The 82,552-nt window shown below is 56.2% G+C and carries 86 protein-coding genes and 5 tRNA genes (1 of these 91 running past the window's edge); 32 read left to right on the top strand and 59 right to left on the bottom strand.

Annotated features, from left to right (window positions below):
* Window positions 1-155 precede the first annotated feature (155 nt).
* The 8 genes from upp to E3E27_RS05230 all read right to left on the bottom strand — a co-directional run bounded on the left by upp (window position 156) and on the right by E3E27_RS05230 (window position 10,514).
* The gene (gene upp / locus E3E27_RS05265) at window positions 156-824 is read right to left on the bottom strand and encodes a uracil phosphoribosyltransferase (protein ID WP_167773628.1); all 669 of its coding nucleotides are present in this window, start codon (window positions 822-824) and stop codon (window positions 156-158) included.
* A gap of 54 nt (window positions 825-878) precedes the next feature.
* On the bottom strand, window positions 879-2,327 hold the full coding sequence (locus E3E27_RS05260) for an MATE family efflux transporter (protein ID WP_167773627.1): 1,449 nt from the start codon (window positions 2,325-2,327) through the stop codon (window positions 879-881).
* A 38-nt stretch (window positions 2,328-2,365) separates the two neighbouring features.
* Window positions 2,366-3,757 carry an MATE family efflux transporter gene (locus E3E27_RS05255; RefSeq protein WP_167773626.1) on the bottom strand — a complete coding sequence of 464 codons (1,392 nt, stop codon included), beginning with the start codon at window positions 3,755-3,757 and terminating at the stop codon, window positions 2,366-2,368.
* Window positions 3,758-3,863: 106 nt separating this feature from the next.
* On the bottom strand, window positions 3,864-6,218 hold the full coding sequence (ppsA, locus tag E3E27_RS05250) for a phosphoenolpyruvate synthase (protein WP_167773625.1): 2,355 nt from the start codon (window positions 6,216-6,218) through the stop codon (window positions 3,864-3,866).
* Between the two features lie 133 nt (window positions 6,219-6,351).
* Window positions 6,352-7,755, bottom strand: coding sequence for a glycosyltransferase family 39 protein (locus E3E27_RS05245; protein WP_167773624.1), 1,404 nt, complete (start codon window positions 7,753-7,755; stop codon window positions 6,352-6,354).
* Entirely contained in the window at window positions 7,737-8,852 is a 1,116-nt protein-coding gene (locus tag E3E27_RS05240) for a hypothetical protein (RefSeq protein WP_167773623.1), read from the bottom strand. The genes E3E27_RS05245 and E3E27_RS05240 overlap by 19 nt, the downstream gene beginning before the upstream one ends.
* A 13-nt stretch (window positions 8,853-8,865) precedes the next feature.
* Window positions 8,866-9,852 carry a hypothetical protein gene (locus E3E27_RS05235; RefSeq protein ID WP_167773622.1) on the bottom strand — a complete coding sequence of 329 codons (987 nt, stop codon included), beginning with the start codon at window positions 9,850-9,852 and terminating at the stop codon, window positions 8,866-8,868.
* Entirely contained in the window at window positions 9,852-10,514 is a 663-nt protein-coding gene (locus E3E27_RS05230) for a hypothetical protein (RefSeq protein WP_167773795.1), read from the bottom strand. Before E3E27_RS05230 ends, E3E27_RS05235 begins: the two co-directional genes overlap by 1 nt.
* 282 nt (window positions 10,515-10,796) lie before the next feature.
* Between E3E27_RS05230 and E3E27_RS05225 the strand changes: the two genes are divergently transcribed.
* The 4 genes from E3E27_RS05225 (at window position 10,797) to cdr (ending at window position 18,034) form a co-directional block, all read left to right on the top strand.
* The gene (locus E3E27_RS05225; protein WP_167773621.1) at window positions 10,797-15,065 is read left to right on the top strand and encodes a S8 family serine peptidase; all 4,269 of its coding nucleotides are present in this window, start codon (window positions 10,797-10,799) and stop codon (window positions 15,063-15,065) included.
* 71 nt (window positions 15,066-15,136) lie between these two features.
* Entirely contained in the window at window positions 15,137-15,436 is a 300-nt protein-coding gene (locus tag E3E27_RS05220; RefSeq protein ID WP_014788349.1) for a DUF424 domain-containing protein, read from the top strand.
* A 45-nt stretch (window positions 15,437-15,481) separates the two neighbouring features.
* A complete protein-coding gene (locus E3E27_RS05215; protein ID WP_167773794.1) occupies window positions 15,482-16,648 on the top strand; it encodes a 60S ribosomal export protein NMD3 in 1,167 nt (388 codons plus the stop codon).
* Window positions 16,649-16,708: 60 nt separating this feature from the next.
* Window positions 16,709-18,034, top strand: a complete 1,326-nt coding sequence (cdr, locus tag E3E27_RS05210; RefSeq protein ID WP_167773793.1) for a CoA-disulfide reductase — start codon at window positions 16,709-16,711, stop codon at window positions 18,032-18,034.
* Between the two features lie 9 nt (window positions 18,035-18,043).
* On the opposite strand, the gene E3E27_RS05205 is transcribed toward cdr, so the two are convergent.
* Entirely contained in the window at window positions 18,044-19,288 is a 1,245-nt protein-coding gene (locus E3E27_RS05205) for an MFS transporter (protein ID WP_167773620.1), read from the bottom strand.
* 130 nt (window positions 19,289-19,418) lie between these two features.
* On the opposite strand from E3E27_RS05205, the gene E3E27_RS05200 reads away from it, so the two are divergent.
* Window positions 19,419-20,210, top strand: coding sequence for a hypothetical protein (locus E3E27_RS05200; RefSeq protein ID WP_206204773.1), 792 nt, complete (start codon window positions 19,419-19,421; stop codon window positions 20,208-20,210).
* A 3-nt stretch (window positions 20,211-20,213) separates the two neighbouring features.
* The gene (locus E3E27_RS05195) at window positions 20,214-20,456 is read left to right on the top strand and encodes a DUF4405 domain-containing protein (RefSeq protein WP_167773619.1); all 243 of its coding nucleotides are present in this window, start codon (window positions 20,214-20,216) and stop codon (window positions 20,454-20,456) included.
* Window positions 20,457-20,470: 14 nt separating this feature from the next.
* On the opposite strand, the gene E3E27_RS05190 is transcribed toward E3E27_RS05195, so the two are convergent.
* Complete coding sequence (locus tag E3E27_RS05190) at window positions 20,471-22,114, bottom strand: bifunctional aspartate transaminase/aspartate 4-decarboxylase (RefSeq protein ID WP_371731552.1); 1,644 nt, start codon at window positions 22,112-22,114, stop codon at window positions 20,471-20,473.
* Window positions 22,115-22,194: 80 nt separating this feature from the next.
* Here E3E27_RS05190 and E3E27_RS05185 point away from each other — a divergent pair, with 80 nt between their 5' ends.
* The 3 genes from E3E27_RS05185 to E3E27_RS05175 are packed head-to-tail and all read left to right on the top strand — an operon-like array spanning window position 22,195 to window position 25,761.
* A complete protein-coding gene (locus tag E3E27_RS05185) occupies window positions 22,195-23,145 on the top strand; it encodes a radical SAM protein (protein WP_167773618.1) in 951 nt (316 codons plus the stop codon).
* Window positions 23,146-23,177: 32 nt separating this feature from the next.
* Complete coding sequence (locus E3E27_RS05180; RefSeq protein WP_014788341.1) at window positions 23,178-24,623, top strand: potassium channel family protein; 1,446 nt, start codon at window positions 23,178-23,180, stop codon at window positions 24,621-24,623.
* A gap of 4 nt (window positions 24,624-24,627) precedes the next feature.
* A complete protein-coding gene (locus tag E3E27_RS05175) occupies window positions 24,628-25,761 on the top strand; it encodes an ATP-NAD kinase family protein (RefSeq protein ID WP_167773617.1) in 1,134 nt (377 codons plus the stop codon).
* Between the two features lie 58 nt (window positions 25,762-25,819).
* Here E3E27_RS05175 and E3E27_RS05170 read toward each other — a convergent pair whose 3' ends face one another.
* The 6 genes from E3E27_RS05170 to E3E27_RS05145 all read right to left on the bottom strand — a co-directional run bounded on the left by E3E27_RS05170 (window position 25,820) and on the right by E3E27_RS05145 (window position 32,208).
* Window positions 25,820-27,019 (bottom strand): cysteine desulfurase, encoded by a 1,200-nt coding sequence (locus tag E3E27_RS05170; RefSeq protein WP_167773616.1) that lies wholly within the window; start codon window positions 27,017-27,019, stop codon window positions 25,820-25,822.
* Window positions 27,016-27,309, bottom strand: a complete 294-nt coding sequence (locus E3E27_RS05165; RefSeq protein ID WP_167773790.1) for a hypothetical protein — start codon at window positions 27,307-27,309, stop codon at window positions 27,016-27,018. Before E3E27_RS05165 ends, E3E27_RS05170 begins: the two co-directional genes overlap by 4 nt.
* Window positions 27,310-27,399: 90 nt before the next feature.
* On the bottom strand, window positions 27,400-28,410 hold the full coding sequence (gene hypE / locus E3E27_RS05160; RefSeq protein ID WP_167773615.1) for a hydrogenase expression/formation protein HypE: 1,011 nt from the start codon (window positions 28,408-28,410) through the stop codon (window positions 27,400-27,402).
* Between the two features lie 47 nt (window positions 28,411-28,457).
* Window positions 28,458-30,776, bottom strand: a complete 2,319-nt coding sequence (hypF, locus tag E3E27_RS05155) for a carbamoyltransferase HypF (protein ID WP_167773789.1) — start codon at window positions 30,774-30,776, stop codon at window positions 28,458-28,460.
* 92 nt (window positions 30,777-30,868) lie between these two features.
* Complete coding sequence (gene hypD, locus E3E27_RS05150; protein ID WP_167773614.1) at window positions 30,869-31,981, bottom strand: hydrogenase formation protein HypD; 1,113 nt, start codon at window positions 31,979-31,981, stop codon at window positions 30,869-30,871.
* 2 nt (window positions 31,982-31,983) lie between these two features.
* Window positions 31,984-32,208, bottom strand: a complete 225-nt coding sequence (locus tag E3E27_RS05145) for a HypC/HybG/HupF family hydrogenase formation chaperone (RefSeq protein WP_167773613.1) — start codon at window positions 32,206-32,208, stop codon at window positions 31,984-31,986.
* Window positions 32,209-32,309: 101 nt separating this feature from the next.
* Here E3E27_RS05145 and mobA point away from each other — a divergent pair, with 101 nt between their 5' ends.
* On the top strand, window positions 32,310-32,891 hold the full coding sequence (mobA, locus tag E3E27_RS05140) for a molybdenum cofactor guanylyltransferase MobA (protein WP_167773612.1): 582 nt from the start codon (window positions 32,310-32,312) through the stop codon (window positions 32,889-32,891).
* Between the two features lie 7 nt (window positions 32,892-32,898).
* On the opposite strand, the gene E3E27_RS05135 is transcribed toward mobA, so the two are convergent.
* The 6 genes from E3E27_RS05135 to E3E27_RS10720 form a co-directional block, all read right to left on the bottom strand.
* Complete coding sequence (locus tag E3E27_RS05135; protein ID WP_167773611.1) at window positions 32,899-33,132, bottom strand: hypothetical protein; 234 nt, start codon at window positions 33,130-33,132, stop codon at window positions 32,899-32,901.
* Window positions 33,133-33,606, bottom strand: coding sequence for a hydrogenase 3 maturation endopeptidase HyCI (locus E3E27_RS05130; protein WP_167773610.1), 474 nt, complete (start codon window positions 33,604-33,606; stop codon window positions 33,133-33,135).
* A gap of 45 nt (window positions 33,607-33,651) precedes the next feature.
* Entirely contained in the window at window positions 33,652-34,383 is a 732-nt protein-coding gene (locus E3E27_RS05125; protein WP_014788329.1) for an Mrp/NBP35 family ATP-binding protein, read from the bottom strand.
* Complete coding sequence (hypA, locus tag E3E27_RS05120; RefSeq protein ID WP_014788328.1) at window positions 34,380-34,799, bottom strand: hydrogenase nickel incorporation protein HypA; 420 nt, start codon at window positions 34,797-34,799, stop codon at window positions 34,380-34,382. The genes E3E27_RS05125 and hypA overlap by 4 nt, the downstream gene beginning before the upstream one ends.
* A 52-nt stretch (window positions 34,800-34,851) precedes the next feature.
* Window positions 34,852-35,145 carry a hypothetical protein gene (locus E3E27_RS10725; RefSeq protein ID WP_240910651.1) on the bottom strand — a complete coding sequence of 98 codons (294 nt, stop codon included), beginning with the start codon at window positions 35,143-35,145 and terminating at the stop codon, window positions 34,852-34,854.
* A 173-nt stretch (window positions 35,146-35,318) separates the two neighbouring features.
* Window positions 35,319-35,783, bottom strand: coding sequence for a hypothetical protein (locus tag E3E27_RS10720; RefSeq protein WP_240910650.1), 465 nt, complete (start codon window positions 35,781-35,783; stop codon window positions 35,319-35,321).
* An 83-nt stretch (window positions 35,784-35,866) separates the two neighbouring features.
* Here E3E27_RS10720 and E3E27_RS05110 point away from each other — a divergent pair, with 83 nt between their 5' ends.
* Window positions 35,867-36,604 carry a sulfite exporter TauE/SafE family protein gene (locus E3E27_RS05110; protein WP_167773609.1) on the top strand — a complete coding sequence of 246 codons (738 nt, stop codon included), beginning with the start codon at window positions 35,867-35,869 and terminating at the stop codon, window positions 36,602-36,604.
* Here the strand turns inward: E3E27_RS05110 and tdt are convergent.
* The 3 genes from tdt to E3E27_RS05095 form a co-directional block, all read right to left on the bottom strand.
* Window positions 36,573-37,601: a tellurite-resistance/dicarboxylate transporter gene (tdt, locus tag E3E27_RS05105; RefSeq protein ID WP_167773608.1), complete on the bottom strand. Its 1,029-nt coding sequence runs from the start codon at window positions 37,599-37,601 to the stop codon at window positions 36,573-36,575. The genes E3E27_RS05110 and tdt overlap by 32 nt on opposite strands.
* Window positions 37,602-37,660: 59 nt before the next feature.
* On the bottom strand, window positions 37,661-38,035 hold the full coding sequence (locus tag E3E27_RS05100; RefSeq protein WP_167773788.1) for a NifB/NifX family molybdenum-iron cluster-binding protein: 375 nt from the start codon (window positions 38,033-38,035) through the stop codon (window positions 37,661-37,663).
* A 125-nt stretch (window positions 38,036-38,160) separates the two neighbouring features.
* Complete coding sequence (locus E3E27_RS05095) at window positions 38,161-39,120, bottom strand: lipopolysaccharide assembly protein LapB (RefSeq protein ID WP_167773607.1); 960 nt, start codon at window positions 39,118-39,120, stop codon at window positions 38,161-38,163.
* Between the two features lie 87 nt (window positions 39,121-39,207).
* Here E3E27_RS05095 and E3E27_RS05090 point away from each other — a divergent pair, with 87 nt between their 5' ends.
* From E3E27_RS05090 to glmM, 9 genes are all read left to right on the top strand, one after another.
* A complete protein-coding gene (locus tag E3E27_RS05090; RefSeq protein ID WP_167773606.1) occupies window positions 39,208-40,152 on the top strand; it encodes a ribonuclease Z in 945 nt (314 codons plus the stop codon).
* Entirely contained in the window at window positions 40,149-40,850 is a 702-nt protein-coding gene (locus E3E27_RS05085; RefSeq protein WP_167773605.1) for a TraB domain-containing protein, read from the top strand. The genes E3E27_RS05090 and E3E27_RS05085 overlap by 4 nt, the downstream gene beginning before the upstream one ends.
* Before the next feature lie 91 nt (window positions 40,851-40,941).
* Complete coding sequence (locus E3E27_RS05080; RefSeq protein ID WP_014788320.1) at window positions 40,942-41,124, top strand: KH domain-containing protein; 183 nt, start codon at window positions 40,942-40,944, stop codon at window positions 41,122-41,124.
* An 11-nt stretch (window positions 41,125-41,135) separates the two neighbouring features.
* Complete coding sequence (locus E3E27_RS05075) at window positions 41,136-41,747, top strand: site-2 protease family protein (protein WP_167773604.1); 612 nt, start codon at window positions 41,136-41,138, stop codon at window positions 41,745-41,747.
* A gap of 65 nt (window positions 41,748-41,812) precedes the next feature.
* Window positions 41,813-42,379, top strand: a complete 567-nt coding sequence (locus E3E27_RS05070) for a glucose-6-phosphate isomerase (protein WP_014788318.1) — start codon at window positions 41,813-41,815, stop codon at window positions 42,377-42,379.
* Between the two features lie 66 nt (window positions 42,380-42,445).
* The gene (locus E3E27_RS05065; RefSeq protein ID WP_167773603.1) at window positions 42,446-43,807 is read left to right on the top strand and encodes an ADP-specific glucokinase; all 1,362 of its coding nucleotides are present in this window, start codon (window positions 42,446-42,448) and stop codon (window positions 43,805-43,807) included.
* A gap of 65 nt (window positions 43,808-43,872) precedes the next feature.
* On the top strand, window positions 43,873-45,270 hold the full coding sequence (locus E3E27_RS05060; RefSeq protein ID WP_014788316.1) for a mannose-1-phosphate guanylyltransferase/mannose-6-phosphate isomerase: 1,398 nt from the start codon (window positions 43,873-43,875) through the stop codon (window positions 45,268-45,270).
* A 4-nt stretch (window positions 45,271-45,274) separates the two neighbouring features.
* Window positions 45,275-45,688 carry a hypothetical protein gene (locus E3E27_RS05055; protein ID WP_371731551.1) on the top strand — a complete coding sequence of 138 codons (414 nt, stop codon included), beginning with the start codon at window positions 45,275-45,277 and terminating at the stop codon, window positions 45,686-45,688.
* 10 nt (window positions 45,689-45,698) lie between these two features.
* Window positions 45,699-47,069, top strand: a complete 1,371-nt coding sequence (gene glmM / locus E3E27_RS05050) for a phosphoglucosamine mutase (protein ID WP_167773602.1) — start codon at window positions 45,699-45,701, stop codon at window positions 47,067-47,069.
* 88 nt (window positions 47,070-47,157) lie between these two features.
* Here glmM and E3E27_RS05045 read toward each other — a convergent pair whose 3' ends face one another.
* The 10 genes from E3E27_RS05045 to E3E27_RS05000 form a co-directional block, all read right to left on the bottom strand.
* On the bottom strand, window positions 47,158-48,450 hold the full coding sequence (locus E3E27_RS05045; protein ID WP_240910671.1) for a hypothetical protein: 1,293 nt from the start codon (window positions 48,448-48,450) through the stop codon (window positions 47,158-47,160).
* Window positions 48,451-48,602: 152 nt separating this feature from the next.
* Entirely contained in the window at window positions 48,603-49,394 is a 792-nt protein-coding gene (locus E3E27_RS05040; protein ID WP_167773601.1) for an energy-coupling factor ABC transporter ATP-binding protein, read from the bottom strand.
* Window positions 49,391-50,050, bottom strand: a complete 660-nt coding sequence (locus E3E27_RS05035; RefSeq protein WP_167773600.1) for a CbiQ family ECF transporter T component — start codon at window positions 50,048-50,050, stop codon at window positions 49,391-49,393. The genes E3E27_RS05040 and E3E27_RS05035 overlap by 4 nt, the downstream gene beginning before the upstream one ends.
* A gap of 1 nt (window position 50,051) precedes the next feature.
* On the bottom strand, window positions 50,052-50,300 hold the full coding sequence (locus E3E27_RS05030; protein ID WP_014788311.1) for a PDGLE domain-containing protein: 249 nt from the start codon (window positions 50,298-50,300) through the stop codon (window positions 50,052-50,054).
* Window positions 50,297-50,911 (bottom strand): energy-coupling factor ABC transporter permease, encoded by a 615-nt coding sequence (locus tag E3E27_RS05025; protein WP_048151807.1) that lies wholly within the window; start codon window positions 50,909-50,911, stop codon window positions 50,297-50,299. Before E3E27_RS05025 ends, E3E27_RS05030 begins: the two co-directional genes overlap by 4 nt.
* Before the next feature lie 147 nt (window positions 50,912-51,058).
* Window positions 51,059-51,859: a proteasome assembly chaperone family protein gene (locus tag E3E27_RS05020; RefSeq protein WP_014788309.1), complete on the bottom strand. Its 801-nt coding sequence runs from the start codon at window positions 51,857-51,859 to the stop codon at window positions 51,059-51,061.
* Between the two features lie 3 nt (window positions 51,860-51,862).
* Entirely contained in the window at window positions 51,863-52,042 is a 180-nt protein-coding gene (locus E3E27_RS05015) for an RNA-protein complex protein Nop10 (RefSeq protein ID WP_014788308.1), read from the bottom strand.
* Window positions 52,042-52,869, bottom strand: a complete 828-nt coding sequence (locus E3E27_RS05010) for a translation initiation factor IF-2 subunit alpha (RefSeq protein WP_167773599.1) — start codon at window positions 52,867-52,869, stop codon at window positions 52,042-52,044. Before E3E27_RS05010 ends, E3E27_RS05015 begins: the two co-directional genes overlap by 1 nt.
* 101 nt (window positions 52,870-52,970) lie before the next feature.
* On the bottom strand, window positions 52,971-53,168 hold the full coding sequence (locus E3E27_RS05005) for a 30S ribosomal protein S27e (protein WP_012571194.1): 198 nt from the start codon (window positions 53,166-53,168) through the stop codon (window positions 52,971-52,973).
* A gap of 3 nt (window positions 53,169-53,171) precedes the next feature.
* Window positions 53,172-53,456, bottom strand: a complete 285-nt coding sequence (locus E3E27_RS05000) for a 50S ribosomal protein L44e (protein WP_014012391.1) — start codon at window positions 53,454-53,456, stop codon at window positions 53,172-53,174.
* 181 nt (window positions 53,457-53,637) lie between these two features.
* Between E3E27_RS05000 and E3E27_RS04995 the strand changes: the two genes are divergently transcribed.
* Complete coding sequence (locus E3E27_RS04995) at window positions 53,638-54,216, top strand: hypothetical protein (protein WP_167773598.1); 579 nt, start codon at window positions 53,638-53,640, stop codon at window positions 54,214-54,216.
* On the opposite strand, the gene E3E27_RS04990 is transcribed toward E3E27_RS04995, so the two are convergent.
* From E3E27_RS04990 to E3E27_RS04975, 4 genes are read right to left on the bottom strand one after another with little or no spacing between them, the layout of a single operon-like run.
* A complete protein-coding gene (locus E3E27_RS04990; RefSeq protein WP_237266263.1) occupies window positions 54,198-54,383 on the bottom strand; it encodes an HTH domain-containing protein in 186 nt (61 codons plus the stop codon). The two genes, E3E27_RS04995 and E3E27_RS04990, sit on opposite strands and share 19 nt — an antisense overlap.
* Window positions 54,384-54,438: 55 nt before the next feature.
* Complete coding sequence (locus tag E3E27_RS04985; RefSeq protein WP_167773597.1) at window positions 54,439-55,020, bottom strand: lysine exporter LysO family protein; 582 nt, start codon at window positions 55,018-55,020, stop codon at window positions 54,439-54,441.
* Window positions 55,017-55,262, bottom strand: coding sequence for a hypothetical protein (locus E3E27_RS04980; RefSeq protein WP_167773596.1), 246 nt, complete (start codon window positions 55,260-55,262; stop codon window positions 55,017-55,019). Before E3E27_RS04980 ends, E3E27_RS04985 begins: the two co-directional genes overlap by 4 nt.
* Before the next feature lie 20 nt (window positions 55,263-55,282).
* Window positions 55,283-56,593 carry an RNA-guided endonuclease InsQ/TnpB family protein gene (locus E3E27_RS04975; protein WP_371731557.1) on the bottom strand — a complete coding sequence of 437 codons (1,311 nt, stop codon included), beginning with the start codon at window positions 56,591-56,593 and terminating at the stop codon, window positions 55,283-55,285.
* Window positions 56,594-56,823: 230 nt separating this feature from the next.
* Between E3E27_RS04975 and E3E27_RS04970 the strand changes: the two genes are divergently transcribed.
* Window positions 56,824-58,020 (top strand): pyridoxal phosphate-dependent aminotransferase, encoded by a 1,197-nt coding sequence (locus E3E27_RS04970; RefSeq protein ID WP_014788301.1) that lies wholly within the window; start codon window positions 56,824-56,826, stop codon window positions 58,018-58,020.
* 380 nt (window positions 58,021-58,400) lie between these two features.
* Here E3E27_RS04970 and E3E27_RS04965 read toward each other — a convergent pair whose 3' ends face one another.
* The 3 genes from E3E27_RS04965 to E3E27_RS04955 form a co-directional block, all read right to left on the bottom strand.
* Window positions 58,401-58,604, bottom strand: coding sequence for a MoaD/ThiS family protein (locus E3E27_RS04965; RefSeq protein WP_014788299.1), 204 nt, complete (start codon window positions 58,602-58,604; stop codon window positions 58,401-58,403).
* A 350-nt stretch (window positions 58,605-58,954) separates the two neighbouring features.
* Window positions 58,955-59,029: transfer RNA gene (locus tag E3E27_RS04960), tRNA-Cys, on the bottom strand.
* A gap of 21 nt (window positions 59,030-59,050) precedes the next feature.
* Window positions 59,051-59,136, bottom strand: a tRNA-Ser gene (locus tag E3E27_RS04955).
* Between the two features lie 90 nt (window positions 59,137-59,226).
* On the opposite strand from E3E27_RS04955, the gene E3E27_RS04950 reads away from it, so the two are divergent.
* Window positions 59,227-60,477 (top strand): Nre family DNA repair protein, encoded by a 1,251-nt coding sequence (locus tag E3E27_RS04950; RefSeq protein WP_167773594.1) that lies wholly within the window; start codon window positions 59,227-59,229, stop codon window positions 60,475-60,477.
* Between the two features lie 73 nt (window positions 60,478-60,550).
* Window positions 60,551-61,678 (top strand): alkaline phosphatase family protein, encoded by a 1,128-nt coding sequence (locus E3E27_RS04945; RefSeq protein ID WP_167773785.1) that lies wholly within the window; start codon window positions 60,551-60,553, stop codon window positions 61,676-61,678.
* A gap of 522 nt (window positions 61,679-62,200) precedes the next feature.
* Here the strand turns inward: E3E27_RS04945 and E3E27_RS04940 are convergent.
* The 11 genes from E3E27_RS04940 to E3E27_RS04890 form a co-directional block, all read right to left on the bottom strand.
* Entirely contained in the window at window positions 62,201-62,386 is a 186-nt protein-coding gene (locus E3E27_RS04940; protein ID WP_167773593.1) for a hypothetical protein, read from the bottom strand.
* Window positions 62,387-62,484: 98 nt separating this feature from the next.
* Entirely contained in the window at window positions 62,485-63,132 is a 648-nt protein-coding gene (locus tag E3E27_RS04935) for a 30S ribosomal protein S7 (RefSeq protein ID WP_167773592.1), read from the bottom strand.
* Window positions 63,133-63,137: 5 nt separating this feature from the next.
* Window positions 63,138-63,581 (bottom strand): 30S ribosomal protein S12, encoded by a 444-nt coding sequence (locus tag E3E27_RS04930; protein WP_014788295.1) that lies wholly within the window; start codon window positions 63,579-63,581, stop codon window positions 63,138-63,140.
* A gap of 10 nt (window positions 63,582-63,591) precedes the next feature.
* On the bottom strand, window positions 63,592-64,029 hold the full coding sequence (locus E3E27_RS04925; protein WP_014788294.1) for a NusA-like transcription termination signal-binding factor: 438 nt from the start codon (window positions 64,027-64,029) through the stop codon (window positions 63,592-63,594).
* Complete coding sequence (locus E3E27_RS04920) at window positions 64,029-64,337, bottom strand: 50S ribosomal protein L30e (RefSeq protein WP_014788293.1); 309 nt, start codon at window positions 64,335-64,337, stop codon at window positions 64,029-64,031. The genes E3E27_RS04925 and E3E27_RS04920 overlap by 1 nt, the downstream gene beginning before the upstream one ends.
* A 13-nt stretch (window positions 64,338-64,350) precedes the next feature.
* Entirely contained in the window at window positions 64,351-65,526 is a 1,176-nt protein-coding gene (rpoA2, locus tag E3E27_RS04915) for a DNA-directed RNA polymerase subunit A'' (protein WP_014788292.1), read from the bottom strand.
* A 1-nt stretch (window position 65,527) separates the two neighbouring features.
* On the bottom strand, window positions 65,528-68,245 hold the full coding sequence (locus E3E27_RS04910; protein WP_167773591.1) for a DNA-directed RNA polymerase subunit A': 2,718 nt from the start codon (window positions 68,243-68,245) through the stop codon (window positions 65,528-65,530).
* 4 nt (window positions 68,246-68,249) lie between these two features.
* Entirely contained in the window at window positions 68,250-71,618 is a 3,369-nt protein-coding gene (locus E3E27_RS04905) for a DNA-directed RNA polymerase subunit B (protein WP_167773590.1), read from the bottom strand.
* Window positions 71,619-71,635: 17 nt separating this feature from the next.
* The gene (locus E3E27_RS04900; protein ID WP_014788289.1) at window positions 71,636-71,884 is read right to left on the bottom strand and encodes a DNA-directed RNA polymerase subunit H; all 249 of its coding nucleotides are present in this window, start codon (window positions 71,882-71,884) and stop codon (window positions 71,636-71,638) included.
* A 532-nt stretch (window positions 71,885-72,416) separates the two neighbouring features.
* Window positions 72,417-72,494 (bottom strand) — tRNA-Ile (locus E3E27_RS04895).
* A 5-nt stretch (window positions 72,495-72,499) separates the two neighbouring features.
* Window positions 72,500-72,575: transfer RNA gene (locus E3E27_RS04890), tRNA-Asn, on the bottom strand.
* A 99-nt stretch (window positions 72,576-72,674) separates the two neighbouring features.
* Between E3E27_RS04890 and E3E27_RS04885 the strand changes: the two genes are divergently transcribed.
* Window positions 72,675-72,751, top strand: a tRNA-Thr gene (locus E3E27_RS04885).
* Between the two features lie 250 nt (window positions 72,752-73,001).
* On the opposite strand, the gene E3E27_RS04880 is transcribed toward E3E27_RS04885, so the two are convergent.
* The 4 genes from E3E27_RS04880 to E3E27_RS04865 form a co-directional block, all read right to left on the bottom strand.
* The gene (locus E3E27_RS04880) at window positions 73,002-73,295 is read right to left on the bottom strand and encodes a hypothetical protein (protein ID WP_014788288.1); all 294 of its coding nucleotides are present in this window, start codon (window positions 73,293-73,295) and stop codon (window positions 73,002-73,004) included.
* A gap of 101 nt (window positions 73,296-73,396) precedes the next feature.
* Window positions 73,397-74,902 carry an aminomethyl-transferring glycine dehydrogenase subunit GcvPB gene (gene gcvPB, locus E3E27_RS04875; RefSeq protein WP_167773589.1) on the bottom strand — a complete coding sequence of 502 codons (1,506 nt, stop codon included), beginning with the start codon at window positions 74,900-74,902 and terminating at the stop codon, window positions 73,397-73,399.
* A complete protein-coding gene (gene gcvPA / locus E3E27_RS04870) occupies window positions 74,903-76,249 on the bottom strand; it encodes an aminomethyl-transferring glycine dehydrogenase subunit GcvPA (protein ID WP_167773588.1) in 1,347 nt (448 codons plus the stop codon).
* Window positions 76,250-76,371: 122 nt separating this feature from the next.
* Window positions 76,372-77,667 carry a zinc dependent phospholipase C family protein gene (locus E3E27_RS04865; RefSeq protein WP_167773587.1) on the bottom strand — a complete coding sequence of 432 codons (1,296 nt, stop codon included), beginning with the start codon at window positions 77,665-77,667 and terminating at the stop codon, window positions 76,372-76,374.
* A gap of 202 nt (window positions 77,668-77,869) precedes the next feature.
* On the opposite strand from E3E27_RS04865, the gene E3E27_RS04860 reads away from it, so the two are divergent.
* Window positions 77,870-78,541, top strand: a complete 672-nt coding sequence (locus E3E27_RS04860) for an HAD family hydrolase (RefSeq protein ID WP_014788284.1) — start codon at window positions 77,870-77,872, stop codon at window positions 78,539-78,541.
* Here E3E27_RS04860 and E3E27_RS04855 read toward each other — a convergent pair.
* Window positions 78,538-78,822, bottom strand: coding sequence for a hypothetical protein (locus tag E3E27_RS04855; RefSeq protein ID WP_014788283.1), 285 nt, complete (start codon window positions 78,820-78,822; stop codon window positions 78,538-78,540). The genes E3E27_RS04860 and E3E27_RS04855 overlap by 4 nt on opposite strands.
* 130 nt (window positions 78,823-78,952) lie before the next feature.
* Here E3E27_RS04855 and E3E27_RS04850 point away from each other — a divergent pair, with 130 nt between their 5' ends.
* From E3E27_RS04850 to E3E27_RS04825, 6 genes are all read left to right on the top strand, one after another.
* A complete protein-coding gene (locus E3E27_RS04850; protein ID WP_167773586.1) occupies window positions 78,953-79,714 on the top strand; it encodes a hypothetical protein in 762 nt (253 codons plus the stop codon).
* Window positions 79,715-79,759: 45 nt separating this feature from the next.
* Complete coding sequence (locus E3E27_RS04845; RefSeq protein ID WP_014788281.1) at window positions 79,760-80,467, top strand: PrsW family intramembrane metalloprotease; 708 nt, start codon at window positions 79,760-79,762, stop codon at window positions 80,465-80,467.
* Entirely contained in the window at window positions 80,464-80,667 is a 204-nt protein-coding gene (locus E3E27_RS04840; RefSeq protein ID WP_014788280.1) for a hypothetical protein, read from the top strand. Before E3E27_RS04845 ends, E3E27_RS04840 begins: the two co-directional genes overlap by 4 nt.
* A 124-nt stretch (window positions 80,668-80,791) precedes the next feature.
* Window positions 80,792-80,986, top strand: coding sequence for a hypothetical protein (locus E3E27_RS04835; RefSeq protein ID WP_048151790.1), 195 nt, complete (start codon window positions 80,792-80,794; stop codon window positions 80,984-80,986).
* 21 nt (window positions 80,987-81,007) lie between these two features.
* Complete coding sequence (locus E3E27_RS04830) at window positions 81,008-81,625, top strand: hypothetical protein (protein ID WP_167773584.1); 618 nt, start codon at window positions 81,008-81,010, stop codon at window positions 81,623-81,625.
* Between the two features lie 84 nt (window positions 81,626-81,709).
* On the top strand, window positions 81,710-82,540 hold the full coding sequence (locus E3E27_RS04825; RefSeq protein WP_240910649.1) for a hypothetical protein: 831 nt from the start codon (window positions 81,710-81,712) through the stop codon (window positions 82,538-82,540).
* 5 nt (window positions 82,541-82,545) lie between these two features.
* Here the strand turns inward: E3E27_RS04825 and E3E27_RS04820 are convergent, their stop codons facing one another.
* On the bottom strand, window positions 82,546-82,552 hold the 3' end of the coding sequence (locus tag E3E27_RS04820) for a DUF1667 domain-containing protein (protein WP_167773583.1). Its footprint extends 338 nt past the window's final position; the window shows 7 of its 345 coding nt (coding positions 339-345); its start codon lies beyond the right edge, outside the window — the gene reads right to left on this strand; the stop codon is at window positions 82,546-82,548.

Below are 82,552 nucleotides of genomic sequence, written 5' to 3'. Positions count from 1 at the left end.
AGGCCTTCATTCGGCGAAAAGCGACTATCTTGAGTCCACCGCCTTTGACCAGGCTCGGCAACCCCCGCGCACTGCGGGTCAAGGGAATAACCAGGTTCGAAGTTTATAAATTTATTTGTTCGCTCCGGTGGCACCTGGTAGGGGTAAAAATTGGGTCAGACCCTGATCGGCGCCCCAAAGGCCCTGTCGCCCGCATCGCCGAGGCCGGGCAAAATGTAACCCTTCTCGTTGAGCTCCCTGTCTATCGCTGCAACGAACATCTCAACGTCCGGGTGGGCTTCCTTTATCCGGCTTATCCCTTCAGGTGCAGCGAGAACTCCAACTATGACGTAGCGCTTGGCCTTCCCGTACTTCTTGACCTCGTCGAGAACCCTGATGAGCGTCGAGCCGGTCGCTATCATCGGGTCTGCTATGATGACCGTGTCCTCCGGCTTTACCTGCGGCACCTTGACGTACTTCATCTCTATCTCGAACTTCGGCGCCTTTCCGCGAGATGCAGAGACGATACCCACCCTCGCGTGATCGAGAACCTTGATGAGGCCCTCCATGAGCGGTATCGCCGCGCGGAGGACGGTTATTATCACAACGTTCCGCCGGTCCTTTATTAGCACCCCCTCCGTCTCCTCGAGGGGCGTCCTGACCGGAACCTTTTCGGTTTCCATCGTCTTGGTCAGTTCGTAGGCCATGTAGCGGCCCAGCTTGACGAGTCCCTTCCTGAACGGTATCGGCCCCGTTCTCTCGTCGCGAAGCTCCGTCAGGATCTCCATGATGAATGGGCTGTCCTCAAAGGAGTAAACACCTTCCCAGCGTTCGTCCCGCCTCATGTTCCCACCGGGAATCCCTTCGGCGCCGGGTTTATTAGCTTTCCGCATGACAATTCAATCCATTGATGTATCCTTTTTTGACTCCTCCCCGATTATCCTCCTCATCCAGCTGCCCGTGAGGAACCAGGCGAGAGCGACCAGGGCCGCTATGACGTTGCTGAGGCCCATACCGAAGAAGACGCCCTTGCTCGTGAAGTCGAAGAGCTCCGCGAGCGGTATTGTGAGGCCGAGAAGGGTGATCGACCCCACGTAGCCAAAGGCGTAGCTCAGCGGAATCCTCAGGCCCCAGAGGCGGAAGATGCCAAGGGTCATGCTCTTCCTCGTGTGGCCTGCCGAGCTGAAGGTTCTGTTCACCACGATGAAGATGCCGTTGAAGAAGGGCACCGAGGTGAGGAAGTACTTCAGCACAACCTCGCTCTCCTTTATGACCGCTGGGTCGTTCAGGAAGAAGCGGAATATCTCGACGCGAAAGGCGCCTATTATGGCCACCGCGAGGGTCGCTATGGCGAAGTTGATGACCATCGTCCTTTCGGCTATTCTCCTCGCCCTCCCGTAGTTCTCCGCCCCGACGTTCTGGGCTATCATCGTCCCCATCGCCATGCTTATGCCGCGCGAGATGCTCGTTAGGAAGTTCACCAGGCGGGTGGTTATGGTGTAGGCCGCGTAGGTGACGTCGCCGAAGCCGAAGATTATCCTTGTGAGGACGATAAAGCCGAAGCTGTTGGCTGATTGGCCGATGCTCGAGGGCAGGCCGACGCGGAAGAGCTTTCCGTAGAATCCGAGGTCCGGCCTGAGGCTCTCGAGGCTCAGGCTTATGCCGACCTTCCCTTTGAAGAGCAGGTAGAGACCGATGAAGGCTCCGACGGAGTTCGCCACGACCGTGGCCAGCGCCGCCCCGGCCACTCCAAGCTCCGGAAAGCCCAGCCAGCCAAAGATGAGGAGCGGGTCAAGGATAACGTTTATCGCAACCGTGAGGAGGGTTATTTTTACCGGCGTCTTCGTGTCTCCCGTCGCCCTCACGAGGGCTCCGAAGGCCATGAAGGCGAAGGAGAAGGGAAGGCCGAGGAAGACGACGGTGGCGTAGGTTAGCGAATAGGGATAGACGTTTTCGCTGACGCGCATGAAGCGGAGCGCGTAGGGGAGGACCAGGAGGGCCACCACCGCCGTCACCACGGAGAAGAACGTCATGAGTGAGTAGAGTGCCCCGGCGGAACGGTTCGCTTTCTCGTACTCCTCCGCACCGATGTACTGCCCGACGAAGGCGAAACCGGCCGTCGTGAATCCCATGCCGAGCGCCATCAGCGTCCCTATTATCGGCCACACGGTCCCGGGGGCGGAGAGGGCCTCCCTTCCGAGTTTTCCCAGCCAGAAGGTGTCGGTTATGTTGTAGACAACCTGGACTAGGTTGTTCACTATTAACGGGCCTGCCAGTAGGAGAAGGGTCTTCTCTATCGGCCCGCTCAGTATCTGCTCGCGCATCTCCCTGATCCTTCCGTCCCTCATCTGCGATCAGACCGCAATCGAAACGGTGATATATAAAGCTACCCCTTCTCATCTATGATGCGGCTCATCCAGCTCCCGGTCAGGAACCAGGCGAGGGCCACTATAGCGCCGAGAACGTTGCTCAGGCCCATTCCAAGCCACATTCCGGCGGTGTCCTTAACCAGAAGCCCGAGGCCGTAGCTGAGGGGCAGCCTTAACCCCCAGAGGCGGAGCATGCTGAGGAGCATGCTTTTCTTTGTATGCCCCGAGCTCTGGAAGACGTTGTTCACCGCCGAGAATATGCCGAAGAAGGGCAACGAGGCGGAGAAGTACTTGACGACCTTCGCGCTCTCCGCTATTATCGCCGGATCATTGATGAAGAAGCTGAATATCTGGACCCTGAAGAGGACGAACAGGAGCGTTCCTATGCCAAGAATGGCAAAGTTTATCGCCATTGTCTTCTCAGCTATGGCCTTTGCCCTGTCGTAGAGCTTCGCCCCAACGGTCTGACCTACCATCGTTCCCATGGCCATGCTTATTCCGTCGGAGAAGGCGAACATGAAGTTGGTAAGCCTGTTGGTTATGCTGTAGGTCGCGAAGGCAACGTCGGCCTCGCCGAACTGACCGCCGAGGGTGAAGATTATCCTCGTGAGTATGACGAAGCCAAGGGCGGTAGTTGATGAGCCAACGCTCGATGGGATTCCCACGCGAAAGATGCGCTTGTAGAACTCCCAGTCCGGCTTGAGGCTTTCGATGGTCAGGTGTACCCCCACCCTGCCCTTGAAGAGCAGGTAACCTCCAACGACCGAGCCGAGGCTGTTGGAGAGCATCGTGGCAACGGCCGCTCCAACGACCCCAAGCTCTGGAAACGGCCCCCAGCCGAAGATGAAGAAGGGGTCTAAGACGAGGTTGAGGAGCACGGTCGAGACGTTTATCTTGACGGGCGTTTTGGTGTCGCCTATAGCCCTCAGGAGGAAGTTGAATGCGAAGAGTGTGAAGGCGAAGGGAATCCCGGCGAAGATAACCCTCGTATAGGCCAAGGCGTAGGGATAAACCGTCTCGCTCACGTTCATGAACTTGAGGAGATATGGGGCGGAGATCACGCCGAATATCCCGACTACGACGGCAAAGAGCATCATGAGGGAGTAGAGGGCTCCGGCGGCACGGTTGGCCTTGTCGTACTCCTTCGCCCCGACGTACTGGCTGACGAAGGCGAAGCCGGCAGTGGCGAACCCCATGCCGATGGCCATGAAGAACCAGACGAGGGGCCATGCCGTTCCTGGAGCGGCCAGTTCTTCCCTCCCAAGCTTTCCGAGCCAGTAGGTGTCGGTGAGGTTGTAGAGAACCTGAACGAGCTGGTTTATGATTAGGGGATAGGCTAGCACGAGGAGGGTCTTCACTATCGGCCCATTGACAATCTGGTCTCTCATAGCCTCTACTTCGCGCTTCATTGAGATAGCTATCGAAACGTTGGTATAAAAGCCTTATCGTGGATAAAGAATCCACTGCCTGGCTGCAAACGGGTAGAAACGAATAGAAAAGGGAAGCGGGGAGGCTTCACTCAAGAAGCCTCTTCCTGGCGGCCTCGAGGAGGATCTTCTGCTCCTCCTGGGCGACGGTCTTCCTGATGAGCTCGACGGCATCGGGGTTGGCCGAGATGCTGTCGATGCCGAGCCTGACGAGTATCTTGGCCATCTTCGGGTCGCTGCCGGCCTGTCCGCAGATGCTGGTCTCGACGCCGTACTTCTTGGCGACCTTGATGACGTTCTCGATGAGCTTGAGCACCGCCGGGTGCTTCTCGTCGTAGAGGTAGGCTATCCTGTCGTTGTCCCTGTCGATGGCGAGGGTGTACTGGGTGAGGTCGTTGGTTCCGAAGCTGACGAAGTCAAGGCCCTCCTTGATGAGGTCCTCGATGATGAGGGCAGCAGCCGGAACCTCGATCATGATTCCCCACTCGACGTCCTTGTGCGGCTCAAGGCCAACTGAGCGGGCTATCTCCTTGGCCTTCCTTATCTGGTCAGGGTTGGCCACGAGCGGGAGCATGACGCCGATGTTGTCGTAGCCCTCCTCGACGACCTTCTTGATGGCCTTGAACTCGGCCTTGAGGAGCTCGGTCTGGTCGAGGCTCCTCCTGATACCGCGCCAGCCGAGCATCGGGTTCCTCTCGTCCGGCTCGTCCTCTCCACCCGGCATCTCCTTGAACTCGTTGGTCGGAGCGTCGAGGGTCCTGTACCAGACCGGCCTCGGGTAGAAGGCTGCCGCAACTGTCCTGATGCCCTCGGCGAGCTTCTCGACGAGCTCCTCCTCCTTGCCCTCCTTGATGAACTTGACCGGGTGCTGGCCGATGCTGAGTATCATGTGCTCGGCCCTGAGGAGACCGACACCGTCGGCACCGGTGGCTGCGGCCCTCTCGGCGACCTCGGGCATCGAGACGTTGACCTTGACCTTGGTGGCGGTGACGAGCGGAGCGCCGGCAACGACGACCTGTCCGCCCTCGGCCTTCTCCTCCTTCTTCTCGACGAGGCTCTTGACTATGCCCTTGTAGACGACGCCCCTGGTTCCGTCAACGGTGACGTAGTCGCCGGTCTTGAGCTTCTTGGTGGCCTCCTTGGTTCCGACAACGGCCGGGATGCCAAGCTCCCTGCTAACGATAGCGGCGTGGCTGGTCCTTCCACCCTCGTCGGTGACTATAGCTGAGGCCCTCTTCATGGCCGGGACCATGTCCGGGTTGGTCATGGTGGTGACGAGAACGTCGCCCTCCTTGACCTTGTCGATCTCGCTGGCGTCGAAGATAACGACGACCCTGCCGGCACCTATTCCTGGGGAGGCACCGAGACCCTTGAGGATGACCTCCATCTCCTCGGTTCCCTCGACCGCTTCGCTCTCGGCGGGAGCCTCCTTGAGGGTGGTGATCGGCCTGCTCTGGACGATGTAGAGCTTGCCGTCGTCCTTGTCGTAGGCCCACTCGATGTCCTGCGGCCAGCCGTAGTGCTCCTCGATCTTGGCGCCGATCTTGGCGACCTCAACGATCTGCTCGTCGGTGAGGACCTGCTTCTCGACCCACTCCGGCCCGAGGTAGTCGGCGACCTTGACGTAGACGGTGCCCTTGTTGGTCTCTGGGTTCCTGACGACCATGACCTCCTTCTTGGCGATGAACTTCTCCTTTATCTTCCAGGTGCCCTTCTCGACGATGTACTCGTCGGGGGTGACGCTTCCGCTGACGACGGCCTCACCGAGGCCCCAGCTGGCGTTTATCATGATCTCGTTCCTGTCGTTGGTGACCGGGTTGGCGGTGAACATGACGCCGCTCTTCTCGCTGTTGACCATCTTCTGGACGACGGCTGAGAGGTAGACCTTGCTGTGGTCGAAGCCCTGCTTGGCCCTGTAGAAGGTAGCCCTGGCGGTCCAGAGTGAGGCCCAGCACTTCTTGACCTTGTCTATGACGTCGTCAACGCCGTAGACGTCGAGGTAGGTCTCCTGCTGGCCGGCGAAGCTGGCCTCGGGGAGGTCCTCGGCGGTGGCAGAGGAGCGGACGGCGACGTAAACCGCTTCCTTGTTGAACCTCTGGGAGAGCTCCTTGTAGGCCCTCTCTATCTCCTCGGCTATCTCGGGGAGCATCGGGAGCTCGATTATCTTCTGCCTGATCTTGGCGGTGTTCTCCTGGAGCTGCTTGGAGTCATCAACGTTGGTCTGGGCGATGACGTCCATGATCCACTCCTGGAGGGTCTTACCGTCCTCGAGCTTGACGTTCTCGACGAAGTACTTGTAGGCCTCAGCCGTGACACAGAATCCGGGCGGGACCGGAATTCCGGCGTTGGTCATTTCTCCAAGGTTGGCACCCTTTCCGCCGACAAGAGCGACGTCGCCCTTTCCGAGTTCCTCAAACCACTTTATAAACCTGTATTCGCTCATGCGAATCCCTCCGCAACTTTTACTGCGGGTGATATATCGAGGGTTCGTATTTAAAATTAACTATCCAGAGGTGTTCTTCAGCGTACAGAAATGAAAGGAGGGGAAAATGTGTCCATCGGGCGATTAAGGCGCCCTAATTCTCCTTTCTGAGGTATATCTTGAACTTTCCGCCGTAGAACTCCCTGACAAGGACGTAGTTCCCGCTCTCCTCGATGTTCAGATGATTAGCTGGCTCCTGGAGGATTATGAGGTCGTAGTATCCCGACGCTATCCTCCCCCTCACGTCCTGCCTGTCTAGCGCCATGTCCACCTCTGCCCCAGGATAGTAGAAGCCCGCCATGGTGTATAGCCTGGGGGAGACCAGGAGCTTTTCCCTTGGATATTCCTCTGATGCATAGCTCAGAACCCGGGACTCATAGTTTCCGAACTTGTCCCATGTTTCCTTTAGAGCGAGGGCTTTTTCCGCCGTCGGGGCGAGGAAAAGGATTGCCAGAACAACCGCGAGAACCTTGTAAGCTGTTGCTCCAGTTGTCCTCTTCCCCAGGACGGAGGCGATACCGTCCCTGATTAGGAGCACCCCCTCCGCTGCAAGAATCGCGACCACCGGTGAGAGGAACGTCACGAACCGGGTCTCCTTGTGGACCACCGTGAGGATCCCCATCAGCCCCATGAAGAGCCAGCTGATTAGCAGCCAACCTTCTTCGTTTTTCTGTATCCGAAGGAATCCCAGAACGGCGAGGAGGGGGAGGAGGACGCCCAGATCCTCAAGCAGCAGTCTGAGATAGTCGGATAGGGAGACAGGCTTGTCCAGCGTGACCACCTTGGAGGCAACGCTGAAGGGCTTCAATGCGCCGCCGTAGTGGAGTTCGCCCAAGTACAGCCAGGGCGCGAGAACGAGGAGCAGGAGCAGTGCTCCGATCCAGTACTCCCTTTTTCTTACCCATTCCCAGTGGTCACTTAGCCAGAGATATGCGAGGAAAACCGCGAGTATCGAGAGGCCTGTGTAGCGGGTCAGGATCGCTGCCCCGGCGGAGATGAACGCCAGGTATATCCTGAGGGGATCTCCCTTCTTCCTTCCGGTGTATAGTAGGTAAACGGCCAGGGTGTAGAAGAAGGTAAACTCGCTGTGAACCAGCTCCCTTGTCCCCATGGTGAAGGCGAGGGGGTTGAAGGTGTAGAACAGGCTGGCGAGGACACCTTTGATCCCCTCCCCGCACATCTCGACGACCAGCAGGTAGGTTAGAACCGCCGTAAGGGCGAAGAAGATCACGGAGATGAGTCTCGCCACGGTCAGCTGACCCAGCGGGTCTTGAACAAAGTGGTAGGCTATTGAAAGCGTGTAAGGGTACAGGGGCGGGCGGTACATCATGTAAATCCCTTGGTACGTGAAGCTTGTCGGATCTTGAGCGAGGTTTCTGGCGATGTCTATGTAGAGGGCCCCATCGTAAGTTAGTGTGTCGTGGGAGGGCATTGTGAGAATGCCAGTCCCCAGGGCGAGCAGGAATAATGCAGCTGGAATCAGCGGTCCTTTTTCCATACGTCCACCTCCACCGACAGGTACGCGAGGAAAGCCATCGCAGATAAGAAGAAGGCGTCTATGCCTATGGGGATCATAAGCGTCATCAGCGTGACGGCCAAAACTGCGGTGGGTCTTCTTCTCTCTGCATCTTGAAGAGCCATTCCCAGGAACGCGGCCTCAATAAGTCCAAAGAGTCCAAAGTCGTAGGCCGGCTGACCGAATATCGTGTACGTGTACCCCACGTTCCGCCCGAACAGCGAACCCACGTATCCCTTTGGGTCGGTCGAAAAGAGTATCCCCCTCTCTCCCCAGGGCATTCCAAGGTGGAAAAGCTTTTCATAGACAGTGTACGTGACCCCTGGCCTGTAGAGCAGGGTTTCGAGGAAGCCCAGCTGCCATTCGGGATACGTTGCCGTCGTGACGTAGTACCTCGCCAGGAACACCCCGATCAGAACCATCGCCGCCGCGGGGAGCATGTATTTCCTTCCTTTAATGTTGTATCCAAGGCCTCTAAGCTGAACAAGCCGGAGGAAGTAGGCCAGGGCAACGGCCAGTCCAATAGTCCGGAACGTGGAAACCAGGGCTATTGCTTCTCCCAGGAGGAAAATCCTGAAGTCCGGCTTCAGGGAAAGAATGACCACCGTGAAATAGCCGGCTGCCAGGTAGAAAAACCTGAACGCGGAGTATCTCGTCTCGGGCCTTAGTATGGGTACGGCACCGCGGAAGATGGGAACCAGGAACAGGACGAGAACGACGGTGGTGAGAATAAGGCGGAGCTCCTTGCGGGCGTTATCGGGGTTCCTCTCGATGTTTCTAGCCTCGTAGTGCACTATAAGCCGGGTCGTCACTATCGTTGCCACTGCAGTAGCGAATCCCCACCAGCCGAGCGGGGAGAGTACAAGGATCATAACCGCTAAGTAAAGGTAACTCTTGTGAAGGCAGTTTATCTTCCAGTCTCGAAGGTAGAATACTGCCATAATCCAAAGAAACGCCAGTGCGTAGACCAGTGGAGCAGCCTCTGGCGGGGGGAGCAGGTCTGGGTAGACGACCTTTGAAATAACGGCGGTAATGATGTAGAGCACCGCCGCCGCCCAGAAAAGAACGCTCGGCCTCATATCCCAACCCCACTCAGCTCTGCCTCCTCAGCTTCCACCCTCGTATAACTATGTAAGCTCCGAGGGCAAAGAGCAGGTAAACCGGGAGGTCGAGTATTCCCGTTTCGACTCCCACAATTCCATAGGCGAGGGTGGAGTAGTAGAGCGCCCTCGTTATCGGGTTCTCGGCGCCTTCTATCATGCCGTAGTACAGGCCGAGGAGGAAACCCTCTATAACAGCGAAGACCCCGAAGTCGAGGTACATTCCCCCGAGGAGGGTGGGGGTTATCGTGACCCCCGTTCTGACGTAGAGGAACTTTGCGACCAGTCCCCTAGGGGAATAACCGCCTAGGAGGTACGACTTTATCCCCGCCCACTGGAGGTAGCCGTGGTAGAGGCCGTTCCAGCCGGCGCGCCAGACTATGATATCCAGGACGGACGTGGAGCTCTGGACCCTCGTCCACAGGCTTTCGATGGCCTCACCACGGAGGAGGGTCATTCCAAGCCCGAGGACGATAATTACTCCAATGGCCGCACCGAGATGCCAGAGCTTGAGCCTTCCTTCACGCCTCATTCCTTCGTAATAGGCGGCGCCCAGGGCAATGAGGCCAACGAGCACAGGGGTTCTGTAAGCGTAGAGGGCAACGGTGAAGGGGTAAATCAGGGCGTATCTCTTACCCCGAAGGAACAGGTAGACGCTCGAGGGCACGCCTAGGAAGTAGGTAAGGGCCGTGAGCCTGGGGTTGAGGCTCGTCCTGATGGCCGGGTGTATGAGGGGAACGTCCCGGAGGATAAGCATCTGGAGGATTATTATTCCAACTGCAACCCAGAAGGCCCAGGTTATGTACTTCTCATCGATGCCAAGCCCCCGGTCTTCCCATTCTATCCGGGAGCCGTGGTATACGCCGAGGACCATTGACACGGCGAAGGCAGTTCCCATCGCGATGGTCTTGGGCTCGGCCAGGCCCAGGGATATGAACGCCATGAAAAGTATGGGAATGAGAAGGGGCAGTTCCCTCATCAAGCCCTCACCTCAACGAGCTTCAACGGAAGGTTCCGCTCCTCGGAGTTCACGTAGAGTATGCCGTACATGTAGACCCGGTAATCTCCGAGGTACTCCTTAAGGAACTCTACCGGCACCATGTTCGTGCTTATCACGGCTCCGTTGCTGCTCACTTGGTTTATCGTGACGGAGCCATAGGAGAGGTAGTCAGCCCGGTACTTCAGCATTCCCAGCTTTATGGGGCTTATATCCCCTTCTATGTAGATTATACCGCTGAACCGTTCCGAATATGCATCAACGGTGATGTTGTCGATTATCTCCCCCATCGTGCCGAGGTGGGGGGGAAGTTCATATACGTAAACCTTTCCGTGGTAGTCTATCTTAATGAGCTTGGCCCTAAGATCCTCCTTGGTAGCGCTTGGGCCACCTATGCTTAGGACCTTTCCATTCGAAACTATCTTTATGCTCGATCCCTGAACGCTCAGCAGAGTGCCCCTGACGGTTTCCCCATCGACGGTTTCCACGGTTATCGTGACGTTGAATCCTCTGGTTAAGAGTCCGAACGCGTGATTGGCCGCCTCGTATATCTCACCGCCCTGATAGTGCTGGGTGTAGTAGTTGAATGCTAGACCAAAGATGGCCATGAGTGCGATAACGGCAAAAACCTTTCTTCTGTCCATGGTTCTCACCACTGCACCCTCTAAAGTCCCTCAGGATACGGTCGTTTTATAGGTTTTGGTAGATTTCATATCCCTAATGGGCGCGGTATTTCTCAAATTCTGGGGTATAGTGTTATCTCGACTGGAACTGCAGGAGGTGTGGGACAGTCGTTGGTGTTCAAAAATAGCCACCAGCGGTGTTACACAGGTGACTAGGGCCACTAGGTCACTCTGAAGAACGAAATCTTTATATTAATGCGGCATTTACAGTATAGATGACCATTACGATTAGGAGGTGTCAAGATGAATAAAAGGGCCTTGAGCCTTTTGATCGCGGTAGTAATGCTACTCTCTGCGATCCCAGCGGCAGTATCAGTGCCGGCAGTGACGGCGACTCCAGTGCAGCAGGTCGAGAGTCCCCAGCAGGTCGCGGTAGAGAAGTCCAGCAATTTCATACCGGGAGAGGTCCTCCAGAAGGAAATCCAGAAAGTTCTGAAAAGCAGCGGGAAGACGGTGCGCCTCATAGTGGCACCGGATAAGGATCATAAAATAGAGGTTTACAACGCTCTCAAAAGGCTCGGAAAGATCGATCCCATCAGCAAACCCGAGTTCCAATTCATAGTTGTTGAAATGCCGGTTTCGAACGTTGAGAAGCTCGCCGAGATACCTGGAATACTCCACGTCTGGAAGGACGAGATGGTTAAGCTCCAGGAACCCGCTGCCCCTGAGGCTGGAATGGACGATGTCAAGCCCGCAGTTCAGGATCCCAATCTTCCCGATATGTTCATGAGCGTCTTCACGATCCACGCCTACGACACCTGGATTAACTACGGCGTCCTCGGAGACAACGTCACCGTGGCCGTTCTTGACACCGGAATTGACGTTGGCCACCCGTTCCTCCAGGTCACCCTTGACGGAAGGCCGAAGATAATTGACATATACGACGCAAGCGACGAGGGACTTGTTGAGATCTACTACTCCACCAACACCACCTCTGGCGGTTACATAGCCGTCGATCAGAACGTCACCCTCTACTGGGGAGCCTACGCCCCTTACTACGGCCACGAGACCTACACTAATTACACAATGGGAACCTATTACGTCGGAAACATCACCGGTGACGACTACTACCTGGGCCTTCTTCCGGAGAGGTACTTCGATCTCAACAACTTCACTGGGACTCCTTACGATCCGTATAACCTTGGGCTCTTCGGTGACCTCAGCGACGTTTACCCAGTCCTCATAGTGAACCAGAGTGGAAACTTCATTGCGTACATCGACCTCAACCTTGACAACAACTTCACCAACGACCAGCCGATTGGGGTCTTTGACCTCACCCACGACTACGTCACAGTCAATTCCACCAAGGTGAACATTGCCTTCCAGGGCTTCTATGGCGACTTCGCGTACTTCATGTGGGACGCCCACGGACACGGAACCCACGTCAGCGGTACCGTCGCCGGCGTTGGTCTTCCGGACGACCCGGTCTTTGGAGGGGTCTACGGCGTTGCCCCCAACGCCCAGCTTATGGAAGTCAAGGTTCTGCCCGGAGAGCTGGGCTTCGGAAGGACGAGCTGGATTATAAGCGGTATGATATACGCCACCCTCAACGGTGCCGACGTCATAAGCATGTCCCTCGGCGGTGGAGGTGAGATAAACGACGGTATCGAGAGCCCGGAGAACTTCTACGTCAACCTGATCACCGACTGGTTTGGTGTTACATTTGCCATAGCCGCGGGGAACGAGGGTCCGACCACCAACACCGTTCACTCCCCGGGTGACAGCGACCTCGCCATAACCGTCGGCAACTACGTGGACAACGAGAGGGAGTCCTTCTGGTACGGCTTTGACATGGGCATCATCTCCGGCCCGTCGATGAGCTCCAGCAGGGGTCCGAGGGACGACGGTATGCTCGACCCCGACGTCATGGCTCCCGGTACCGACATATTCTCCAGCCTCCCGATGTGGTACACCGTCCTCTACGGCAACCCGTACAGGTACTATGGGATATGGAGCGGTACCTCGATGGCCACCCCGCACGTCAGCGGTGCGGTGGCGCTCCTCATCAGCTACGCCAAGCAGCACAACCTCACCTATGACCCCATAATGATAAAGCGCGCCCTCGAGTTCAGCGCCAAGCCCGTCAACGGAACCCTCATCGACCAGGGATTTGGTCTCATACAGGTGGACAAGGCCATCGAGGAGCTTGAGAAGCTCAGCCAGGAGCCGACCACCTACATCTTCGCTGGAACCACCTACACCGGCTTCAAGAACCCGATAGGCGTTCCGACGATTCCGGTATCCCCTGCTTACGTTGACTTTAACGGCTACTTCCAGAACGTGTTCGGCTTCCCGTACCTCTACAGGGGGGTCTACATAAGGAACGAGTACCCGGGAAGCGTCCCGATATACTTCTCCCCGCTGGTTTACGAGCCCGGCTGGGGACTCTGGTACGTCTTCCAGAACAAGACCTACAGGATAAGCACCAACGTGGACTGGATAATCCCGAACACCACCGAAGTTACCATTAACGGAGCCGATGCTTATGACATAAACGATCTCATTGGGCAGTTCTCCATCAACATCGACTACTCCAAGCTCCAGAAGAGCGGAACCTACGTTGGACTCGTCTACATCGACGATCCCGACACCAGCTACATAGACGGTTACGTGGCTGTCACCGTCGACATTCCGGTGAACCCGAACGGTGAAAGCCACGCCAAGCTCTCCGACACCGAGAAGCCCGGTGAGGCCAAGCACTACTTTGTCAAGGTTCCGCGTGGCACCAAGGAGCTCCGCGTTACCCTCCGCGTTCCGGCCGATGCGAACGGCACGCCAATGGGCAGGACGACCCTCCTCATCGCCAGGCCGCTCGGTGAGGTCGTTGCCGCCTTCGTTCCGTACTACTACTACGTCGGAGCCAACCCGCGCGGAAACGTCTACGAGTACACCTGGGTTATCCCCAACCCGGTCGAGGGAACCTGGGAGATAACGGCCTACTCGAGCATATTCACCAAGTACTTCAGCGGTTACGACACCTCCCAGTACGAGATTGAGGTCAGCCTGGCCTCGGTCTCCATAGAACCGGAGCTCATACTCAAGGACGTTGCCCAGCCCTCAAACGTCACTGTCAAGGCCACCGTGACCAACAACTATGGTGACTTCAACTCCACTGCCGTCGGCTACGGTGTCGGAAGGCTTGATGCAGCGTACACCTGGACAAGAAACGTCAGCCAGGACGATTGGGACGTTGTTGGAGCCTTCTACGCAGACCCGACCACGTACTTCATCAGGTTCGGAATCACCCAGCCGGAAGACCCCACCGCTGACCTCGACCTGTACGTGCTCTACTTCCCGACCCTCGAGGACCTCCTCAACTTCGAGAACTACACCGTGTACGACCAGCAGGTTGGCCCGACCAGTGACGAGGTATTCGAGCAGTTCATGCCCAAGTCCGGCTACTACCTCGTCATGGTCTATGGCTGGGACACCGCCGGCTACAACCCGGTGCACTACACATTCTACTTCCAGATGCTCGGTGACAACGGCAACGTGGAGATGCAGACCGGCTCGTTCCTCTTCCAGAACGGTGGCACAGCCGACCTGAAGGCCAGGGTCGAGCTTGAGTCCAACGGAACCTACCTGGGCGTTCTCAGCCTCATCAACAACAACACCGGAGAAGCCATGACCTACGCCCCGATGATATTCCAGGTGGGAATGCCGGAGATGTCGATAGTGGTCTATCCCGAGGCCACCCTTGGAAAGCCATCAAAGCTCATCATCAAGCTCCTTGACCTCGCCACGATGGAGCCGATAAACAAGTCCGCTACTGTCATGGTAAACGGCAGGGAGTACCACACCGACAACGGACAGGTCGTCGTTGACTACGTCCCGCTCCATCTCGTTGAGACTATCAAGATAAAGGCCACCAGCCCGTACTACCAGGACGCCTGCACAGAGGTCACCGTCAGGGCTAGGGAGCCTGTCGAGACGGAAGTGTACTCGCCGATCACCCTTAAGCCGTACGTGGCGGTTGGAGTCGGTGAGGTCACCGAGGTCACCACCGACAAGACCACGCTCACGATAACCGCCAACGGACCGAGCGGTGCCGAGGACTACATCTTCGTCACCATGCCTGTCGATACTAGCTACATCAAGATAACCGGCGACCACGTCATTGACTACTACACCATCGAGGGCAAGAACGCGCTCTACGCTGTCATCAAGGTCAAGTACGCCTCGCCGGTCACCGTCACCATCGAGTACAGGACTGCCCGCTTCATCGTCAGCACCTGGAACTACGTCTGGTTCATGCTCTACTGGAGGTACGACCAGAAGTTCGACCCGCTCTACCAGAAGGCCGTTGAGCTTGGCGTGGACAACGAGACCCTCCAAGAGGCCCTGATGTACAAGGAGCTCGCCGACAAGTACTATGAGGAGGCCGAGAAGTACCTCACGCCTGGCAGGGACAACCTCGCCATAGCGGCCCTTCCGCACATACGCAAGGCCTACATGAACATCCTCAAGGCCTACAACATACTCGAGAGCGCCATCAAGGAGATCGAGGGCTGACCTCCTTTCTTTTCTCTTGATTTTCCCAACACTTTTAAACCGTCAGGCGTTTCTTCATTCGGTGTCGTTCCATGATATACGTCAAGGTCTACAGGGTTCAGGGGGAGGTCCTTCTCGCTGCCTGCGACGAGGAGCTGCTCGGAAAGACGTTCCGGGAGGGTGAGCTGAAGCTCGAGGTCAAGGAGCGGTTCTACAAGGGCGAACTGGTGGACGAGGATTCCCTCGGGCCACTCCTTGAGGAAGCGACCATAGCGAACCTGACGGGGGAAAGATGCGTCTCAAAGGCAATAGAGCTCGGGTACGTTGATGAAAACAGGGTTCTCCGGATTGAAGGGGTTCCCCACGCCCAAATGGCCCGGCTCTTCCTGTGAGCTACCTTTTTAAACCGCCCCCATTACTCCCCTTCGGTGAGGGAGATGAGCGAGAGATTCTGTTACCGTTGCGGGATAAGCGAGAGCGAGGGCGGTCCGCTCATAAACGGTCTCTGCCAGGTATGCTACCGGAAGGAGAATTCCGTCCTTCTAATCGAAGATGAAGTAAACACCGAACTCTGTCAGAACTGCGGGAGTTACAGGAAGAGGGGCCTCTGGGTGGATCCAATGAGCTACGAGCTTGAAGAGCTTGTATTCGAGGTCGCCGAGAACGCGCTCCTGGAGGCCATCGAGGACTCCTTTGGCGAGGGGATCAGGGAGTACGAGGTTCTTTCCCCGGAGGAGCTGGGGGAGGTTGAGGATCTCCCAGTTGGAAGAGCGGTGGTTTCCTTTGAACCCACCGACTGGCATATCGAGTACTTTCCGGCGATAATAACGTATGACGTCCGCGTCAAGGCCAAGACCCACGAGCTCCAGCGCGAGCTCCACGATGAAGCCAAGAAAGTCACAGTCTACGTTCGCCAAACGGTCTGCCCCCGTTGCCAGAAGTTTCTCGGCGGCTACTTCGAGGCCATACTCCAGGTTCGCGCCGAGGGCAGGCCTTTGAGCGAGGAGGAGAGAAAGGCCATCGGAAGGCTCGTCGAGGAGAAGGTGGACGAGATAATGCGCAGGGACAGAATGGGCTTCATCCAGGACACGATAGAGAAGGAGGAGGGTCTGGACTTTTACATGGGCTCGACGTCGAGTGCCAGGAAGCTCGCCCAGGCGATACGGGAGCGCTTCGGCGGGACGATAAGCGAGGCCTACGAGCTGGTCGGGGTGGACAGGCAGACGAGCAGGGAAGTATACCGCACGAGCGTGAGCGTGAGGATTCCGAAGTTCCAGCGGGGCGACATCGTGGCCGACAAGCGCGGCAACGTCTACGAGGTGGAGAGGGTTGATGGGAAAGGCGTGAGCCTCAGGAACCTTTTAACCAACGAGAGTGAGCACCGCGACTGGAAGACGGTGAAGAGGGAGGGTATAGACACCGTTGAGCACGAGAGGAGCGAGGCCATGGTGACCAGCATAATGCCGGGGGAGGTCCAGCTCATGGACATGGAGACCTACGAAACCTACGAACTTGAAAGGCCCCCAATGGATCTCAGCGAAGGCGAGATCTATCGCATGGTAGAGGTTAGGGGCAGGAAGTACTTCCTTAACAGGAAGGAGTAACCCGTTTTTGTCCCACCAACCTTTTTAACCGAAGGTTGTGAACCTTCCTTGGTGATGCTCATGAAGAAGACTGTGGTCATAATCGGTGGCGGAGCCGCAGGAATGAGCGCCGCTTCACGCGTCAAGAGACTCAAACCCGAGTGGGACGTCAAGGTCTTCGAGGCAACGGAGTGGGTCAGCCACGCCCCGTGCGGGGTGCCTTACGTTGTTGAGGGCGTCTCGCCGAAGGAGAAGCTCATGCACTACCCGCCCGAGGTCTTCATCAAGAAGCGCGGCATAGACCTCCACATGAGGGCCGAGGTCATAGAGGTCGAGCAAGGAACGGTGAGGGTCCGCGAGGAGGACGGTGAGACGAGCTACGAGTGGGACTACCTCGTCTTCGCCAACGGTGCCTCTCCGAGAGTTCCCGCGATCCCGGGAACCGAGCTGGAGGGTGTTTTCACGGCCGACCTGCCCCCTGACGCCGTTGCAATAACGAGCTACCTAGAGAAGAACCCCGTCGAGGACGTGGTCATAATCGGTGGAGGTTACATAGGCGTCGAGATGGCCGAGGCCTTCGCGGCGAGGGGAAAGCGCGTCACCCTCATAGAGAGGAACGAGAGGGTGATGGCAAAGGCCTTTGACAAGGAAATCACCGACGTCCTCGAGGAGGAGATGAGGAAGAGGGTAAACCTCCGCACCCAGGAGATAACCCTCCGCATCGAGGGCGAGGAGAGGGTCGAGAAAGTGGTAACCGACGCGGGCGAGTATAAAGCCGACCTCGTCGTCCTAGCGACGGGCATAAGGCCCAACGTCGAGCTGGCGAAGGAGCTTGGCGTCAGGATCGGGGAGACCGGTGCGATATGGACGAACGAGAGGATGCAGACCAGCGTTGAGAACGTCTATGCGGCCGGTGATGTGGCCGAGACCAGGCACCTCCTGACCGGGAGGCGCGTCTGGATACCCCTCGCTCCGGCAGGAAACAAGATGGGCTACGTGGCTGGAAGCAACATCGCCGGGAAGGAGGTTCACTTCCCCGGGGTGCTGGGAACCAGCATCACCAAGTTTTTCGATGTGGAGATAGGCAAGACCGGCCTTACTGAGGCCGAGGCCATAAAGGAGGGCTACGACGTCAGGACCGCATTTATCAAAGCGGGCACGAGGCCTCACTACTACCCAGGGGCGAGGCCGATATGGCTGAAGGGCGTGGTGGACAACGAGACCAATAAGCTCCTCGGCGTCCAGGCGGTCGGCGCGGAGATACTGCCGAGGATAGACACCGCCGCGGCGATGCTGACGGCAGGCTTCACAACGAGGGACGCCTTTTTCACCGACCTCGCCTACGCGCCGCCCTTTGCCCCCGTCTGGGACCCGCTCATAGTCCTCGCCAGGGTCCTCAAGTTCTGAGCCTCTTCTCTACTTTTTCATAAGTGCCATGCTCCCGGCCACGAGGAGCAGGCCAAGGCTGAATGCAACTCCAAAGCCTGCTGAAGAGGTCACGGCACCTCCGAGGGCACTTCCGGCTATGTAGCCCGCCGAGCTGACGACGTTGTAGGTGCCCATCGCGCTTCCCTTCTCCTTTTCTCCGGCCCTCTCGCTCACTATTGCCGTAGAGGGAAGGCCTATGAAGGCCCAGGAGTAGCCGGCCAGGGTATAGGAGGCGAGAACCATCGGGAGAAGGAGTGTAGAGACCATGACCCCCACCATCACCGCGAGCAGGGCCGCGGCGCGAAGGGCGAGGCCTTTCCTAAGAGTCTTCTCCTTGTTACCACCCATTGTGCTCCCAACGCGCCCGTAGTTGAGAGCCGCGATTGCGGAGTTGGCTATAAGGGCAAGGTACACGACGTCCATTCCGTAGCCACCGCCCGTCAGCAGGACCGGCATCTGGGGGAAGTAAAGTCCAGCGGCTATCCAGAAGAGCAGGAACGCCAGGTAGAACCTCCCGAGGCCATCTGGAAGGCTGAGGTTAAGATGGAGTACAAAGCTCGGGAAGTAGCGTGCCTTCTCGACGACGTAGTTTCCGAAGGCCCTTATAGCACGCCGGTTTATGTAGACCGGCACCTCACGTATCATTTTCCTTCCCATGAAAACCGACGGAACTCCAAGCAGGGCAAAGGCCACGAAAAGCTGGGGGATCGTGAGGAACCGGGATAGCCCGAAGCCGAGGACTAGGCCGAGAACCCACCCCCAGCCGCTGACCTCATTGAACTTCCCTATGCCGTACTCCCAGCTGTGCTTCCTGACGCTCCTCAAAACCAGGGCTATCGGTACGGATAGGGTGGAGGAAAGGAAGAACGCGTAGGCCGTGTTCACGGCAATCAGCTGGGCCGGGGTTTTGGCGAAAGCCATCGCTGTGAGGAACACCGGGACGCTGGCGAAGCCGAGGAGTATGAAGGGCTTTCTCCTCAGGGTCCTGTCGCTCAGCCTCCCCCAGAACAGGGCGCCGAGCATTGAAGCCAGACTCGCGAGGGCAAAGGCCAGGCCAACCGTTGAAGCGCTGCCCCCGAGCTGGAGGAGGTAGAGGCTCACCAGGGCGGAGCTTCCACCGGTAGCTACTTTGAAGGGCACGAAGGAATAAAACCACCTGGGCATCTTCGGAACGTAGCGGTAGCGGTTGGCGACCGTTGAGTTCCTCACGGCGATGGCCACTCTCTGGCTCACTTTTTCTCACCTTGGAGTGCCGGAGAACAGGGTTTGCTTTAAAAAGGTTCGTGAACCCAGGGGGTAGTCAATGTTCAAATGCGTGCATTTGGATGGAAGGTTTAAAAACGTTGCATGTGTATTATGAACCATGGAGCGGAAGATTGTAATCTCCTTCATACTTTGTGCCCTGTTCGTGGCGTTGCCCTTCGCCGTCAATTATGCGGATGAGAGAATTTCCTCGAGTCCTGCTCAGCCGCCATCATCACCAGCGAACCCAGTTAACGGGGTTTATTATGTGGGCTTTGCCACGTCCCATGAAGGGGATGACATTCTCTACGTTGTTCCGGGGAAAGCGTACGTTGAGAGAGCGGGAACGTTGGTCACAGTCAACGTCACGGTCAAGTTCAGGCATGCACAGCCCTGTCCCTACTCCGACTGGAAAATAACGGTTGAAAACCCAAAGAACGTTGAAGTCGTGAACGAAACGAAGACCGAACTGAAGGACGCGTACACGGCATTCAAGCAGTACACCGTTAAAGTCCTCGGAAACGGAAGCCTGGATGTGGTTTTCCACTACGGCTCTGGCTGTCCCTATGGAACCGAGGAAAGGGTCACGGTTGAGTTCTACGTTGGGACGCCCAACGGGACTGCCCTGAACCAGAGCACCCCTTCGCCAGAGGAAGTCCTCAACACGACCTCCATCAACGTGACGGGCCCCATAAAGGAAGTCGACCTGGCATTGAGGGCGGTTGTGGTTGGGAACTACACGATTGAGATCAGGGGCCGCTGGACCGGGCCGAACAACGAGAGCTTAACCTGGCGCGACATTATGGCACTCTTGAAGCCCGGCGAGAATGTAACCGTCGTCGCCAGCGAGGAAGAGGGCTCCTTAAAGGCGGACGTCATTGTAATTAACGGAAAAACCTACAGGAAGGGATGAGCCATGAAGTGCAACCGGAGAATGTGCGTTTCACTTCTCCTGTTCTTCCTGTGGCTCGTCACGGGCATAACGGGGACGGTGCTCCTCATAGGCCCCCTGACGGCAAAGCTTGGTCATCCACTTCCAGTGTCCACCGCGGATACACTCCACATCTACTTCGGCTTCGCCTTCTTCGGCCTTTCAATAGTCCACATTGCTCTGAACTGGAACGCCCTCGTGGCCTACTTCCGGAGGCTGAGGTCTTAAATGGAAAAAGGAGTTCACACCTCCCCTCTGAACTTTTTGTAGTACTCGTCTATGAGCCTTCTGATGGTCTTCCCTATCTTGATGTAGTCTATCTCCCTCAGGTTCGCCAGCGAGACCCTGGCCGAGGGGTGGACGACGTCGAAGCCCTTCCCTGGGAGGAGGACGACCCCTGCCTCAACGGCGAGGCGGACTATGAACTCCTCCACCGGCAGCGTCCTGACGAACCACTCCGCGAACTCCTTCCCGTAAAGCCTCTCGGCCAGCTTCTCAGTATCGAGCAGGGTGTAGTAGTAGGCGTAGCTCGGGCTCTCCTCGGGCTCTATTCCAATGCCGCGGTAGAGCGCCCTGTAGCGCCTCCTCAGGACGTGCTTCACGGTCTTCTTGTACCTCTCTTCCTCGTCCATGAGGGCGTAGAGGGCGAAGAGGACCATCTGAACCTGCTGGGGCGTGGACAGCCCGGCGGTGTGCCTCAGCGCGACGTTCCTGCTGTCGGCCACGAGCCTGTCTATGAACTTCAGCTCCCTGACGTCCGGCGTTATCGGGGCGTAGCGCTTCTCAAGGATTTCCTGCACCTCCTCCGGGAGACTGGCTATGAGCCTGTCCACGACGTTGTCCCTGTGGAGGGCTATCACGCCAAGGCGCCAGCCGGTAGCCCCGAAGTACTTGGAGAAGGAGTAGACCAGTATCGTGTTGTGGGGCAGGACCGAGTACACTGACCTGAAGTCCTCGGCGAAGGTCGCGTAGACGTCGTCCGTGATGATTATCATGTCGTTCCGATCCTTCTCCACTATTTCGCGAAGGTCTTCGAGGGTTCCCTCCTCAAGCTTCACCGACGTCGGGTTGCCCGGGTTCACGAGGAAGAAGGCCTTTATCTCGGGGTCGCGGAGCTTCTCGAGCTCTTCCCTCGGTATCTGGTAGCCCCTCTCCTCGTCCGCCCTCACCTCGATGACCTCGAGCCTGTAGGTGTCGAGCCTCGGTATCTCCAGGTAGGGGCTGAATATCGGAACGGCCAGCGCTATTTTATCCCCCTCGTTCAGTATCCTGTTGGCCTTCAGGGACTCGAAGAGGTACGCCATCGCCGCGGTTCCGCCCTCCACCGCGAATAGCTGGGTCTCATCGACCAGGGAGTAGCCGAGGTCGTAGCCGGCTCCCATCTCCTTCATCAGGTACCTCGCGACTATCTTCTCCGCCAGGGGCAGCATCCTCGGGGGCGATGGGTAGTCGCAGCCCAGGTAGCCCTGCACCATCTCGTGGAGGAAGTCCCCCGCCGAGAGGCCAAGGTAGTCCCTGACGTAGCTGACGGCCGAGTTCAGGAAAGCCGTCCCCCTCTCGTTCCAGTGGTTTCTAACGAAGATCTCGAAGCGGGCCTCGATGCCCTCCCTGTCGCTGTGGCCCCCTATGAGGCCACCCATGTAGCCGAAGTGCCTCTCTGCCTCGCTGAGAGCGAACTTCCCGAGCTGGAGGTAGGCGTACCTTGGCGTCAGCGCCAGGAAGTTCGGGTTCCCCCTGCCCGCGTTGAGCATCATCCTCTCCGATTTCCGCCTCGCGAGCTTTATGAGAAGCTCCTTGAACTCGAACGGGCTGAGCTCCTCAAGGTTTCCTATGTTTTTCAGTATCTCCTCAACCTGGGCTTCACCCTCGCCTGACACGTTGAACACCGTACCTTGTTGGACCGGAGCGTATAAAAGGGTTGGGCAAACCTTATACGCTTTTAGGCCGACCTAACCCCGGTGGTTTAATGATAGCCTTCGGTCCCGTCCCCTCGAGGAGGCTCGGCAGGAGCCTCGGCGTGAACAACATACCCGACAAAATCTGCAGCTACGCTTGCCTTTACTGCCAGATAGGAAGAACACTGAGGATGGAGGTGGAGAGGAGGCCCTTCTACGAGCCGGAGTTCATATTCGAGGAAGTTGCCAGAAAGGTCGAGGAGGCCAGGGAAAGGGGCGAAAGGATCGACTACGTAACCTTCGTCCCCGACGGCGAGCCGACGCTCGATGCCAACCTCGGCCTCGAGGTCGAGCTCCTGGGCGGCCTCGGTGTTCCGCTGGCAATACTCACAAACTCCTCCCTGATATGGCGTGATGATGTCAGGGAAGAGCTCCTGAGCTTCGACTTCGTCTCCCTCAAGCTCGACGCTGTCAGCGAGCCCCTCTGGCGGAGAATAGACAGGCCCCACAAGAGCCTAAGGCTTGAGAAAATCCTCGAGGGCATGCTAGAATTCAGGGGCGACTTCGATGGAACCCTCGTTACCGAGACGATGCTGATCAACGTCGACTACGGCGATGAGCTTGAAAGGATAGCGGACTTCCTGGCGGAGCTTAAACCGGACAAGGCCTACATAGCCGTCCCCACGAGGCCTCCAGCCGAGCCCTGGGTGGAGCCGGCGAAGGAAGACATAATAAACCTCGCCTACCAGCTCTTCTCGGAAAGGATTGGGGAGGGCAGGGTTGAATACCTCATCGGCTACGAGGGAAACGCCTTCGCCTCCACCGGAAATGTCGAGGAAGACCTGCTGAGCATCACCGCGGTTCACCCCATGAGGGAGGGGGCTGTGAGGGAGCTTCTAAGGAAGGCGGGGGCCGGCTGGGAGACCGTGGAGAGGCTCATTCGAGAGGGGAAGCTCATCGAGCTGGAGTACGGCGGGAAGCGCTTCTACATGCGTGCCCTTCCGAGCAGGAGAAAGCCTTAATTATCCGTTGGCGTTAGGTATGTTGAGGGGCCATGTGCGAGTACACCTACGAGAACGGCAAGAAGTGCCGCCTGAAACCCGTTGAGGGGTCGAAGTACTGCCCGCTCCACATTCCCTATGACGAGGGAGAGAGGCTTCTCGGGGAGGAGATAAAGCGGGTCAAGGAAGAGGCGTTTCTACGCAGATTGAAGAGCGGTCATACGTACTTTGAGGGCGTTTACCTCTATGACGTCAAGATAGGTGATTTCATCGCCGAAAAGCCTATAGTCTTCAAGAACTCCCACGTTAGGGCGATTCTCTTTGACTCCGTTAGGGTTCCGGGAATAACTTTCTATAACTCGGCCGTGGGAAGGATAGTGGTCTTTGGAAGCGAAGTGGGGACCTTCACCGTCCACGGCTCCCGTGTCTTTGGCCTCAACCTGCTCAGGGTTAGGTTCTCCAACTCCGTCTACGTCAGAAACTCGAGAGTCAGCTACGTTATGATAAACTCCACGGAGCATACTGGAGGAACGGAGGAAGCGGAGAGGGACTACGGAGAGCGCAGGATCGCTACAGGCAGGATAGAACTCAGCGGGCTCGAGGGCGTCAGGAGGATCGGAATAAACGTTCGCTATCCACTCATGAGGAAGATACTCGAGGAGCACGGCATAAAACCCTCCGAGTCCCGCGAAAGGGCCGTTAGGGCCTCTGCCCTGACAATCAGGAACGTCGAGTTCGACCAGTCGGCGCGCTTCAAGAGACAGGTGAGGCTCAGCATAAGACGCTTCCACGGGAACCTTGTCCTGGAGGATCTGGACATCTTCGGTCACGCCGAGATTCTCGCCAGCTGGCTCAAGAATCCAGAGTTCGTTCACACTCGGGTAATGGGAAACCTAATCTTCAGAAGGGTCTCCTTCAATGGGGACTTCACATGGAACTCCACGGTTCTTCCCAACATTCCGGTGGAGCTGAACGTCGAGGGCTTCATAGACGTCGAAGACTGCAGGTTCAACAGCCACCACGCGGCGGAGGTTCTCTATCGCCTGGCAAGGATAAGCTGGGAGCGGAACGGGGACCTTGAGAGGGCGGACAGGTATTACTACCTCGAAATGGTCTCTAGGAGGCATTCCCGGCTGGCTGGCAGGAGGAGGGGGCTTAAAAAGCTTCTCGTTAAAATGGAAACGGCCTTCGAGTGGCTCTTCGCGGATTTGACGTGTAAATACGGCACTGACTGGAAGAGGCCCATACTCATATGGCTTGCCGCGGTGAACATCTTCTTTCCCATTCTGTTCTTCCTGACCCGGAGTGTTGAGGGGGTATCTGGGGGAATGAGCTTCATCGACTACGAGTACTTCAGCGTCGTTACCGCCACAACCCTCGGCTACGGTGACTACCACCCCGTGGGCGTTGGGAGGGTCATAGCGTCGGTTGAGGCGCTGTTCGGAATGTTCATGTGGGCGGTATTTCTGACGGTCTTTGCGAGGAAGTACATGAGGTGAAACCATGATAGGCCTCATAATCAACCCGATAGCTGGAATGGGGGGAAGAGTGGCCCTCAAGGGCACGGACGGAGTTGTGAAGGAAGCGGTGAAGAGGGGTGCGAGGCCAATCGCCCAAGACCTGGTGAGGCTCTTCTTGGAGGAGCTATCTCACTATGAGGAGGCGGTAGAGGTAAGGTTCCTCACCGGCCCCGGCCCGCTGGGGGAGGACGTTCTGAGGGAGTTCGGCTTTGAGTTTGAGGTTCTGAGGCACAGGGAAATCGGTTACCTGGAAATAGAGGGTGTAAGAATACCTAATACCAGCGGTGAGGATACGAAGGAGCTGGCAAAGGAAATGGTCGGAAACGTTGATTTACTTGTATTCGCAGGCGGGGACGGAACAGCTAGAGACATCATTGAGGCGGTCGATGAAAAGATTCCAATTCTCGGCATTCCAACCGGCGTCAAGATGTACTCGGGAGTTTTCGCCTATTCCCCCGAGGACGCGGCCAGAGTTCTGGTGGAGTTCCTCAGGGGAAACGCGCGGCTCGAGGAGAGGGAGGTCAGGGACATAGACGAAGATGCATACAGGCACGACGATGTGAGGGCCAGAACCTACGGAAAGGCCCTCGTTCCGGTCGTTGAGACCCTCGTGCAGGGAAGCAAGGAGAGGATACCCGTGGACGAGGAAGGGGAGCTCGATGCTATCGCCGAAGCAATCGCCGAGGAAATCCTCGAAAACGATGGAATATACTTCCTCGGCTCTGGCTCGACGGTAAAGCGGATAAAGGACAGGCTTGGCATAGATGGAACGCTCCTAGGGGTGGACGTGGTGGAGATCAGGGACGGAAATGTTAAGCTTCTCGTGAAGGACGCGACGGAGAAAGACCTGCTCCGCTTTGCCGATAGAGGCCCTAGGGTAATCGTCACGGTGATAGGGGGCTTAGGTTTCATCTTCGGACGAGGGAACCAGCAGTTCTCGGCCGAGGTGCTGAGGAAAATTCCGAAGGAGAACATAACCGTAGTTGCCACACCATCGAAGCTCGAAAGTGGCCCCTTGAGGATATACACCGGCGATAGAGAGGTGGACGAGAAGCTTAGGGGCTACATCAGGGTTCGCGTGAGTCCCTGGCTGGAGAGAATGGTGAGGGTCGTTTAGACAGCTCTTCCGCTGCAACTCCCGAAACGATAAACGTTGAGTGGGGCGAGATGCCCCTTTAACTCCTTAAACTTTTTACCAGCCCCTCAAGAACCCCAAGGAAGGTCTCGACCTCCTCAAGGCTGTTGTAGACGTGGAACGATGCCCTGACCGTGCCGTTTATTCCGAGCTTCTTCATGACCGGTAAGGCGCAGTGGTGGCCGCTCCGTACCATGATTTTGTTTTCGTCCAGGATCGCCGCCACGTCGTGGGGGTGAAGGCCCGGCACGTTGAAGCTCACAACCCCGGCGTGCTTCTTCAGGTTCCTCGGCCCGTACCACGGCACTTCCAGCTCGTCGAGCCCCTCCGTTATCCTCTTCACGAGCTTCCTCTCCTGTCTTTCGATTTTGTCTATGCCGATCCGCTCGATGTACCTTATCCCGGCGGCGAGGCCTATAGCACCGCCTATGTTGGGCGTTCCGGCTTCAAAGCGCTCGGGCGGTTCTGTGAGCTTGTAGCCGTCCAGATCGACGTCCTCTATCGTTCCACCTCCGATGAGGGGCGGCTCGAACACCTCAAAGAACTCCTCGTTTATGTAGAGAACGCCTATCCCCGTCGGTCCCATCGGCCCTTTGTGGCCTGAAAGACCCAGAAAGTCCGCGTGGAGCCTCTTCACGTCCACCTCAATGTGGCCGGCGCTCTGGGCCGCGTCCACTACGAAAATTGCCCCCTCCTCCCTCGCCATCTTTCCGAGCTCCTCCACCTCGTGGATAACGCCCAGGGCGTTGGAGACGTGTTGCACAGCCACCAGCTTAGCTCCCCTAATCTTCCTCTCCGCATCGCTCAAATCGAGGTTGCCCTCGTCGTCGCCGTCTATATACTCAAGCTTAAGGCCAAGCTTCTTAGCTAACCTCTGCCAGGGGAGCAGGTCGGAGTGGTGCTCGTAGGGTGTCGTTACTATCTTATCACCCGGCCTGAATATGTGCTCCAGCCCGAGGGCGACGAGGTTAAGGCTCTCGCTCGTGTTCTTGGTGAAGACCACCTCCTCAAACCTGGCGTTTATAAACTCGGCGACGACCTTCCTGCTCTCCTCGTACTTATGGGTCGCCATCTGCGAGAGCCTGTGGACGCCCCTATGGACGTTGGCGCGGTATCTGAGGTAGTACTCGTCCATCGCCTCTATCACGGGCTTCGGCGTCAGGGAAGTGGCGGTGTTGTCGAAGTAGATAACCTCGCCCGTAAGGGGTATGTCCTTCCTCACGTCTTCCGGAATCCTCATGAAACCACCTCCAGAACTCCAGCGCAGTCGTATATGATTCGAGCGAGCCTCTCTCCTCTTTTTGCATCTTCCAGGAGCTTGATTATTATCTTGCCGCTCGGATAGACGCTCGTCTCGTAGCCTTCCATCTCGATGATGAGCATCATGCCCGGAAGTAGCTTCTTCACGGTGTACCCTTTCTCCTTCAGGCACTGGGCGGTTCTCGTGAGGTCGAGCTTCACCTTCCTGTCCCAAGAGTAGCCGCTTATGACGATCCCCTTCATCGTGACGCACGGTTTCGCGATTATCATCTCCCTCACCAGTGGAAATTGGAAAAGGGGCCTTATACGGCTTTCTTAAACCGAAGGTTAAGGACAAAAGTGGGAATCGTGGAAAGGGGCTCAGCAGACCCTCGGAACGGGGTCTCCGGCAGGAGGCTCAAGGAAGCGCTTTCCGCCTATTCCTGTCTCAACCAGAACCTTCCCGGGGTACTTCTCTATGACTTCGCCAATTATCGCCGCGTTCTTCCCCCGCTCCGTGCTTCTCATGGCTTTCAGGGCTTCCTCAGCGTATTCCCTTGGGACGATCATGACCACTTTGCCCTCGTTGGCAACATCGAAGGGGTTTATGCCCAGCATATCGCTTGCCGCCCTGACCTCCGGCCTGACCGGTACGTCGGATTCCCTTATGAGGATTCCCACGTTGGCCTTCTTGGCCATCTCGTTGAGGGCGTTGCTCAAGCCTCCCCTCGTGGGGTCCTTCATGGCGTGTATGTTTTCCCAGCCGATTGCCTTTGCCACTGCCTCGACGACCTCCCATATCGGCGCAACGTCGCTCTCAAGCTCGGTCTCGAAGGCTATGCCCTCCCTGTGACTCATCAGGGCTATGCCGTGGTCTCCAACGGTCCCGTTGATAAGAACGGCATCGCCCACCTTCGCTCCTGCGTCGCTTATCGGCCTCTCTGCGATTCCTATCCCGGCGGTCACGACGAAGATGCCGATGTCCTCTTCGACGACCTTCGTGTCGCCGGTGACGATTGGAACCGGTACCTCTCTGGCCGTTTCGTCCATCGAGCGAAGGATTCTCTTCAGGTCCTCACCGTCGAAGCCCTCCCCGATTATCATGGAGTTGGCCAGCGCCAGTGGCCTCGCCCCCATCACCGCGAGATCGTTCACGGTTCCGCTAACCGCGAGCCTTCCGATGTCGCCGCCCGGGAAAAACCGCGGCTTGACTGTGTGGCCGTCTATTGTAAACACGAGGTGCTTATCGCCGAGGGGTATCGTTGCACCATCGTCGAGGGCATCTAAGCCTATTCCCCCGGCCGATTTCAGGCTCAGGTTCTTCAGTATGACGTCCCTCAGGAGTTCCTCCATTATTTCTCCGCCTGCTCCGTGTTCGAGCTTTATCTTCATATTTCTCCCTCCGGTTATCGTGTGAATAAATTGAATTTAACCTTTCCTCACAGCATCAAGTCCTCCTTCGTGAGGTAGCCCTCAAGGTACAGGCCACCGAGGAAGGTCTGACCGACGTTTATTCCGTTGTCGCCGCGCGGAACCTCATGGGTGGTGTGGAAGTTAAGCCCGCTGCTCTCGACGATCTTTCTGGCGGTCTTGACTATCAGCTCGTTGAACGCAACGCCGCCGCTTATTCCGACGTTTTTGACTCCAAACTCCTCCGCCTTCTCGACCGCCACCTCGGCGAAGGCCCTTCCAAGGGCCAGGTGAACGGAGTACGCTACGTCGGCCGGATTAGCCCTGTCCAGGACATCGAGGGCCTGGGTGAAGAGCTCCTCAACCTTCATCAGCTCGCCTTCAACAGGCACCTCGAACTTCAGGTCGTTCTTGCCCTTCACGGCAAAGCTCTCCAGCTTCATTGCGGGCTCTCCCTCGTAGTGCCTCCTGTAGGCCACGTTGAGGAGAACCGAAAATGCGTCAAGTACTCTGCCTGTTGAGGAGGCGTAGCTTGTGTTCACTTCCTTGGCAAGCTGGGTCAGGACCACGTTGAACTCCACCTTCCCGTAGCGGAGGCTTTCTATGGCCTTGGGGCAGCACCTTCCGATTATCTCCTCGAGCTCCTCGACGCCGTAAACTTTGCTCAGTATTCCCATCAAAGCTCTAAGGGGGTAGTAGCTGGCCAAATCGCCACCTGGGAGAGGGTAGTAGTCTATGTGGGCCAATCTTTCAACGTCCTCGTAGCTCAGGTAGAGAACCTCGCCGCCCCAGGTGTTGCCGTCGGTTCCGTAGCCGACGCCATCAACTGCTATGCCTATCATCTCGTCGAGCTTCCTCTCGGCCATGACGCTCGCTATGTGGGCGTAGTGGTGCTGAACCTGGAGGAGCTCAACGCCCAGCTCGTTTGCCAGCTCCATGGCGAGCTTCGTCGTGTTGTAACCCGGGTGAAGGTCGGCTATGATGAGGTCGAAGTCTTTAACGCGGAGAATCCTCTTGAAGTGTCCTATTGCATTCCTCATGAACTCCAGCACCTCAACCTTCGAGGTGTTGCCTATGTACTGGCTGGGATAAACCCTTCCGTTTTTGGCGACGCCGAAGGCGTTCATCAGCTCGGCTCCGACCGCTAAACCGCGGTAGCTGAAGGGTATCTCCACTGGCAGCGGCACGAAGCCCCTGCTCCTCCTTATCACCGCCCTCTTCCCGTCAACGAAGCGAATCACGCTGTCATCGGCACGGTTGAGTATCTTCCTGTTGTGGAGCAGGAGGTAGTCGGCCACATCTCTTAGCTCCTCGAAGGCTTTGTCGTTGTCCTTGACCATCGGCATTCCGGGGTAGTTCGCTGAGGTCATCACGTAGACCTTTGCCCTGCTCCAGTGGAAGAGTATGTAGTGCGTTCCTGCGTAGGGGAGCATTACTCCGATCGTGTGGAGCCCCGGCGCGAGGTTCTCAGGGAGTGGGAAGGGCTCCTTCTTGCGGAGCGTCACTATCGGCCTCCTGTAGCTTGTAAGCTCCTCTTCCTCCCCTCTACTCACGTAGGCGAAGCTTTTGACCGTCTCAAGGCTGTCCGCCATTATGGCGAAGGGCTTCTGGGGCCTGAAGGTTCTCCTCCTGAGTTCAGCGACGACCTCCTCGTTGCTCGCGTCGCAGGCGAGGTGTATTCCGCCGATACCCTTGATGGCCACTATGTACCCCTTGTCTATCAGCTCGGCCGCCTTTTTCAACGGATCGCCAATGATTTCCTTGCCCTCGTTCGTGTAGAGCCTGTAGCTCGGCCCGCAGACAGGACAGCAGACCGGTTCCGCGTGGTAGCGTCTGTTGAGCGGATCCTTATACTCGCTCTCGCAGAAGTCGCACATCGGGAACTCGCGCATCGTGGTGTTGATTCTATCGTAGGGCAGATCCTCGATTATCGTGAACCTTGGCCCGCAGTTGGTGCAGACGATGAAGGGGTACATGTAGCGCTTGTCAGTCGGGTTGAAAAGCTCCCTCAGGCAGTCGTCGCATATGGCTATGTCGGGCGGGATTATCGAATCCCCACCTTCCCCGCCCTGGGAGCTCTTCTCGATGTAGAACCTGTCGAAGCCCTGGGGAGGGAGTTCCTTCTTCTTTATCCTGTCTATCCGTGCAAGTGGAGGAAGCTTCTCCCGGAGGTCTCGCAGAAAAGCCGCTATATCCTCCTCCCTGCCCTCGACGACTATCTCAACCCCAGCATCGCCGAGGTTTTTAACGTAACCACGGAGGTTGTGCTCGTGGGCTATCCTATAGACGAAAGGTCGGAATCCAACGGCCTGAACGATGCCCTGAACGTGAAGCCGGTAAGCTTTCATTCCTCTCACCGGTTTCTTCTTGGCAATCCGGGCCTTTATAGGTTTCTAAAACCAAAAGTTAAAAACCGGAGAGGAGTTTTCAACCTTTGGTGTCAGAACAAAGCTCCGTATTTGTAGAAGATACTGCAGGTTCCTTCGTAAGAGACCATGCACGGCCCTATTGGACTCCTCGGCGTGCAGGTCTTTCCGAAGTGCGGGCATTGCGGCGGTAGGGCAAGTCCACGCAGTATTGCGCCGCAGAGACACCCTTTCTCAAGGTCAGGAAGCTCGGGAACCTCCGGGTCGTAGTACGTCCTTATCTCCAGCTCCCTCCACTCCTTCCTGAGTTCGAGGCCGCTCTTTGGTATGGTTCCAAGGGCGCGCCACCTGGCGTCCCTGACCTCGAAGAACCTCTCCATGAGCTTCTGGGCAACAACGTTGCCCTCGTACTTTACGACCCTGGTGTACTCGTTGAGTATCTTGACCTCACCTTTCTTTATCATTCTTATCAGGAGCAGTATGCCCATCAGCATGTCCACGGGCTCGAAGCCGGCTATGACCTGCGGTATGCCGTAGTCCCTTGTTATGTACTCCCAGCCCCTTACTCCTATTATGGTCGAAACGTGGCCGGGATCGATAAGTCCGTGGAAGCGCGTTCCGGCCTTCACGAGGGCCTCAACGGCAGGGGGAGTCAGACGGTGAACGGAGTAAATCTTGAAGTTTTCAAGTCCTTCCTCGACGACGGCGTTCAGCATTCCTGCCGCCGGGGCGGTTGTGGTTTCGAAGCCGGGGCTGAAGTGGACGACGGTTCTGTCGGGGTTCTCTCTGGCTATCCTGTAGGTGTCGTAGATTGAGTAGACCACCCTCACGTCGTAGCCCTCGCTCCTCAAGTCTGCAAAGCTCCCGAGCGGGGTGGGTATCTTGTACATGTCCCCGAAGGTGGTCAGGATTATTCTGTCCCCCTCGGCGTAGGCCTCCTTCATAATCTCGCGCATCTTGACGATGTCCTCAACGGGGGTTATGCAGACGGGACAGCCCGGCCCGCTGACTATCTTAATGTTATCCGGTAAAAGTGAGCGTATCCCGGAGCGGGTTACCGTATCTTCGTGCGTCCCGCAGACGTGCATGAAGCGAAGCTCATCGAGGCCCTTCGCCTCCTCCCGTATCTTCCTCACGACCTTCTGGGCCAGTTCCCTGTCCTTGAAGGCGTTCAGGACATCGGTCATCTTCACCCCTCCAGTGCCCTCTCCACCTCTGCCCACGCCTCGAGTATCTCCAGCGCCCTCTCCTCGTCGAGCCTCTCTATTGCGAAGCCTGTGTGGACTATCACGTAGTCGCCGACATCAACGTTTGGGAGCAGGTCCAGGCGAACCTCCCTTCTAACTCCTCCGAAATCCACAACAGCGGTTTTCCCGTGAATTTCAATTACCCTTCCCGGAACGGCCAGGCACATTTTCTTTCACCGTTGATTAGTTCCCGCGGGCCTTTTTAGACCTTTTTCAAACCTCTGGTTTTCAACCGCCAAACCTAAAAACCTCTGTTCCAACATTCACCATGCTCGGTGCTGTGTTGGCGGGTGGAAGAGGAAAGCGCTTCGGGGGCGACAAGCTCCTCTACCGCATCGGTGGAAAGCCCCTTATTCTCCACGCCGTCGAGAGGCTCGAGACGGCAAGGAGAATCGATGAGGTGGTTCTGATTGCCTCAAAGAACAACGCGGAAAAGCTGAGGGGGCTTGGGTACGATGTTCTGGTAGATGAGCTGATGATAGGGCCCATGGGTGGCCTATACATCGCGCTGAGCCTCGGTGATGCCCTCGTGGTGGCTGGCGACATGCCGCTAATCGTCCCGGAATTCGTTGATTACATAATTCGTGAATTCAGGAAAAATGGAAAAGCAGTCTGCGTTCCGCGCTGGGACAACGGCTACCTGGAGCCGCTCCATGCGGCCTATTCTGAAGAATTTAGGGGTTTTCTTGGGGAGAAGATAAAGTCCCGGGATTACGCCCTCAACCGGGCAATAAGGGAGTCGAACCCCTGCTATGTCTCCATAGAGGCCCTTCCAGAGGAATGGCGGGTGAGCTTCTTCAACGTGAACAGCAGGGGAGACCTGAGGAAGATAACTGCGCGGCGAGATTAATAACCTCTCAGCCGTACCGCCTTCTTATCCACGCCTTTTTCATCTCGGGATAATAAACCAGGGTTGCGGTTGCGATAAGGACGATGCCTGTTATCTGCCCCTCCAGGTACCACGCGAGGAAGCCGATGCCGAGAAACAGGTCCTTCAGGGTCTCGTATCGGTTCTCCTCGGCTTTGATGTCGAGGAGAAAGGCCAGGATAAACAGCACTCCCGCGATAAGATAGAGCGTCTCCCAGTCCACTCAACCACCCCCAAGAGCCTCGGCCAGCGTTCTGGCCAGGCTCTCGGCCCTCTCAACTATCACCTCGCTTGGCTCCTGGAAGAGGCCCAGAAAGGCGGGCTGACAGCCGATGAGCAGGAACTCGGCATTGAGGCGGGTTTTGAGATACTCAACGAGCAGCTTGAGGGGCAGGCCGTGGGTTGAAACGGCGCTTCCGGTGGTTTTTTCCGGGTCGGCAACTATCATCTCTCCATGACTGCCTCCGAAGTCCACCGCGTCCACGAAGACAACGAGGTCTGGACTAAAAGAGACTATCTTCCCAGTGTGGCTCTCCGGCATCTCGCCGCAGTTGAGAACTAGAACGTTCGGGTTGTTCATTAGCTTTTTCAGCCTCTCCGCTACGAGAACACCGAAGGCGTCATCTCCGCGAACCTCGTTGCCTATGCCACAGACGACGACCCTCTTGGCTTTCCTGAGTAGTTCAAGGGGTTCCATTGTCCCACCTATGGTGAATTTGATGGGGAAGAAAGAAAGCCCTCGCTAAACTTTTCCGGCGACTTCTCTTATCCTCTCTGCAAACTCCGTCTTGAGGAGCTCGTCCGGCTTTCCAATCTTCTCCTCCAGGTCGCTGTAGAGGGGTATACCTGTCAGGTAGGGCACGTCAAACCTCTTTGCCAGCTCCTCTATGTTCCTTTCATCGTCCAGCTTGAGGTTCTCGACGATTCCAAGAACTCTGTGCTTTCTCTCCTTCAGCAGGGTCAGGAGCTTCCCGACGACGTTCATGGAGAGCTTTGAGGGCGTTGCAACGACCAGGAACTCCCCCCTTCTGAGGAATCTCAGGACATCGAGGAACTGGTCGCCGAGGCCCGGCGGCATGTCTATTATGAGGTAGTCCAGCTCGTCCCAGCGGGTTATGGCGAGAAGCTCTATGAGGGCGTCGCTTATCTCCATACCCCTCATGGGCGTCGGTTTGTCCTCGGAGTAGTAGACGATGCTCATGAACTTTATTCCGTGAACCGTCGGCGGAATTACTCCGTACTCCTCCTCCGGGAACTCCTCTGGCTCGAAGCCGAGGATAACGTGGTCGCTTGCCCCGTGGAAGTCGAGGTCGAGCAGGCCGACCTTATAGCCCTTCTCGGCCAAAACTAGGGCAAGAGTGGTTGAAACCAGTGACTTTCCAACGCCGCCCTTTCCACTGACGACGGGAATGATGCGCTTCACCTTCTCAAGCCTGCCCTCTATGCCCTTGACGCGCGGGTCTATGCTTATCATGCCTCTCCCTCCTTTTCAATCTTTATGCCGCTTATGTAAACCCCCCTGCCCTGCACAACCTCGAAGTCCCTGCTGCCGCACTTCGGACAGGCGAGGAAGGCATGAACGACCTCGGGAATGAAGTGTATATCCTCCTTTATGCGCTCGTCAAAGCTTCCTTTGACCTCCTTCAGCTTCCATTCGTGACCGCAGTCACGGCACTTGAAAACCGCCTCCTCCTCCACGAACTCTATCTCCGCCCCTTCTCCAATGGTGCCCTTGAGAAGCTCCTTCATGGCAAACTCTACTATCTCTGCGTTGACGTCCTGAAGTTCGCCGAGAACCACCCGAATAGCGAGAACCTTGGAGGCCCCCTCATTCCTGGCGTAGTCGAGGGCGGTTCTAACTATTCCATCGGCGAGTGCCCACTCATGCATCTCGATCCCTCCGTTTAAATCTTGATCCCCCACGCTTAAAAATGGGCGGGTTTCAAACCTTGGGTTCACTGCCATTAATTTTCTTCAGCCTCCACGCCAGAAGGGCGAAGGTGGCCACGCCGAGGAACGCTTCACCCATCACACCGTTGAGCTCAAGGATTATGTCGTAGGGCACGAACCAGAAGGCCAGAAAGCCAAGGGCGAGGGCGTAGCGGCCCCTTTCGTCCAGATGGGAGGGTATGGAGTAGAAGTGAAGAGTCACTAGGAGTCCTAAGATGGCAGGCACAATCGGTGGCGCAGAGGAGTGGGGAAAGGCCGTGAAGATGAGGAGCAGCGTGAAGGACACCAGGAAGCCGTAGACGAAGGGATGCCCCCTCGGAAGACCGCGCTTGAAGATGGCTTCCCTCTTTATCCTTCTCGCAAGGAACAGCAGAAGCGCCGTAAGGACGATGGTGAGGGAATACTGGAGTGCCGGTGGACGGTAAGGGACGAGGAAGGTGAAGAAAACCGCCCCCGAGATCAGAAACGAGGCGGACGCAATGATAAGCCCCCTCCTCCCCAGGAGTTTTCCCCCGAGAACTCGGGGTAGAGGGCATCAACGACCATTATGGGCATTGTTATGCTCATCAGGGAGTGGAATATTGTGAGCCAGACGGCCCAGACAGCATTTACTCCCCATACCCGCCCGTAAACGCTGAAGACGTCCAGGTCCGGCCAGTCGGGGTTGAACCACGACTTTATCACGAGGCCCTCCTCCACGATGCCGTAGATAAATCCGAAGAGCATGAGCCTTATGTAGTTCCTTCCCCAGCGCACCCAGACCTCTCTGATTAGGAGAACCCCTGCACCGTAGTATGCCCACAGGAACGGGAATGAGAGGGGCTCTGTGAGAACCTCGAGCGGTGGAGTCGAGCCGCTCAGCACCTCGGCGAAGAAAGGTGAGATGAGCGAGAGGATTAAAGCGACCTTGGTTTTGGGGTTCATGTTTGGCCCTCTTCCCGGTTTTAACATCCATCGGATGGAAGGGCTTTTAAATTGAACTACCCACGGTTTTAGGGTGACCTAAAATGAACTATCCGGAGCTTGCGCTGATTGCCTTCGTTCTCAGCATCATCTTCTCGATAGGGGGAGTTGGCTCGGCGATAGCAATAGTCCCGGTGATGGGCTGGCTGGGAGTTCCACTCATGACTGCAAAGCCGGCTGGCTTGTTCATAAACACCCTCTCGATGCTATCCGCAACTGTCAAGAACATCAAGGCCGGAAAGCTCGACCACCGCTTCGGCCTGCCGATTTTAATCGTCGCGACTGTCATGGCCCCCCTGGGAGCATACGCGGGCAAGTTCATCCCCCACCGCATCGTGCTCGTGATATTTGTGGCCTTCCTCCTCTACTCCGGGACCATGATGCTATTTTTCAGGCCGAAGGCAAGGAAAGGCGGGAACCACGTAGTCGAGGGTTCGCTCATCGGTGGAATAGCTGGCTTTCTCGGGGGCCTCCTAGGTGTCGGTGGTGGTGGAATAATCAGCCCGGCTTTAATACTCCTGGGCTACGAGCCAAAGAAAGTTGCCTCAACGACGGCTTTGGTCGTTTTCTTCTCCTCGCTGAGCGGGTTCTTGACATACTGGCGGATGGGTGCTCTGAACTGGGAACTGCTCCTCTGGGTCTCGATTCCGGCCATAGCCGGTGGCTGGCTCGGGACCCACCTGATGCACTTCAGGATGAGCTCGGAGCAGGTGAAAAAAGTGATAGGGGTAATAATGTATCTCATAGCCCTCAAGACGCTCCTCGTTGCCCTGGGCCTTTGAGGAGGAAGTTCTTCAGCGTTAGGGCACCTGTAACAAGCCACATCGCAAGGAGGAGCCAGTAGAGGGCAAAGCCGAAGTTGACGATAGCGTTTATCCCGAAGGTCGTCCCCACGTTGAAGGTGGCACTAACGTAGGCACCGAGGGGGAATATGAAGGCCCACCAGGCGAGGCTGTACGGTAAATTGAGCTTTCTGATGTAGTGGAGCGTCATGAGGATCGCCATGACGAGCCACCAGACGCCGAAGCCCCAGAAGAGCAGGCCGAAGGCCAGGAAGGGCTCCTTGACGGATATGAAGTCACTCGCCTTAACCAGGGCGTAGAGCGTGCTCGTTCCCGCACCGATAGGACCCAGGTTTATCCATATTGACGGGGCTATCCCGCAGGGCATCGGCTCGTGGCGGATGAAGCGGAGCATCACCAGCGCGAACAGAGCGAGGTAGAGGAAGAAGCCGGAACCCCACGCGAAGAAGTTGATGAAGGCCATGATTTCCCTAGCAGTCCCGCTCGCCAGCGTCATCAGCTTGGCACCGCTTATCGGAATGACTATCAGGCCTACGGGCGGAATGAACCAGGCGGGCGTTATGGCCTTGGTATCTACGCCTTCGCTCGTGAAGACAAGGTATGGAATCAGCAGGGCGAAGAATATCGTCAGCGGTGTCCCGGCGAGCCAGAAGCCCCATGCCACACTTGTATTCCCGAAGACCGTGAGGTAATCGGCCGAGAGAACAAGCATCGCAATGGCTATCGTCCCGTAGAAATTGCCGAGGACTGGATGGTGCAGATCCGCCAGAGCGTTCTCCCTGTATTTGATCCATCTGAGAACCCACGGAATCAGCAGAACAAAGAAGAGGGCTGTGTTGAGATAAACGAGGAACTCGGCGAAACTTTCAAGGATTGGGAGCTTTGAGGAGTAAGCTTTGCTCACCAGCGCCAAAGCTCCCGTGCCCATGACGCTCGCAAACCAGCTTGGGGCGAAGTCTTTCACGTTCAGCCTCATGCCATCACCAAGATAAATGAAAAAAATTTCATTTAAAAGCTTTGCCATGGATTAGGGGTTCAATGGCCGTGCTTGGTGGCCTCTATCCGCTCTTTCCAGTGTGGGTCAACTTCAAGAACCTGATTGATAAAGGCCTCAACGACGTTTCTGACCTTTCCGTACGCTCCCGTGACAACAGTAATGCCGAGACTGTTGAAGTAGGTGATGGCTCTCTTTCCCATACCGTAGGCAAGGACGGCTTCTCCTCCGTGCTCCTTAATGAAGTTTGGAAGGTCGCCCGGACCGTGATCTTCAAATGGCACCTCGACGACTTCGGAGCCTTTGATGGTGTTTTCCTCAACGTCTATGAAGGCAAAGTATCTAGCCCTCCCGAAGTGCTCGCAGACCTCACTTTCGAGGCCTCTCTCATCTTTCAACGGAACCGCTATCCTCATGCTTTCACCGATTATCATGAAAAAGTATTCACATATAAAGATTGTGCATATGCACATGTTAATTTTTCTCTTGAATGCCTCGTCCTTTAGGGGGAAAGGAGGTCAGAAAAAGGCCAAAGGAGGGATCAAAGCTCTGCCTCTCCGAGGAACTCTAGGAGGTCTATTAACCGTTTGTCCTTCACCTTCTCAACCGCTTTGCTGGCTTCCTCCGCCTCAATCTTGCCGTCCTTGTAGAGGGCTATTGCCTTTATTGCCTCGAAGAAGTCCGCCAGCTCTGGCATCGCGTTGGCGAACATGTCCATGTGAAGGTATACCATCTCGAACTCGTCGTCAAGCATGAGCTGCCAGATGACGTCTATGAGGGAGTCGAAGGCGACGTCCTGGTACTCTGTGCCCTTCGCGCTCATCGCCGCGTAGAGGCACTCCTGGAGCGCAGCTTCGTAGTTCTCGTCCTCCTCGAATATCTCTTCGAAGGCGAGGTGTATCTCGGCCAGCAGTCTGCTGTTGTTCATGGCCTTGGGAATAACTTTGGCCAGCAGGGCCTTGGCCTTGTACGGCTCGCCGGCTTCGAATATGACGTACGCCCTGTAGACCTCGACGTGGAGGACTTCTTCATCTTTCCCGAGCTCCTCGTAGACCTCCTTGGCCTTCTCCAGCAGTTCGATGGCCTTCTCGTACTCCTGTATTTCTTCGTGAATGAGGGCCATGTTGTAGTACACCTTTGCCACGTTCTCCATGTTGCCCTTGGCAGTCTCTTCTTCGAGGAGGGCACGGTAGAGGTCGAGGCTCTTCTCCAGCTCTCCGATGAGGTAGTAGAGGTCGGCCAGGTTGAACTTGGCCTCGAAGGTATCCATCTCCTCCGCCAGCTTCTCGAACTCCTTTATCTTGTCCACGTCAAGAAGGGCGTGGAAGTAATAAACGATGAGCTTGTACAGTTCCGGATCCTTACACTCAAGGGCCAGCTTCTCTGCCCTCTCGAGAACCTCTTTGAGATCCTCGTCTGAGAGCTCATCGACCTTGTAGTAGAGAAGGCTTGCCACCTTTTTGCAGTCCTTCTCCTCGATAGCCTTCAGGATTTCTTCCATATCCCAACACCTCATACGGATTAGCCCTCTCGGGTATTTAACGTTTGGCATGCTTAGGTTTTTAATCCCGGAAGGGAACATTAGACCATGCTCGAGGTATTCTTCCTTGGAACCGGTGGGATAATGCCGACGCGCGAGAGGAACGTTCCCGCAATAGCGCTCCGCTACAAGGGCGAGATTATACTCTTCGACGCTGGCGAGGGGACGATGAGACAGATGAACGCGGCAAGGCTCAGCCCGATGAAGGTTGAGAAGATCTTCATAACCCACTTCCACGGCGACCACTACCTCGGTTTAGCTGCGCTGATTCAGACCATGAACCTCTGGGACAGGGAGAAGCCCCTCCACATTTACGGCCCCAAGTACACCTTCGAGTTCGTCCAGCACTTCCTCCAGAGCGGTTTCTTCAGGCCGGGGTTTGAGGTACACGTCCACGAGCTTGGGGAAACCCGCTTGAAGTTCGATGGCTACGAAATCTGGAGCTTCAAGGTCGAGCACGGGATTCCCGCTTTGGGCTACGTCTTCAGAGAGAAAGACAGACGAGGAAAGTTCCTGCCCGAGAAGCTCGCCCAATACGGCCTGAGCGAGGGGCCGGTACTCGGAAGGCTTGAGAGAGAAGGTAAAATCGAGTGGAACGGCAGGATAATCCGCCTCGAGGACGTTACGGGTCCGAGAAGGAAAGGCGTTAAGGTTGTCTACACCGGCGACACCGGGCCAGCCGAAAGAACAAGGCTCTTTGCCGAGAGGGCCGATTTGCTTATACACGACGCCACCTACCTCTCCCAGGAAGATAGGGGAGAGAGCTACCACTCCACCGTCGAGGAGGCCTGTGAAATCGCCAGGAATGCCCGGGTAAAGCTCCTCGCCCTCTTCCACAGGGCCTTCCGTTACACCTACGACGAATACCTACTTGGGGCATCTGAGGTATGCAGGAGGCTCGGCGTGAACTTCATCGTTCCGAGGGACTTTGATGTTTTAACGTTCAAATCAGGAAAATGGAAGCTTAGAAACCTTCTGGAGGAGGAAGAATGAGCTACCTTCGCTACGTCAAGCTCATAGGCACTATGCACGTGTCACCGAAGAGCAGGGAAGAGGTTATCCGGACGATACTCAATGAGAGGCCCCACGCCGTTGCGATAGAGCTGGACAGGGCGCGCTTCCTGGCCATGAACGAGGAGAGACGCTTGACCCTTGAGGAGTCGCTCCGCTTCGGCAGGAGGGGGCTGATAAACTACGTTCTCGCAAAGGTCGAAGAGAAGCTCGGCGAGGAGTTTGGAATGGCCCCGGGTGAGGAGATGAAAGCAGCTGTAAACGCCGCTCAGGCCCTCGGTGTCCCCCTCTACCTCATAGACGAGGACATAAACGTCATACTCTCCAAGATAGCCGCCGCGCCGGGGAGGGAGAAGCTCCTTATGGGGTTGGAAGTGCTCGGCGTCTTCCTTCCCGTCAAAGCAGGTGATCTCGGCGACCCTATGGAAGAGTACCGGCTAATGATGGTGCAGTTCAAGAGGAGGTACCCCTACCTCTACCGCGTCCTGGTCGAAGAGCGGAACGAGGTCATGGCTAGGAATTTGATTTCAATCGTTGAGAACCTGAAGCTTCAGGGAGTTAAAAGGCCGAAAGTCGTAGCCGTTGTTGGCCTCGGGCACAAGCAGGGGATAGAGCACCTCCTCGACAGGGCGAAGGAGCGGAGGTTCCTCTCACCCTACTGGACGGCCGGGGCGGTTTGATGGGTCGTGAGTTTCACGGGAGTTGATCGAGAGCCCGACCGAGTCGTTACTTTTATATTTGAAACCGCCAGAGCATTCTTGGGGATACACCATGAGGGACAGGCTAGAGAAGATGCTCAACGTTAAGATACTTGAAATCGAGGAGCTTGATGACAGGATAGTTGTCTACGTGCCCGAGGACCAGGTTAGGATAGCTGTCGGAAGCGGGGGCGCCGCGGTTAAGGCGGCCGAGCTGGTCATTGGCAAGAAGATCGAGGTCAAGGGCAGGAGTTGAGGGGCTTTCTGATGCCTTACCGCCCCTGGGACGGCAGAATCCACCGCGGAAGCACCGGGGAAAGGGAGTTTGAAGACCTGATGGTTTCCTTCTTAGTTCTCACTCTGCTGTTTTCAAACTTTGACCTCCGGGCCCTCCCCTACGCCGCCGTTGCAGTTTTTGCCGCCTTCGTCTTCCACGAGCTGGCCCACCGGCAGGTGGCGAGACACTTCGGCTACAGGGCATACTACCGCAGATGGGACACCGGAATCCTCCTCGCCCTCCTCATTGGACTGGCAACGCGCCTTCTCACTGGCACCGTGTGGATATTCGCCGCCCTCGGCGCCGTTCAGGTCTACGCGCCCTACGCCGTCGATGAGAGGGAAGCCATAGGGAAGATAGCCCTCGCCGGTCCGCTGACCAACGTTGCCGTTGGAGCACTGACCCTGGCCGCGTTCCACCTCCTCAGCGTCTCGCCTGCGGTTATGGGAGTCCTGTGGGCAACGGCCTCGGTTAACCTGTGGTTGGCCTTCTTTAACCTCCTGCCCTTCCCTCCACTGGACGGCTCGAAGGTCGTTCGCTGGAACGCTGGAGTTTGGGCCATCTCCGTCGGCGCGGCTTACCTCCTCTTCAGGCTAGTGTAACACCCTCGGTGATATAAAAGGGAAAGGTTAAATAGGGGCGGGTGGATTCTTATCCGGTGATGCTTATGGAGTACAAGGCTCCGCTTGGAGTCAAGATTGAGGAGAACGGCGTCATTCCCGGCGCAAAGAAGCTCGTGAGAAGGCTCAGCGACCTGAAGGGCTACTTCCAGGACGAGGAGGCCTACGAGAAGCTTCTCAGGGAAAACCCCGTTGTCTATGAGGTCTACGCGGTCGAGCAGGAGGAGAAGGACGGCGATCTCAACTTTGCAACGACCGTCCTCTACCCCGGCAAGGTGGGCAAGGAGTTCTTCTTCACGAAGGGCCACTTCCACTCAAAGGCCGACAGGGCTGAAATCTACTACGCCATCAAGGGCAGGGGCGGAATGCTCCTCCAGACGCCGGAAGGAAAGGCCGAGTGGGTTCCGATGGAGCCCGGAACAGTCGTCTACGTCCCGCCATACTGGGCCCACAGGACGGTCAATACCGGGGACGAGCCCTTCATATTCCTGGCGATCTATCCGGCCGATGCGGGCCACGACTACGGGAGCATAAAGGAAAAGGGCTTCGCCAAGCTCGTCGTCGAGGAGAACGGGGAAGTCAAGGTCGTGGACAACCCGAAGTGGAAGGAGTGAATCCTTTTCCTTTTCTCACCGCAACCCTTATTAACTTCCGAGAGTTACACCACTCACGGTGATACAATGTCGTGGGGCGCTCTCTACTCATCGGCCTTCGAGAGGGTCAGGGGGAGGATAGGAAAAACCGGTCCCGTTCTGCTGGCGTACAACACCAACATCGACGCCGTGAAGTACCTTGATTCAACCGACCTGGAGCGCAGGGTTGAAGATGCCGGAAAAGAGAACGTTCTGCGCTACTCCGAGGAGCTTCCTGAGAGGATAACCTCGATCGAGCACCTTCTCGGGGGAATTCTCTGGAGCGTCAGGCGCGGAAAGGCGGCCGAGCTCTTCGTCGAGAGCTGCACCGTCAGGTTTTACATGAAGCGCTGGGGCTGGGACGAGCTGAGAATGGGTGGACAGGTTGGTATAATGGCCAACCTCCTGGGCGGCGTTTATGGCGTTCCGGTAATAGCGCACGTCCCCCAGCTCTCCCGCCTTCAGGCGGGACTCTTCAAGGAGGGCCCGATTTACGTGCCGAAGGTTGAGAACGGAAAGCTCGAGCTGGTTCACCCGAAGGAGTTCGAGGCGGACGAGGAGAACTGCATTCACTACATCTACGAGTTCCCGAGGGGCTTCAAGGTTTTCGACTTCGAGGCTCCGAGGGAGAACCGCTTCATCGGCGCGGCTGACGACTACAATCCTAACGTCTACATAAGGCCCGAGTTCAGGGAGCACTTCGAGGAGATAGCCGGAAGGGCGAGGCTGGCAATAATCAGCGGCCTTCAGACCCTCACCGCTCGGAACTACCGTGGGCCATTGGAGGAGATGAAGCGCCACCTTGAAATCCTAGGTGAGAATAACGTCCCGGTTCACCTCGAGTTCGCCTTCACCGCCGACGAGACCGTCAGGAAGGCACTCGTCGATGTCCTGGGTCTCTTCCACAGCGTCGGCCTCAACGAGGTCGAGCTGGCATCGATAATGGAGGTGCTCGGCGAGAAAAAGCTTGCCGAAGAGCTTCTCGCCAGCGACCCCGTTGATCCGGTGGCGGTTGCGGAGGCCATGCTCAGGCTGGCGGAGAAGACCGGCGTCAGGAGGATACACTTCCACACCTACGGCTACTACCTGGCACTGACTGACTATAAGGGTGAACACGTGCGCGATGCCCTCCTCTTCGCGGCTTTGGCAGCTGCAGCTAAAGCCAAGCTCGGAGATGTTCCCTCAATCAACGAGGTCGTCGATGCCATGGACGTGCCCGTGAACGGAAAGGCCTCTGAAGTGGAGAAGAAGCTCGTCGAGGAGTACGGAATGAGCAACGGAATGGCCGAGGTGGATAACTATCAGTTGGTCTTTGTTCCGACAAAGATAGTTGAGAGGCCCAAGAGCACCGTGGGAATAGGGGACACCATATCCAGCTCGGCCTTTGTGGGCGAGTTCGCCCTTCGCTGATTTTTCCTTCGCCAAGGTTAAAAACCTGAAGAGCGTAAGTAGTGCAGTGAACAGGGGTGGTTGCCATGAAGTCGCTGATTCTAGCCGGCGGCAGGGGAACGAGGCTGTGGCCACTGAGCAGGGAGCTGATGCCGAAGCAGTTCGTCCGCTTCCTTGACGATAGGTCGCTCTTCCAGAAGACCGTCGAGAGGGCTCTGAAGTTTTCCAGGCCTGAAGAAATTTTTGTTGTTACCAATAGAGACTATAAGTTCCGTGTTCTGGACGACCTGGGCGAGCTTGGAGTCAAGCTTCCGGAGGAAAACGTTCTGCTCGAACCTGAGGGGAGGAACACCCTGCCGGCGATACTGTGGGGGGTGCTCAGGGTAGAGGAGACCTTCGGCGATTCCACCGTCGCGGTTCTTCCGAGTGACCACCTAATAGAGGCCGGTGAGGCCTACGAGCGGGCATTTAGGAACGCGGAGAAGCTGGCAGAGGGATACCTCGTTACCTTCGGAATAAAGCCGACCAGGCCACACACCGGCTACGGCTACATAAGGCCGGGCGGGAAGATTCAAAGCGAGGGTGGGGTCATCGGCTACACCGTGGCCGAGTTCAAGGAGAAGCCCGACCTAGAGACGGCAAAGAGGTACGTCGAGGAGAACTACCTCTGGAACAGCGGCATGTTCATGTTCAGGACGGGGGTTTTCATCGAGGAAGTCAAAGTCCATGCCCCAAAGGTCTGGGAGGCCTTCGAGAATGCCGGAAGTGTGGAGGAAGCCTACCGCGCCGTCCCGGACGTAAGCGTGGACTATGGCGTCATGGAAAAGACCGGCAAGGCTGCGGTGGTTCCCCTCAACACCTATTGGAACGATCTGGGGAGCTTCGACGCAATCTACGACGTCCTCGAAAAGGACGAGAGCGGAAACGCCGTGAGGGTGAGCGGGAAAAATTCCGATTACATAGCCCTCAACTCCCGCAATAACCTCGTGATGACCGAGCGCTTAACGGCAACCGTCGGCGTTGAGGATCTCATAATAATCGACACCGACGATGCCCTCCTCGTCGCTCATCGCGGGGAGAGCCAGCGCGTTAAGGAGGTCTATAAGCTCCTCAAGGAGCGCGGCGACGAGAGGGTCTTCGTCCACAGGACGGCCTATCGTCCCTGGGGAAGTTACACAGTTCTTGAGGAGGGTGAGCGCTATAAGATAAAGCGTTTAACCGTTCTGCCCGGCAAGAAGCTGTCCCTCCAGATGCACTACCACCGTTCTGAGCACTGGGTGGTTGTCAGGGGCACCGCCAGGGTCGTCGTTGGAGACAGGGAGATACTCCTCAGGCCGGGGGAGAGCACCTTCATTCCAGCGGGAGTTAAACACCGCCTTGAGAACCCCGGCAAGGTCGTCTTAGAGGTCATAGAGACCCAGATTGGGGAATACCTTGGTGAGGACGATATAGTTCGCTTTGCTGATGACTTCGGGAGAGATTGAGGAGATGAGAGCTATGTCCAATAAAGAGAAAACCAAGAACTGTGGCGATGAGTGGGAGAGGTTCAGTAACTCAATAGCCTCGCTTTCGCTGAGCCTCCTTCCAACGCTCCTGTTCATTCTGATAATGGCCTACGTCATTGTCGTGGGACTTCAAAACGCGGAGATAAGCTTTACTGTCGGCGACCAGCGGGTGACCGTCACCTACCCGGAGGTGAGCGTGCCCATTGACTACACTGCTATAAAGAACGCCGTGGTCTATCTCTTCGCGGCGATACTTATAGGTCTCCCGGTGCCCCTTCTATCGGGGAAGCTGAAGCCCGTAAAGGTGCTCGTGTCCCTCCTGCAGGCTGGAGCGTTCATTTACGGACTGTACATATTTGTGATGGCAATACTGAAGTTCGCCAACGCGCTGATGTGAGGTGAAAGCGATGGGAAGGCTCTTTGGGACCTTCGGCGTCAGGGGGATAGCGAACGAGAAGATAACGCCTGAGTTTGCCCTCAAGATGGGCATGGCCTTCGGAACCATGCTCAGGAGGGAGGGGAGGAAAAGGCCGCTCGTCGTAGTCGGCAGGGACACCCGCGTTAGCGGGGAGATGCTGAAAAACGCATTGATAAGCGGCCTCCTCAGCGTCGGCTGCGACGTCATTGATGTCGGCATCGCTCCAACGCCTGCAATCCAGTGGGCCACGGCTCACTTCAAGGCCGACGGTGGGGCCGTTATAACCGCTTCCCACAATCCACCCGAATACAACGGCATAAAGCTCCTCGAACCGAACGGCATGGGACTTAAGAAGGAGAGAGAAGCGGTTGTCGAGGAGGTCTTCTTTAAAGAGGACTTCGACAGGGCCAGGTGGGACGAGATAGGCGAGGTCATGGAGGAGGACATCATCAGGCCCTACATCGAGGCGATAAAGAGCAGGGTTGACGTCGAGGCGATAAGGAAGAGGAGGCCCTTCGTGGTCGTCGATGTCTCCAACGGCGCGGGCTCTCTAACGCTCCCCTACCTCCTCAGGGAACTCGGCTGTAAAGTGGTGAGCGTGAACGCCCACCCCGACGGCCACTTTCCTGCCAGAAACCCCGAGCCCAACGAGGAGAACCTGAGGGGGTTCATGGAGATTGTGAAGGCTTTGGGTGCCGACTTCGGGGTCGCCCAGGACGGCGACGCCGACAGGGCTGTCTTCATAGACGAGAACGGCCGCTTCATACAGGGCGACAAGACATTCGCGCTCGTTGCCGATGCCGTTCTGAGGGAGAACGGCGGTGGGCTTCTAGTTACCACGATAGCGACCTCTAACCTGCTCGATGACATAGCGAAGAGGAACAACGCGGAGGTGCTGAGAACGAAGGTAGGCGACCTCATCGTTGCGAGGGCACTCCTTGAACACAACGGAACCATCGGCGGCGAGGAGAACGGGGGTGTAATCTTTCCGGACTTCGTGCTCGGCAGGGACGGGGCGATGACAACGGCAAAAATAGTCGAAATCTTTGCAAAGTCGGGCAAGAAGTTCAGCGAGCTGATTGATGAGCTTCCGAAATACTACCAGTTCAAGACGAAGAGGCACGTTGAGGGCGACAGGAAGGCGATAGTGGCGAAGGTGGCGGAGCTCGCTGAAAAGAAGGGTTACAGGGTGGACACCACCGACGGAACCAAAATTCTCTTTGAAGACGGCTGGGTACTCGTGAGGGCCAGCGGAACGGAGCCGATAATTAGGGTCTTCAGCGAGGCGAAGAGTGAGGGAAAGGCCGAGGAGTACCTCGAGCTCGGGCTGGGGCTTCTGGAGGAGGCTATAAGAAGGTGATTTTTGCCCGTCTCATCTTTTTATCAATCCATTCAAATAATAAATAGAGCCGGGGGCTGACCGCCTCCTGGGCGCCAAGAGAAAAACGTCAGCCACTTCTGATGTAGAAGCCCATTGGAACGTTCACGGAGCAGGAGCTGAACCATCCGGCTTTGAACTTGTATTTCTGCGCGCTCTCGAAGGCGCTTATCATTACAAAGGAACCGTAGTTTTGAACTCCACCATCTATTGATACGCTCCCGGTCTTCTCGTACTGGACTGAAGCAACGAGTCCGGCAACCGGTGCTGGAGCGCCAAAGGCAACCGCAATTGCACCCACTGGAATCCCTACACCAAACTTCATACCGCATTTTCCACCAATGCCGTTGAACAAGTATGCAAGGCTTATTCCTTCGCCGGCACTCAGCGGTGTCCTGAGGGACTTCCTGGTGAACCTGTAAAACGTTGGGTCCAGTTGAGGTGTCTTTACCTCAGAACCGCCGTACATTATGTACCCATTGACGCCCCTTCTGACTTTAACGTCGTAAATCCCAACATCTATCCTTTCCCTTCCCGTCTCACTGCAACCGTATGCCCCCATTCCCCCCGCACAGATGTACTCCTTCTCGTGCCTGTAGTAGGGCTTTGCCAGGACGTAGATGTAGCCGACCTTTCCTTTGGGGACATCGATGGAGCGGTAAAAGTAATAGTGCCCCTCGACGGGGACCCACTTCTTTCCATATATCGTCACGGACGACGAGAGTGCCTTGACCGGATCACCGCTCCCGAACTTCACTTCAAGGTCTGTTCCATGGGCTAGAGTGGCAGAAAACTCTGTCTTGTAGTCTGCCCTAAATGAAATCGACGCCTGAAGCTTCCCCCTCCCGTTTCTGTTGTCGATGATGAGAAGGGGAACTTTCAGGAAGTCTTCGGCCTCCCAGGAGTCCTCAGCGAGTCTCCATTCGTAGTGGTACCCTCCTTCCCGGACAGGTGACGGCAGGGGTTCTTTCTCAAGAATCTCCAATTCAACCCTCTTCCATGTCCCGTCCAAGTCTTCCCTCGAGAGCAACGTCGAGCCGGTGCCCCTGTACAGGAGGCCATTCTCCCTATCCATAATCCAGACGGAAACCCTGACACCGTAGCGCTTTTCCTCACTTATCCCTGGGAACAATTTCCTCACGTTGTCCATCTTTACGGTGCTCCTCGTCGTATCGAGCTTCCAGAAACCGGACCTTTTAATTCTGTAATGTCCAACCGTTTTGATGCCCTCCGGTGTGGCCACGTCCACCTGAACCTGAATCTCGTAGTCCTCGGAGAGTCCCCTAAGGGGATTCCCCTTCTCGTCCGTCAAGACTATGAGCATTCCGTCCTTCGGCGGCGTCCATTCCGCCAATCCTGGCATTCCGATAAAGAGCGTTATCAAAATTAGTACTGCCAATGTTTTCAGTCTCACTCTCAGGACGTATCACCAGATTCAACATGACCTGTAGTATTTTTAAAATTTGCTGTAAATTTTTTGCTTTAAAATGGCAAGCTTCAACTGAAACGTGCATATCAAGCCCGCCATTTCCTCAGAATCTCCACCCCCTCGTTCACGCTCTTCGGTACTGGCAGGCCGAGGTTCAGGAACAGCTCTACCAGTGGGGGCACGTCCAGATTGTGCTCCCTAAGGAGTCCTGGATTTCCAAGTATCTCTTCGGGAGTCCCGACCGTGATAATCCTTCCGCGGTCCATAAGGGCTATCCTGTCGCAGAGCGAGAGGTAATCGGCCTCGTGGGAAGCTAAGATAACGGTCTTTCCCTCCCCCTTCAGTTCGAGCATGAGCTCCCGCATCAGCCTCTTGCCCCTGAAATCGAGGTTGGCGAAGGGTTCATCGAATACTATTATCTGTGGCTTCATGGCAAGGACTGTGGCTATCGCTATCCTCTTTTTCTCACCAAAGCTGAGCTCCTTGGTTTCCCTGTCTGCATAGTTCTCCATGCCTACCTTTCTCAAGGCCCAGAGAACCCGCTCCCTCAGCTTCTCCCCCCTGAGGCCGAGGTTGTAAGGGCCGAATGCAACGTCCTCAAAGACGGTCGGCGAGAACAGCTGGTCGTTGGGGTCCTGAAAGACTATGCCAACTTTTCTCCTGACATCTTTTGGCCTTTTTACAGGATCGAGGCCGTCCACAAGGATTCTGCCTTTTTTGGGAGTGAGAATTCCGTTGAAGTGGAGGAGCAGAGTGCTCTTTCCGGCTCCGTTGGGGCCAAGGAATCCGAAGAGTTCTCCCTTCTCAATCGCGAGGTTTATTCCCCTCAGCACTTCACTGCCGGAGTAGGAGAAGTAAAGGTCTCTCAGCTCTATCATAGCAGCAGTCCCCCCAGAGCGAGAAGGGCAAGTGTTGCGGTCCAAACACTCGGCTTCGGTTCCTCAAGGCGCGGGAACTCCCCGAAGCCCCTCGCCAGCATAGCCCGGTATATCCTCCCGTTCCTGAGGTAAGCCCTGACGAATATCTCGCCGATGAGGGAGCCGAGCTTTTTGTAGTATTCCTTCTTCCCGATCCCAAAGGCCCTTGAGTCGAGGGCGCGCTTCATTCTCGTTGCCTCGTCCACGAAAATGTCGAGGTAGCGGTATGTGAAGGCCAGGGTCAGGGTTAGTATCCTTGGAAACCTCAGTGCCTCCATCTCGGCGAGTATCCTGGAGAAGCCCACCGAGCTGGTCACTACCACGGCCGTTCCGGCGGAGAGGAAAGCCTTCCCCAGGAGCATGAAAAACGAGTGGATTCCCTCATGGGTTATCGGCCCAAGAGGGGTCTCTAAGATTGCTTGTCCCGGATTGAAGAGTGCCATGATAAACAGAAGTCCCTCGAAGCCGAGAAGGAAGCCGAGCTTTTTGAAAACACCCCTCTTTGGCCTCATTGTGAGCACAACGACAAGGAAAAGGAGCCCAAAATAGGCTAACTCCGTGATGCTCTTTCTCGTTACGACCCCAATCGCGTAAAGGAAAATGAAAGGCAGGTACACCTCAGGCACCCTTTGCAAGCTTTGCTAGAGCATAGCCAGCTGCGAAGGTTAGGGTTATGCCGAGCAGGCCCATAACTACGCTCTGACCCCAGGTTTCCCCGTAATCAAGGGGAGCGTGGTAAACTGGGTTCTCTTCAAGGCCGACTTTTTCCATCGTGGCCTCCAGCCCGTCCGGGTTGCTTGAGGCTAAGGGGAGAACCACCGCCAGTACGACGGCTATAATGAGCAAACCCTTAAAGACCGTCCTCATGCCGGCACCCCCTCCACCGATGGAAGCTTTGCCCTTATGGCGTGGACTATCAGGACGGTGAGTACGGCCTCACCGATTCCGATTATCGAGTGGTAGCCGACCATCAGGGTGAGCACCTTGAGGAACGGAAGGCTGTGGCTGAGGCCTATCTCGACCGATGCGAGGGCAGCTCCAAGAACGACGGAGAGCCAAGAGGCTAGACCCATCGCGAGGGTCTCGTTGATGTCCTTGAGTTTTGTGTAAACGGCGTAGCCTATGAAAGCCCCAATCAGCCCCATGTTGAGAATATTGGCTCCTATTGCCGTTATTCCCCCATCGCCGAAGAGTAGTGTCTGTATTAGAAGAACCGCGGTCATGACTATTACTGCCGCATAGGGCCCGAGCATTATTGCAACTAGAGTTGCTCCCAGCAGGTGCCCGCTGACACCACCTATTATTGGGAAGTTCACCATCTGCGCCGCGAAGATTCCTGCCGCGAAGAGCCCGAGGAGCGGTATCTTCTCCTCCGGGAAGTTTCTGAGCTTCCTCACCGCGTAGGCTATTCCGGCTATCGTTATTGCGTATGTAATCACTATTACCGGTGTGCTCAGCAGTCCGTCTGGAATGTGCAACTCAAACACCTCCCTGAGGTCCTTAGTGTCATCAATTAGTAAAAAAGTGGCACGAAATAAAAGCGTTTTTTAAACCGGGTATTACCAACCAAAGGTTTGCAACGGCGGTTTTCAGTTAAAATCTTCAGAAAAGAAACGAACGGGGGCTCAGAGGTAGCCCCTGTCCTCTTCCTCCGGGGCCGGTGGCATCTGCTGCTCCAGCATCGCCCTCTGCATCTCCTGGACCTTCCTGAGTATCTCCTCCGTCTCCTTGGCACGCTCTTCGAGGGCAGTCATGTCGATCTCGATGCCCAGTATTTTCGTCACCGCCAGGAGGACGGATTTTGCCGCCTTGGCATCGACGATGTAGCCCAGGCTCTCGCCGAGAAGGCTTATCCCGTACATAGAGCGGAGCTTACCCATGCCGAGGAGCAGTCCGGCGGCGCCTACTATGGCCCCTCCCTCGTCCTCGCGCCAAATTACCTCCACCTGACAGCCCTCGAGCCTTCTCTGATAGTGCTCGACCAGCTCCTCGTGGGTTACAGCCGCCAGAACCCTCGGCTCGCCCTGGAGCTCGGGCACCTGGTAGCCGCCCATTGTGATTATCTCCCTGACCCCGAACTCGCTCACGAAGTCCAGCATCTTTCCAACTACCTCGAAGTGACCGGGGCTGTCCGTTGGTGGAACCTGCTGGTCGCCGGTGATGATTATGATATCCCGGCCGTTCTCGTCCGGGTTCTTCCAGTAGTAGAACTCGTTCTTCATTAGCTCGACTATCGAGCCCTTCTTGATGAGAACCTGGTGCATGAAGTGGGGTGAATAGAGCTCTGCAAACTTGATGGCGTTGAGTTCCTGAATGAGATGTTCGGCCGCTAGCTTCCCGACTAGCCCAATGCCTGGAAGGCCCTCGATGAACACGGGATCCCTCAGCTGGGGTCTCTCAAGGACGTAGATGGTGGTCTCTTTCATCTCTCACTCCCTCCTAACAAGGCCCAGCTGCTCGCGCTTCAGCCTCCTTCTGTACTCGCCGTACGGGTCTTCCGGCGAGAAGCGCGGCGGGTGGGCTACCTTGGTCTTCTCACCGCAGACAGGGCAGGTCTCCCTGAGCGTATAGCGCCCGCAGCTGGGACACTTCCTTATCCGGAAGTGCATCACGAACCCCTCTTCTTGACCTTCTTTATACGCTTCTCCTTTCTAATGAGCGTGGCCTCTCCGCCGGCTTCCTTAATGACCCTGAGTATCTCCTCGGCTATGTCCTCCAGAACCGCCTCGGCCTTGTAGTAGTCCGGGGCGGTGATGTCGATCCTGTATCTCGGAGCGCCCTGGTAGGAGAACTTGACCTCTATCTCCCTCTCTTCGTTGGCCCTGTCCCTCGCCCTGATGAGGGCCTCCTTGATTATCTCTATACCGTTCGGCTTCGGAACGGTTATCTCAAACTCGGCGTCGATGGTGACGGTGGGTATCTCAACGTAGGCCTCAATTATCGGCTTCAGGGCCTCGATCCACTCGTCGCTGATGAGGCCCTGGAGAACCTCCATTCCGTTCTGGGCCGCGTCCTCGAAGGCGGCATAAACCTCCCCGTACTCCTCTTCGAGGGGAACCCAGACCTCGCGCCAGGCGGTTTCGAAGTCCTTTCCTATCTTCTCAGCCGCCATCTTGAGGAGGTTCTCGGCCTTCTGGGCGCGCTTGTACTCCTGGAGCTTGGCCTTCCTCTGCTGCTGGTTGACACGCTTGAGGCTCAGGTCGATATGCCCCTTGCTCGGATCCACGCGTATGACCTTGGCGACTATCTTCTGGCCCTCTTTAACGTGATCCCTGATGTTCTTAACCCATGTGGAGGCGACCTCGCTTATGTGCATGAATCCCTCCTTTCCGGGGTACTCGTCGAGCTTGAGAAAGGCACCGTAAGGGTGAATGCTCTTGACGGTGGCGACCACAAACTCTCCCTCTTCCGGGTATTCTCTGGCTTTCCTCGGCATTTCAATCACCTCAAAATTTTCTCTGCCGGGATAAGTTACGAAAAGAGGTATTTAAAGTTTAGCAGAAGTTTCCAGGCACGGAGGCAAAGGAAAGAAAAAGCTCACTCGAGAACCTCGAGTATCTTGGCCTTGATGACGCCCTTACCGCCGGTCGGCTCGACGAGGGTCGCGCCGCAGACGAGGCACCTGACGGTGGTGGCCGGGTTGCTGAAGACTATCTGCTCGTTGCCGCAGTCTATGCACTTGACGCGGAGGAACCTGCTCCTCGGCATCGGAATGAGGTTCTTCGGGAGCGCCATGCTTCACACCTCCACCAGCTCGAACTTCTTAACGCGGAAGCCCTGTCCCCTGGTGTGGGCCTTGCCGCACACGGTGCACCTAAACCTGAGGTCGAGCTTCTTGACCGGCTTCTCCCTTCCGGCCGGGTTCGGCCTCGGGAAACCGCGGTAACCCTTCATGATCCTCCTAAAGCGCCTCTGGCCCTGACTGAGCTCGCTCCTCGGTCTCTTCTTGACCTTCTCGACCTTGTGGATCGTGTGCTTCTTACAGTAGGGGCAGTAAGTCCTTATCTGCTTCGGATACTTCATTCTCTCACCTCCACGCAGAGGCCCGGTGGGTTCCTACTCGCCCCAGCCTCGGACACCCCCGAGCCATGAGGCATGATAGTGCCTGCAAACCCCGGTAGCCGCGAGGCTTTAAAAAAGTTTTGCGAACTGAACCAAAACATTTAAATAACAATAAGTTATTAAAATATCTGGAGGTGGGATCATGGAGGAAATGATAACTACCGTGGAGGAACTGAAAAAGCTGGAGGCAAAGGCGGAAAAGGAGTACCGGAGGCTCCTCAAAAAGCTCAAGGATCCGGAGTATGCAGATCTGAGGGCTCTGCTCCTTAGAATGGCTATAGACACTGCCTTTCACAGGCACCTGATGGAGGCCCTTGAGAGAGCGTACCATGAGTCCTTGAAGCTCGTCGAGGAGTATGGGGGCGGGGAGGACGTGAGTGATGTGGCACTAATCCCTGGCCTGCCCACGATTGTGATGCCCATGGGCTTTGGTGCAATGGGTGCCAGGGTTCCCCCGGAAGAGATAATCGAGGAGTACCTAAAGGACTTCCCGACGGAAGTGGTACTGCCTGAGAATGGAGACGGAAAGCTTGGTGAGTTGCTTGGGAGGTACCTCGAGCTCCAAGAGAAGATGCTAGAGCTCTACGATAGGCTTTCAAGGAGGGCATTCCACCCGGTAGTTAGGGGCATTGTCACAGAGATAAAGAGGAACGAGGAACAGCACGAGGCTATCCTTAAAAAGCTTGGTGAGAGGTACGGGACTCACTCGGCGGGTGCGTAGTAGCAGCGCTTCGGTGAGATTATCTTACCCTCTTTTTTGAGCACTTTTATGGCCTTGTCCACTTCCTTCTTGTCGATGCCGGCCAGCTCGGCTATCTCCTTGCTCTTGAGGGGCTTCCCTGCTTCCTTCAAAACCTTGAAAACGAGTTCAACCTCGGCCATCTTCATCACCAATTGAGTTTACACATAAAACCTAAATCGTTTGAACTTAAAAGATTATTGGTTAGAACTGAAGGATAAACGGGACAACGAAGGGCACCATAGCGGTGAGCACGAAGCCGTGGACGAAGGCTATGAGCGCCACCTCGCTGCCCCCAAACTTCGTCATTATCGGTAGCGTGGTATCCATCGTTGTAGCACCTCCCATGGAGACGGTCAGCTCCTTTGGTATTTTCTTTATCGCCACAGGATACAGGAGAACCGTGAATATTTCCCTCGTGAGGTTTGCCAAAAAGCCGAGCGTTCCGTAGACTGCCGAATACTGTGCGATCAGTGGTCCTGTGAGGCTGTACCAGCCGCAGCCGGCGGCAACTGCAAGCCCCCACCTGAGTTCTATCCCCAGGAGCAGGGAAGCGACGAGGCCGCCCAGGAGTGAGCCCAGGAGGGTGCCGAGGGGCAGCTTTATGGCGAGCCTTCCGAGCTTCCTGATCTCCGCGAGCCGGAAGCTCTGACCAAGGTCTATTCCGATTATCAGTATCAGCAGGTAGAGCATGATTTCATAGAGATTGCCGAACTCCGGGGCGTAGAAGTGCCCTGTGAGTATCCCTGCAATCAGCGCGACCAGAACGTAGGCCAGAAACCTCATCCCTTTCCCCCCACGAGGAGAGCGATCCCAACGCTGCCCGCTATGGTGAGGGCCGCGAATACTGTGGACGAACTAAGGAGCCACAGGGCATCTATCTTCACCTTCCCCGCCTCGACACCCATGAAGAATACTAGGAGCAGCAGTGCGGCGCTCATGGGGGCATCAACGTTCACCTTACGCTCTTTCCTGCGGAGAACGTAGCCTACGAGAACGCCCGCGATTAGTGGGATAAAGATGTTCATGTAAACCCCTCCTCTGAAGGTTAGTGAACTACCCCTCTCACAGGTGGGGCTTCGTGAGGAGTGAGACCACCCCAAGGTAGCCTCACCCTCACTGGCCGGTTCACACGGCCACTACCGGCTATCCCCCTGAGGGGGGAATCGCCGGCTACCTTCCTCAAAATGTTCAACGCACCGTTCACGTCGGCATTAACCAGCGTTCCAGTTGAGGACTGGAAAAGTCCCCTTTTCACCCGCCTCCCAAGGTATTCCTTCTTTTTCCCAATAGGCTCCAGAGCGAGGGCATCAACCCTGCTCGTGTACGCCTCATCAACCTCACTGTAGTTAATCCCGTAACGCTCGCACTTCGCCTTCAATTTTTGCTTGAAAAGGCCGAACGGAACATACTGGAAATTCTGGTTGTTCCTCTTGCCAAGGTTGGCGTTCTGCTTTATCCCTTTCAGCTCACCAATTACAATGTTGCCAATCCCGTTCTCAAGGCAGTAGTTCACGATGTAGCTCACCGCCTTGTTCATGAAGTCGTTAATCACGTTATTTCTTTTCCTCAAAAGCCAAGCCATCTTCTTTCCAAACTTCACGCCCTGCTTATCGTATTGACTCTGAAGGCGGGCCTTCTCCCTGTTCCACCACCGGTTGAAGCTCTTTAACCCCCGGCCTTCGATGATGAAGGCAGTCCCGGTGGTGGAGACACAGGTGGCGAAGTTGTCAAGCCCCAAATCAATGGCGAGGTATTTTGAGTGGTCTAAATCCCTCCTCTCGGGTTCAACCTCGTAAACATATTCAATCTCGAACCAGAGGGCGTTGTATCTTGGCACGATGCGGACTTCCTTTATCCTGTGGCCTTTAACGTTCTTCGGGAGGGTGAATTCGAGGTGTTTGACCCCGTATTTTTCTGCGAAGTTCCTGCCGAGGGAGAGGATTATTCTGTCCCCTTTAACCCTGAAGGACTGGTAGGGGAAAATGAGGAGGAAGTGGCCGTCCTTGGGGAGGTATTTCGGCGGCCTTACCGGACGGTTGTAGTTACCCTTCCGCCTCTCGTTGAGGACGTGGAAGAAGGAGCGGAAGTTTCTCTCCACGATTTTCATCGTTTGCTGTGCGGCTTGGCTCGGAAGGAGTTTGTAAGGCTCGCTGTCCTTCACGAGGTGGTAGGCCTTCACGTATGGCAGAAAAGTGCCGTTCAGCTCGTAGTGTTGTTTAACCGTGTAAAGTGTGAGGTTGTAGAGGCTCCTGGATAGGTGGGTCAGCGTTCGGAGAATTTTGTAGGTCTTCTTGTCCACCCTGAGGTGGTTCTTCTGGGTGAGATACGTGGGAAACCACCTATTAGTTTCTAATATGCGTTGTCATTTAAAGTCTTCGGGCTTTCATCTCCTCCCTTTCGGAAGGAGTCTCCCCGCCCAATTGGATAAACGTATCGAGGGGCTCGGAGGGTGTTCACGTCATCATCTGTGAGCCGTCAGTTTGCTTGCTAGTCGTCATCGCCCCGAAAAACTACTCGACATGCCTTTTAAACCTCCCGGGCAAAGGTTTTTACGAGGAATTTTGCCTCATTCAGACGGTGGTTGATATGATTCGCGCATCGGAAAGGGCGATGGGGATAGAATACGCCATCAGAGACGTTGTCCTTCCGGCAAGAGAGCTTGAGAGGAAGGGAATAAAGGTTATCCGCCTTAACATAGGCGATCCCGGAAAGTACGACTTTCAGCCACCGGAGCACATGCAAGAAGCCTACTGTCGTGCCATAAAGGAGGGGCACAACTACTACGGACCAAGCGAGGGCCTTCCGGAACTCAGGGAGGCCATAGTCACGAGGGAAAAGAGGAAGAACGGCGTTGATATAACCCCCGAGGACGTTCGCGTCACCGCGGCCGTCACAGAGGCCCTCCAGTTCATATTCGGGGCCCTCCTCAACCCCGGCGACAACATCCTCGTTCCGAGTCCCAGCTATCCACCCTACGTCGGCCTGGTCAAGTTCTATGGAGGAATCGCAAATGAGTACCTGACGGTTGAGGAGAACGGCTGGCAGCCGGACATAGACGACATGAGGAAGAAGATCAACGAGAGGACGAAGGCCATAGCCGTGATAAACCCCAACAACCCAACCGGCGCTCTCTACGAGAAGAAGACGATAAAGGAGATACTCGACCTCGCCGGCGAGTACGACCTGCCCGTCATCAGCGACGAGATATACGACCTCATGACCTACGAGGGGAAGCACGTTTCCCCGGGTTCCCTCACGAAGGACGTTCCGGTTATAGTCATGAACGGCCTCTCCAAGGTCTACTTCGCCACCGGCTGGCGCCTCGGCTACTTCTACTACGTTGACCCCGAGGGCAAGCTTGAGGAGGTCAGGGAAGCTATAGACAAGATGGCCAGGATAAGGATATGCCCCAGCACCCCTGCACAATTTGCCGCGATAGCCGGCCTGACCGGTCCGATGGACTACCTGGAGAGGTATATGGCGAAGCTCAAGGAGAGGAGGGACTACATCTACAGGCGCCTCACCGAGATTCCTGGGATAAGCACGACGAAGCCCCAGGGAGCGTTCTACATCTTCCCGCGCATAGAGGAGCGCTCGAAGTGGAAGAGCGACAAGGAGTTCGTCCTCGACGCCCTCCACGAGGCGCACGTGCTCTTCGTCCATGGCTCGGGCTTTGGCTACGCTGGAGACTGGCACTTCAGGATAGTCTTCCTGCCTCCGGTGGAGATACTGGAGGAGGCCATGGACAACTTCGAGGCCTTCATGAGGAAGAGACTGAGCTAATCCCTCAGTTCCCCTTTCATTTTGAGATACTCCTTTTTACTCAGCGGGAAGGTCTTGGCTGATTTCATTAGGGAGTTTATGAACTCTACCTGCTCTTTGAACACTTCATTGGGGTTCTTCTTCAACCTTTCAACGTACGTTCTAATGAACGATATCCGCTCGTTCATATCACGTCTCGAATGGAGCCTTAACGTTGGGTTTTTGTGCGTATTCATACAGCATCGCCCGGTCAAGCTTCTCCTTAAAAAGCTCATACAGAAAAAGTCGCTTAGTTCGCGGGTCACTACAATCTCGGTCAGTTTTTCGTTAGGGATTTGAATTCCTATGCCCTCACCAAGAGAAAATTGAAAAAGGCCTCTCCCTTCAGGGTGGGGAGGAGGTCAGCCTCCCGAGACCACTGGGATTACTTCAACGGTAACGCCGTCCTCGATCTTCTCGTCCTCCAGGGCAACCCTACCGTTCACCTTGGCTATGGCGCTTTCCGTGTTGAAGCCGACCTCGCGGAGCACGTCAGATACCTTGAGGCCCCTTCTCCACTCAATCTCCCTCTCTATACCCCTTCCGAGGACCCTTACCCTTATCATCGTCACCACCGAAAGGCATATCTTTTCCCGCTTTATAAACTCCACTGGCCGATGCGCTTACGCTCCCTTCGGGCTGAACGTTTGGCCCGGCACCGACGGGTGCGGAGACCACCACTCCCGAGGCCAGCTAGCTTTGCGCAAGCAAAGATTGACCAAACAGGATTTTGGAGAAAAACGGGGTTCGTGGGGTGTAGCCCACTTCGGGGGTTTGAGAGTACAGGAAGCTTTTGGAAAAAGCTTCACCAAAAGTTTGTGGTTCTCCTTAAAATTGGGTATATTCAGTGTGATTTTAATTGGGGGTGTTTTTGACTTGGAATCACTCTCGTTTTACAATTTAAAGGATAAGATTGTGGAGCCGGGACCGGGATTTGAACCCGGGTGGAAGGGATCTGCAGTCCCTCGCCTCGCCTCTAGGCTATCCCGGCATTCGACCCAGAGAAAGATTTTGGCGCCGCGGAGGGGATTTGAACCCCTGTGGGCAGCGCCCACCGGCTTAGCAGGCCGGCGCCCTACCAGGCTAGGCTACCGCGGCACTCCAATGCCCGAGTTATATGAACAGGGGAGGGTTTTTAAGTTTTTTGGCGGGGCAAAGCTTTTACGTCCTCCCACCCACACCCCTCAGATGACCGAGCTCTTCAACTCCAAGCTCTGCGCAGTCTGCAAGGGTCGAAAGCTCCTCTGCGGCAGGCCCACCTGTCCGATTCTTGAACGCTTCAGGGTAGCCCGCACCGTCGAAGGAAAACTGAACAAACGCCACCTTTTCGGCTCCTCCCCGCCGAGCCTCTTCGTCGGGGAGTACGGCTACCCCAAGGTGAGGATAGGCCCCCTCGTCCCTCCGATTGAAGGGAACACGAGCCACCTCGACAGTCCTCTCAGGTGGGAGGACAAGACGATTCGCGATATTCTTTACTACCGTTCCCTTCTTGTCATGGGCGAGACGAGAGCCGATGTGAACGTCAGAAAAAGCGGAAGGATTCTGAGCGAGGTCCAGGAGCTGGCCATGTCGGTGAAGCCAGTGGACAGCGAGATAATCCTCAAGAGGAAGCCCGTCCTCAAGGTTCTCCCGAGCGAGTTTGCACCACCCATAGGGCCGAAGGCTGAGCTACTCGACTTTGAACTCACGGAGAACCCACGGATTCCGAGGAGGACGGACTACGTCGTGAGCGACGAGCTGAAGGCCGAGCAGGCGATAATGAGGCTCTACAACTGGGGCTTCGACGAGTACTACATCATAAGGCTTCTCTCGGCGGGGCTCCTTGGGGTGGATAAAAAGCTCGTTCCGACGCGGTGGAGCATCACGGCAGTTCAGGACACGATAGGGAAGAACCTGCGGCGCGAGATACTCCACTATCCCGAGATAAACGACTACGAGGTGTACTTCTACAGATTCCTCGGCAATCGCTACGCCGTTCTGCTCATGCCCGAGAGCTACGCCTTTGAACTGCTCGAGGTCTGGCTCAAGGGGTCGCTTTTCGGGAGCGAGAGGCCAAGCGTCATTCACGACTACGAGGACTTCCGCGGGAGGAGGGAGTACGTCAAGGAAACGGCCGGAGCCTACCACGCCGCCCGGCTGAGCGTTCTGGAGGCGCTGAGGAAAAGGAGGAGGCAGGCCAGAGCCGTTGTCTTCCGCGAAGTTACTCCAGAGTACTACGCCCCGGTCGGCGTGTGGCAGATTCGCCTCGGAGTGAAGAAGGCGATGGGAAACTTAATCGGTCGCTTCGAGACGCTCAACGAGGCGCTCGATGCCATAAAACGGTGCCTCGAGCACCCGTTCGAGGAGTACCTCGGGAGGAGCTACATACTGGGAAGCCTCGCGAGGCAAAAAACGTTAGACGAGTGGCTCGGAAGGAATTTATACCGGGTCGAGAAATAGGAACGGTGGATGATGACCACTCCATCCCACTGAGGCGTGATGACTGCACGTCAGGCTGACACCGGTGATGGAAATGAGAAAAAAGCTCGCCCTCGTAAGCCTCGATGGCAACGGGGTTTACAACCTGAAGCACATGCCGTTCCTCAGCGAGTTAGCTGAGAATGGAAGTTTTACCGTAGTTGATTCAATTTTCCCGACGCTGACAGATTTGGTTCACACCAGCGTGATGACTGGAGTTTGGCCGAAGGACCACGGGGTCGTTGAGAACGGCTACTACGACAGGCTCGCCGACAGGAAGATTAACTTCTACGACTACGAGGTTGCCTTCAACCCCCACAGGGTCATAAAGGCACCGACCGTCGTTGATTTGCTCCGCTCCAGGGGCGTTAGAACTGCCAGCGTCTCCGGCTACACGATGCCACCCTTCAGCGGGACTGATGTTAGAATCTTTCCGCCCTTCTTCGCGAGCGACAAGCTCTACAGGATTCACGGGCGTGACTGGAGGAAGGACCTGTGGGTTCTAAACTCGGCCATCTACCTCTACGAGGAGTGCAGGCCTGACCTACTCTTCGTCCACTTCGCCTCGATAGACGGCATGGGCCACGACCACGGCCCGCTGAGTGAGGGGGCTCTGAAGGCCGTCGAGACCGTTGATACTGCAGTGAGGGCACTGTGGGAAAGGTTGAAGGACGAGTACGCCTTCGTAATCTTCGCCGACCACGGGCAGGAGGAGGTGCACACCTGGGTGAACCTGAGAACTTACCTGAGGAAGCACGGAATCGAGACGCTCCGCGTTTCCTCGGGAGGCGGAGCACACGTCTACCTCAGGAACCCGAACGAGGCGGAGGAGGCCTTTGAAATCCTCAGGAGAGCTCCAGGAGTTGGGGCGGTCTTCTTCCGGGAGGATTTGGAGCACCTAAACAGCCCGAACAGCGGCGAGCTGATAGTCTCAGCTAAGCCAGGTTACTGGTTCTGCTCCCACAGAATGTGCAGGGGGATAAAGGGAGTGAGCCACTGGGTTAAGGGAATGCATGGCTCGATGAACGAGCCAGTTGTGAAGGTTCCGCTGATACTGTGGGGATTTGAGAAGGTTGAGCTTGAACACGCCTCGCTGATGGACATAGCACCCACGATACTGAGGTTCTTCGGGATAGAGAAGCCGGGGAATATGGCGGGGAGGAGTTTAGTGAGCAGTACATAAAATTATTCTTCTTGGGGTTTAAAGATGAACTTAATAATCCATGCCTTATCTTTTTCAGAGTAATGGTATTCTGTCTTCAAAGCTAGGGGCATTAACGTGTGCTCCAGGGTTTCCTTAATTTCTGATATCTGGGGACCACTCAGTTTGGATTTAAGAATTCCTATAATCCCGTCTTCCCTATAACTCCATGAACAATCATTACGAACAAATTTGACACATCTTGTTAATGAAATGATCTTTGAACTTCCTAGTGACCCCTCGTAGACTTTCATCTTTATTAGGGGTGTGTTTTTGAAAAATACGGACTTAAGGTTCTTGATGTCTTCTTGGCGGTTTTTTCTGAAAAGTTTACCTACTCCTGATTTTGTGCTGAATAATATTCCGTTTATTAGTTACTGCTAATCCATTAAGTCCCCCGGAGAAATATCAAGATTAGTGAAGACGGTAAGGATATACTCCCCCGGCATCAAATAGTCCCGAAGTTCCATTTCCCTCCTCCCGGAGGGTATAATACTGGGGAGCTTAGAGCAGTCCAAGGCGGCGGAGTTTGCGTTCTTCAAGTGCCCTCTCTTCCTCGCGAATCTCTCGCATGATTTCCCTAGCGGATTTATCGAACTTCAGAAGACCTCTGAACTCAATATCCTCATCAACCGGGATCAAAACAATCCCATTCCCAAAGTCGATGGTTTGGAATTTACGCTTCCCCAACCTTGACCACCAGGAAAAGAATACGCATCATGCACAAAAAACCTTTCCAAGAGACTGGGATAGAAAAGCAGAAGAATAGTGGGAAATCCCGCCAGCCCTCAGCGTGAGGACTGGGCGATCCTCTCGATCTCTTCCTTCTTGCTGTAGGCGAAGCTCTTCGGGTCCCTGTTGGCGGCGGCGATTATTTCCTCCGCCAAAGCCTGGGCGTAGCTGGTCTTGTTCCTGTAGCACTTGGCGGAAGCACCGAGGGCGATGTTCTTGAGGGCTATGTCGAGCCTCCTGAGCGGGGAAACATCGACGGCCATGTGGTAGCGTATCCCACCGAAGGCTATGGTGGTCGTGTCCTCCCTCGGGGCGGAGTTCTCGATGGCCCTCACGAGAACCTGTATCGGGTTCTGCTTGGTTCTCCTCTCGATGATCATGAAGGCCTCCTTGACTACCTCATAAGCTTTCATCTTCTTGCTCATAAGGGAGCGGTGCTCTCTCCTCATGAAGTGGCCGCCGACCTTGTGACCGCTGGCGCCGCTGCGCATGACCTTGTTGATGAGCCTCTCGACGATGTGGACCTGGGCCTTGCCGAAGGCCTTCTTGGCGTGCCTTCCGTGGCTGTGCGGGAGGATTCTAGCGTCGAGGTTGATGTAGGGCCTGAGCGAGGGGTCGTTCACGGTGACGTCCTCAACGCTCCACCTGCCCATGACCTTGAGATCCTTAGGCTGGTAAAAGCGCTCGGTGAGTGGCTTGGCCATTCTCTTCACCTCCTCGGCTTCTCCTTCCTTCCCTTGACGAGCTCCTTGAGGCTGACCCTGTTCACCTTGACGACCTTGTACCTGATTCCTGGGATATCACCCATGGAACCTCCCTTTGGACCGCCGATTCCCTCGATGATGACCTCGTCGTGCTCGTCGATGTGGTTGATAGCACCGTCACCCGGGGTGAAAGCGGTGACGACCTTACCGTTCTTGATGAGCTGAACACGGACGGCCTTACGCATAGCCGAGTTCGGCTGCTTGGCCTCGACGGCTATCTTCTCGAGAACGATACCCTTGGCCTGCGGAGCACCCTCGAGCGGGTCGCTCTTCTCCTTGAGCCTGAGAACTCTCCTCTTGTACCTTATGTCGCTCCAGCGGAACTTCTTCCTCTTGAGCTTGAGCTTTCTACCAGCGAACTCTCCATATGGGGCCTTCTTTCCCGGCATGATCATCACCTCAAATTATGACCACATCGTGAATGCCATGGTGTCTCTCCATCAACTCCTTAACGAGGTTGATGTTCTGGCCGCCCTTTCCTATGGCGCGGGGCTTGTCGCGCGGTCCTATGTCGAGGAGGGCGACCTTTTTACCATCACGCTTCTCAGTGATGTGGACCTTTTTAACCTTAACTCCAAGGCTCTTATAAATGTTCCTCAGGAACTCCTCGGGGTTTTCCGAGTGCTCTATGAGCTCGATTTCCCTTCCGACCATGTTCTGGACGCGCTTGACGTTGGCTCCCTTTTTGCCGAGGGCAAGGCCCATCTCGCCCTTCTTGATGACGTAGATGAGCCTGTTCCTCTTGGTGTCTATGAGGCAATCTAGGACGGTCGCTCCCGTCATGCTCTCGAAGAGCGCTATGAACTTGATCTGGTCGGTGTTGAGCTTGAGCGGCATTACTCCTTACCCCCAGCCAAAGCCAGTATCTTGCTCTCGCCAGGGTCGATTATCGCGAGGGCGGAAACGGTGTGCGGCCTTCCGAGGAGGGTTCCAAGCTCGACGCTGGTTCCCTCGAACTCGTAGACCGGAATACCGCTGAGCTTGGCGTAGTAGAGTATGTCCTCCTTGATATCAGGCCTGGCGTTCCTGGCAACGATAATCATCTTGGCCCCGCCCATCTTGGCGTACTGAATGCTCTTCTTGGCTCCCATGACTATCTTTCCGGTGTCCTCTGCCTTCCTAAGTTCGAAAGCGAAATCAACCATACATCACACCTCCCTACTCCCTTTTCGGTCTCAGGGGGAGATTCATCGCCAGTTTGACCATTCCGGTTCCGACTGGAACCGGCTGTCCTATCAGCACGTTCTCGACCACACCGTTGAGGGGATCGACCTCGCCCCTCTCGGCGGCCTCGAAGAGGTGCTGGGTTGTGATCTCGAAAGCGGCCCTGGCAAGCACGCTGGCCTTCTCCCCAACTATTCCGTGCCTGCCTATGGGCAGTATGACTCCATCGAGCGTCATCATATCGGCGACGAGCATGATGTGCCTGACGTCCACCTCGAGACCCTGCTCGCGCATCGTGTTCACTATTTCCTCGATGATGGCGTTTCTGGCGGCCTCTATGCCTAGCACCTCCGCTATTTCCCAGATGTTGTTGGTCCTCGTCCTGGTTGGATCAACGCCCGGAACCTTCAGCACCTGCTTGAAGTTCGAGCCCTCGGTGTAGATGACGTACTCGTCGCCTTCCTTTCTTATGATGGTCTTCCCGACGCCCGACAGGCCTTTAAGGCGGTGCTTTTTAACCTTTTCGGCGAGCCTCCTCAGGTCGGAGAGCTTTCCGACCTTCTTGGGCCTCATAATGAGCGTGTATCCATCGATCTCGAACTCAGCGCTCTTGAAGGAGCTTTCAAGCTTCCTCTGAATCCTCTCCATGTCGAGGCCGGCCTTTTCAAGCCTCTCCGGGTCGATGTCCACTATGAACTCGTAGTTGAGTATGTCTATGCTCGTCTCGCGGGCGAGGTTCTCGAGGGTGGTTCCCTCTATCCTCCTCGCCACCTCGAGGGCCTTCTCCCTGTCGTGCCGGTGCTTCTCGTCGAGGTAGACGGTCATGATGGGTGTTGAGGGGTTCTTCCTGGCATCGACAATCTCGATGATCCTTGGCAGACCGAGGGTGACGTTGATTTCCGCGACACCTGCATAGTGGAAGGTGTTAAGGGTCATCTGGGTTGAGGGCTCACCTATGGACTGCGCCGCGACGGTTCCTATGGCCTCTCCCGGCTCGATGAGGGCCCTCTGGTACTCCTTCACGGTCTCCTCGATTATTGCCTCTATCTCGGCCTTCTTGAGCTTGTACTTCTCATTGTACCTGACGAGCTTCTCGTAGAGTTCCTCCTTGAGGTTCTCCGGGAGGTCAGCCTTGTCAACGAGGCTCCTGATGGTCTTCGCTGCGACCATTTCACTCACCTCCCCTCATCTTGATGAGGGTCCTAACGATGACCCTGTCCACATCGACTGTCTTACCCTGCCAGCTCTTCATCGGGTCTATTCCGTCCTCACCGTACTTGAACTGGACGATGATTCCCGTCGGATCCCTGACCGTTCCGTCGTAGTTCACCTTGAGGTCCTGGAGCGCGTTTATCAGACGGCGCTGCATGTAACCGCTCTGGGCCGTCCTGACGGCCGTGTCAACCAGTCCTTCCCTACCACCCATGGCGTGGAAGAAGTATTCCTGGGGCGTTAGACCGCTCTTGTAGGAGTTTGTGACGAATCCCCTGGCCCTGGCTCCAAGGTCGCCGGGCTTGAAGTGTGTCAGAACCCTTCCGCGGTAGCCGCGGTAGAGGCGCTTTCCACGAATGGACTGCTGGCCAAGCATCGCCGCCATCTGGGTGATGTTGAGCATCTTACCCCTCGCTCCGGTCTTGGCCATGATGACCGCGTGGTTGCCCATACCGAGGTACTTTTCAGCGACCTTACCGGCGTTGTCACGCGCCTCTGCTAAAACCGCCATGATGTTGCTCTCGAGGGTCTCCTCGAGGGTCTTGCCCGGTAGGGGCTCAAGCTCGCCGTTCTTGTAGGCTTCAATGAGCCTCTCCACCCTCTCCTCCGCCTCGCGGATTATCTCGTGTATCCTGTCAAGGGCCTCCCTCGGCAGGTCCTCGTCGTCTATCGCGGTCGTGAAGCCCTTGTGGGTTATGACCCATATGGCCAGCTTGGTAACCTGGTCGAGGAACTGCCTGGCCCTCTCGACGCCGTACTCCCTCACGATGATGTCGAGCAGCTTTCCGTCCTCCCTGCCGTAGGCCTTCTTGTCTATGGCACCGCTGAGGAGCTTTCCGTTCTGAATGTAGGTGAAGCCGTCGTAGGCGAGCTTCCTGACCTCCTCTGGGTCAGGAACGAGCTTCTCCTCGATGAGCTTCTCAAGGGCCTCACAGCGCTCCGGCTCGTCGCAGAGCTTGTTGCGGTACCAGATCGTGAGGTCGTCCGGCAGGAGGAGCGAGAATATCGTCTTTCCGCTCCACAGTTCAACGCCGTTCTCAACCTTGTCCGGCTCTGGAAGCTTGTCCACGTTAATTCCCGCGAACATGAGCATCTGCTCGACCTCTGAGCGGGTGAAGTATGCTCCCTCGCGGGTGAGCAGGTAGCCACCGGAGATGTGGTCCTGGATTCCAGCTATGAGCGGGCCGCCGTAGCGAGGCGAGATGATGTGGTTCTGGACTTCCATGAGTATCTTTGCCTCTGCCTGAGCCTCCTCCGTCTGCGGAACGTGGAGGTTCATCTCGTCACCGTCGAAGTCGGCATTGTAGGGCGGGCAGACGGAGAGGTTGAGGCGGAAGGTTCTGTAGGGCATAACGCGGACGCGGTGGGCCATTATGCTCATTCTGTGGAGCGAGGGCTGCCTGTTGAACAGCACTATATCGCCGTCGAGGAGATGCCTCTCGACCGTCCAGCCGAGGTCGAGCCTCTCGGCTATTATCTCGAGGTTGTTCTCCATGAGGCGTATCCTTCTTCCTTCCGGGTCTATGACGTAGTTGGCGCCGGGGTACTTCTCGGGCCCGTTGAGGACCATCTTCTTGAGCTTCTCGAAGTTGAACTCGGTCACTTTCTCAGGAACGGTCAGCTCCATTGCGACCGCTATGGGAACGCCGACCTCGTTGATGCTTATCATCGGATCCGGACTGATGACCGTACGGGCTGAGAAGTTCACGCGCTTACCGCTGAGGTTTCCACGGAAGCGGCCTTCCTTACCCTTCAAACGCTGGGAGAGGGTCTTGAGGGGCCTCCCGCTCTTGTGCTTGGCCGGCGGAATGCCTGAGGTCTCGTTGTTGATGTAGGTGGTAACGTGGTACTGTAGGAGGTCCCAGAGGTCCTCGATGATGAGCTGCGGCGCACCGGCCTCGATGTTGGACTTGAGGCGGTTGTTGATACGGATAATATCGACCAGCTTGTGGGTGAGGTCGTCCTCAGCCCTTATACCGCTCTCGAGGGTGATTGATGGCCTCATGGTAACGGGCGGAACCGGCAGGACGGTGAGAACCATCCACTCCGGCCTGGCCTTCTCGGGGTGGAGTCCGAGGAGTGGCAGGTCCTTGTCGGGTATCTTCTCAAGCCTGTCACGAACCTCGCTCGGCATCATTCTGTGCCTGTACTCGTTACCTTCTTCGTCCTTCCTGAGCTCCCAGTAGATGGTGGGCCTCTCGAACTTGATCGGGAACTGTGGCGCTCCACAGTGCGGGCAGACCATTCTCTCCTTGGCCTTCTTGTGTATCTCCTTGATGAGCCTGTCCTTGGCCTTCTTCCTGTCGCCCATGACCTCGAACTTGTGCATGTACTCTTCTATCTCCTCGTCGGTGAGCTTTATCCTTCCGCACTCCCTGCATGTGCTCTCCAGAACGCGGTGAATGGTCTTGGCGAAGCCAACGTGGATTATCGGTCTGGCGAGCTCGACGTGGCCGAAGTGGCCCGGGCACTCTCCAGCCCTGGCACCGCAGGTCTCACACCTGAGACCCGGGTCCACCACGCCGAGCCTCTTGTCCATCAGGCCACCTTCTATCGGGTAGCCGTCGTCGTCGTAGGTGTCGGGGACGGTGATCTCGGCCGCGCTCATCTTTCTGATTTCCTGAGGTGAGAGGATTCCGAACTCGATACTCCCGATGACCTTCTTCATCGACTGCATGATATCACACCCTGTCGGTTATGTTGAGGGAGGGCCTTATCACCATGGCCTTCAGCTCGTCCAGCAACAGCTTGAAGGCGTAGCTCATCTCCACCTTGCTTATCCTCTCTTCCTCTCCACAGACCGGGCAGTAGACCTTTCCTCTGCGCTTGTCCTCCAAGGCTAGGTGTCCACAGCTCTCGCAGACCCAGACCTCGGTCTTGTCGCTCTCCTCGAGCAACCTCTCGATCAGGAGCATCGCTGCACCGTGTCCGATGAGGACGTCACGCTCCATCTCACCGAACCTGAGACCGCCTTCCCTGGCCCTACCCTCGGTCGGCTGCTTGGTGAGAACCTGAACTGGACCCCTCGAACGGGCGTGCATCTTGTCAGCTACCATGTGGTGGAGCCTCTGGTAGTAGATGACGCCGACGAATATATCAGCCTCGAGCCTTCTTCCGGTTATGCCGTCGTACATGATTTCCCTTCCGCTGTGCTTGAATCCAAGCTCCTCGAGCTCCTTCCTGAGCTTCTCCTCTGGCTCGCCGATGAACGCTGTACCGTCCACTCTCCTTCCCTTCAGCGCCGCAACCTTTCCACCTATTGCCTCTATGAGCTGCCCGACGGTCATACGGCTCGGGATACCGTGGGGGTTCACTATGAGGTCCGGGACGATTCCGCTCTCGGTCCAGGGCATGTCCTCCTGCGGGACTATGAGGCCGATAACACCCTTCTGGCCGTGCCTCGAGGCGAACTTGTCTCCAAGCTCTGGGATCCTGAGATCCCTGGTGGTTATCTTCACGAGCTTGGTCCCATCGCCGGTCTCGGTTATGATGACCTTGTCCACTATACCCCTCTCACTGGGCCTTACCGTTACGCTCGTCTCGCGCCTCTCCTGGAGGATTATGCCTCCGAGGCCGCTCTGTTCCTCAAGGAACCTCGGTGGGGAGGTTCTTCCAACGAGAACGTCCTTGCCGGAGACCTTGGACTCCGGGAAGATTATGCCGTCCTCGTCGAGGTGCCTGTAGTACTTCTCGCCCAGATAGCCCTGTATTGTCGGGTCGGGAACCTCGAAGCGGTCGGTCTGGCCACCGAGGTAGCGCTTCTCCTCTGCCTCGTAGGTTCTGAAGAAGGTTGAGCGAGCCAAGCCGCGCTCTATGGAGGCCTTGTTCATTATGACGGCATCTTCCATGTTGTATCCCGAGTAACTGAGAACTGCGACCACGAAGTTCTGGCCAGCTGGCCTCTCCTCGAAACCGACTGCCTTCATTATCCTCGAGTTCACAAGCGGGACCTGCGGGTAGTGCATCAGATGGCCGCGCGTGTCCACCCTTATCCTGAAGTTGGCCGCTCCAAAGCCGAGGCTCTGCTTGGCCATACCGGCACCGTAGGTGTTACGCGGGGCCGCGTTGTGCTCCGGGTACGGAACGAGTGAGGCAGGTATTCCGAGAATCGCAGCGGGCATCAGCTCGAGGTGGGTGTGCTCCTCGGTAACCTCCCAGGGCCAAGTGGCGACGAGGGCGTTCTCCTCCTCCTCGGCGTCGAGGTACTCGATGATGCCCATCTTGATGAGGTCGCTCCAGGTGAGCTGGCCGGTCTTTATGCCCTCAACGTGCTCGCGGGTGAGCTTCGGCTGGCCGTTCTCGACGATGATGAGGGGTCTCCTGACCCGACCGTCATCGCTGTTCACGTATACCTCTTTCACGTCCTCGTCCTGGTATAAGGCAACGTTTATGACGTCGCTTATCCTTCCGCTTCTCCTATCGCTCCTTATCCTCTTTACCAGGCTCTCGCCGTCCTCGATGGTCCCGATGAGAACTCCGTTGAGGTAAATCCTCCAGAGGCTCGGGTTCGGCCTTCTCTCCTCGATGGGAACGACGCCGAGCTTGCTCAGGTACTCCCTGACTTCCTTCTCCGGGATTCCGGTGGTTATCTGGGCCATCAAAGCAAGATTCTTGACCAGACCACAGTTTGGACCTTCCGGCGTTTCCGTCGGGCATATCCTTCCCCAGTGGGTTCCGTGGAGGTCACGGGCCTCGAAGTGGGGCTGGTCCCTGCTGAGCGGGGAAGTGACGCGCCTGAGGTGAGAGAGCGTGCTCATGTAGTTGGTCCTGTCGAGGAGCTGACTGACACCGGTTCTTCCACCTGGCCACGCACCGGTCGCGAGGGCGTGCTCAATCCTCTCGCTCAGCACGTCCGGCCTTATGGAGTTCCTCACGAAGCGCTGTATGTTCTCGAAGGTGTAGCGCTCGCCCTTCCTCTGGTAGGTCTTGGTCATCTGGTACTGCATGTCCTTAACGAGCTGGCCGAAGGCGACGCGGAAGAGGTCCCTGAGGAGGTCTCCCGCCAGCTTGAGCCTCTTGTTGGCGTAGTGGTCCTTGTCGTCCTCGCCGCGGAGGCCAAGTGAAAGCTCCAGAACCTTGAGGGCCATCATACCGAGGTAGTAAGCTTTGGCCCTTCTCCTCTCGGGCTCGACGCCCATGTGGGGCAGGAGGTTGTTGTCTATAATGTGCTCGGCCCTCCTGAGCCTGTACTCCCTGGGCTGGCCTGGGAGGGAGAGCTTTCCTATGTAATCGAGGGCCTCCTCCTGGGTGGTTATGTCGCTGGCGTCCTCGAGGTTGTCGAAGAGAACCTGCTGTATCCTCGGGTCGTCGCTGACAGCTTCAACTATCTCCTTATCGCTGAGGAGACCGAGGGCGCGCATGACGTAGACGAACTTAACTGGCCTGGGGACGTTCGGTATGTTCACGTAGAGTATTCCGTCCTTCCTTCTCTCTACCGTTATCAGGGCCCTGTAGCCGTGCCTGTAGGAGAAGACCTTGGCGATTATCCTGTTCTGCCTCTCGTCCCTCTCCACCAGGGTCTTGTTGGGGGCGAGGTCCTCAATGGAGACTATAACCCTCTCGGAGCCGTTTATGATGAAGTATCCTCCGGGGTCCTTCGGGTCCTCGCCGAGCTTTATAAGCTCCTCGTCGCTGAGGCCGTAAAGCCTGCAAGCCTTGGACTTGAGCATTATCGGGAGCTCGCCGATGCGAACCTCGACGGGTTCCTGCTCTATTCCCTTGATAACTGGAATAAGCTCGAGGTAGAGCGGGGCCGAGTAGGTCAGGTTCCTTATCCTGGCGTCCATTGGATAGAGGGGCTTCCTCTGGCCCTGGGCCTCCTGGAACTCGGGCTCGCCCAGGCGGATTTTACCAAACTTGACCTCAAAGTCCGGAATGTCAGGCTTGAGGCCACCGAACTCGTCTATAACCTGCTGCATTCCGTGGTCGATGAAGGCGTTGTAAGAATCAAGGTGCTGCCTTACGAGTCCCCTCTCCTTCCAGTAGGCTTCCATAACGAGCCAGAGGTCGTCAGGGGTGACATCAACAACGGTGGGTCCTCTCGATGCCATAATCTCACCTCTCAGAATCAGTCCTCCACCACAAGACGGTAGTAGTAATAGTAGCCCGCCGTTGGGCTCTTTCTCTTTATCTCAATGACGTCTCCCGGCTTTGCCCCAAGGGCGACGACGGCCGGGTCCGAGGCCTTGATCTGTGGGAGCTGTGAGATCCTGATCCTGTACTTTCTGAGGAGTTCCTCCTTCTCCTCCTCGCTGAGGATTCTGTGCTCGGGAACCAGCTCATGCGTGAATATATCAAACTCCTTTTTCGTCGCCACCGAGAATTGCCCCCTTTAACGTTTTTTAAGAACGATTATCACTACCTCACACCTGCGGGTTTCGGTATATAAGCTTTTCGAGTGGTATCTGGCCCGTAGGGGTTTATATCGGTTGCGTAAAGTTTAAGAACCGTTTTCTGGCCCGAAAAAGGACTCTGATGTACTTCAATGTCCACCGAAAACGGAAAGACTTATAAAGGCTCGGCTGGGGTTCGGAATCCAAACTTCAGTGGAGAGAGCAAAGTGGCAGGTCTTTTCTGTAGATTTGCCGATTCTAGTGGGTTTATGTAGACACAAGTTGTACCATTGACGGGATAACTTGTCATATCTGGCAAAAGTTCGCATAAACTTGGTCTCATTCTGCAATATGGCCGGCATTTTGGGCCTCCAGGCGGGGGCGTATCTTCTGACACCTCTCAAGGAGCAACTCCTAAAGAATGGCAATTTAAAGAACGAACACATCATAAAAACAAGCACCTTTTGGAAAAGACACTTACTCTTCCGCCAGCGCTCGCGCAAGCAAGGGCTGTTGTGGTGGGCCCGGGGGGCTTTGAACCCCCGACCACGCGGTTATGAGCCGCGCGCTCTGACCAGGCTGAGCTACGGGCCCACTACTGGCGCCGCCGCCCGGACTCGAACCGGGGACCGCCGGATTAACAGTCCGGCGCTCTACCGACTAAGCTACGGCGGCACGACCCAATGTAGGGAATACGGAGTGGATTTATAAATCTTACGGTGTGGGCAGGAACTGCGAAAACTTTATATCTCCCTCGGAAGGTCTTTAGACCGTGCCCCGGTAGCCTAGCCTGGCGGGGCGGCGGACTTGTAATCCGCCGGTCGCGGGTTCAAATCCCGCCCGGGGCTCCATTCTAACAAACTTCGCCTTGTGAGGTTTGATAGGGGTTTGTAGCTCTGTTTGAAGTGTCAGTTCTAACGTGGCCAAAAGGGTTCTCATAATTAAACGCTGGCCTTGGATTGATAAACCATATCTTTGAACGTGCAACAGGGAGCTACGACTTTTGATGAGGCTTTGGAAACGCTTTTTGACCAAAATTCGCAGGATAAGTTGCTCGCTTAAAACCGTTGCCTATTGTGTGTAGGTAGGGAGGCATAGATCTCAGCTCGTTGTGAAGATGGTCCAGCTCTGATAGTCAGCTTCTATGAGAACTTCTATTATGTCCTCTTCACCGTAGTGTATCTCCCTCACCGTTACCTCCTTCTTGATGTGGCCGTGTACAACGGCCTGATGGACCTCTTTGGGAAGCTCCTCTGTCACGGGAATGATCCCGTCCTTCACGTATATTCCCGCCAGCTTGCCCCTCTGGAGGAGGAACCCCCTGACGGGAACCACGTATTCATCAAACCCCACCCCGTACTTGGCGTTTTCAACACGTCCAACCCCAACTGTCATATGGATCACCCACATGTAAGTTTTCTATTACATATTCGTGCCTTCCATTTATAAGCTTTTCTGGCCAGAATTGAATAAGAAGAAATGGGGAAGCAAGGTAGTCAGTATTCCACCTCGCCCCTCTCCCTCAGCTCGCGGTACATCTTCCAGCTGAGAACCGGCTTCTTTGCCGCCAGAACGTCGTCCACGCGCTTCACCGCCGTGTTGTGCGGTGCGCCCTTGACGATCTCCGGATCGCTGTATGCCTCCTCGCTTATCCTCCTGAGGGCCTCGACGTAGGCGTCGAGCTCCTCCCTGCTCACCGTCTCGGTCGGCTCTATCATCAACGCCTCGTGGACGATTAGCGGGAAGTAAACCGTCGGCGCGTGCATTCCGAAGTCGAGGAGCCTCTTGGCCACGTCCATCGCTGTAACCCCTGTTTCCTTCTTCATCGGCTCGGCGGAGAAGACCACCTCGTGCTTCCTCAGCTCCTTGCCGGGCAGGGAGTAGCCCCTCGTCCCTTTCAGCTTCCTGGTGAGGTAGTTGGCGTTTAGAACAGCTACCTCGCTCGCGTTCTTGAGGCCCTCCCTTCCCATTATCTTGAGGTAAACGAGGGCCCTGACCATAACCGCGAAGTTGCCGTAGAGCTCCTTAACCTTGCCGATGCTCTTGGGCACGTCGTAGTCGAGGTAGTAACCACGCCCCTCGTCGTAGCCGACCAGCGGAACCGGCAGGTAGTCCTTGAGGAAGTCCTTGACGCCGACCGGCCCGCTTCCAGGACCGCCACCGCCGTGCGGGGTTGAGAAGGTCTTGTGGAGGTTGAGGTGGACTATGTCGAAGCCCATGTCACCGGGTCTGATCTTTCCTAGCACCGCGTTGAGGTTTGCACCGTCGTAGTAGAGCAGCCCGCCGGCCTTGTGGACTATCCTCGCAATCTCCAGTATCTCGTCCTCGAAGATGCCGAGGGTGTTGGGGTTCGTGAGCATCAACCCGGCCGTTCTCTCGCTCACCGCGCTCTCAAGGGCCTCCAGATCCATCGTTCCCTCCTCGGTCGAGGGGATTTCGATGACCTTGAAACCGGCCATGGCGGCACTGGCTGGATTGGTTCCGTGGGCCGAGTCAGCAACGAGCATCTCGTCCCTCTGCGGCTCACCGTTGTCGAGGTGGTAGGCTCTGATTATCGACACGCCCGTGAACTCGCCGTTGGCACCGGCAGCGGGCTGGAGGGTGAAGCGGTCCATTCCGGTTATCTCCTTGAGCCACTGCTCCAGCTCCCACATTATCTTTAGCGCTCCCTGGACGGTCCTCTCGTCCTGGTAGGGGTGAATGTAGGCAACCCCCGGGTGTGAAGCTATCTCCTCGTTTATCTTGGGGTTGTACTTCATGGTGCAGGAGCCGAGCGGGTAGATGCCCGAATCAACGCCGTAGTTCATCTCGCTCAAGCGGGTGTAGTGTTTCACTATCTCAGGCTCGCTCAGCTCAGGAAGGTTCAGCGGGCTTTTCCTCCTGAGCTTCTCCGGAATCTCAACGCTTACATCTTCAACCGGCCTCGGAAGGGTGTAGCCGACCCTCCCATTGCGGGAGAGCTCGAAGATGAGCGGTTCGTCCCATTTAGCCTGCCGGAACATTCAGGCCACCTCCCTGAGGGCCTCTATGAGGGCCTCTACCCATTCCTTCCTCGTCGTCTCTGTCGCGGCGAAGAGGGCGGTCTCGCCGAGCTCCGGGAAGTGCTTCCCGATGTAGTAGCCTCCATGGATTCCCCTCTCCAGGAGGGCCTCGTGCACCTCGCTGTAGGGCTTTTCGAACCTCGCTGGCACGTCCTTGAAGTAGAGCCCCTCGAAGGGAATCTCAGCGACTTCCTCCAGCCTCTTCCTGAGGTAGGCCGTGTTCTTGAGGATTGCCTCGCCAAGCTCGGCCAAGCCCCTCGGCCCGAGGCTCGCGAGGTGTATCGCTGAGGCAACGGCCACCAACGCCTCGTTGGAGCATATGTTCGAGGTCGCCTTTGCGCGCCTTATGTGCTGCTCCCTCGTCTGGAGGGTCATGACGAAGGCTCTCCTCCCGTCCGCGTCTCTCGTCATTCCGATTATCCTGCCCGGCATCTGGCGTATGAGCTTTTTGTCGTTCCTGACGGCGAAGATTCCGGCCCTCGGGCCGCCGAAGTTCATGGGGTTGCCGAGGTATGACGCCTCTCCGACCGCTATGTCAGCGCCGAGCTCACCCGGCGCCTCAAAAAGCCCGAGCATCGTGGGGTCTGCTCCGACCACGAAGTAGGCCCCCGCATCGTGGGCGATCTCGCCGATTTCCCTCACGTTCTCCTCGACTAAACCGAAGAAGTTGGCCATCTCAACGTAGACGCCGGCGGCTTCACCAACGGCCTCCTTGAGCTTTTCAAGGTCGAGGTTGCCTTCCTCGTCCCAGGGGACTTCAACTATCTCCAGCCCGGCGCCGCGCGTGTATGTCTCTATCACCGCCCTCTTCTCCGGGCTGAGGGCCTTTGGGACAAGGAAGCGCTTTCTCTTGCCCCTGTGGAGCCTGACCGTCATCAGGGCGGCCTCGGCTATGGCCGTTCCCCAGTCGTACATCGAGGAATTGACAACGGGCAGACCGTAAAGCTCCGCCATCATGCTCTGGTACTCGAAGAGGGCCTGGAGCATTCCCTGGCTTATCTCGGGCTGGTAAGGAGTGTAAGCCGTCAAGAACTCGCTCCTCTCGATGAGGTACTTGACGTGGGCTGGAACGTAGTGGAAGTACGACCCCGCCCCGAGGAAGCTCGGCATTTCAAGGACGGTCCTGTTCTTTGAGAGGACTTCGCTGAGCTCGAGGAAGACCTCGTACTCGCTCTTTCCCTCCGGAAGGTTGAACTCCTTGAGCATGCCCTCGGGAACGTCCGAGAAGAGCTCGTCGATCGAATTGAAGCCGATTTCTTTCAGCATTTCATCTCTATGCGCCAGGTTCGGGAGGTAGTGCCTTCCCATGCCTATCACCTTCTGAGCTTTAAGATGCTCGTTGAAAGTTGGGAGCTGAGAATATATGCTTTGTGCCGCCGGGAGGGCAGAACCGTGTACCACTGGAAGGAAAAATAAGAGGGGTAAAGGCCTCAGCCGCTAACGCCGACGTCCTCGAAGAACTTCTCCATCAGGCCGGCAATGGCCCTTATGTCGTACTGCATGGTCTCGTAGACCGCCCACTGGACGAGGCTGTACTCCCTGCCGTCGAGGGTCTTGAAGCCACTCGGGGCGTTCACGTCAAAGTTGGCGTGGAGCTCGATGTTCCTTATGGCCCAGCCGTCCACGTCGTCGTCGAGCCAGTCGTCATTGCTCACGTAGGTGTAGATGTAGACGGTGTCATCCGGAACGGTGACGCTGGTATCGACGAGCAGGTTCGGGTCCTGGGCGTAGCGGGCTATGAGGTTCCAGTTCTTGTCGTAGATCTCGACGTAGCCGAGGGTCTTGAAGTAGGCGTTCTGCATGTCTATGTCCTTGAAGACGAGGGTTATCGAGCTGGCGCCCTTGAACTCGAGCTTGAGGACGCTCCAGTCGCCCTTCTTGAGGGTCCTGGTCCAGAAGTAGCTTCCGAGGTGGCCGCGCTCGCTCCAGAGGTTGATGTCCTTGCCGGTCGAGTAGAGCATGTAGCGCCAAGAGTTGTGGGCTATTAAGTCAGCGTAGGCCCAGGCAACGCCGTTGGCGAGGCTCATGTGGCCGTTCTCGTTGTCGGCTATGTAGATATCGTAGCCGTAGATGAACCGTTGCTTCTCCTGCGGGATCTGCCACCACTTTATCGGCGTGAGGTCGAGGGGGACGCGGTCGTTGAGTATGTCGTCGGCGACGGTGGGGGAGATATCGTTCTCAACGAAGTCGTGGGCGTCCTCGATGTAGCTGAACTGCTCGAGGTCCTCGAATAGGTGCGGTGTGGTGTGTGCCACCAGCATGCTCATGTCCTCGAGTATGTGGACCGCCCTGCCGAGGTAGAGCATGGCCTCCTCCCTGTTGCCCTGCTTCCAGAGCTGAACCGCCTGCTCGTAGAGCTTCTGGGCCATGTCGGCTCCGGAGGTGTCGGCCTCTCCAAATAGGTTAACTGTAAATAGTTCTGCGTGGTCCATAGGGTCGTGGAAGTGGTACTGGCTCTGGAGGGTGTAGGTCTTCCCGTTGAACTCTATGCTCCCGCCGCGCCAGTCCTCGTCGTAGGCTCCGTAGAGGAGCTGGTCCTGGTACTGCATGAGGATCGAACCGAGGGTTGGGTTGTCCCTGTAAACCGCCTGTATGGCCTTGTAGGTCAGCTTCTGGTGGACGTTCATGGGGTTGTCGAGGGTCGGTCCGTCGGTCGGCCAGGCGCTCACGAGGCCCAGCCCACCGAGGACGAGGAGAACCAGAAAGACGGCCCCTACCTTCCTCATTTTATCACCCTTTTGTTTTTAGATTCTATTGGAAGTGGACATGCAGCACTATGGGAGAATTAAAATTTAAAACTTTTTTGAGTTACGTGAGTTATACCCTGGGAATTTTCTGTATCTTATCGTGCTGTTGCAACCGTATAATATTTCCGTTGTTTGGGGCAACGCTTAAATTTGGCTTCCCCTTCGGGGTATGGGGATAGCCATGATAATAGCCTTCGACTTCGATGGAACGCTGGCTGACACCTACACCTGCATCGAAGAGGCGTTCAGGCGGGCCCTGGAGAGGCGCTACCGATGGCTCCCGGGGAAGGCACTGTGGGCCAAGCTGCTGACTAAAATCGAACTCCAGTTTGAGAGGCCTGCCTTCGGGAAGCACAAGAAAAAATCCAAACCCCCTTTCTTCCTGCGCACGAAGTTCTTCGAGACCTGGTTTGAGGAGAGGGCCAAGCTTAGCAGACCAATCGACGATTCCCCGGAGCTTTTGAGGAAACTCAAGGAGGAGGGGCACACTGTAATCTCCTTCTCCGCCGAGGACTTCATAGACGGAATGAAGGTCAGACGGCTGAAGGAAATGGGGATATACGACCTCTTTGACGACGTCGTAGTCTTTGGCCACGACATGACCATAGACGAGGCCTTTAAGCTGGTTCGCGAGAAGTACGGGAACGAGACTTTAATCTGGGTGGACGACAAGCCCTGGCGCTTCATCGGTCACGGCGATGAGAACACCGAGTACGTGTGGTATTACTTCCCCTTCACGGCCAGGTTCGTTGAGAAAAATCGCGAGAAACTGGCTCTGATCCCCCACCTTCACATAATACACGACCTCTGGAGCCTGTTTGACGTCGTGGAAAGGGTCAAGCAGGAGCGCTAGCCGGAGTCGGCGTTGGTGTATTCTATGGTGTCCTCCACGAACTCATCGTAGGTTTCCCTGTCCACTTCTTCAATCTTGAGGCTGAACTCCCGCCCCAACGCCCAGCGGATAGCGACGTCACCCCTGTCTGTCTCGGCAACTATGAGACCGAATGGTAGATCACCGGCCCAATGGTGTTTGAAGAATCCTACCCTAAAGCCCCTTTTCGTGAGTTCCTTCAAGACAGCCTCTTGGGTTCTCAGGGGACCGTACGGGCTCTTGGCCAAGCCAATATAGGGCATTTTTACTCACCATTGTTCCATAGATGGGCAGATTTAAAACCTTTTCGGTTGTCCTAACAAAACTCGACGGTGAGGTTTCCGGAAGGCTAACATTTTAATAGTAGGCCGGGAACTTACTCCGGGTGATGAAATGAAGGCACGCTACATCGGCCTGCTCATTGCTTTAATCGTTCTCGCCGCCGGCTGCATCTCCGGGGGCGGAACGTCCCCTTCTCCAACCACCACGACCACTGGAGACCTTCCATTCACTCAGGAAGACATGGAGAAGGCCATAACGTCCCTGAAGAGCTACGAGTACGTGATGAGAGTGGACAGCTACAATGGAACGAGGCTGGTGGCCCAGCTTAGGACCGAGGGCGCGATAGACTTCGAGAAAAAGCTGAAGGCAGTGTCCACGCTCTCGAACAGTACCGTCGGGGGCGGCTCCTACTACCTGGCCTACTACTACACCACCTCCAAGGGCTACGCGAGCTACATCGACAGGAACGGTACGGTGACCTGGGAAGCCGCGTGCTACGGGCCGGGCGAGGGGCCAAACATGAACTCCACGGTTTTGGACGGACTTTGGAAGGTACTGGACATGGAGAACGTCAGGGTTATCGAGGAGGACGGTTACTACCTCATATATGCCAACGAGACTGGGGGGACGGCAATCGGAACAAACGTCACGAACGCTTATCGGACGAGGGTCGAGGTTAAGCTCACGAAGGATCTTATCCCCGTGGAGGTCAAGCGGACCGTCTACTACGAGAAGAACGGGGCCGAGTGGGTTGATGTAACCACCATAGAGATAAAGAACCCGGACTCAGCCACGGTTGAGCCTCCCAGGGATCTCATCGATTACCTCGAGGAGCAGGGGATTGACCTCGGGGAGTTCCTTGGAAAATGCTAAACCTTTAAATTCTCCTTATTCCCTCTAGTTTTGGGTGAATAGGTCGTGGATGCCCTAAGCGTTATAGCGTTCTTCGCCTACGGTCCGGCGCTCGTTATACTATGGTACTTCTATCACGCCGACAGGTACGAGCCTGAACCAAGGAGGTACGTCCTTGGAACGTTCCTGCTGGGGGGAACGCTCTCGATAGGAATTGCCTACGTACTTGAGAGCTTCCTCACCCTTGGAGGCGCAATAGAGCCGATCCTGCCAGCCTCAGCATTCTACGTCGCCCTCGTGGCGGGGATCGTTGAAGAGCCTGCGAAGGCTTTGGCCATACGGTGGCCGTTCAAGGCCGGTCAGATGGACGGCATAATGGACGGCCTCGTTTACGGAGTCGCCGCTGGTCTGGGCTTCGCAGCCACCGAGAACTTTATGTACGGTCTCGGCTGGGGTGTGGCGGTGACGGTGACCCGTGCTTTTCTGACGCCACTCGCCCATGCCACCTGGAGTGCCATAGTCGGCGTTGGCTACGGAATGAAGGCCGAGGGGAAGGTGGACTCGGTTCTTCCATACTTCCTGCTGGCCATCGTGCTCCACTTCGTCTGGGACTACTACGCTTTCCTGAGTGCCGCGGTTCCAGCGTACAACGTTCTGCTGATATTCTTCATAATCTTGAACCTGGCCCTGCTCCGCTACTTCCTTATTATGGGTCGGGCGGAGGACAGGAGTAGAATATGGTATTACTGGTTCAAGAGGAGGGACGGGCCGTGAACCGGCTTGAGGAGGCTCTCTTTGAGGCAAGACCCTACGTGGAGTACTACGACAGGCTGGAAGAGCTCGTCAAAAGGCTCTGGGAGAAAGCCACCGACGAGGAGCACTTCCTCCGACTCCTTAGCGAGGAGCTCCCCCGCGCCGAGGAGCCTTTCAGGACGGATCTCCGGATATTCCTGCAGAAGTTTGAGGCGCTCTAAATTTCTTCTTTTCAATAGTAAACCTTATAATCTGCTGGCATTAACTTTTTTTGGTGGGTTCGATGAGGACGCTGGCGGCAGTTATTGCGGGCCTTCTCCTGCTGACCATCGCTCTGTGGGCGGCGTGGGCTGGAATAATCCGCCCTCGGTGGACGACGTCGTCTCCTCCATCGAGAGCCTGGACTCCTTCTGCTGGAGGGCGGAGCTTGAGAGCGGACGCTTCACATGGAGAAGCGATAGGAGCCACATCGATTGGAACCGGAGGGAGGTTGTAGAAACCGAGGGGAGCTTCGAGATGCTTGGACTGTGGAAGCGCTGATGCCTCGCTCGGTGGTGCACTATGTCGCGGCGGTGGAAGGTGTTCGTGGTCGTTCTCCTCCTGTTCCTGGCCCCAATGTCGTTGAATGGCTACACCTACCGCTACGGGCTTGAAAGCCGGGGTTTTATGTCGTTCTCGGAGATGGGCTTTGGCGTCGCCTGTCCAGGCATCTTTCGGGCCTACTACCAAATAAACGATGAGTGGGAGGTGAAGTTCGTTAGCTCCTACTTCCCGGGGGAGAACGATTCCAGGAAGTTCAACGACCCCAACGCGGTGATAGCGGAATTCGAGCGGAAGGCCCGGTCAAGGAGGCTCATCAGCGCGGGCGATTACTCCGTTTTAGTTCTCTCCAGAGACGAGAACGGCAGTTTTTTGAGCACCCATTACCGGCTCAAGGCCGTTTACGAGCAAGAAACCCTCAGGAAGGTTTCCTTCAACATCACCCACTCCCTCAACTACGGCCCGGGGAACAGTAGCGTCTTGGTGGACTACGTTGATATTTACAGGACTTACGACGTTGAGGAAACCCGTTGCTGGCAGGCCCTTATCGGCTGGTTTAAACCCCTGCTGAAGAGGTATCTCCGGAGCCGACTCGGTGATGTGCCCTATCCCCATCCTTGGGAGCGGGAACCCTGGTGATCGTTTCCACATTTTGCAAACTCTTGCCAGTGGTGTGCAAAATTTGAACAGAAAAAGTATTTAAACCAACCCTTCCACTTGCCTATGAGGACAACTGGAGGTAGTACGATGAAGAGGGCTGTGGCTCTAATTTTGATGGCAGTTGTGGTGCTGGCAAGCGGCTGCATCGGGAAGGGCGTTGGCCTCACCGAGGAGAAGGTCCTTGAGGCCCTCCAGAGCATAGAAACGGCCAGCTACGACCAGAACTTTTCAATGAGCATGCACTTCACCGATCCGGAGGGCAACAAGACGATAAACTTCACGATGTCGGGTCGCGTCCTTGGCGTCTTCAACAACACGGCCGGACTGGAGAGAGGTAACATGAGCATAACGATGCACATGATGGGAATGGACGTCAATATGAACTGGCCCTACTTCGTCAATAACTCCAGCGTCTACTTCATGGTCGATGGGAAGTGGTACAACGTCTCCCCCGACGATGACCTCTATTCCCGTGCCCAGGGATCGCTCAACGTGGACTACATCAGGAACCTCCTCAGGACCAAGAACGTCACCATAGAGAAGCTCCCTGACGGCTACGCCTTCCGCGTGAACGTGACCTTCTGGGAGTTCGTGAACGCCACCAATCAGAGCGGATACCTCAACGAGCTTTGGAGCGTCGATGGCGAGAGGCGGGTGAACGTCACCACCAACTCCGGCTGGGTGGAGGTTCACCTGACGAAGGACGGAACCCCAACCTTCATCGAGACCCACATGGAGGTTATCCTGGCGGTAAAGGGCTATGACGGCAGAACGACTGACATCTACGTGACCCTTCACGAGAGCGTCGCCCTCTCAAACATCAACGAGCCCGTTGAGATAAAGGCCCCTGAGGGGATAGAGAGCGCTGGGGACTTCGAGGAAATATTTTGGTGAGGGGGCTAAGCC

The sequence above is a fragment of the Thermococcus sp. MV11 genome (genome assembly GCF_012027285.1).
GTDB lineage: Archaea > Methanobacteriota_B > Thermococci > Thermococcales > Thermococcaceae > Thermococcus > Thermococcus cleftensis.
Note: the sequence above shows the minus strand (reverse complement) of the source record. Positions and strands in the feature narration are given on the sequence as shown.

Coding starts and splice junctions, on each gene's coding strand:
- E3E27_RS05100 (WP_167773788.1), bottom strand. CDS start 38,035: ATGAGGATAGCGGTTCCGTTGAAAGATGAGAGAGGCCTCGAAAGTGAG.
- E3E27_RS05070 (WP_014788318.1), top strand. CDS start 41,813: ATGGAGTACAAGGCTCCGCTTGGAGTCAAGATTGAGGAGAACGGCGTC.
- E3E27_RS05225 (WP_167773621.1), top strand. CDS start 10,797: ATGAATAAAAGGGCCTTGAGCCTTTTGATCGCGGTAGTAATGCTACTC.
- E3E27_RS05220 (WP_014788349.1), top strand. CDS start 15,137: ATGATATACGTCAAGGTCTACAGGGTTCAGGGGGAGGTCCTTCTCGCT.
- E3E27_RS05195 (WP_167773619.1), top strand. CDS start 20,214: ATGAAGTGCAACCGGAGAATGTGCGTTTCACTTCTCCTGTTCTTCCTG.
- E3E27_RS04855 (WP_014788283.1), bottom strand. CDS start 78,822: ATGCCCTATATTGGCTTGGCCAAGAGCCCGTACGGTCCCCTGAGAACC.
- upp (WP_167773628.1), bottom strand. CDS start 824: ATGAGGCGGGACGAACGCTGGGAAGGTGTTTACTCCTTTGAGGACAGC.
- E3E27_RS05015 (WP_014788308.1), bottom strand. CDS start 52,042: ATGCACTTCCGGATAAGGAAGTGTCCCAGCTGCGGGCGCTATACGCTC.
- E3E27_RS04930 (WP_014788295.1), bottom strand. CDS start 63,581: ATGCCGGGAAAGAAGGCCCCATATGGAGAGTTCGCTGGTAGAAAGCTC.
- E3E27_RS04850 (WP_167773586.1), top strand. CDS start 78,953: ATGAAGGCACGCTACATCGGCCTGCTCATTGCTTTAATCGTTCTCGCC.
- E3E27_RS05000 (WP_014012391.1), bottom strand. CDS start 53,456: ATGAAGTATCCGAAGCAGATAAGGACTTACTGCCCCTACTGTAAGAAG.
- E3E27_RS04860 (WP_014788284.1), top strand. CDS start 77,870: ATGATAATAGCCTTCGACTTCGATGGAACGCTGGCTGACACCTACACC.
- E3E27_RS04880 (WP_014788288.1), bottom strand. CDS start 73,295: ATGACAGTTGGGGTTGGACGTGTTGAAAACGCCAAGTACGGGGTGGGG.
- rpoA2 (WP_014788292.1), bottom strand. CDS start 65,526: ATGGTCGCAGCGAAGACCATCAGGAGCCTCGTTGACAAGGCTGACCTC.
- E3E27_RS05235 (WP_167773622.1), bottom strand. CDS start 9,852: ATGAGGGAACTGCCCCTTCTCATTCCCATACTTTTCATGGCGTTCATA.
- E3E27_RS10720 (WP_240910650.1), bottom strand. CDS start 35,783: ATGAACCCCAAAACCAAGGTCGCTTTAATCCTCTCGCTCATCTCACCT.
- E3E27_RS05055 (WP_371731551.1), top strand. CDS start 45,275: ATGAGAGCTATGTCCAATAAAGAGAAAACCAAGAACTGTGGCGATGAG.
- E3E27_RS04920 (WP_014788293.1), bottom strand. CDS start 64,337: ATGGTTGATTTCGCTTTCGAACTTAGGAAGGCAGAGGACACCGGAAAG.
- E3E27_RS05085 (WP_167773605.1), top strand. CDS start 40,149: ATGAGCTACCTTCGCTACGTCAAGCTCATAGGCACTATGCACGTGTCA.
- E3E27_RS05230 (WP_167773795.1), bottom strand. CDS start 10,514: ATGGACAGAAGAAAGGTTTTTGCCGTTATCGCACTCATGGCCATCTTT.
- E3E27_RS05240 (WP_167773623.1), bottom strand. CDS start 8,852: ATGAGGCCGAGCGTTCTTTTCTGGGCGGCGGCGGTGCTCTACATCATT.
- E3E27_RS05045 (WP_240910671.1), bottom strand. CDS start 48,450: ATGCCAGGATTGGCGGAATGGACGCCGCCGAAGGACGGAATGCTCATA.
- E3E27_RS05200 (WP_206204773.1), top strand. CDS start 19,419: ATGGAGCGGAAGATTGTAATCTCCTTCATACTTTGTGCCCTGTTCGTG.
- E3E27_RS05175 (WP_167773617.1), top strand. CDS start 24,628: ATGATAGGCCTCATAATCAACCCGATAGCTGGAATGGGGGGAAGAGTG.
- E3E27_RS04950 (WP_167773594.1), top strand. CDS start 59,227: ATGACCGAGCTCTTCAACTCCAAGCTCTGCGCAGTCTGCAAGGGTCGA.
- E3E27_RS05005 (WP_012571194.1), bottom strand. CDS start 53,168: ATGGCGCTCCCGAAGAACCTCATTCCGATGCCGAGGAGCAGGTTCCTC.
- E3E27_RS04990 (WP_237266263.1), bottom strand. CDS start 54,383: ATGAAGATGGCCGAGGTTGAACTCGTTTTCAAGGTTTTGAAGGAAGCA.
- E3E27_RS05090 (WP_167773606.1), top strand. CDS start 39,208: ATGCTCGAGGTATTCTTCCTTGGAACCGGTGGGATAATGCCGACGCGC.
- E3E27_RS04825 (WP_240910649.1), top strand. CDS start 81,710: ATGAGGACAACTGGAGGTAGTACGATGAAGAGGGCTGTGGCTCTAATT.
- E3E27_RS05010 (WP_167773599.1), bottom strand. CDS start 52,869: ATGCCGAGGAAAGCCAGAGAATACCCGGAAGAGGGAGAGTTTGTGGTC.
- E3E27_RS04865 (WP_167773587.1), bottom strand. CDS start 77,667: ATGAGGAAGGTAGGGGCCGTCTTTCTGGTTCTCCTCGTCCTCGGTGGG.
- E3E27_RS05030 (WP_014788311.1), bottom strand. CDS start 50,300: ATGAGGACGGTCTTTAAGGGTTTGCTCATTATAGCCGTCGTACTGGCG.
- E3E27_RS04995 (WP_167773598.1), top strand. CDS start 53,638: ATGGAGGAAATGATAACTACCGTGGAGGAACTGAAAAAGCTGGAGGCA.
- E3E27_RS05125 (WP_014788329.1), bottom strand. CDS start 34,383: ATGATAAGCATAGACCCGCGCGTCAAGGGCATAGAGGGCAGGCTTGAG.
- hypA (WP_014788328.1), bottom strand. CDS start 34,799: ATGCATGAGTGGGCACTCGCCGATGGAATAGTTAGAACCGCCCTCGAC.
- E3E27_RS05110 (WP_167773609.1), top strand. CDS start 35,867: ATGAACTATCCGGAGCTTGCGCTGATTGCCTTCGTTCTCAGCATCATC.
- E3E27_RS05245 (WP_167773624.1), bottom strand. CDS start 7,755: ATGGAAAAAGGACCGCTGATTCCAGCTGCATTATTCCTGCTCGCCCTG.
- E3E27_RS05170 (WP_167773616.1), bottom strand. CDS start 27,019: ATGAGGATTCCGGAAGACGTGAGGAAGGACATACCCCTTACGGGCGAG.
- glmM (WP_167773602.1), top strand. CDS start 45,699: ATGGGAAGGCTCTTTGGGACCTTCGGCGTCAGGGGGATAGCGAACGAG.
- E3E27_RS05215 (WP_167773794.1), top strand. CDS start 15,482: ATGAGCGAGAGATTCTGTTACCGTTGCGGGATAAGCGAGAGCGAGGGC.
- gcvPB (WP_167773589.1), bottom strand. CDS start 74,902: ATGTTCCGGCAGGCTAAATGGGACGAACCGCTCATCTTCGAGCTCTCC.
- E3E27_RS05075 (WP_167773604.1), top strand. CDS start 41,136: ATGCCTTACCGCCCCTGGGACGGCAGAATCCACCGCGGAAGCACCGGG.
- E3E27_RS04935 (WP_167773592.1), bottom strand. CDS start 63,132: ATGGCCAAGCCACTCACCGAGCGCTTTTACCAGCCTAAGGATCTCAAG.
- hypE (WP_167773615.1), bottom strand. CDS start 28,410: ATGAAGATAAAGCTCGAACACGGAGCAGGCGGAGAAATAATGGAGGAA.
- E3E27_RS04830 (WP_167773584.1), top strand. CDS start 81,008: ATGTCGCGGCGGTGGAAGGTGTTCGTGGTCGTTCTCCTCCTGTTCCTG.
- E3E27_RS04945 (WP_167773785.1), top strand. CDS start 60,551: ATGAGAAAAAAGCTCGCCCTCGTAAGCCTCGATGGCAACGGGGTTTAC.
- ppsA (WP_167773625.1), bottom strand. CDS start 6,218: ATGAGCGAATACAGGTTTATAAAGTGGTTTGAGGAACTCGGAAAGGGC.
- E3E27_RS04985 (WP_167773597.1), bottom strand. CDS start 55,020: ATGAGGTTTCTGGCCTACGTTCTGGTCGCGCTGATTGCAGGGATACTC.
- hypD (WP_167773614.1), bottom strand. CDS start 31,981: ATGACCGATGTCCTGAACGCCTTCAAGGACAGGGAACTGGCCCAGAAG.
- E3E27_RS04910 (WP_167773591.1), bottom strand. CDS start 68,245: ATGCAGTCGATGAAGAAGGTCATCGGGAGTATCGAGTTCGGAATCCTC.
- E3E27_RS04925 (WP_014788294.1), bottom strand. CDS start 64,029: ATGCCGCTCAAGCTCAACACCGACCAGATCAAGTTCATAGCGCTCTTC.
- E3E27_RS05260 (WP_167773627.1), bottom strand. CDS start 2,327: ATGAGGGACGGAAGGATCAGGGAGATGCGCGAGCAGATACTGAGCGGG.
- E3E27_RS05185 (WP_167773618.1), top strand. CDS start 22,195: ATGATAGCCTTCGGTCCCGTCCCCTCGAGGAGGCTCGGCAGGAGCCTC.
- E3E27_RS05095 (WP_167773607.1), bottom strand. CDS start 39,120: ATGGAAGAAATCCTGAAGGCTATCGAGGAGAAGGACTGCAAAAAGGTG.
- E3E27_RS04970 (WP_014788301.1), top strand. CDS start 56,824: ATGATTCGCGCATCGGAAAGGGCGATGGGGATAGAATACGCCATCAGA.
- E3E27_RS05145 (WP_167773613.1), bottom strand. CDS start 32,208: ATGTGCCTGGCCGTTCCGGGAAGGGTAATTGAAATTCACGGGAAAACC.
- gcvPA (WP_167773588.1), bottom strand. CDS start 76,249: ATGGGAAGGCACTACCTCCCGAACCTGGCGCATAGAGATGAAATGCTG.
- E3E27_RS05165 (WP_167773790.1), bottom strand. CDS start 27,309: ATGATAATCGCGAAACCGTGCGTCACGATGAAGGGGATCGTCATAAGC.
- E3E27_RS04905 (WP_167773590.1), bottom strand. CDS start 71,618: ATGGCATCGAGAGGACCCACCGTTGTTGATGTCACCCCTGACGACCTC.
- tdt (WP_167773608.1), bottom strand. CDS start 37,601: ATGAGGCTGAACGTGAAAGACTTCGCCCCAAGCTGGTTTGCGAGCGTC.
- E3E27_RS05180 (WP_014788341.1), top strand. CDS start 23,178: ATGTGCGAGTACACCTACGAGAACGGCAAGAAGTGCCGCCTGAAACCC.
- E3E27_RS05060 (WP_014788316.1), top strand. CDS start 43,873: ATGAAGTCGCTGATTCTAGCCGGCGGCAGGGGAACGAGGCTGTGGCCA.
- E3E27_RS04965 (WP_014788299.1), bottom strand. CDS start 58,604: ATGATAAGGGTAAGGGTCCTCGGAAGGGGTATAGAGAGGGAGATTGAG.
- E3E27_RS05255 (WP_167773626.1), bottom strand. CDS start 3,757: ATGAAGCGCGAAGTAGAGGCTATGAGAGACCAGATTGTCAATGGGCCG.
- cdr (WP_167773793.1), top strand. CDS start 16,709: ATGAAGAAGACTGTGGTCATAATCGGTGGCGGAGCCGCAGGAATGAGC.
- E3E27_RS05130 (WP_167773610.1), bottom strand. CDS start 33,606: ATGGAACCCCTTGAACTACTCAGGAAAGCCAAGAGGGTCGTCGTCTGT.
- E3E27_RS05065 (WP_167773603.1), top strand. CDS start 42,446: ATGTCGTGGGGCGCTCTCTACTCATCGGCCTTCGAGAGGGTCAGGGGG.
- E3E27_RS04980 (WP_167773596.1), bottom strand. CDS start 55,262: ATGAACATCTTTATCCCACTAATCGCGGGCGTTCTCGTAGGCTACGTT.
- E3E27_RS05080 (WP_014788320.1), top strand. CDS start 40,942: ATGAGGGACAGGCTAGAGAAGATGCTCAACGTTAAGATACTTGAAATC.
- E3E27_RS05020 (WP_014788309.1), bottom strand. CDS start 51,859: ATGAAAGAGACCACCATCTACGTCCTTGAGAGACCCCAGCTGAGGGAT.
- E3E27_RS05040 (WP_167773601.1), bottom strand. CDS start 49,394: ATGATAGAGCTGAGAGACCTTTACTTCTCCTACTCCGGCAGTGAAGTG.
- hypF (WP_167773789.1), bottom strand. CDS start 30,776: ATGAAAGCTTACCGGCTTCACGTTCAGGGCATCGTTCAGGCCGTTGGA.
- mobA (WP_167773612.1), top strand. CDS start 32,310: ATGCTCGGTGCTGTGTTGGCGGGTGGAAGAGGAAAGCGCTTCGGGGGC.